The sequence below is a fragment of the Mesorhizobium sp. P2_C7 genome (assembly GCF_056404515.1).
Genome location: NZ_JBFUDW010000008.1, coordinates 1 through 112,811 on the forward strand (window position 1 = coordinate 1; position 112,811 = coordinate 112,811).

The 112,811-nt window shown below is 60.9% G+C and carries 108 protein-coding genes, 2 tRNA genes and 6 pseudogenes (1 of these 116 running past the window's edge); 43 read left to right on the forward strand and 73 right to left on the reverse strand.

Going from position 1 to position 112,811, the window contains the following annotated elements; translation table 11 throughout:
* Positions 1-232, forward strand: a pseudogene (locus AC1D2G_RS17725) (alcohol dehydrogenase); the annotation flags it as partial.
* A gap of 357 nt (positions 233-589) precedes the next feature.
* Here AC1D2G_RS17725 and AC1D2G_RS17730 read toward each other — a convergent pair.
* The 6 genes from AC1D2G_RS17730 to AC1D2G_RS17755 form a co-directional block, all read right to left on the reverse strand.
* Positions 590-802 (reverse strand): alpha/beta hydrolase, encoded by a 213-nt coding sequence (locus tag AC1D2G_RS17730; protein ID WP_477415610.1) that lies wholly within the window; start codon positions 800-802, stop codon positions 590-592.
* 14 nt (positions 803-816) lie between these two features.
* Positions 817-1,080 (reverse strand): alpha/beta hydrolase, encoded by a 264-nt coding sequence (locus tag AC1D2G_RS17735; protein ID WP_477415612.1) that lies wholly within the window; start codon positions 1,078-1,080, stop codon positions 817-819.
* Positions 1,081-1,359: 279 nt separating this feature from the next.
* Positions 1,360-1,929, reverse strand: coding sequence for an S-(hydroxymethyl)glutathione synthase (gfa, locus tag AC1D2G_RS17740; protein ID WP_477415614.1), 570 nt, complete (start codon positions 1,927-1,929; stop codon positions 1,360-1,362).
* A 69-nt stretch (positions 1,930-1,998) separates the two neighbouring features.
* Positions 1,999-3,126 carry an S-(hydroxymethyl)glutathione dehydrogenase/class III alcohol dehydrogenase gene (locus tag AC1D2G_RS17745; protein ID WP_477415616.1) on the reverse strand — a complete coding sequence of 376 codons (1,128 nt, stop codon included), beginning with the start codon at positions 3,124-3,126 and terminating at the stop codon, positions 1,999-2,001.
* A gap of 103 nt (positions 3,127-3,229) precedes the next feature.
* On the reverse strand, positions 3,230-4,651 hold the full coding sequence (locus AC1D2G_RS17750) for an FAD-binding oxidoreductase (RefSeq protein ID WP_477415618.1): 1,422 nt from the start codon (positions 4,649-4,651) through the stop codon (positions 3,230-3,232).
* A gap of 44 nt (positions 4,652-4,695) precedes the next feature.
* Positions 4,696-5,592, reverse strand: a complete 897-nt coding sequence (locus AC1D2G_RS17755; protein ID WP_436260302.1) for an SMP-30/gluconolactonase/LRE family protein — start codon at positions 5,590-5,592, stop codon at positions 4,696-4,698.
* Between the two features lie 356 nt (positions 5,593-5,948).
* Here AC1D2G_RS17755 and AC1D2G_RS17760 point away from each other — a divergent pair, with 356 nt between their 5' ends.
* The 6 genes from AC1D2G_RS17760 to AC1D2G_RS17785 all read left to right on the forward strand — a co-directional run bounded on the left by AC1D2G_RS17760 (position 5,949) and on the right by AC1D2G_RS17785 (position 12,411).
* Positions 5,949-7,571 (forward strand): ABC transporter substrate-binding protein, encoded by a 1,623-nt coding sequence (locus AC1D2G_RS17760; protein ID WP_477415620.1) that lies wholly within the window; start codon positions 5,949-5,951, stop codon positions 7,569-7,571.
* Between the two features lie 44 nt (positions 7,572-7,615).
* Positions 7,616-8,635, forward strand: a complete 1,020-nt coding sequence (locus AC1D2G_RS17765) for an ABC transporter permease (RefSeq protein WP_477269763.1) — start codon at positions 7,616-7,618, stop codon at positions 8,633-8,635.
* 15 nt (positions 8,636-8,650) lie between these two features.
* On the forward strand, positions 8,651-9,508 hold the full coding sequence (locus AC1D2G_RS17770; RefSeq protein WP_436260305.1) for an ABC transporter permease: 858 nt from the start codon (positions 8,651-8,653) through the stop codon (positions 9,506-9,508).
* Between the two features lies 1 nt (position 9,509).
* Positions 9,510-10,511 (forward strand): ABC transporter ATP-binding protein, encoded by a 1,002-nt coding sequence (locus tag AC1D2G_RS17775; protein WP_477269761.1) that lies wholly within the window; start codon positions 9,510-9,512, stop codon positions 10,509-10,511.
* On the forward strand, positions 10,508-11,563 hold the full coding sequence (locus AC1D2G_RS17780) for an ABC transporter ATP-binding protein (protein WP_477415622.1): 1,056 nt from the start codon (positions 10,508-10,510) through the stop codon (positions 11,561-11,563). Before AC1D2G_RS17775 ends, AC1D2G_RS17780 begins: the two co-directional genes overlap by 4 nt.
* 98 nt (positions 11,564-11,661) lie before the next feature.
* Entirely contained in the window at positions 11,662-12,411 is a 750-nt protein-coding gene (locus tag AC1D2G_RS17785) for a GntR family transcriptional regulator (protein WP_477415624.1), read from the forward strand.
* Between the two features lie 98 nt (positions 12,412-12,509).
* On the opposite strand, the gene AC1D2G_RS17790 is transcribed toward AC1D2G_RS17785, so the two are convergent.
* Both AC1D2G_RS17790 and AC1D2G_RS17795 read right to left on the reverse strand, forming a co-directional pair.
* Positions 12,510-13,328: an SDR family NAD(P)-dependent oxidoreductase gene (locus AC1D2G_RS17790; protein ID WP_477415626.1), complete on the reverse strand. Its 819-nt coding sequence runs from the start codon at positions 13,326-13,328 to the stop codon at positions 12,510-12,512.
* 34 nt (positions 13,329-13,362) lie between these two features.
* On the reverse strand, positions 13,363-14,664 hold the full coding sequence (locus AC1D2G_RS17795) for an amino acid deaminase (RefSeq protein ID WP_477415627.1): 1,302 nt from the start codon (positions 14,662-14,664) through the stop codon (positions 13,363-13,365).
* Positions 14,665-15,167: 503 nt separating this feature from the next.
* On the opposite strand from AC1D2G_RS17795, the gene AC1D2G_RS17800 reads away from it, so the two are divergent.
* From AC1D2G_RS17800 to AC1D2G_RS17810, 3 genes are read left to right on the forward strand one after another with little or no spacing between them, the layout of a single operon-like run.
* The gene (locus tag AC1D2G_RS17800) at positions 15,168-16,268 is read left to right on the forward strand and encodes a fatty acid desaturase family protein (protein WP_477269752.1); all 1,101 of its coding nucleotides are present in this window, start codon (positions 15,168-15,170) and stop codon (positions 16,266-16,268) included.
* A 40-nt stretch (positions 16,269-16,308) separates the two neighbouring features.
* Complete coding sequence (locus AC1D2G_RS17805) at positions 16,309-16,638, forward strand: MocE family 2Fe-2S type ferredoxin (protein WP_477415629.1); 330 nt, start codon at positions 16,309-16,311, stop codon at positions 16,636-16,638.
* The gene (locus AC1D2G_RS17810; RefSeq protein WP_477415631.1) at positions 16,635-17,858 is read left to right on the forward strand and encodes an NAD(P)/FAD-dependent oxidoreductase; all 1,224 of its coding nucleotides are present in this window, start codon (positions 16,635-16,637) and stop codon (positions 17,856-17,858) included. The genes AC1D2G_RS17805 and AC1D2G_RS17810 overlap by 4 nt, the downstream gene beginning before the upstream one ends.
* A gap of 232 nt (positions 17,859-18,090) precedes the next feature.
* Here AC1D2G_RS17810 and AC1D2G_RS17815 read toward each other — a convergent pair whose 3' ends face one another.
* The 4 genes and pseudogenes from AC1D2G_RS17815 to AC1D2G_RS17830 all read right to left on the reverse strand — a co-directional run bounded on the left by AC1D2G_RS17815 (position 18,091) and on the right by AC1D2G_RS17830 (position 21,689).
* Positions 18,091-18,966, reverse strand: a complete 876-nt coding sequence (locus AC1D2G_RS17815) for an aldose 1-epimerase family protein (protein ID WP_436260314.1) — start codon at positions 18,964-18,966, stop codon at positions 18,091-18,093.
* 369 nt (positions 18,967-19,335) lie between these two features.
* Complete coding sequence (locus tag AC1D2G_RS17820) at positions 19,336-20,367, reverse strand: LacI family DNA-binding transcriptional regulator (RefSeq protein ID WP_436260315.1); 1,032 nt, start codon at positions 20,365-20,367, stop codon at positions 19,336-19,338.
* Between the two features lie 167 nt (positions 20,368-20,534).
* Positions 20,535-20,675, reverse strand: a pseudogene (locus AC1D2G_RS17825) (pantoate--beta-alanine ligase); the annotation flags it as partial.
* Positions 20,676-20,903: 228 nt separating this feature from the next.
* On the reverse strand, positions 20,904-21,689 hold the full coding sequence (locus AC1D2G_RS17830) for a shikimate dehydrogenase family protein (protein ID WP_477415633.1): 786 nt from the start codon (positions 21,687-21,689) through the stop codon (positions 20,904-20,906).
* Between the two features lie 126 nt (positions 21,690-21,815).
* On the opposite strand from AC1D2G_RS17830, the pseudogene AC1D2G_RS17835 reads away from it, so the two are divergent.
* Positions 21,816-21,992 (forward strand): annotated as a pseudogene (locus tag AC1D2G_RS17835) (IS481 family transposase); the annotation flags it as partial.
* Here AC1D2G_RS17835 and AC1D2G_RS17840 read toward each other — a convergent pair.
* The 8 genes and pseudogenes from AC1D2G_RS17840 to AC1D2G_RS17875 all read right to left on the reverse strand — a co-directional run.
* A complete protein-coding gene (locus AC1D2G_RS17840) occupies positions 21,989-22,336 on the reverse strand; it encodes a hypothetical protein (protein ID WP_477415635.1) in 348 nt (115 codons plus the stop codon). The pseudogene AC1D2G_RS17835 and the gene AC1D2G_RS17840 overlap by 4 nt on opposite strands.
* A gap of 430 nt (positions 22,337-22,766) precedes the next feature.
* On the reverse strand, positions 22,767-23,834 hold the full coding sequence (locus AC1D2G_RS17845) for a LacI family DNA-binding transcriptional regulator (RefSeq protein WP_477415637.1): 1,068 nt from the start codon (positions 23,832-23,834) through the stop codon (positions 22,767-22,769).
* Positions 23,835-24,236: 402 nt separating this feature from the next.
* A complete protein-coding gene (locus AC1D2G_RS17850) occupies positions 24,237-24,905 on the reverse strand; it encodes a class II aldolase/adducin family protein (RefSeq protein ID WP_436262007.1) in 669 nt (222 codons plus the stop codon).
* Between the two features lie 20 nt (positions 24,906-24,925).
* Positions 24,926-26,311, reverse strand: coding sequence for an FGGY family carbohydrate kinase (locus AC1D2G_RS17855; RefSeq protein ID WP_477415639.1), 1,386 nt, complete (start codon positions 26,309-26,311; stop codon positions 24,926-24,928).
* 324 nt (positions 26,312-26,635) lie between these two features.
* Positions 26,636-27,013 carry an SDR family oxidoreductase gene (locus AC1D2G_RS17860; protein ID WP_477415641.1) on the reverse strand — a complete coding sequence of 126 codons (378 nt, stop codon included), beginning with the start codon at positions 27,011-27,013 and terminating at the stop codon, positions 26,636-26,638.
* Positions 27,014-27,152: 139 nt separating this feature from the next.
* Positions 27,153-28,877, reverse strand: a complete 1,725-nt coding sequence (gene araD / locus AC1D2G_RS17865; RefSeq protein ID WP_477415643.1) for an L-arabinonate dehydratase — start codon at positions 28,875-28,877, stop codon at positions 27,153-27,155.
* A 60-nt stretch (positions 28,878-28,937) separates the two neighbouring features.
* The gene (gene denD / locus AC1D2G_RS17870; RefSeq protein WP_477415645.1) at positions 28,938-29,924 is read right to left on the reverse strand and encodes a D-erythronate dehydrogenase; all 987 of its coding nucleotides are present in this window, start codon (positions 29,922-29,924) and stop codon (positions 28,938-28,940) included.
* Between the two features lie 348 nt (positions 29,925-30,272).
* A pseudogene (locus AC1D2G_RS17875) lies at positions 30,273-30,374 on the reverse strand (ABC transporter permease); the annotation flags it as partial.
* Positions 30,375-30,617: 243 nt separating this feature from the next.
* Here AC1D2G_RS17875 and AC1D2G_RS17880 point away from each other — a divergent pair.
* Both AC1D2G_RS17880 and AC1D2G_RS17885 read left to right on the forward strand, forming a co-directional pair.
* Positions 30,618-30,812 (forward strand): annotated as a pseudogene (locus AC1D2G_RS17880) (tyrosine-type recombinase/integrase); the annotation flags it as partial.
* Positions 30,813-30,915: 103 nt separating this feature from the next.
* Positions 30,916-30,999, forward strand: a pseudogene (locus AC1D2G_RS17885) (transposase); the annotation flags it as partial.
* A 59-nt stretch (positions 31,000-31,058) separates the two neighbouring features.
* On the opposite strand, the gene AC1D2G_RS17890 reads toward AC1D2G_RS17885, so the two are convergent.
* A complete protein-coding gene (locus tag AC1D2G_RS17890) occupies positions 31,059-31,559 on the reverse strand; it encodes an ester cyclase (protein WP_477415647.1) in 501 nt (166 codons plus the stop codon).
* 116 nt (positions 31,560-31,675) lie between these two features.
* On the opposite strand from AC1D2G_RS17890, the gene AC1D2G_RS17895 reads away from it, so the two are divergent.
* Positions 31,676-32,590 (forward strand): LysR family transcriptional regulator, encoded by a 915-nt coding sequence (locus tag AC1D2G_RS17895; protein ID WP_477415649.1) that lies wholly within the window; start codon positions 31,676-31,678, stop codon positions 32,588-32,590.
* An 887-nt stretch (positions 32,591-33,477) separates the two neighbouring features.
* On the opposite strand, the gene AC1D2G_RS17900 is transcribed toward AC1D2G_RS17895, so the two are convergent.
* On the reverse strand, positions 33,478-34,362 hold the full coding sequence (locus tag AC1D2G_RS17900) for a LysR substrate-binding domain-containing protein (RefSeq protein ID WP_477415651.1): 885 nt from the start codon (positions 34,360-34,362) through the stop codon (positions 33,478-33,480).
* A 163-nt stretch (positions 34,363-34,525) separates the two neighbouring features.
* On the opposite strand from AC1D2G_RS17900, the gene AC1D2G_RS17905 reads away from it, so the two are divergent.
* Both AC1D2G_RS17905 and AC1D2G_RS17910 read left to right on the forward strand, forming a co-directional pair.
* Entirely contained in the window at positions 34,526-34,894 is a 369-nt protein-coding gene (locus tag AC1D2G_RS17905) for a nuclear transport factor 2 family protein (protein WP_477415653.1), read from the forward strand.
* A 53-nt stretch (positions 34,895-34,947) separates the two neighbouring features.
* Positions 34,948-35,757, forward strand: coding sequence for an MBL fold metallo-hydrolase (locus AC1D2G_RS17910; RefSeq protein WP_477415655.1), 810 nt, complete (start codon positions 34,948-34,950; stop codon positions 35,755-35,757).
* Positions 35,758-35,846: 89 nt separating this feature from the next.
* Here AC1D2G_RS17910 and AC1D2G_RS17915 read toward each other — a convergent pair.
* Positions 35,847-35,923 (reverse strand) — tRNA-Ala (locus AC1D2G_RS17915).
* An 82-nt stretch (positions 35,924-36,005) separates the two neighbouring features.
* On the opposite strand from AC1D2G_RS17915, the gene AC1D2G_RS17920 reads away from it, so the two are divergent.
* On the forward strand, positions 36,006-36,365 hold the full coding sequence (locus tag AC1D2G_RS17920) for a YybH family protein (protein WP_477415657.1): 360 nt from the start codon (positions 36,006-36,008) through the stop codon (positions 36,363-36,365).
* 121 nt (positions 36,366-36,486) lie between these two features.
* Here the strand turns inward: AC1D2G_RS17920 and AC1D2G_RS17925 are convergent, their stop codons facing one another.
* Positions 36,487-36,789: a DUF982 domain-containing protein gene (locus AC1D2G_RS17925; protein WP_477415659.1), complete on the reverse strand. Its 303-nt coding sequence runs from the start codon at positions 36,787-36,789 to the stop codon at positions 36,487-36,489.
* Positions 36,790-37,086: 297 nt separating this feature from the next.
* Between AC1D2G_RS17925 and AC1D2G_RS17930 the strand changes: the two genes are divergently transcribed.
* Positions 37,087-38,544: an NCS1 family nucleobase:cation symporter-1 gene (locus AC1D2G_RS17930; protein WP_477415661.1), complete on the forward strand. Its 1,458-nt coding sequence runs from the start codon at positions 37,087-37,089 to the stop codon at positions 38,542-38,544.
* 40 nt (positions 38,545-38,584) lie between these two features.
* Here the strand turns inward: AC1D2G_RS17930 and AC1D2G_RS17935 are convergent, their stop codons facing one another.
* The 5 genes from AC1D2G_RS17935 to tpiA all read right to left on the reverse strand — a co-directional run bounded on the left by AC1D2G_RS17935 (position 38,585) and on the right by tpiA (position 43,854).
* Positions 38,585-39,124: a DUF1697 domain-containing protein gene (locus AC1D2G_RS17935; protein ID WP_477415663.1), complete on the reverse strand. Its 540-nt coding sequence runs from the start codon at positions 39,122-39,124 to the stop codon at positions 38,585-38,587.
* A gap of 129 nt (positions 39,125-39,253) precedes the next feature.
* Positions 39,254-40,891 carry a CTP synthase gene (locus AC1D2G_RS17940; RefSeq protein WP_095081390.1) on the reverse strand — a complete coding sequence of 546 codons (1,638 nt, stop codon included), beginning with the start codon at positions 40,889-40,891 and terminating at the stop codon, positions 39,254-39,256.
* Between the two features lie 240 nt (positions 40,892-41,131).
* Positions 41,132-42,250 (reverse strand): L,D-transpeptidase, encoded by a 1,119-nt coding sequence (locus tag AC1D2G_RS17945; protein WP_477415665.1) that lies wholly within the window; start codon positions 42,248-42,250, stop codon positions 41,132-41,134.
* Positions 42,251-42,461: 211 nt separating this feature from the next.
* A complete protein-coding gene (gene secG, locus AC1D2G_RS17950; RefSeq protein ID WP_095081396.1) occupies positions 42,462-42,938 on the reverse strand; it encodes a preprotein translocase subunit SecG in 477 nt (158 codons plus the stop codon).
* A 148-nt stretch (positions 42,939-43,086) separates the two neighbouring features.
* Positions 43,087-43,854, reverse strand: a complete 768-nt coding sequence (tpiA, locus tag AC1D2G_RS17955) for a triose-phosphate isomerase (RefSeq protein ID WP_477288683.1) — start codon at positions 43,852-43,854, stop codon at positions 43,087-43,089.
* Between the two features lie 143 nt (positions 43,855-43,997).
* On the opposite strand from tpiA, the gene AC1D2G_RS17960 reads away from it, so the two are divergent.
* The 5 genes from AC1D2G_RS17960 to AC1D2G_RS17980 are packed head-to-tail and all read left to right on the forward strand — an operon-like array spanning position 43,998 to position 49,403.
* The gene (locus AC1D2G_RS17960; RefSeq protein WP_477415668.1) at positions 43,998-45,890 is read left to right on the forward strand and encodes a SurA N-terminal domain-containing protein; all 1,893 of its coding nucleotides are present in this window, start codon (positions 43,998-44,000) and stop codon (positions 45,888-45,890) included.
* Positions 45,887-46,897, forward strand: coding sequence for an anthranilate phosphoribosyltransferase (trpD, locus tag AC1D2G_RS17965; RefSeq protein WP_477415670.1), 1,011 nt, complete (start codon positions 45,887-45,889; stop codon positions 46,895-46,897). Before AC1D2G_RS17960 ends, trpD begins: the two co-directional genes overlap by 4 nt.
* 3 nt (positions 46,898-46,900) lie before the next feature.
* Complete coding sequence (gene trpC, locus AC1D2G_RS17970) at positions 46,901-47,713, forward strand: indole-3-glycerol phosphate synthase TrpC (protein WP_477415672.1); 813 nt, start codon at positions 46,901-46,903, stop codon at positions 47,711-47,713.
* Positions 47,714-47,715: 2 nt separating this feature from the next.
* Positions 47,716-48,198 carry a cyclic pyranopterin monophosphate synthase MoaC gene (gene moaC, locus AC1D2G_RS17975; RefSeq protein WP_477415674.1) on the forward strand — a complete coding sequence of 161 codons (483 nt, stop codon included), beginning with the start codon at positions 47,716-47,718 and terminating at the stop codon, positions 48,196-48,198.
* Positions 48,198-49,403 (forward strand): molybdopterin molybdotransferase MoeA, encoded by a 1,206-nt coding sequence (locus tag AC1D2G_RS17980; RefSeq protein ID WP_477415676.1) that lies wholly within the window; start codon positions 48,198-48,200, stop codon positions 49,401-49,403. Before moaC ends, AC1D2G_RS17980 begins: the two co-directional genes overlap by 1 nt.
* A 48-nt stretch (positions 49,404-49,451) precedes the next feature.
* On the opposite strand, the gene AC1D2G_RS17985 is transcribed toward AC1D2G_RS17980, so the two are convergent.
* Positions 49,452-50,282, reverse strand: coding sequence for an alpha/beta hydrolase (locus tag AC1D2G_RS17985; protein WP_477415678.1), 831 nt, complete (start codon positions 50,280-50,282; stop codon positions 49,452-49,454).
* A gap of 312 nt (positions 50,283-50,594) precedes the next feature.
* Here AC1D2G_RS17985 and AC1D2G_RS17990 point away from each other — a divergent pair, with 312 nt between their 5' ends.
* Positions 50,595-52,220: an AMP-binding protein gene (locus AC1D2G_RS17990; RefSeq protein ID WP_477415679.1), complete on the forward strand. Its 1,626-nt coding sequence runs from the start codon at positions 50,595-50,597 to the stop codon at positions 52,218-52,220.
* Positions 52,217-53,053: a tryptophan 2,3-dioxygenase gene (gene kynA / locus AC1D2G_RS17995; protein ID WP_477415681.1), complete on the forward strand. Its 837-nt coding sequence runs from the start codon at positions 52,217-52,219 to the stop codon at positions 53,051-53,053. Before AC1D2G_RS17990 ends, kynA begins: the two co-directional genes overlap by 4 nt.
* A gap of 4 nt (positions 53,054-53,057) precedes the next feature.
* On the opposite strand, the gene kynU is transcribed toward kynA, so the two are convergent.
* The gene (kynU, locus tag AC1D2G_RS18000) at positions 53,058-54,305 is read right to left on the reverse strand and encodes a kynureninase (protein ID WP_477415683.1); all 1,248 of its coding nucleotides are present in this window, start codon (positions 54,303-54,305) and stop codon (positions 53,058-53,060) included.
* A 162-nt stretch (positions 54,306-54,467) separates the two neighbouring features.
* Between kynU and AC1D2G_RS18005 the strand changes: the two genes are divergently transcribed.
* Positions 54,468-55,205: a GntR family transcriptional regulator gene (locus AC1D2G_RS18005; RefSeq protein ID WP_477415685.1), complete on the forward strand. Its 738-nt coding sequence runs from the start codon at positions 54,468-54,470 to the stop codon at positions 55,203-55,205.
* A 371-nt stretch (positions 55,206-55,576) separates the two neighbouring features.
* Positions 55,577-56,314: a transcriptional repressor LexA gene (gene lexA, locus AC1D2G_RS18010; RefSeq protein ID WP_095081425.1), complete on the forward strand. Its 738-nt coding sequence runs from the start codon at positions 55,577-55,579 to the stop codon at positions 56,312-56,314.
* On the opposite strand, the gene AC1D2G_RS18015 is transcribed toward lexA, so the two are convergent.
* Positions 56,308-58,770 carry a ComEC/Rec2 family competence protein gene (locus tag AC1D2G_RS18015; protein ID WP_477415687.1) on the reverse strand — a complete coding sequence of 821 codons (2,463 nt, stop codon included), beginning with the start codon at positions 58,768-58,770 and terminating at the stop codon, positions 56,308-56,310. The genes lexA and AC1D2G_RS18015 overlap by 7 nt on opposite strands.
* A gap of 102 nt (positions 58,771-58,872) precedes the next feature.
* Here AC1D2G_RS18015 and gltX point away from each other — a divergent pair, with 102 nt between their 5' ends.
* A complete protein-coding gene (gltX, locus tag AC1D2G_RS18020) occupies positions 58,873-60,297 on the forward strand; it encodes a glutamate--tRNA ligase (protein ID WP_477415689.1) in 1,425 nt (474 codons plus the stop codon).
* A gap of 184 nt (positions 60,298-60,481) precedes the next feature.
* The gene (gltA, locus tag AC1D2G_RS18025) at positions 60,482-61,810 is read left to right on the forward strand and encodes a citrate synthase (protein WP_095081430.1); all 1,329 of its coding nucleotides are present in this window, start codon (positions 60,482-60,484) and stop codon (positions 61,808-61,810) included.
* A gap of 31 nt (positions 61,811-61,841) precedes the next feature.
* Here the strand turns inward: gltA and lpxB are convergent, their stop codons facing one another.
* The 13 genes from lpxB to AC1D2G_RS18090 all read right to left on the reverse strand — a co-directional run bounded on the left by lpxB (position 61,842) and on the right by AC1D2G_RS18090 (position 74,960).
* Positions 61,842-63,017, reverse strand: coding sequence for a lipid-A-disaccharide synthase (gene lpxB / locus AC1D2G_RS18030; protein ID WP_457152566.1), 1,176 nt, complete (start codon positions 63,015-63,017; stop codon positions 61,842-61,844).
* Positions 63,010-63,912, reverse strand: a complete 903-nt coding sequence (locus AC1D2G_RS18035; protein WP_457152565.1) for an LpxI family protein — start codon at positions 63,910-63,912, stop codon at positions 63,010-63,012. Before AC1D2G_RS18035 ends, lpxB begins: the two co-directional genes overlap by 8 nt.
* Positions 63,899-64,732 carry an acyl-ACP--UDP-N-acetylglucosamine O-acyltransferase gene (gene lpxA, locus AC1D2G_RS18040; RefSeq protein ID WP_477415691.1) on the reverse strand — a complete coding sequence of 278 codons (834 nt, stop codon included), beginning with the start codon at positions 64,730-64,732 and terminating at the stop codon, positions 63,899-63,901. Before lpxA ends, AC1D2G_RS18035 begins: the two co-directional genes overlap by 14 nt.
* 13 nt (positions 64,733-64,745) lie before the next feature.
* Positions 64,746-65,213 (reverse strand): 3-hydroxyacyl-ACP dehydratase FabZ, encoded by a 468-nt coding sequence (gene fabZ, locus AC1D2G_RS18045; RefSeq protein ID WP_095081436.1) that lies wholly within the window; start codon positions 65,211-65,213, stop codon positions 64,746-64,748.
* Positions 65,206-66,264 (reverse strand): UDP-3-O-(3-hydroxymyristoyl)glucosamine N-acyltransferase, encoded by a 1,059-nt coding sequence (gene lpxD / locus AC1D2G_RS18050; RefSeq protein ID WP_184874162.1) that lies wholly within the window; start codon positions 66,262-66,264, stop codon positions 65,206-65,208. Before lpxD ends, fabZ begins: the two co-directional genes overlap by 8 nt.
* A gap of 75 nt (positions 66,265-66,339) precedes the next feature.
* Positions 66,340-68,709 (reverse strand): outer membrane protein assembly factor BamA, encoded by a 2,370-nt coding sequence (gene bamA, locus AC1D2G_RS18055; protein WP_477304147.1) that lies wholly within the window; start codon positions 68,707-68,709, stop codon positions 66,340-66,342.
* Positions 68,710-68,926: 217 nt separating this feature from the next.
* On the reverse strand, positions 68,927-70,069 hold the full coding sequence (rseP, locus tag AC1D2G_RS18060; RefSeq protein WP_477415693.1) for an RIP metalloprotease RseP: 1,143 nt from the start codon (positions 70,067-70,069) through the stop codon (positions 68,927-68,929).
* A gap of 104 nt (positions 70,070-70,173) precedes the next feature.
* Positions 70,174-70,989, reverse strand: a complete 816-nt coding sequence (locus AC1D2G_RS18065; RefSeq protein WP_477415695.1) for a phosphatidate cytidylyltransferase — start codon at positions 70,987-70,989, stop codon at positions 70,174-70,176.
* Entirely contained in the window at positions 70,986-71,720 is a 735-nt protein-coding gene (locus AC1D2G_RS18070) for an isoprenyl transferase (RefSeq protein WP_095081447.1), read from the reverse strand. Before AC1D2G_RS18070 ends, AC1D2G_RS18065 begins: the two co-directional genes overlap by 4 nt.
* A 34-nt stretch (positions 71,721-71,754) precedes the next feature.
* Complete coding sequence (gene frr, locus AC1D2G_RS18075; RefSeq protein ID WP_477398092.1) at positions 71,755-72,309, reverse strand: ribosome recycling factor; 555 nt, start codon at positions 72,307-72,309, stop codon at positions 71,755-71,757.
* 110 nt (positions 72,310-72,419) lie between these two features.
* Positions 72,420-73,142, reverse strand: a complete 723-nt coding sequence (gene pyrH / locus AC1D2G_RS18080; protein ID WP_013895365.1) for a UMP kinase — start codon at positions 73,140-73,142, stop codon at positions 72,420-72,422.
* Positions 73,143-73,303: 161 nt separating this feature from the next.
* Positions 73,304-74,410, reverse strand: coding sequence for an aldo/keto reductase (locus AC1D2G_RS18085; protein WP_477415696.1), 1,107 nt, complete (start codon positions 74,408-74,410; stop codon positions 73,304-73,306).
* Between the two features lie 19 nt (positions 74,411-74,429).
* Positions 74,430-74,960 (reverse strand): nuclear transport factor 2 family protein, encoded by a 531-nt coding sequence (locus tag AC1D2G_RS18090; protein WP_477415698.1) that lies wholly within the window; start codon positions 74,958-74,960, stop codon positions 74,430-74,432.
* 114 nt (positions 74,961-75,074) lie between these two features.
* Here AC1D2G_RS18090 and AC1D2G_RS18095 point away from each other — a divergent pair, with 114 nt between their 5' ends.
* A complete protein-coding gene (locus AC1D2G_RS18095; RefSeq protein WP_477415700.1) occupies positions 75,075-75,995 on the forward strand; it encodes a LysR family transcriptional regulator in 921 nt (306 codons plus the stop codon).
* A 31-nt stretch (positions 75,996-76,026) separates the two neighbouring features.
* Here the strand turns inward: AC1D2G_RS18095 and tsf are convergent, their stop codons facing one another.
* The 6 genes from tsf to AC1D2G_RS18125 form a co-directional block, all read right to left on the reverse strand.
* Positions 76,027-76,950: a translation elongation factor Ts gene (gene tsf / locus AC1D2G_RS18100; protein WP_457152196.1), complete on the reverse strand. Its 924-nt coding sequence runs from the start codon at positions 76,948-76,950 to the stop codon at positions 76,027-76,029.
* Between the two features lie 109 nt (positions 76,951-77,059).
* Positions 77,060-77,842 (reverse strand): 30S ribosomal protein S2, encoded by a 783-nt coding sequence (rpsB, locus tag AC1D2G_RS18105; RefSeq protein ID WP_023777441.1) that lies wholly within the window; start codon positions 77,840-77,842, stop codon positions 77,060-77,062.
* A gap of 176 nt (positions 77,843-78,018) precedes the next feature.
* Positions 78,019-78,630 (reverse strand): LysE family translocator, encoded by a 612-nt coding sequence (locus tag AC1D2G_RS18110; RefSeq protein WP_477398084.1) that lies wholly within the window; start codon positions 78,628-78,630, stop codon positions 78,019-78,021.
* Entirely contained in the window at positions 78,627-78,905 is a 279-nt protein-coding gene (locus AC1D2G_RS18115) for a DUF4031 domain-containing protein (protein WP_095081470.1), read from the reverse strand. The genes AC1D2G_RS18110 and AC1D2G_RS18115 overlap by 4 nt, the downstream gene beginning before the upstream one ends.
* 66 nt (positions 78,906-78,971) lie before the next feature.
* The gene (locus tag AC1D2G_RS18120; protein WP_477415702.1) at positions 78,972-80,288 is read right to left on the reverse strand and encodes a lysophospholipid acyltransferase family protein; all 1,317 of its coding nucleotides are present in this window, start codon (positions 80,286-80,288) and stop codon (positions 78,972-78,974) included.
* 121 nt (positions 80,289-80,409) lie between these two features.
* Complete coding sequence (locus AC1D2G_RS18125; protein WP_477415703.1) at positions 80,410-81,237, reverse strand: cell envelope integrity EipB family protein; 828 nt, start codon at positions 81,235-81,237, stop codon at positions 80,410-80,412.
* A gap of 139 nt (positions 81,238-81,376) precedes the next feature.
* On the opposite strand from AC1D2G_RS18125, the gene AC1D2G_RS18130 reads away from it, so the two are divergent.
* The 4 genes from AC1D2G_RS18130 (at position 81,377) to AC1D2G_RS18145 (ending at position 84,384) form a co-directional block, all read left to right on the forward strand.
* A complete protein-coding gene (locus tag AC1D2G_RS18130; RefSeq protein ID WP_457152200.1) occupies positions 81,377-81,841 on the forward strand; it encodes a RidA family protein in 465 nt (154 codons plus the stop codon).
* A 14-nt stretch (positions 81,842-81,855) separates the two neighbouring features.
* Positions 81,856-82,584: a glycerophosphodiester phosphodiesterase gene (locus tag AC1D2G_RS18135; RefSeq protein ID WP_477415705.1), complete on the forward strand. Its 729-nt coding sequence runs from the start codon at positions 81,856-81,858 to the stop codon at positions 82,582-82,584.
* A 55-nt stretch (positions 82,585-82,639) separates the two neighbouring features.
* A complete protein-coding gene (locus AC1D2G_RS18140) occupies positions 82,640-83,854 on the forward strand; it encodes a GNAT family N-acetyltransferase (RefSeq protein ID WP_477415707.1) in 1,215 nt (404 codons plus the stop codon).
* A 98-nt stretch (positions 83,855-83,952) separates the two neighbouring features.
* The gene (locus AC1D2G_RS18145; protein WP_457152203.1) at positions 83,953-84,384 is read left to right on the forward strand and encodes an HIT family protein; all 432 of its coding nucleotides are present in this window, start codon (positions 83,953-83,955) and stop codon (positions 84,382-84,384) included.
* A 30-nt stretch (positions 84,385-84,414) separates the two neighbouring features.
* Here the strand turns inward: AC1D2G_RS18145 and AC1D2G_RS18150 are convergent, their stop codons facing one another.
* From AC1D2G_RS18150 to AC1D2G_RS18165, 4 genes are all read right to left on the reverse strand, one after another.
* Positions 84,415-85,041: a chloramphenicol phosphotransferase CPT family protein gene (locus AC1D2G_RS18150; RefSeq protein WP_477415709.1), complete on the reverse strand. Its 627-nt coding sequence runs from the start codon at positions 85,039-85,041 to the stop codon at positions 84,415-84,417.
* A 63-nt stretch (positions 85,042-85,104) separates the two neighbouring features.
* Positions 85,105-87,573, reverse strand: coding sequence for an ATP-dependent Clp protease ATP-binding subunit ClpA (gene clpA / locus AC1D2G_RS18155; RefSeq protein ID WP_477415711.1), 2,469 nt, complete (start codon positions 87,571-87,573; stop codon positions 85,105-85,107).
* A 6-nt stretch (positions 87,574-87,579) separates the two neighbouring features.
* The gene (gene clpS / locus AC1D2G_RS18160; protein ID WP_010909565.1) at positions 87,580-87,909 is read right to left on the reverse strand and encodes an ATP-dependent Clp protease adapter ClpS; all 330 of its coding nucleotides are present in this window, start codon (positions 87,907-87,909) and stop codon (positions 87,580-87,582) included.
* A 277-nt stretch (positions 87,910-88,186) separates the two neighbouring features.
* Positions 88,187-88,516, reverse strand: coding sequence for a phasin family protein (locus AC1D2G_RS18165; protein ID WP_184874143.1), 330 nt, complete (start codon positions 88,514-88,516; stop codon positions 88,187-88,189).
* Between the two features lie 285 nt (positions 88,517-88,801).
* On the opposite strand from AC1D2G_RS18165, the gene AC1D2G_RS18170 reads away from it, so the two are divergent.
* On the forward strand, positions 88,802-90,250 hold the full coding sequence (locus tag AC1D2G_RS18170) for an SPOR domain-containing protein (RefSeq protein WP_477415713.1): 1,449 nt from the start codon (positions 88,802-88,804) through the stop codon (positions 90,248-90,250).
* 47 nt (positions 90,251-90,297) lie between these two features.
* On the opposite strand, the gene AC1D2G_RS18175 is transcribed toward AC1D2G_RS18170, so the two are convergent.
* The 4 genes from AC1D2G_RS18175 to AC1D2G_RS18190 all read right to left on the reverse strand — a co-directional run bounded on the left by AC1D2G_RS18175 (position 90,298) and on the right by AC1D2G_RS18190 (position 93,913).
* Positions 90,298-90,996 (reverse strand): DnaJ domain-containing protein, encoded by a 699-nt coding sequence (locus tag AC1D2G_RS18175; RefSeq protein WP_477415715.1) that lies wholly within the window; start codon positions 90,994-90,996, stop codon positions 90,298-90,300.
* Entirely contained in the window at positions 90,996-91,727 is a 732-nt protein-coding gene (locus AC1D2G_RS18180) for a vWA domain-containing protein (protein WP_477415717.1), read from the reverse strand. Before AC1D2G_RS18180 ends, AC1D2G_RS18175 begins: the two co-directional genes overlap by 1 nt.
* A 111-nt stretch (positions 91,728-91,838) precedes the next feature.
* Positions 91,839-92,276, reverse strand: coding sequence for a DUF1489 family protein (locus tag AC1D2G_RS18185; RefSeq protein WP_477415719.1), 438 nt, complete (start codon positions 92,274-92,276; stop codon positions 91,839-91,841).
* 233 nt (positions 92,277-92,509) lie between these two features.
* The gene (locus tag AC1D2G_RS18190) at positions 92,510-93,913 is read right to left on the reverse strand and encodes an L-serine ammonia-lyase (protein ID WP_095091828.1); all 1,404 of its coding nucleotides are present in this window, start codon (positions 93,911-93,913) and stop codon (positions 92,510-92,512) included.
* Between the two features lie 179 nt (positions 93,914-94,092).
* Between AC1D2G_RS18190 and AC1D2G_RS18195 the strand changes: the two genes are divergently transcribed.
* Entirely contained in the window at positions 94,093-94,812 is a 720-nt protein-coding gene (locus AC1D2G_RS18195; RefSeq protein WP_095091829.1) for a DUF599 domain-containing protein, read from the forward strand.
* On the opposite strand, the gene AC1D2G_RS18200 is transcribed toward AC1D2G_RS18195, so the two are convergent.
* The 6 genes from AC1D2G_RS18200 to AC1D2G_RS18225 all read right to left on the reverse strand — a co-directional run bounded on the left by AC1D2G_RS18200 (position 94,785) and on the right by AC1D2G_RS18225 (position 99,201).
* On the reverse strand, positions 94,785-95,582 hold the full coding sequence (locus AC1D2G_RS18200; RefSeq protein ID WP_477415721.1) for a YdcF family protein: 798 nt from the start codon (positions 95,580-95,582) through the stop codon (positions 94,785-94,787). The genes AC1D2G_RS18195 and AC1D2G_RS18200 overlap by 28 nt on opposite strands.
* 29 nt (positions 95,583-95,611) lie before the next feature.
* Entirely contained in the window at positions 95,612-97,177 is a 1,566-nt protein-coding gene (locus AC1D2G_RS18205) for an amidase (RefSeq protein WP_477415723.1), read from the reverse strand.
* The gene (locus AC1D2G_RS18210) at positions 97,177-97,632 is read right to left on the reverse strand and encodes a GNAT family N-acetyltransferase (RefSeq protein WP_477415725.1); all 456 of its coding nucleotides are present in this window, start codon (positions 97,630-97,632) and stop codon (positions 97,177-97,179) included. The genes AC1D2G_RS18205 and AC1D2G_RS18210 overlap by 1 nt, the downstream gene beginning before the upstream one ends.
* Before the next feature lie 7 nt (positions 97,633-97,639).
* Positions 97,640-97,927, reverse strand: coding sequence for an Asp-tRNA(Asn)/Glu-tRNA(Gln) amidotransferase subunit GatC (gatC, locus tag AC1D2G_RS18215; RefSeq protein ID WP_477415727.1), 288 nt, complete (start codon positions 97,925-97,927; stop codon positions 97,640-97,642).
* Positions 97,928-98,052: 125 nt separating this feature from the next.
* Positions 98,053-98,469, reverse strand: a complete 417-nt coding sequence (locus AC1D2G_RS18220; RefSeq protein WP_477415729.1) for a hypothetical protein — start codon at positions 98,467-98,469, stop codon at positions 98,053-98,055.
* A 24-nt stretch (positions 98,470-98,493) separates the two neighbouring features.
* The gene (locus tag AC1D2G_RS18225; RefSeq protein ID WP_095091835.1) at positions 98,494-99,201 is read right to left on the reverse strand and encodes a metal-dependent hydrolase; all 708 of its coding nucleotides are present in this window, start codon (positions 99,199-99,201) and stop codon (positions 98,494-98,496) included.
* 123 nt (positions 99,202-99,324) lie between these two features.
* Between AC1D2G_RS18225 and ruvX the strand changes: the two genes are divergently transcribed.
* Positions 99,325-99,831, forward strand: a complete 507-nt coding sequence (gene ruvX / locus AC1D2G_RS18230; protein WP_477304175.1) for a Holliday junction resolvase RuvX — start codon at positions 99,325-99,327, stop codon at positions 99,829-99,831.
* Here the strand turns inward: ruvX and AC1D2G_RS18235 are convergent.
* From AC1D2G_RS18235 to AC1D2G_RS18245, 3 genes are all read right to left on the reverse strand, one after another.
* Positions 99,749-100,090, reverse strand: coding sequence for a DUF6105 family protein (locus AC1D2G_RS18235; RefSeq protein WP_095091836.1), 342 nt, complete (start codon positions 100,088-100,090; stop codon positions 99,749-99,751). The two genes, ruvX and AC1D2G_RS18235, sit on opposite strands and share 83 nt — an antisense overlap.
* Positions 100,090-100,644 (reverse strand): hypothetical protein, encoded by a 555-nt coding sequence (locus AC1D2G_RS18240; RefSeq protein WP_477415731.1) that lies wholly within the window; start codon positions 100,642-100,644, stop codon positions 100,090-100,092. Before AC1D2G_RS18240 ends, AC1D2G_RS18235 begins: the two co-directional genes overlap by 1 nt.
* 196 nt (positions 100,645-100,840) lie before the next feature.
* Complete coding sequence (locus AC1D2G_RS18245) at positions 100,841-102,469, reverse strand: DNA alkylation response protein (protein ID WP_477415733.1); 1,629 nt, start codon at positions 102,467-102,469, stop codon at positions 100,841-100,843.
* Between the two features lie 178 nt (positions 102,470-102,647).
* Between AC1D2G_RS18245 and AC1D2G_RS18250 the strand changes: the two genes are divergently transcribed.
* The 4 genes from AC1D2G_RS18250 to dprA are packed head-to-tail and all read left to right on the forward strand — an operon-like array spanning position 102,648 to position 106,686.
* Positions 102,648-103,628, forward strand: coding sequence for an aspartate carbamoyltransferase catalytic subunit (locus AC1D2G_RS18250; RefSeq protein ID WP_477415735.1), 981 nt, complete (start codon positions 102,648-102,650; stop codon positions 103,626-103,628).
* Positions 103,625-104,911 carry a dihydroorotase gene (locus AC1D2G_RS18255; protein ID WP_477415737.1) on the forward strand — a complete coding sequence of 429 codons (1,287 nt, stop codon included), beginning with the start codon at positions 103,625-103,627 and terminating at the stop codon, positions 104,909-104,911. The genes AC1D2G_RS18250 and AC1D2G_RS18255 overlap by 4 nt, the downstream gene beginning before the upstream one ends.
* Positions 104,912-104,968: 57 nt before the next feature.
* Entirely contained in the window at positions 104,969-105,556 is a 588-nt protein-coding gene (plsY, locus tag AC1D2G_RS18260; RefSeq protein ID WP_477415739.1) for a glycerol-3-phosphate 1-O-acyltransferase PlsY, read from the forward strand.
* Complete coding sequence (gene dprA, locus AC1D2G_RS18265) at positions 105,553-106,686, forward strand: DNA-processing protein DprA (RefSeq protein ID WP_477415741.1); 1,134 nt, start codon at positions 105,553-105,555, stop codon at positions 106,684-106,686. The genes plsY and dprA overlap by 4 nt, the downstream gene beginning before the upstream one ends.
* A 54-nt stretch (positions 106,687-106,740) precedes the next feature.
* Here dprA and AC1D2G_RS18270 read toward each other — a convergent pair whose 3' ends face one another.
* Both AC1D2G_RS18270 and AC1D2G_RS18275 read right to left on the reverse strand, forming a co-directional pair.
* Positions 106,741-107,445, reverse strand: a complete 705-nt coding sequence (locus tag AC1D2G_RS18270; RefSeq protein WP_477415743.1) for a Stf0 family sulfotransferase — start codon at positions 107,443-107,445, stop codon at positions 106,741-106,743.
* The gene (locus tag AC1D2G_RS18275; protein ID WP_477415745.1) at positions 107,442-108,947 is read right to left on the reverse strand and encodes a glycosyltransferase; all 1,506 of its coding nucleotides are present in this window, start codon (positions 108,945-108,947) and stop codon (positions 107,442-107,444) included. Before AC1D2G_RS18275 ends, AC1D2G_RS18270 begins: the two co-directional genes overlap by 4 nt.
* 177 nt (positions 108,948-109,124) lie before the next feature.
* Here AC1D2G_RS18275 and AC1D2G_RS18280 point away from each other — a divergent pair, with 177 nt between their 5' ends.
* Positions 109,125-109,934 carry a hypothetical protein gene (locus AC1D2G_RS18280; RefSeq protein WP_477415747.1) on the forward strand — a complete coding sequence of 270 codons (810 nt, stop codon included), beginning with the start codon at positions 109,125-109,127 and terminating at the stop codon, positions 109,932-109,934.
* Between the two features lie 41 nt (positions 109,935-109,975).
* Here AC1D2G_RS18280 and AC1D2G_RS18285 read toward each other — a convergent pair.
* A tRNA-Lys gene (locus tag AC1D2G_RS18285) sits at positions 109,976-110,051 on the reverse strand.
* A 303-nt stretch (positions 110,052-110,354) separates the two neighbouring features.
* Here AC1D2G_RS18285 and AC1D2G_RS18290 point away from each other — a divergent pair.
* Entirely contained in the window at positions 110,355-110,858 is a 504-nt protein-coding gene (locus AC1D2G_RS18290) for a BA14K family protein (RefSeq protein WP_477415749.1), read from the forward strand.
* Between the two features lie 89 nt (positions 110,859-110,947).
* On the opposite strand, the gene AC1D2G_RS18295 is transcribed toward AC1D2G_RS18290, so the two are convergent.
* Positions 110,948-111,424: a DUF6882 domain-containing protein gene (locus AC1D2G_RS18295; RefSeq protein ID WP_457154335.1), complete on the reverse strand. Its 477-nt coding sequence runs from the start codon at positions 111,422-111,424 to the stop codon at positions 110,948-110,950.
* Positions 111,425-111,453: 29 nt separating this feature from the next.
* On the reverse strand, positions 111,454-112,811 hold the 3' portion of the coding sequence (gene glpK / locus AC1D2G_RS18300; RefSeq protein WP_477415751.1) for a glycerol kinase GlpK. 136 nt of this gene lie beyond the right edge of the window; only the last 1,358 of its 1,494 coding nucleotides appear in the window; its start codon lies beyond the right edge, outside the window; the stop codon is at positions 111,454-111,456.

Below are 112,811 nucleotides of genomic sequence, written 5' to 3' on the forward strand. Positions count from 1 at the left end.
CAGGGCACAGGTGCCGATGGATCAGGTGATCGCCTTCGAGCTCGAAATCCTCGGCAGCCTGGGCATGCAGGCCTACCGCTATCCGGCGATCATGGCGATGATTGGCAGCGGCAAGCTGAAGCCCGAACTTCTGGTCAGCAAGAGGCTCAGCCTCGAAGAGGCTCCGGCCGCCCTGATGGCCATGGGCGGCTTCGAAGGCATCGGCATCGGCGTGGTGACCACGTTCCAGTAGCCGCCCTCAAGCCCCCCGAGCCTGGTGGCAACTCGCAACGCCACCTCTCGATGCAGCGCTTCATCGAGGGGCGGTCGATGCCTGCAACATTCGCCCCGCTGCCGTGAAATCCGAATGATCAAGGAGTGGCCTTGGCGGCCGAATGGAGCACTCGCGGGCATCAACACGGGCAGCAGCGGTTTTGGTCCCGCCATGGAAGGTATTTCCCAAGCTCCGCAGGATATCGGCGTTTTCTGAAAAAGTGCTATGCCGAAGAACATCCCCCTGCTTCGCATCGGAGGCATCGATAACGGTGATGCCGTATTGTGAAGCAGATTTTCGTATGGCCGAAAATCGGTAGCACCGAGGCGCTGCACATCACCCCTGAGCCAGGTGGATACTTTGAGCGCCAGATCGTTTTGCGAAGAGTATGGTGATATGCGAGCGCTTGTCGCCCAGCTCCGAAACCTGACGCTTGAATACGTCGACATCGATGTCAGGCGAGGCGAGCATGACTGAACGAATTTTGGGCGGCACTTTTGCGTCCTGTTGGCCATGTCGCGCAGAGCCTCCATGGTCAGCCATGCCCATTGAATGGGCCAGGATCACCACCTCGGCGACGTCGGGCTATCGACGGCTGCTTTCAGAACGGCGTCGAGCCCGAAGCGGGAATAGATCGTGCTTTCGCGATCGTAGACGTAGTCGAGCACGTTGCCGCGCGAAGGCCAGCTGAACGGCACCTGTGCGGCATTGATGCGCGCATGGTGAACGAGTTGTGCGAAACGATAGACGGCTTCGGCATGGCCATTGTCGAATCCAGGCACGAAATCAGCACGCGCTTCGTTCCCCGGCTTGCCTTGCGAAAGCACGACACAACCTGCTCCTCGCCAAGAAGGTCGGCCTTGAGCGTGACGAAGGATCGTCGCGGATCGGGCTTTTCAGCATTCGGCCACAGAACGAGACCTATCTGACGAGCGCTGGCGGGGGAAACGGATACGACGATGTTGTCGAGGCGGACGTCGTCCCCACGCTCTCCGGTATATCTGAGCGCGGCATTGTCGGAGGGCTGGCGTGTGGTGGCAACTGGCATCCAGGGAATATCGGGCCGGATCGCTGTTCCGGCCACATGAACGCTTCGTTTCAGATCTTCAGGCCGGCAAGGCGCCGGACTTCTTCGCGGTCCAGGTGGCGATGTAGTCCATCAGGCCGGGATTTAGGCAGTCATAGGGCTCAATGCCGATTGACTTCAACTGCGCACGAATGCCGTCCATCCGCTTCGGGTCGACACCGGATTCGATGATCGACGAGACGAAGGCGGTGAAGCCCGGCGGTGACCAGCCGTCTTCCTGGAAACGCTCGGGATGTATGAAGGACAGGCCCTTGAACGGATGGTCACGCTCGACCGGCCCGTGCATGTGGACGCCGCAGCCTGTGCAGGCATGGCGCAGGATCAGCGCGCTCGGGTCGACAATTTTCAGCTTGTCGCCATTCTCGGTGACGGTGACATCGCCGGTGCCTGCCACGGCAACGACCGAGAACACTGCGCCGTCAGGCTTCCAGCATTTGGTGCAGCCGCAGGCGTGGTTGTGAGCGATCTGGCCCTTGACCTTCACCTTCACCGGCTTGCTGGTGCAGGCGCAAACCAATGTGCCGCCGGCAAAGCTTGCGCTCTCCTTGGGCAAGCCATTGTCGATCTTGGGATGCACTTTCTCAGGCATTTTCTTCCTCCCTTGTTGAACCCTAGGCAATTTGAGTCGCTGGCCCTTCGGTCGGCGGCTCTTTTCTCCTCAGTAAACCACGACGCTTCTGATCGACTTGCCTTCATGCATGAGATCAAAGCCCTTGTTGATGTCCTCCAGCTTGAGCGTGTGGGTGATCATCGGGTCGATCTCGATCTTGCCGTCCATGTACCAATCGACGATTTTCGGCACGTCGGTGCGGCCGCGCGCGCCGCCGAAGGCGGTGCCCATCCAGGTGCGACCGGTGACCAGCTGGAACGGCCGCGTCGAAATCTCCTGGCCGGCGCCGGCAACGCCGATGACCACCGACTTGCCCCAGCCGCGATGCGACGCCTCGAGCGCCTGGCGCATCACCTTGGTGCTGCCGGTGCAGTCGAACGTATAGTCGGCGCCGCCGATCTGGTCGGCGCCGCGCTTGGTCATGTTGACGAGGTGGGGCACGACGTCGCCGTCGATCTCCTTCGGATTGACGAAATGCGTCATGCCGAACTTCTCGCCCCAGGCTTTCTTCTCGTTGTTGAGGTCGACGCCGATGATCATGTCGGCGCCGGCAAGCCGCAGGCCCTGGATGACGTTGAGGCCGATGCCGCCGAGGCCGAAGACGACCGCTGTGGCGCCTTGCTCGACCTTGGCGGTGTTGATGACCGCACCGATGCCGGTGGTCACCCCGCAGCCGATGTAGCAGATCTTGTCGAAGGGGGCGTCGGGGTTGACCTTGGCCAGCGCGATCTCGGGCAGCACGGTGAAATTCGAGAAGGTCGAGCAGCCCATATAGTGAAAGATCTTGTCCTTGCCGATCGAGAAGCGCGACGAGCCGTCCGGCATCAGGCCTTGCCCCTGCGTGGCGCGGATGGCCGTGCACAGATTGGTCTTGCGCGACAGGCAGGACGGGCACTGGCGGCATTCGGGCGTATAGAGCGGGATGACGTGGTCGCCCTTCTTGACCGAAGTGACACCCTTGCCGACATCGACGACGACGCCGGCGCCTTCATGGCCGAGGATCGCCGGAAACAGGCCTTCGGGATCTGCGCCCGACAAAGTGAACTCGTCGGTGTGGCAGATGCCGGTCGCCTTGATCTCGACCAGCACTTCGCCCTCGCGCGGACCATCGAGTTGTACCGTCATAATTTCCAGCGGCTTTCCGGCCTGAACGGCAACGGCAGCGCGTACGTCCATCGTCTTTCTTCCTTCTTCAACCCTTTTCAGCAGGCCTTTGCCCCTTGCTGATCGCCTTTTCCGGCTCCAGCCGGGCCTCGAAGAGATCCGACGAGGTCAATTGCTAGCCGAACCTCACCGCACCGAGACCCGCTGGTGAGGTGATCGTTTTGAGTTCTCGCGCCATATGTTTCAGCACAGCCGGCGTGAACTTGTCGTAGTAGGCTTGGTTTCTCCGGCCAATCGCATGTTCACCACTGAAGCTGCCATCAAAGTCATTGACCACGACGTCATACACCCAGTCCCTGAGCTGGCCCTCCATGCTCGCATCTGCAGCAACGCCGCTTGCCCGATCGGCAACGAGATTGAAATGCACACCACCATCGCCGATATGACCGAAATCGCAGACCGCAACGCCAGGGAAGCGCGCCGGTATTTCGGCTTTCATCCGCTCGCAGAACGTCATCACGTCACCTCTGCGAAAGGCCAGATCAAACGCGACAAGCTTTCCCATCTGTCTCACGCCCTCGGAGATCGCATGGCGCAGCGCCCACATTTCATGCGCCGACCCGAACAGAGCATCGGCCAAGGGCGCCTCTTGCAACTCCCACATTTCTGCCAGGACCGTTTCAAGCACGCTGTCGAGCGTCTGCTCATTGTCGCGAAGATCCCAGGTTCGCGTTAACTCCGCCAAGATCACGTAATCGGGGATTTCGCGGTTTTCGAAGGGATTGCGCAAAGATGGGATATGATGGAGCGTGGCCTTAATCGCATTTGCGGACATGCCCTCGAAGGCAGTGAGATAGCCACCGGCGCGTGTTTCCATTGCACGAAGCAGTGACATGACATGGCCGGCACTTGATGGAACCAGCAATGCAGCGGCGCTTTGTCTTGGGCGCCGTTCAAGGTTGAGAACACATTCGGTGATAATGCCGAGACTGCCGGATGTACCAATAAAAATCTGCTTCCAGTCGATGCCGGTGTTGTTCTTTCTGAGCTCGCGGCCGAAATCGAGGATCGTACCTTCCGCATCCGCCAACACGACCTTAATGCCAAGCGTATTCTTGCGGGCGTCGCCATATTTGAGAAATCGTGCCCCACCTGTATTTGTTGACAGCATGCCGCCCAGCCGGGGATCTGCACCAAGATCAATTGGGAAGAACAGCCCTTCGGTTTCGAGCGCGGCATTCAGATCCGACAGCAGGAAACCCGCATCTACGGCCACCGAACGGTTGTCGACGTCCAGATTGAGGCTCCGGGCCAACCGGTCAATGCTAATCACCGCCTGGGTTCCACTGGAGTCCGGCGTCGAAGCCGCGACGACGCCCGTGTTGCCCCCTTGCGGAATGATATGTATCCCGTGGCGCACGCAATAGGACACTGCTTGGGACATTTCCTTTGTCGTAGCCGGTCGCACAACGAATGAGGCGCGCCCCTTGTCATAGCGGGCACCGTCCTCATACGAGGCCGCGTCATCGCCGAACATGACGGCTTTTTCTCCAAGCATGGCGCCCAGGGTTTCAACGTGTTGAATATCAGCGACCATGCGGGGCCCTCCGGGGTTGAGATGATAAAAGTCCCGACACCGCGCTATGCGGGATGCAGGGCATGGGGTGCCTGCTCCGGAAACCTGTATGTGGGAAGACCAGGCACAGCGACGTCAAAGGCGATCAAAGTACCGGTTGAATGCTTCCCGTCCCGATCGGTTGTCAGGGACGTGACGAACATTGTCTTGAAATCCGGTCCGCCGAAACAAGGCATCGTCGGCGCTGCTACCGGCAATACCAGGGTCTCGAGGAGAGAGCCGTGGGCCGTGAACCGGTTGAGGACCCCAGCGGAAATACCTGCGCTCCAATAGCAACCCTCGACATCCACCGCTGCCCCGTCGGGCAGGCCGCCTTTTTCGTCGAGGACGATGATGGTCCGTTGATTGGAGACTTGTCCACTGCCCGGATCGAAGTCGAAAGCTCGCACGACCGGCCCCCGCGAATCCGCGTGATACATTGTTGTTCCGTCGGGATTCCAGGCGAGGCCGTTTGAGACACGCAGCCCGTCGATAATGGTCGTCACTTCGCCACCTGGTGTTACACGGTACAGGCTCGCCGTCGGTTGCCGCGGCAACGCATCGTGCATGCTACCGACCCAAAACGACCCGTCGGGACCGACTTTCCCATCATTGAGCCGGTTCGTCGGACGGCCAGGTTCAGGGTGAACGAGAAATTGGAGCGACCGGGTGGCCGGGTCGAAAATATGGACACCGCTCCTGAGTGCTACAATTAACTTGCCGCCCGCGACGAGGCCAAGACTGCCTATCTCGTCGGGCATCGGGTACTCCACCACCGTTCCTGAGGCCGGTTCGAGGGTGAAAGCTGCCGGCCGCAGGACGTCTATAAACCACAGGAGGCCTTTCTCTTCGTCCCAGACCGGGCTCTCACCGATGGCCAGCTCGAAATCTATACAGGTCTCAAAATGAGATGTTGTCGGCACAAAAGCCTCCACCCGGGATCGGAACGATCATTTTTGATATAGCAAACTCTTCGCTAGTGTCGAGACGCAATCTTCCATCGATCGCAACTTTCTCCGGTTTGGATCGAAATCATTGAAAATTCTCACATTTCTTTCCGGCTGGAGAATGCTACGGCCATTTTGACATAGCAGATAAGCCGTCTCTGAACGTCCTTTCTGCCGAAATAATCGGACTGACCTCCCGCCATTTATGGCCTGCGGGGCTGGTTCCCGCCAAATTTCCCATTGACAGGTGGCCCAAAATTCAACGTTATGATATATGATGGACGTTCTGAAGCGCCGCGTTTCGTCACCAATCAACAAAGGGGAAGATCAAAATGACCGTAGCGTTCGATAAGACTCCCAATCGCAAAAGAGTCGGCCGTGCCTTGCTCCCGCTGGCTATCGCCCTGGCTATGCTTGGCTCGACGTCTCTTGCCTCCGCGCAAGCGCAAAAACCGCTCATTATTGCCCGCAACCTTGCCGTCAATTCACTCGATCCCGCTCGTACCACGTGCGATACCTGCAACATCTATTTGTATGCGGTCTACGAGACGCTGGTGAGGCTCGGAGATGACAACAAGACGATCACCCCGGCGCTGGCCGAAAAGTGGGAGGTCAACGACAACAATACGCAGTTCACGTTTCACATGAATCCGAAGGCGGTCTTCTCCGACGGATCGCCGGTCGAAGCCAAGGACGTCAAATGGTCCTGGGAGCGGCTGGCCAATCTCCAAGGAGGCATGGCCTGGCTCTTCGAAACCGTGACGTCGATCGAGACCCCCGATGCACGCACGGTCGTGGTCAAACTGTCGGCGCCGGATTCGGAATTCCTCGGCAAAGTCATCGCGCCATACTCCGGTGTGGTAAACAGCGACGTCGCCTCGACACAGGGTGCCAAGGCCTCAAAGGATGGGGCTGCCTCGGACAGCGCGGAGCCTTGGTTCCTCACCAATTCGGCAGGCAGCGGCCCTTATGTGCTGGGAGGCTACAGCCCGAACGACGAATTGCGGTTCAAACGCAACGAAAAATACTGGGACAAGCCAGCCGCGATCGCCGAAATCGTCATAAAGCAGACGAAGGATTCTGTTGCGCAGGCACAGGCGCTTGAAAGCGGCGCGGTCGATATAGCGATGCAGATCGCACCGGATACCGCCCAGACGATCAAAGCTCCCAATGTAGTCGTCGAATCAGTGCCCTCGTACAATTTCCTTTACATGGCGCTAAGCCCGGGCGCGAAGGCAAACACGGTACCGCTGACGCTCAAGGTGCGGCAGGCCATAGCCTACGCCATCGACTATAAGGGCATCATCGACTTCACAATCGGCGGGGCCGGCAAGGTCGTGCCCGTTGCGATTCCTAACGGCTTCCCCGGCACCGACGGCCTGCCGCAGCCGGAATACAATGTCGAGAAAGCCAAGCAACTCCTGAAGGAGGAAGGGCTTGAGAATGGCTTCGACATGGAATCCGTGTTTCCCAACGAGAACTATTATGGGGTTGATATGTCAACGCTCATGCAGTTCGTGCAGCAGAACCTCGCCAAGGTGAACATCCGCCTTCAGCTGAAGCCTGCCACCTTCCCGGTCTGGCTTGACACGGTCAAGGGAGACCACACGCCGCTGACTGCATCGTTTTACGGACCTGATTACTTCGGTACCGACCAGTATGTGAAAACCTTTGGTATGATCCCGGGCACACGCTGGCTGGCTCGCTCTGGCGGAGACAAGATAGAGGGCGTGTTGAACAACAAGGAAAAGGAACTGCTGGACAAGGCCGTTGCGGCGCCGATCAACGAACGCGACGAACTCTATCACCAGATCGCGTTGGAGATGATCAAGGACCGCATCATCGTGCCACTGGTCGGTCCCGATACGATCCTTGCCTATAGCAAGAACATAAGCGGAATGAAGTACAGCGTGACGTCAATCCTGCCGCTACAGGATCTCAGCTTCGCGCAGTAATGCGCGACGACGGGAACGTGGAAGTCTGATCGAAAGGGCGAACAATGCAAGCTCATACATACGTTCTTCGCCGTTTGATCGGACTTCCACCCTTGCTTTTGGGTGTGCTTACCATCGCCTTCCTTCTGTCGCACGCCTCGCCGGCGGATCCACTTTCCTCGATCCTGCCCGAGCGGCAGCTCAGTAATCCGGAGGCGGTTCAAGCGGCGAAAGTCCGCTGGGGTTTGGACAAGACGCCCGTCGAGCAATATCTGATCTATCTGAAGAACGTGGTCACGGGGGATTTGGGCACGTCCTTCCGGACAAAGCGGCCGGTCGCTCAAGACCTGATGGAGCGCCTTCCCGCGACAGTGGAACTGGTCGTTGCGGCATTGCTGTTTGGCTCGGTTTCAGGAATTCTGCTTGGGGTAGTCGCAGCGCGTATGCGTGATACCGCCGTGGACCACCTGGTGCGCCTTTTCGCACTTTTGGGATCTTCGCTTCCGGTATTCTGGTCCGGGCTTGCCGTGCTCTTCATATTTTCCGTCCAGCTTGGTATTCTCCCCGGACCGGGGCGGCTTGATGCCCGCACGTCCCCAGAATCCACGATTACCGGCTTCTATACCGTCGACGCGCTGTTCGCCGGCAACATGTCGACGTTCTGGGAGGCTGCCACCCACTTGATACTTCCCGCGAGCGTCCTTGGATGGTCTGTCACCGGCATAATATCTCGGCTGGTACGCGCCAGCATGCTCGACGTGCTCAGCCAGGACTATATTCTTATGGCGCGCTCCAAGGGTGCGACCGAAAGAAGGGTCCTCTTCCATCACGCCCTCCGGAATGCACTGATCCCTGCGATCACCGTCATCGGCTATTCCTTCGCCTTCCTCATTACCGGCGCTGTTTTGACCGAAACGATTTTTTCGTGGCCCGGCATAGGCTCCTACGCAGTGGAATCCGCCCGGGCACTGGACTATCCGGCGATTATGGGAGTGACCATGCTTGGAGGGACGGCGTTTCTTTTGACCAATCTCCTTACCGATCTCACCTACGTGCTGGTCGATCCTCGCATCAAACTCCAGTAGGAGCCCGGCAATTCCATGGCCGCAGCAGACACCTTACACGCAACGCTCAGGCGTAAACGACGCCGCACCAATCTGTGGTCGGTCATTCCCGCATATATTGGCTTCGCTATCATCCTGTTTTGGATATTTGCTGCTCTAACCGCGCAATATTGGATGCCCTATAGTGCTTTCGACATGGTTGGCCGTCGGCTCCAGCCCCCAAGCCTTGAGCATCTGTTTGGTACCGACGGCTTGGGTCGCGACGTCTTTTCACGGACGCTATCGGGAGCGGTCTATTCCATTCCCGTCGCATTTTTCGTCGTGTGTGTCGGTGCGATCCTCGGCAGTTGTCTTGGAGCGATGGCAGGTTTCCTGGGGGGCTGGATAAACACGATCATCATGCGGCTGGTCGACATCACCTTGTCCTTTCCGCCAATGCTCCTGGCGATGGCGGTCGCGGCTACACTAGGCCCGGGACTTTGGACGGCGACGGTGGCGATGATTGCTGTCTGGTGGCCGCTCTATACGCGTCTGATGCAGGCGCAAGTTATCAGCGTCAAACAAATGGAGCATGTCGAGGCTGCAATATCGTCCGGCGTCCGCAAAGGCCGATTGCTGCGGAAATATATCCTGCCTCTCTGCGGAACGCCGATTCTCATAAATGCAACTATGGATTTCGGGCAGGTCGTACTGCTCGCAGCATCGCTGAGCTTCATCGGTCTCGGCGCCGCCCCTCCTGCCCCGGAATGGGGCGCGATGGTCTCGGATGGCACCGTGAATTTCTACTATTGGTGGATCGCCGCAGCGCCCGGTTTGGCCATCCTGAGTGTCGTTCTCGCGCTGAATTTCATCGGCGACCGGGTCCGCGATATTCTCGACCCACGGAAAGCATGACATGGGCGACCAACCTCTTCTCGAAGTAAATGATCTACGCGTGACCTTTGAAATAGCGAACGGTTACGTCGAGGCCGTTCGCGGGGTGAATTTTTCTCTGAAGAGAGGCGAGATTATGGGTCTCGTCGGTGAATCCGGCTCGGGGAAAAGCATCACGATGCGTGCCGTCATGGGGCTTTTGCCGCCTTCCGCGATGGTTTCCGGCTCGGTCAAGCTTCTCGGTCGAGAACTAATCGGCAGTCCTGCAAAGGACCTGCGACAATTGCGTGGATCGAGAATGTCGATGGTCTTTCAAGATCCCCTGACTGCGCTCAATCCCGTACTGACGGTCGGCGACCAATTGGTCGAAGCGATCAGGATTCACAATCCGCAGTGCACAGCCAAGGAGGGGCGGACAAGGGCGATCGAATTGTTTCGTTCGGTCGCGATTCCTTTTCCGGAAAAGCGCATTGACCAATATCCTCACGAATTCTCCGGCGGCATGCGTCAACGCGTGGTTGTCGCAATCGCAATCGCCAACAAGCCAGATCTTATTATCGCCGACGAACCGACAACGGCTTTGGACGTAACCGTCCAGGCGCAGGTGCTGGAGCTTCTCCGCAATCTTTGCGAGGGCAGCGGAACCGGCCTGGTGCTAATTACCCATGACTTGGGCGTCGTCGCCGGCATGGCTGAGCACGTGTCGGTCATGTATGCGGGCTCGATCGTTGAACGAGCGCCAGTCGATGACTTGTTCGACAATCCGCGTCATCCCTACACCAGAGGCCTGCTGGGTTCGTTGCCCCAGCTGACCGGGGAGATTGCTCGTCTCAGCGATATCGGTGGGGCTCCGCCGACGGCAGGTACCATACCGCCTGGCTGCGCTTTCAACCCGCGATGTAGTTTCTCTGTCGAAAGATGTCAGCTCGAAAGGCCCGAACTCCGAGGTTTCGGGCCAACCGACGTGGCCTGTCATCTCGCCCAGGCCATCCCGGCTGCTAAAACCAGAGTGAACTCGGCATGACATCCACTTTGCAGGATCTCCCCGCGGGACAGACCACTAGAGCTGTGAGCCATTCGGATGCCGGTGAGCCTTTGCTGTCGGTTAGAAACCTGACCAAGGATTTCGGCGCTGGCGGGGTCTTTTCCACTCTGAAGAACGCTCCGGTCATTCGGGCCGTTGCAGGTGTCAGTTTCGATATTGCCAAGGGAGAAACACTTGGGCTTGTCGGCGAGTCCGGCTGCGGCAAGTCGACACTTGCGCGCTGTATTCTCAGACTCTTGCCACCCAGCTCGGGAGAAGTGCTCCTCGAGGGAACCGACCTCAGCAAGATCAGCGAGGCGGAAATGCGTGCAAAGCGAAAAGATCTCCAGGTAGTCTTCCAGGACCCTTTTGCTTCGCTTCATCCTCGAATGAGAATCCGTGAGATAGTGACGGAGCCATTGCGTCTTCTGGATATGTCAAAAAAGGACATGTCGGATCGTGTCAGTGAGCTGATCGGACTCGTCAAACTCAACCCGGAGCATCTTGACCGCTTTCCCCACGAACTTTCAGGCGGCCAGCGACAACGCGTGGGTATTGCAAGGGCGCTCTCGGTCAAGCCGAAACTCATCATTCTTGATGAACCCGTCTCCGCTCTCGACGTGAGCATCCAGGCAGGCGTGCTCAATCTGCTCCATGATTTGCAGCAAGAGCTAGGCCTCTCCTACTTGTTTGTCGCGCACAATTTATCGACAGTGCGCCACATTTCGGATCGCGTTGCCGTTATGTATCTTGGCAAGATTGTTGAAATCGGTCCCCGCAACGAGATTTTCACGTCGCCAAGACATCCATACACGACCGCTCTCCTATCGGCGGTGCCAACCGCCGACCCTCGAAGCGAACGCACCCGCCGCCGCATCGTTTTGACCGGGGACGTGCCCAGCCCCGCCGATCCCCCGAGCGGCTGCCGCTTCCGAACGCGGTGCTGGAAGGCACAGGAACTCTGTCGCACTGTCGAGCCCATGCTTATTCACCAGGACGAAACCGCCTTTGCATGTCACTTTCCTATGGACAAGACCGGTCCCAAGGGCTGAAAAGCGGGCTTCGCCTTGTCGACATCTCGTAATCGGGGTTTGCTGGCATTATTGCTGGTAAACTCAGACGCCGGTATTGGACAGGCGGGAAGGCATATATGAATTCGATAGTCACACCAGAGACCGATATCGATAGTAACGAGGATCTCGGTCTCAATCGGCACAGCCTGTCGGAGCGGATATACTCACGTTTGCGCGTGGCACTCATGACCGGCCAATACGAACCTGGAGCACGCCTCAATATCAGGGGGTTAGCGGCCACATACAACACGTCGCCAACGCCGGTTCGGGAGGCCATTTTCCAGCTCGTGCGCGAGGGCGCATTGGAAATCCGACTTGGCCATCAACCCCGTGTGCCAGTGCTGTCGATTCCGCAATACATCAATATTCGCGAAACGCGGGTGCCTCTCGAGAGACTCGCAGCAGAACTTGCGGTGGTGCGGATTAGCGATGAGGACATTGCGAGACTAAGCGTACTGCACCAGAGGTTTATCCAGAGCGAAAAGGAAGAGCGTTGGAAGGAAGCACTTGCTGCAAACCAGGAGTTTCATTTCACGATCTATCGCGCCTGTGGCAACGATGTCCTCGTGAGGTACATTGAAAATCTCTGGCTCCTTGCTTATCCTTTCGTGAACAATCAATATCCGATCACCCGACCCGCAACGGCCGCTGTCCATCTGCATCTTCTGATTGTCGACGCATTGAACAGGCGCTCGCCGGCCGAAACCGGCGATTTGGTCACTAGGGACCTCCGCGAAGGATCTTACAATATCCTGCAAAGACTGAGCGGGGCTGAAAACGGCGACGACGCAACGCCATCGCGGCGAAAGAAAAGACAGAAAAGCTGAAGCACTTCGCGGTCAACGATTATCGTTGCCGGGTCGGCCGACGCTGTCGAGGCAGGCATGGCACTCTTCACGTGACGAGGCCATGCCCTGCATCGCTGTCATTGAGGCGCGTTCATTGCCTTTTCAGCGCGGCGAGCCTTGAGCTTTTCAGCGCCGATGGCAGAGTTGCGGTCCATCATCTCCCAAAGGTCTTTGGGATTGGTCCCGAGCTTTTTCACTACATCGCCGCGTTCCGGCGGCGCGAAGGCCTCGATCTCCTCATTGCGAATGGCTTCGAGAACCACCTTGGCGACATATTCGGGCGTGACCGATATGCCGGCAAAGGAAAGGGCCATCGCGTCATCTTCCGCTTCCTTGTCCAACATCGGCGTTTCGGTGGACGTTGGATGGACGATGGTAAATTTCACTGGCGTTTGGCGCTCTTCCATGGCCAGCGCGAGATGAAAAGCGCGAAGGGCATGTTTCGCGGCGGCATAGCTGGCGATACCCGGGAACGGCAGCAGCGCTGTCATGCTGCAAACCGTCGCGAGGTGCCCGTATCCCTGCGATTTGAAGCGCGGAAGTGCCGCGAGCATGCCCTTCACCGGGCCGAAGAAATTTGTGTCCATCGTTTGCAAGTGCTTTTCGATAGGAAGGTCCCGCGCAAAACCTGTGTGGACGATTGCGGCATTGTTGATCAGAACGTCAAGGCCGCCACGCTCCTTCCATATCAGGTCCAGGACTGTCTCCCACTGCGCCTCGGAGCAGATATCGAGCTTTACGGCGGACGCCGACGGACCGATTGCCGAGGCAACCTGCTCGGCTCCCGGAAGATTGATATCGGCCACAAAGACGGTGTGGCCGGCCTCCGCGACGAGCCGTGAAAGGGCAGCCCCAATTCCACTCGCGCCGCCGGTGATGAGATAGGTCTTCGTCACGTTTTCCCCTCGACAATTTGTCCGTGTTCGCCCGTTAGAAATAGGTGCGGATGGAACTCGTGATGTGATAATTTTCATCAACTATGTGCATGACTCTCCATTTGTCGAAGGTGAGACAGGGATGAGAAATGCCGAAGCCGACCATATCCCCAACCTGGAGAGGTGAATCGGCAGGAATTGCCACATGGCAGTGCTGATCGTTCAAGCGCGTCACGGCGTGATCTGGAGACAGCTGTCGAGGGTGCTCCATCCCAGAACCCGGACGGAACCAGAGCAGAGGAATCGGCTGGTCGTCATGCGAGACGTCACGCTTGCCCAGTGCCGCGATGAGCTTCTCGGTCTCCGGCCTCGATTGGACATAGGCCCAAACTTCCAACGCCGGTGTCAGTCCGCCACGCGCGTCAGCCAACCCTGGATTTCTTTCCCGCAGCGCCTGAACTGCCTTGGCGTACAGGATTGAGTCATGCGTGATGTAGCAACCCGAGCGAACCAGAACCATGTTCTGTTTCGAAAGCGCTGCGGAACCCAGTTTCTCCACGACAACATCATAGTACGCGGATCCGCCGGCACTCAGGATGACAGTTTCGGCGCCCCAAAGCTTTTCAAGGTCACATGCCTGAGCGAACTGCACCATTTTATCGAGGAACGAATGGACTAATGCGAGTGTCCCCGCATTGTCTGCGCCCTTTAGAAGTCCCTCGAAACCTTCCACGCCGCGCAGCGTCACGGCTTCGGTCCTGTTCACGGCCCGCGCAAGGTTCAGCGCCTCTTCGACACTGCGGCAACCGGTGCGGCCACCTGAATATCCGATCTCCACGAGGGCATCGAGCGGACGCTGGAGCTTCGCCTTTTGTGCTGCCTTGGCGATTGCTTCAAGATTGACCGCAGAGTCGACCAGGAACAAGAACTCGAATTCGGCGTCCCGGGCCAATTCAGAAATGACGTAGTCGATCGCCTTTGCGCCAATCAGCTGATTTGCAAGGAAGATGCGTTTGTAACCGAAGCTGCGCACGACTTGAACCTGATGGGGCGTGGAAACGGTGATCGCCCATGCGCCATCCGCAAGCTGCAGGTCGAATAGCGCCGGGCTCATGGTCGTTTTACCATGCGGAGCAAGAACTGCTCCGCCCTGGGCCAGAAACGCCTTCATCCATTCGCTGTTGTGACGGAGGCTTTTCTCTTTGAGCACCGCCACCGGCAATGGCAGGTCTTCACTCAGCAACCTCCATCCCTGCTCGCCGACACGATTGATAGGGACTCCAACCTCCATAGGAGGAGCGCCTTTGTCGAGCTGGGTTAGAAGCGCGTCTTGGGGGTAATGCGCGTGGAACGCCATTCTGCTAACTCTCTGATATATGATATCTAGTCTGGCGTGATCGGCTGCGCAAGCAATATCTCCGCACGATTTATGGCTTTTCGCGAATTGCCTCCCTTCCACGTGCTTCGCAAACTTAAGGAAACGGACATCAGGCGATATTTTTGATATGTCAAATATGCGGATTTTGACCTATATTCACTGTCCACCCTGAATCCCGCATCGGAGTTAAGCCGAAACTGTCAGAGTTTTGACGCGACGAGCGGTCCCACCACAGCTTCAAAGAAGGTGCCCACGTTCCCCATATGGCCAGAAAGCTCGCAGCCGTGAAGCGATTTATGCCTCTCCGCACCAGGACAACCTTCGCCGAAAATGACATAAATATGTCATTTTGCAAATCCAGGGTCTGACAGTTTTGATATATTTGTTGGACATTTCATTGCAAGAAGCAGGGTGTTCGGCTTTACCTTTGTCGGCCGAGCGCACCAACAGCTCTTTGAAGTCGGCAACCGGAGGCAAGGTAGATGGCGCGAATTCGCGAGTTCAAACGGGATTACAGCCTGCTGGGCCGGGACGCGACAGCAGCGATCGAGGAAGGCATCGCTGCGGCGGAATGGTATCATACCGACATTGGGCGGGCGAAGCTGAAAGAACTTATGAAACGTTCCGACGGCCCCGCGATCCGCGATACCCTTCTATGGTTTGCCATTCTCGGGTCTCTGGCATTTGGAGCCTACATCACCTGGGGAAGCTTCTGGTGCGTACCGATCCTGGCCGTCTACGGCGTGTATTACGGTTCGGCGTCGGATGCGCGCTGGCATGAGACGGGACATGGCACCGCGTTCAAGACACGCTGGCTGAGCGATCTTGTTTACAATATTGCGTGCTTCATGATGCTGCGGGAGCCCAAGATCTGGCGCTGGAGTCACGCTCGGCACCATACCGACACGACCATTATCGGACGCGATCCTGAAATTGTAACAATGCGACCGGCAGACCTCGCAAGAATGGTCATGGCGGTTTTCGGCATTCGTCGGGTTCCGTTGACATTCAAGAACATGATCAAACACGCATTTGGGAAGCTAAATCCGGAAGAAGCGTCTTTTGTTCCCGACATGGAGCGTCCGAGCATCTACCGCACAGCGCGACTTCTGCTGATCATTCATCTGGGTATCGTAGCGGTTGCCGTCTATCTGGGATCATGGCTGCCGGTGCTGCTGATTGGCCCGCTTCCAAGCATGTATGGCGGATGGCTCTCCTACTATCTCGCCATCACCCAACACGCCGGATTAGAGGAAAACGTACTTGACCACAGGCTTTGCGCCCGGACGATTTACGTCAATCCAGTTCTGCGGTTCATCTACTGGAACATGAACTATCATGTGGAACACCACATGTTCCCCATGGTCCCCTACCACAAGCTGCCGGCGCTCCACAGGCTGACGCTCCACGACATGCCCACCCCCTATCGCAGCACCTTCCACGCCTATGCAGAGATCATCCCCGCCATTATTCGGCAGCGGAAGGACCCCAATTGGTACATCACGCGTGCGCTCCCGCCCCACGCAAAAGCCTATCGACCGGAGTTGCACAAAACTGGCGCAACCGTGGTTGCAGCAGAATAACCCCGCGGATCAAACACCACGACCCCGATCGGATCTTATCATGACTTCAGACAACTGGATTGACGCCTGCGCCACCGATGACATCGATGAAGAGGATGTTGCACGATTTGATTACGAAGGGAGGACCTTCGCGATTTATCACAGTCCCGACGGAAACTTCTTTGCCACGGAAGGGCTTTGTACGCATGAAAAGATTCACCTTGCCGATGGCCTGGTGATGGGAGACATCATCGAATGTCCGAAACATAACGGAAGATTCAATTACAAGACCGGCCAGGCCAAGGGTGCCCCGGTGTGCATCAACCTTGCAATCTATCTGGTGCGCATCCAGGCCGGGCGGGTCTTCGTGAACGTCCAGACGACGACGTGAGCGGCATTATTATCGTTGGCGCCGGAGAAGCTGGCGTCAGCGCCGCTTTCTCTTTGAGAGAATGCGGTTATGACGGCCCGATCGATCTCTTCGGATCCGAGTTGCACGTACCCTACGAAAGACCTCCGCTGTCCAAGCTTCGGGTGGATGGTGAGAGTGAACCCGGCCGTTCGATCCGCCCCTTGGAGGCTTTCGCAAGTCACCAGATCACATTGCATCGCGGCAAGACGATCAGCAGCATCCAGCGGCCCTCCCGTACAGTCAAATTCGTAGGCGGCGGCAGTCTCGCCTATTCGAGACTATTGTTAGCGACCGGGTCCGTGCCTCGACGGCTACCTGTTCCAGGCGGCGAGAGCTGTGTCTATCTCCGAACATTGGACGACGCCCGCCTGGTGCGGCAAGCGATCTCTCAACGCCTGCAGATCGCGATTGTTGGCGCTGGTTTCATCGGCCTGGAGATAGCCGCGAGTGCGCGCCAGAATGGCTGCGAGGTTTCGGTCTTTGAAGGTCTTCCACGAATTCTCTCACGGGCAGTGCCGGCAGAAATCGCCGCTGCATTGCACAACAGGCATGTGGGTGCTGGTGTTCGCATTTCCTGCAGCCAGAAACTGACAGGAATTGCTACGAACGGACGGACCCAGGAGCTGCGGTTTGCCGATGGAAGCACTTTCCAGGCCGATGTAGTGCTGGCCGGCGTTGGTTCGCAACCAGTGACCGCGCTTGCACAGGATGCAGGTCTGGCGGTATCCAACGGCATTTCCGTTGATGCGCATTTGCGAACGACGGATCCTGATGTGTTTGCAGCCGGCGATTGCTGTTGCTTTCCCACGATTAGCGGTGAATCCGTCCGTTTGGAGAGCTGGCGAGCGGCCAAAGACCAAGGTCGCACAGCTGCATTGAACATGCTTGGCCGCGCACAGCAATTCACTGGGATGCCTTGGTTCTGGTCCGATCAGTATGAACTGACCCTCCAGGTCGCTGGTCTACCGAATTCCGCAGTCCGGACCGTTCGGCGAAAGGGCGTCGCAGGCCTGTTTCTTTTTCACCTAGACGAAGCCAATCGGATCGTCGCCGTCAGCGCGCTCGCTGAAGGTAACATCCTGGCAAAGGATGTCAGGCTGAGCGAGATGCTTATCGCAGCGCAAACAATCAGCGATCCGGAATTGTTGCAGACTGAAGGGCTAAATCTGAAGCAGTTGGCAAAGATGATGGTCGCGTGAGCTTGAACCGATTGGCTTCCTCGATCTGGTCGTAGACCGAGGCATCGGCACCATCAACGCCATAGGCGCAAGGGGGTCCTCACCAATAGCGCGCGCGCTTCGGGACGATGGCTGGACGAGCCTCAGCGGGCAGTCAGCACTGGCCATGTATGTGAAGCCGGACGTCGGAAAGTGCGGGTGGTGGAAGCCAAGTCGGTCCTCACAATCATGCCTTGGATGCATTGTAGGCGAGTTAAGTCGGATCACGGCCCATGACAGTGATCGACATCTCAAAGTCCCGATGTTCACCAGGTTGAAGCAAGAGAATGCCAGGCTTTTCTGAAAGTTCGCCATCAAAGCCGAGAGGCGTGGGGAAACCTTGCCAAGGCTCGATGCAAACGTAGCCGGCCAAAGGTTTTGTCCAGATGCCCAGGTGGGGTAGGTTTCGCCATTCGATTTCAAGGTAGCTTCCCTTGCCGGAGCCATAGCGTAAACGTCGCGATTCAAGATCGAAAAACATCATGGCTTCGTCGCTGAATAGCTCATCGCACAATTCAATCCTCCTGCCCGCGACCGGACTCGGATATGGTTTCGGGTCCAGAAGACCTGCAGATAGTCTACGCAGAGCGCAGGATTCCTCCTCCTCAAATTCGATGAAATGTTCAAGCCGTTCTCCGGCATCAGGAAGAGGCCAGCGAAACCCCGGATGGAACCCGAACGAGTAAGGCATGACGTCCGCACTGCGGTTGGTCACCTTAGCCGTCATGGTTAGGGTGTTCCTGTTCAAGCCGTAGGCTACATCCAGGCAAAAGTTGAAAGGATAGAGCTCCCGCGTGGCGGCGCTTGCCTCCAGCCGGAAGATGCAGCTACCTTCCTCGGCGGCCATGAGGGCAAATTCACTGGATGGTGCAAATCCGTGCTGACGTAAGCCATATGGCCGGCCGCCGATCATCACGCTGTCGTTGGGAACCCTACCCACGATGGGAAACAGGATCGGTGATGTACCCTTCCAGATGTCTGCGTTTCCATCCCAGAGAAATTCGCGGCCTGAATGATCGCCAAACTCCACCAACTCCGCACGCCACGACGTGAACTTGGCATGCAGAAACTCACTTCGAATGCTGACCATCGTCCCTCACATTTGCGTTTGCAACTACGGTAGGGTGATATATCAAACATGGCAACCGCCTTGATCTGGGACTGGGTGGGGCGCATTTGAATGCATCGCTTTTGACCTCGTTGCGCAACGGGAAAATTCACGCATAACGCGCTGAGAACGCGGCTCGCAGCCGCAAAGCCTGAATGAATGGCTGGTTTTCGGCCCGATGCGCCTTTTCGACCCAGATCATGCCTCGTGTGGTGGTCCAGCGACTGTCGGCCTTTTGGCATGCGCGCGCATTGGCCAACGTCGACGTTTATGAAATATCGTATGGTCGGTCAGCGCTGTCCAGTCGTGCTCGTTTGAGCGATCGTGACGTCTTTTTGCGGGCGCAGGAGCCTACAGGTTTTCGGGGCAATACAGGCGAAATTCGACATGGGTGGAGCGGGGATCCGAGGCTGGATTCAAGCCGCGGCGAACCAATTGGTCAACGATCTCGCGCGCGAGGTCCTTGCGCGGCGAATCGAGAACAATTCCGACCGTTCCGGAAGCCAGCGCCGCACGGGTCACCGGCGTCAGTTCGTGACAGACGACGTGGAGACGACGTTCGGGAGGTAAAGTTTCGAGCGTCCGCAAAACCGCCGCCACACCGGCTCCGATAAAATAGAGCCCCCTTAAATCGGGATGACGGGCGAGTAATTCCTCGAACATTCTCTCGACGACAGAGTTGGTAGCGATTCCGTAGACGCCCTCGCATAGTTCCATACCCGGTTCGTGCTCGAGAATGTAATTGCGAAGACCTATCTCTCGCTCCTGGTAGGCACGGTACTGATAGCTTTCGATCAGCATGCCGATCTTGCCAGAGCGATTGAGGAGCTTCGACAAGGACCATCCTGCGGTACGTCCCGCTTTCTGGTGATCGATCCCGACATAGCCGGCAAGGCGAGGCGCTGAAAGATTGGACACGATGGCGACGACGGGTTTTGCAATGTCGGCGAGCAGAGAGACGGCCTCATTCACCGCAGGATGGTCGAAAGCCATGACGCCGACCACATCGACCTTTGCAGCCAGCTGGTGCAGCGCACGCCCCATGCCCTTTGGGGTCAGGTCGCTAAAGTCTTCGATCAAAATGCTGCGGCATTCGGGTCGGGCATGCTTGGCATAGGCGTTGATCTCCTCAGCCAATTGTCGGAAAAATGGATTGGTTTTGTGCTGGAGGGCAAGCCCGACAGACACCGACCCGCGACTTTCATCAATCCTCTGCATCATCAGGTTTGTGCCGTGATAACGCAGTTCACGGGCCGCCGATAACACCCGCTCAGCGGTTTTCCCCTTGACCGGAAGCCGTGAGTTCAGCACTCGATCTACTGTTGACGGGCTGACGCCAGCCTTAGCGGCGATATCGGCGATAGTGGCCCGGGTGTTTTTCAAAAACGATACCCTGCTAATCTGAAAAACTCATGGGTTGGCGGATTTTGTTTACGGCAAACCGCTCGATTTGCGGAGACCAACCTACCGGTTAATGAATGATCCTACGCTGCCGCTGAACGCTTTGTCATCTGTTCCCAGCTTTCGCCTCGTCGCACGTTTCGATTGGCGAGCGCGGCACGCACCAAGCTCAGATGGCCTTCATGCAAGGCATCCATAGTCGGCACGACAGCGACCTTCAGGCCATTCTGACGCCATCCGGCCACGGCCATGCGCAACTCGGCGACGGTTCGTGCGATCGGAATGCTCATGCGCCTTCTCCGCCATTGACCGTCCTTGACGCGCATCGGACCTCGGGGACCTTCTCCAGCACCACCGCGAATGCCCACGCTTCGCTCACGTCAGGCCGACATGGAGTCACGACTGGGCAGGTACGCAACGCGTATATGTTGCCGCAGGTTCATAACTTGTGGCACCCTCCCCGAGGCCGGATTTCTGGCCTTTCTCGTATCTCAGGTAATTGTCGCATCGTTGTGTGCCTATCCCCTTCGATTAGGCAGAAGCCCTAAGAACTCCGCTTCCAGACGCGGCTGTGGTTTGAGCATCTCCGCGCCGGAGACAATCGCGTGGCCGCGTTCAGCAGCTGCCTGAAGCAGCGGCGTCATCACCGGATTGACGACTACTTCGGCAACAATGGCGGTTGGCTCCATGGCGGCGATGCTGAAGGGCATGGGATCGCCTTCCTTCATCCCAAGACTGGTGGCGTTCACCACCAAGTCCATTCCGGCAGCTATGTCCTGCGCATTCGCATCGCGAACCACAATTCGGCAGGACGGGACGACGGCCGCTATTTCTGCGGCAAGAGCAACTGCACGCTCTGTATTTCGGTTCGCCAGGACGAGCTCTACCAATCCTTCGTCCGCTAAGGCAAAGGCGATAGCGCGGGCTACACCCCCGGCCCCAACGATCAGGGCACGACGTCCCGCTACCGAGATATTGTTGGCAGCAAGACCAGCGATGAAGCCCGCCCCGTCCGTGTTGGTTCCGGTCAACGTTCGATCGGCGTTGAAGCGGATTGCGTTCACCGCACCAACCCGTCTTGCGACTTCCGTCATGTGTTCGAGATGAGGGATCACGGCAATCTTGTGGGGAGCCGTGATACCCAGCCCGACCACATTAAGCATCCTTCGCAACGCCTCAAGACTAGAGGCGAGATCAGCGGGCCGGACGTGGAGCGGCGCGAACACCGCGTCGACCCCTAAAGCCTCGAAGCTCTTGTTGACAATGATCGTGCCGCGGACGTGTTCGACGGGATCGGTGAGCATAAATATGAGAGCGGTCCTTCCGGTAATTTCCATTATCTCTTCAGCTCCAAGTGGTTGGTAGAAAACCGGAAACGCCCTCGTTCCAAAGACCAGGGGGCGCTCAAGGCCGGGTGCTTCACCTAGGCGGCGCTGCGCGAATGGGTTAAGCCGCCGCCTATCCGACCTCAGCCCTCCGCGCCGTTGAATTGCCGGTACGGCTGCACAGAGATAATTGGCACCGTCCGCACGGCAGCCTCAAGTCCAACCCACCTATCAGTCGCCGCGGCCCTAAACGAGGGCAACCTGTTGAGGCTTCAAATCTAGGTCGTAGGCCGTCTAGCGGCCCAGTCGGGAGGCGTAACCACAAATATCGCCGCCGACGTGCCCTTCGACCGCCAAATCAGAGAGGTTCCCGCCGGCAACCACATCATGTCACCGGGCTTCATAAAATTCTCTTCTCCGTCGATCACGATAGAAAAGCTATCTTCCACGGATAGGCAGAACATGACTTCATCGTACCAGAGTTTAAAATCGATATTGGAGTCTTTGAAGTATACAACGCCAGCTGCCATGCTGGCGTTATCTTTGTCGTCTACAAACACATGAGTGGATGATCCACGTGGCGTGAATTCCCTCTTAATATCTGCGACCTTGTACAGTTTTGGCATGTAAATTCCCTCTACTTGTTCAGCCAATAAGATCTCGACCGGACGATGCAAGGCATCAGTCGGTGTCAAAAGCACAAACGATTGTGCCCGAAGTTAATCGGTTTTCTGAGCGCGTCAAGGTCGCTGCCAGGCAGACGGCCCCCTCCTCTAGCGCTGAGAAATTATCTCATCCCTCCAATGGCAGTTAACGCGATCTCCTCGCCCTTAGAGAGCCCAAGTATGTGGCACAATCGATTGTGATGGCAAGTTCTTTTTATCACGATCGAGGTCGGCGATCAGAGAAAGCGCGAGAGGCAGGATTTGAAGAACGGGCCGCAAGCTAGCGCGCAGCACGGGGACAAGGACTTGCCCTACAAAACGTCAAAATGGCGACGTAACTTGACCACCATCGTGATCTCATTCGAGCGCCAGAGAACCGGTAGCTCGCCCCCTATATCACGCCCGTTTCGACATTGATCATCGTCAACTCCGGCGTCGGAAGGGAAGATCTGGGAGGAACCAGTATCGGCGTTATGTAGTAGATGGTTGGGTCACCTGGATCCTTATCCAGGATATCAAAGGCCTTCTCCATCATTGCGACCACGTCTTGCTTTATCATCCATGTCCGGAAAATACAAAATGACGCAAAAGGATCGTAGTCGCAGCAACCAATTTCGATATCGGACAAATCAAGATCTGGATGGCGAGATGAAAAGCGAAGAAATCCTTCGTAATTGAGAGTACTGTTCAGGAAAATACGACGCGGGATACGGCTATGATTCTGATAATACGTCTCGAAGGCTTGACATGTTTTCGCAGGGTCATAGCCAGTAAAATGAATGACTTCGTCGGTCGGTGGACCGGCAAAGTTGTCGACAGCGACCTTGAATCCGCGAATACGATCGAGCGTTGAGACCTCACTGCATCCCCCGAAAAAATGAATATCATTAGCCCGCAGGCCGTCCTTGTTTCCAGTCTCAATAATTGCGCTCGTCAGGGTCAAGCCGCCATTGAAATTATCGCTGATGACAGACGATACTTTCGACCCGGGAAGGTCTATGTTGACATGGCGCTGCCCAGCAGAACTGCAAATCTCATGGACTCCATCCGGGTCGGCTGCACCGCAGATAACTAAACCCTCAATAGAGTACGAAATCAATGTCTTAGCGGTTTCACGTTCGGTGGCCGGATCACGACCGGCGCTAACCACGATAGGACATTTTCCCCGACGGCGAACGTTCAGTTCGAAGCTCTGTGCAACCGCTGCGAAAAACCGACTGTTGTGCGAGGGGATCATCAGTCCCGTCATTTGCGAGACGGACTTGCGAAGGCCCTGGGCCTGCTTGTTCGGCATGTAATTGTGCGCTTTTGCCAGCGCTTTCACAGCCTCCGCCGTCCGGGCTGAGATGCCCCGCCTCGACCAAGTCCCACTCAATACAGCACTGATCGTCGAGACGGAAAGACCAGCTTTTTTCGAGAGTTCATAAATCGTGGAGCGTTGTTGATTGTCGATAGCCAAAAATTCACCTCAGGTGCTGTGATTCCGTATTCCTTAGAGGATATCAATCTTACACAGTCGGTTGTGAAATGGCATGAGAACGATCCGGCCCTAACGAGCCCCAAAGGCAGCTGCCTGATCCCACATTGAGATGGCGCGCAATATCCTTGAACCGAGGCTAGGTGTTGATTTGCCACCGAGAACTGATCCGGCAGCATATGACATTTCCATTGAGAATTGACCCATGTTTGAATCAGCCCTGCACGACAATGGGGCTTTGGAGTGATCGATATGGGCGTTATTGAGCCGGTCTGGCCCCGCAACGTACCGGTATCCGGTCGGACTATGACATATATTTAGTTATGAGTTGTCTTGGCGCATGGCATCGAGCCAGCGATTCGCCAGCCCGCCGCACAGAATCAATCATCCCGTATGGTTTTCCTTTGGTATCAGACGGATGGTGGCGCCCTCCAGATCTGGCGCGTTGCCGTAGGACATCTGCTTCATCTGGCGCAGCACATGGTCCATTTCCTCGTCGGTGAGCAGGATTGGCTCGCCCATCGCAAGCGACTGAATGTACTGTCGCGCCAGCGTCTCCACTTCGTTGGCAATGCGCAAGGCATGGTTAAGATCGCGGCCGACGGCGATCTGGCCGTGATTGGCGAGCAGGCACGCGTCGCGTCCCTGCAGCGCCTTTAACGCGTTCTCCGACAATTCCTGGGTGCCATAGGGCGCATAGTCGGCGCAGCGGATGGTGTTCCCGCCGGCTATGCCGATCATATAGTGGAAAGCCTCGATCTGGCGGCGGTGGCACGAGAAGGACGTCGCGAAAGATGAATGGCAGTGCAGCACGGCGTTTCGGTCCGAACGCTCCTTCAGGATGTCGCGATGGAACCGCCACTCGGAAGACGGCAGACGCGCACCATAATAGCCTCCTTCAAAATCCATCTCGACAATATCTTCCGGTTTCATCACCTCGTAGCGCAAGCTCGTCGGGGTGATCAGGAAGCCTTTCCCGCTACGCACGGCGAGGTTGCCCGAGGTTCCCTGGTTGATGCCGGAAGAATTCATCCGCAGGCAGGTTTCGATCATCTGTTGTCTTAGTTCAAGTGTCACCGATGGTCTCCATAGTTGGATTCGTCAATCTGTTGGCGCCAGGCCCGATGATAGTCCCGTAGCGCGGTCACATTCAGGCCGCCGCAGTCGATGGCTTCGAACCGCAGCTGATTTGGATGGGCGATCCCCGCCAGCAGAGCTGCGCCCGTCGCCGTACCGTTCTTTGCCGATGCGATGAGGACGCGCCGCTCTGGATCGAGCGACGCGAGCAGGGCGCCGAGCATTGGTTGCGCAGTCACGTTTCCGTCGACGATGAGCCGCCGCTGATCCCCAAGATAAGCGGCGCAGACATTCGCGAGCATAGCGTAGTAGACGATCGCCAGAGCCGTGCGATCGAGGGGATCAGTCGGCATGGGGCCGACAACTCTTCCCCTGTTGCCCGCGTCGGGAAACAGTCCCCCGCGCGGCACGAAGCTCGGCAGTGCGAAAATGTTCGATTCGAGGATCCTGTTGACGGAATCCACGGTGGCAATATCGCGTCTGCCGCCGGTCAATATCTCAAACTCGCGCCCTGCCATCGCCCGGCAGCTCGTCAGCGGGACATCAAGCGCCGACTGCTGAAAGGTCACGTCGATCCCAGGCGGGATCGAATTCGATTTCGTGTCGCTCAGCCCGACCAGCCAAGTTCCGCAAGACAGCAATGTCACGTCGGTGAAGCCGGCTGCTTGGTAGCGGTGAAAGTTTGCCGCGCTGTCGTGGACGCCGCAACGAACATGCACGCCACCGAGCCGTCCGCACAGATCCACCAGATGACCCGATATCGGCCCAAGCACATGCGAGGGCATCCTCACCGGAGCCATGAGATGCTGCCATCCCTGTCTGGCGACCAGGGACGTGAACCTTTTCTCTCGCGCATTCCACAGGTGAGACTGGGCGGTAAGGCTGGTGATGTCCATCGACGCAACGCCGGAGAGCCGCCAAGCCCAATATTGGGGCGCCGGCATCAGCGTGGCCGCCTTCGCGAAAAGATCGGGGTGCTTCAGCTGTATCCAGAACAGCTGCTTGGCAATATTTGTCGCGCCAAGCCCTATGTTGGCGCCACGCTCATCGAGCCCGTCGGCGACTTCCGCGTAACGTATGTCCAGCTCGGCCGGCATGGTCGATTCATAGTCGGGAAGCGGCGTCGTCGACCCGTCCTGATTGACGATCATCGCCGATGAACCGTGCGTGCTGACGATGACGTCGGAGACCTTGTTGAGCTCCGACAGCCCGCAAAGGGACTGGAACATGAAACGCCAGGCGGCCTCCAGATCCTGGACGAGATAGCCATTCCCCTCTATTGAGCGGTTCTCCGCTTCAAGAGAGCGTATGACCTCTCCATCGTCCGCGACGAGGCTCGCCTTCAGGTTGGTTTTTCCAACATCCAGAACGACTACCGACACGATATCGAACCTTCGCGATCCTGCGGCCGCGATGGGCCCCCAATTCCCCCCTTTGGCCCTCCAGCCACATCAGCCACCATCTCGCTCTCCCAGGCCTGCAGCAGCCAACTCCGTCGACCTTGCCGGCCGATGTGAGATTCTAAATACAGGCAAGCGCGCGCTTGCACAATCGATTGTGAAACATATTTTTCCCAGGGATCCGCCTGACTCGAAGCTGATCTCGGGCAACCCGTGCATTCGTGATTCGGGGACGCTTCGAACCGTCTGCTTGCGGCACGCCCGCAACCATTCGTGCCGTCATGTCTGTCGCGGCATTTCCGATGTCTATCTGGCCGCAGGCGATGGAGAACGGCCTCCTGAGACCGAGCCATTGTTGATTATCCGGCCGCCTTGAGGACTTTGCGAACGCATGACGCCGAACGCTTCCCGAGCGCAGAGAAACGACCCGGTCAAGTTTACGGCTACGACCTGGTTCCATGCCTCTACCGGTATCTCGTCGATCAATGTCGAGGGATAGCCGCTGCCTGCATTGTTGAAGAGAAGATCGACGCGTCCAAATGACTTCAGCGTCGTTTCAAACAAAACCTTCACGTCATCCGGGCTTGTCACGTCGCATGGGACAACGAGCGCGCGGCCGTCACCCTGTGTGCTCGACGAAGCCGCAGCTTCCAGTGTTGTTCGCGTGCGCCCGCAGAATAGCAACGCTCCATCCCGCTTCCAGCAAGGCGACCGCGGTCGCCTTGCCTACTCCTGCGCCGGCACCCGTTACATCGCGGTCTTTTTTGACATTGCACCTTCCCATACTCAAGCGTGACGATCACAATTATGCCCAGCCACCAAGCTAGTGAATTTCCGGCTCCGGCGTGGAGTTGGTGCCCTCCAGGAAATCGAAATCGCAACCGAGATTTGCTTGCGTGACGTGCCGTGAAAACATCAGTCCGTAGCCGCGCTCATAGCGTTTCTCGGGTTGCTTCCAATTCGCCTTGCGTGCCTCAAGCTCTTGGACCGAAAGCTCGACGTTGAGTACGCGCCGCTCGACATCCAGTTCGATGACGTCGCCGTCCTTGATCAGCCCCAACGGACCACCGACGAAAGACTCCGGCGCGACATGCAGTACGCAAGCGCCATAGCTCGTGCCGCTCATGCGGGCGTCCGATATCCGCACCATATCGCGCACACCTCGTGCGAGAAGCTTCTTGGGTATCGGCAATTGCCCCCACTCCGGCATGCCAGGACCGCCATTGGGTCCGCAATTTTGCAGGACGAGCACGGAGTTCTCATCGACATCCAAATCCGGATCGTCGATCCGACGGGCCATGTCGTTGTAATCCCGGAAGATTACGGCCGTGCCTCGATGCTTCAACAAGCGGCCTTCCATCGCCGTTCGCTTGATGATCGCCCCGTCGGGGGCTAGGTTTCCTTTCAACACGACGAGCCCACCCGCCTTTTCTACCGGATTGTCCAGCGAGCGAATGACGTCGGGAAGATAGACCTCGAACTCGCCGATGTTTTCTCCAAGAGTTTTTCCGGTCACTGATCCGGCGGCCAAATCCAGATGATCCGAGAGGACCTTCAGGACAGCACCCACGCCTCCCGCAAAATGGAAGTCCTCCATCAGATACTTTCCGGAGGGCCTGACGTTGGCGATGAAGGGTATCGACGCAGAGAAGTCGTCGAACCGTTCCAATGACAATGGGATGCCGGCCCGGCCTGCCAAGGCAAGAAGATGCACCACCGCGTTGGTCGAGCCGCCCATCGCCATCGTCACCTTGATGGCATTGTCGAAGCTCCCGGTCGTCAGGATGTCCCTGGGCTTGGTGTCTTCCCAGATCAGATCGACGACCCGGCGCCCTGCCGACGCCGCCATTCGGGCATGATCCGCGTCAACCGCGGGAATCGACGCCGCACCCGGCAGCGCCATTCCGAGGGCTTCGGTGATCGCCGCCATGGTCGATGCCGTCCCCATGGTCATGCAGGTTCCCGCCGAGCGGGCGATCCCGTTCTCCAGGCCTTCCATGGCCTTCTGGTCGAGCTGCCCTGCCCGGCGCTCCGCCCAGAACTTCCAGACGTCGCTGCCGCTCCCGAGGCGCTGCCCTCGCCAGTTACCGCTCAGCATGGGTCCGGCAGGAACGAAGATCGCCGGGATGTTCATACTGAAGGCAGCCATCAGAAGGGCGGGCACCGTCTTGTCACAGCCACCCATCAGCACGACGCCGTCGACCGGGTTGGCACGAAGTTGCTCTTCGACCTCCATCGCCAGCAGATTGCGATAGAGCATTGTCGATGGCTTCATGAATACTTCGCCAAGCGCCATGGCGGGCAGTTCAACGGGAAAGCCGCCCGCCTGAAAGACACCGCGCTTGACGTCGGTAACCCGCTGGGGGAAATGGGAATGGCAGGGGTTGAGGTCACTCCAGGTCGTAATGATCGCGACGATGGGTTTGCCGGCATAGTCCTCCGCTCCGTAGCCCATCTGTTTCGTCCGCGATCTGACGCTTTGAGAGCGCACGTCGTCAGGTGCATACCAGCGGGCGCTGCGAAGGGTTTCGTAAGCTCTCTTTGTCATGCGATTCCTGTTGTGCACAGCGCGTCAAATCAAGTGAGACCAGGCAATTAAACGTGTCTGCTAAGGGGATTGATGTTGGCGAAAGGTCGGCAGATCTTCCTCGATGTAAATTCGGATGATCTCGTCGAAGTCGCTTTCGGATTTGAAACCGAGCTCCCTGGCCCGCGTCGCTTCGAACCCTTGCGGCCACGTCTGCACAATTCGCCAGATCGTCTCGTCGGGTTCATCCTGGATCAGCCGAATGACGTCGTCGCCGGCAACGCGCCGCAGGGCTTCGATCTGCTCTTCGACGGTGCAGATCACCGCCGGCATACTCAGATTGCGGCGTGGTCCCACTCGCTCTCCATCGAGCTCTGCGGCATGGAGCAGAAAATTGACCGCGGAACGCGGGCTTACGCTGGAGCCCCGGAACGATCGTGGCACTGGCAACAACGCCGGGATGCCATTGAGCGGCTCGCGAATGAGCCCCGACTTGAAGCCCGAAGCAGCCAGGTTCGGCTTGCCGGGCCTGACGCAAATGGTCGGCAGGCGAATCCCGATTCCGTCTATGAATCCGCGTCGCGTGTAATCGGCGAGCAGGCCCTCGACGATCATCTTCTGGGTGCCGTACGAGGTCAGCGGCGTCAGGTGAAACGTATCGGGCACGATCCCTGGAAAGGGGCCGCCGAAGGCGGCGGACGACGACGAGAACACCACCTTCGGCCGATACGCCAGCGCGCGGATCGCCTCGAAAAGTAGTCGTGACGCCTCGACATTCACGCGGTAGCCCAGCTCGAAGTTCGACTCGGCCTCTCCTGAAACGACGCCGGCGAGATGGAAGACGACGTCCGGTCTCGTCGCGACAAGGGCTTCCGCGGCGCTTGGATCGGCGAGGTCGCCGACATGCTTCGTCACCAATACGTCCGCAATCTGGATGTCCGCCGGGGCGACCACATCCTGCAGCTGCAACGCCGATATCTGGCGCCCGCCCAGCGAGCCGTTCGCGGCTAATCTCTTGACCAGTTTTTGCCCGATCATTCCGGCCGCGCCCGTAATCAGAATGCGCATCGATGTCTCCGGTCCTTCGAGCATTTAGGTCCAAATTCGAATCGATCGGCCACCTTATGACCGAGGCGATGGCAGGTCGATCAACTCGATCGGTGTGGCGTGACCAGGGGTGAAACCCCACCATCGTGCCGCAACTGTTCGGGGCCGCCCGGCGCACTGCAAGCGCGTGCAGGAGCCTCCAACGGGCCGGCCGCCAGCGGCGCTCCCGCCGACCGTCGGGCGTGTCCACGAGCGGACCTCCGGCGTTCGCGTCTATCATTGGATCGAGCAGCGCCCCATGGGACGGCCATGACGCCGATAAGGAGGAAGCCCCAGATGGCAGTCGCCAAATGCTGATTGGCTCCCAGAACCCCCGTTCGTCAGAAAGGCCCAAGCGACAACAAGGCCTGCCATGTTTGCTGTGAACGTCACCGCAAGATTGAGCCCGCCGGTGAGCGTAGGCAGCATCATAGGTCTCCGACGTCATCGTCATGCGGCCGCGATGGGCCCCCAATTCCCCCCTTTGGCCCTCCAGCCACATCAGCCACCATCTCGCTCTCCCAGGCCTGCAGCAGCCAACTCCGTCGACCTTGCCGGCCGATGTGAGATTCTAAATACAGGCAAGCGCGCGCTTGCACAATCGATTGTGGAAATATTKTCCGAGGGTCGGCGCAACTCGAAGCTGATCCGGGGGCAACACGACACGTCGCGAAGCTGCGCCATAGCTTCGCCACCCACCTGCTGGAGGACGTCACCGACACCCGCATCCTCCAGGTCCTACTCGGGCATGCCAAGCTCAACAACACCACCCTTTACGCGAAGGTGGCGACCCGGACAGTGCGTGCCGTGACGAGCCCGCTCGACAAGCTCGGGCTGTTCAAGCCGGGAGAGGGCTCGCCCGACATCTGAGTCGTGCGCGCCTCGATCGAGGTCGCCGACATCTTCCGTGCTGCCGGCCCAGCCTATCGGGCCGGCCATGCGGGTCACCCTCGCCTCGCCCAGCTCAAGGCGCTGGGTGGTGTACGCCAAGGCGCCGTTCGCCGGGCCGGAGGCGGTGCCCGCCTATCTGTCCCGCTATACCCACCGGGTCGCGATTCGATCACGAACCACTGGTAGCACGGTCTTTCAATAACCGATGCCGTTATGGCCTGTGTTTCATCCGCGCAATTGCTGGGCGAGACCGAACAGGTCTGCCGCCCCCCAGTGCTCGACAAAGACGCCGTCACGAATCTTGATGATGTCGGTGGAATTGAATGTCACGCGCTTACCGGTCGGTTGGATACCGAGATACTCACCCCTATGCGTGCCGGTGTAGACAAGATTGGCGCAGATCAGATCCCCCTCGGTCAGGGAGGCATCACTGGTCACGACGAGGTCGGGAAAGGCTTCGATGCGTTTGGCGAAATACGTGACAACGGCCTCGCGCCCGGCAAGCGAGGCTGCGTTGGTCGCTAACGCCTGATGCTGAATATAGCCGTCGGCTACATAGAGCGACTTGAACTTTTCCATATCATGCGCGGTCAATGCGTCGAGGAAAGCCTGCAGTAACTCGCGGTTGGTTTTCGCATTGCCGGCGGCCATAACCGGCAGCGTGCCACCAAGGTTGAACGGCAGAGCAGACAAGGCGGCTACGGTCAGGGCGTGGCGTCGATCCATCGAAGAACTCACCTGCGTTTGATGTTGAAATAATAGATCTCATTCAACGTAACTATGGTCCGCATCGCTGATAATGGGCTAAATCGATCATTCAATCGATACCAGGAGTGCATGAGATGGCAGACCGGCTGACCGGCATGGAAGTCTTCGTTCGAGCAGTAGAACTCGGTAGCCTCGCCGAGGCGGCACGGGCGAGCCGCCTATCAGCCGGGATGGTTGGCAAACATCTTCGCGCACTGGAGGCGCGGATTGGCATCCGGTTGCTCAATCGCACAACACGCCGATTGGGGCTCACGGAAACCGGGCGGACCTATTATGACCGTTGCCGGCAGATCCTCGCCGAAATCAGTGACGCCGAGCGCGAAGCGATCGAGCAGCAGAGGGCGCCACGCGGGCTGATCCGCGTCAACGCCCCAGTCGCCTTCGGTGGGGTGCATCTCGCGCGCGCTATCACGGACTTCAACGCGCAGTACGACGAGGTTTCGGTCGAGGCGGTCCTTAACAACAATTTGGTTGATCTGATGGATGGGGGCTGCGATCTTGCCATTCGCATCGCACGGCTACCGGATTCGGATCTTATCGCACGCCGACTTGCCCCGTGCCGCCGTGTTGTCTGCGCTGCCCCTGCCTATTTGGAACGGTATGGCGTCCCGGAGAGGCCAGAGGATCTTAAACATCACAATTGTTTAATTCATCTTCCGGACACCGATTCCGCCACGTGGCGGTTCAAAGGGGCAAGAAGAGAACAGGCAATTTCGATCAAAGGTCGGGTGCAAGGAAATAGCGGCACGCTTCTACACGAAATTGCCCTCGCCGGCGGCGGTATCGTGCGACTGCCGAGCTTTATTGTCGGCGAGGATCTGAAGGGCGGACGGCTTGTGCCTCTGTTGGCTGACCACATGTGCGAGGAGCTTGGCATTTATGCCGTTTTCCTTGATGCGCGACCGCTTTCGGCAAGAGTCCGCCTATTCGTCGAATTCCTCGCTCGCCGCTTTGGACCGGAGCCGTCGTGGGACGACTGGATGCCATAATCTGGCAACGGGCTAGCATCGATGGCGAAGGGGTTCGTCTACCCGATGATTGACTGACACGTTTGAGCTGAGCCGGTCTGCTTCTGCCACTGGTCGCCAAGGGCGAGGTGATTGTTCGCTCGACCGTGTGCCAAGGCGTCTCCTCACTGGCTCGTAGCATTTGGATTTATCGAACAGGCAGAAGGGGTAGCTTTTGGGATAAAGCGTTTGGGGTGCTGAACGGCGACAATTGGGCGCGAAGCTGCCGTTCAAAACATGGTACTTGGAAGTCGTGCTGTCGCGCTATCGGGCCGCAACGTGCCAGGGGGTCGATCCCTTCCAGAGCCACGCAAAAGCCGAATCTAGTATCCTACTTTGTCCATGAGCACCCGCAATTCGGACTGCGGAGCGACCCAGAAAGTTCAAAAAGCTTTCAGGAACCCCAGGCAAACTGGACGCCGCTTCGGACAATCAGGTTCACGGATATCCCGGCGAACATCCGCATAGGAGCGGTCAATATCGTCGGCAAAAGAGCGTCCGAAAAGGCCTCTCGGCAGCTCCCTCGTGGGAACGAAAAAAGAAGAGAAGCAGAACTTTCGTGTGCGATTTTTGCACACGGTCTCCCGCAACTATCTGATCTTATTTATGTATCTTCCCCATCCATCATAGGTGCAATGGCTACTCTAAATTCCTGATATTTCAGCATTTTTCCTTTAACATTAAACCGCTAGACCTTGCCAAGTGCACACGAAATTATCGAATTTTCCCTTTCAATCATAGGCAGTCGGCACCGCCTTCCGTCGAGGGAGGCCACCAATACACGAGGATTTCAGCTCCAGGTAATCATCGATGCCATATTTAGAACCTCCCCGGCCGGATCCTGACTGCTTGATGCCTCCGCGCGACGGCTATTTAGTGCATCGCAGCGTGTTTACCAGCGCAGTTAGTGCAGCAGGCTGATGCTGGCGACTGGGGTAGTACATGAAGAAGCCGGGAATAGGGGGCGTCCAGTTCTCCAGCACGCGAACGAGGCGGTGTTCAGCAACATGCTCCGCAACCTGCTCTTCATATGCGAGCCCAAGGCCGGCTCCGGTGAGCGCCGCCTGAATCACCAGGTTGGTATCGTCGATTACGAGCGGGCCGCTCACACCGATTGTGATCGCCTCGCGTCCCTGCTCGAACTGCCACCGGTACGGACCGTTCGGAAGACGCAGGTTTAGACATCGATGATCATTTAGATCCTTGGGCTTCCGAGGAATGCTTCGTGACGCAAAATAGCCGGGCGATCCCACTACCGCCAAACGCAACTCCTGCGAGACACGCACCGCGATCATGTCCTTTTGAATATACTCGCCGAGTTGAATACCGGCATCGAACTCGCCCGCGACGATGTCTACGGGACCAGTGACAGTGACAACGTCAAGAACGACGTCAGGGTAAGCCTCGGCGAATGCTGTGAGCCTCGGCAACAATACCATCGTCGCCGCCGACCGTGACATCACAATTCTAAGGCGTCCCGCAGGTCGGTGGCGAACGCTTCGGGCTTTGTCCAGCGCACGAGTAATTTGCTCAAGCGCCGGAGCCAGCTCCTTCAAAAGAGCTGCGCCCGCAGCGGTTGGCGCTACACTCTTCGTGGTCCGAGCAAGAAGCTGGAGTTCCAGCCGCTGCTCAAGTCTCCGGATGGTGTGGCTCAGGGCGGACTGGGAGACGCCCAGCTTCGCGGCAGCATGTGTAAAGCTTCGCTCGCTGGCGACGATTGCAAACGCGGCGAGTTCATTCAGCTCGTTTCCCATGATTTATGAATCTCACTCATGACACCATCCGGTGCAACATATCTAGTCTCATAAGTGCCCTTGTCCTAGGTTTGACCGACAGAAAGTCGACTCCGGCTTGCCTGGTGCTCGTCACGCGATTGCCGCGTGTACGGAATGGTTGGACGTAACAACGAGGTGACCCATGGATACCGATGTTCGCGCTTTGCGCACCCTGGCACAGACCTATTTTGACGCCGCCTATGAAATGGATGCAGAGAAATTTGCATCCGTATTTGATCCCTCGAGCTCCGTGACGAAGGTCGCCGACGACGGCGACGTGGGCGTGACGCCTGTTGCGATGTGGCTAGCAGCCGTCCGCAATACGAAAGCTCCAAAACAACAAGGCGTGGAGCGTAATGACGAGATCCTATCAATTGACGTCGAAAGAGACCTCGCGCTTCTGAAGGTGAAATTGCAGGTACCGCCACGCCATTTCACGGACCTCTTGTCGTGCTTGAAGGTCAACGGAACCTGGAAGATCGTCCAGAAGGTGATGACTTGGAAAACGTAACGGCTTCAGTACCGCAATAGAAAATTAATCCACCCAGCTTGGCAGGTTACCCCGTGAAATTTCTGTCTCAAAGCGCCAACGCCATGGCCTGTGCTTCGGGATCATCGAAGGTTTGGTCGCTCTCCGACGGATATGTCGACCTGCCGGCCCAATTGCTCAGAGATCCGAACGACAAGACATATACGCAGACAGTATCGCCTCAGCGGGAAGAGGCGCTCGTTCGACTTTCGGTCAACTGCTTCTTGATCGACCGCTCCGGCATCGACCGCATCTTGATAGATTGTGGGGCGGGGGGCAGCTGGGACCCGTCCTTGGGCCACCTCGAGGAGGCCATGTTCGAGGCAGGCATCGACACATCATCCATCACGATGGTCGCCCTCACCCATGCCCATGGCGACCACATCAACGGTCTTCTTGCGCCTGACGGGCGGCGAGCATTCAGAAACTTGAGCAAGATCGTGATTGCGGAGGACGCCGTTGAGGATTTCCTCGCCGAGCCAGGACTAGCGGATTTTCGGCCACTCCTGGCCCCAATCAGTGGAGGAGACCGGCTGGACGAACATTTGCTGGCGGTGGCGATACCCGGGCATGCTCCGGGCCATACGGGCTATCTCCTCAGCACTGGCGAGGACGATATTTTGTTCTGCGGCGACCTGATCCACGTTCCTGCTGCACAGTTTGCCCGTCCCGAGCTTACTTGGGCCTATGACGCTGACGAGTCCATGGCGAGGGCTAGCCGGATCGAGCTGCTCCAAGACGCAGCGGGTGCACAAACTTGGCTGGCTGGCGCTCACCTAGGACGACCAGGCATCGGCAGAATAGTCAAAGAGGGGCATGGATATGCGTTTATTTCCGCCGCGTAGCCCAGTTGCAGAACGAAGATGGAATGTACTGGCGAGACCAGTTGCATGCGCTCGCGCAACGCGTCGAGGTTCGCGGTTTCATACCGAAGTGGTGCACCCGACACGATTCGAACGTGTGGCCTCCACCTTGCGAGGGTAGCGCTTTGTCCAGCTGAGCTGCGGGTGCATCCTGCTTACGCTAGTCCCTGGTCCGACACGCCTAGAGCTTTTGCGATATGATTCCGACTGGATGACGTGCGGAGGCCAGCATGGACGACACAGCCGACAGAAAACCTGTCTACGATCCCCAGCAACTGGAGCCGTTGCTGGTTTCGCGGCAGCACGCGGGCGATGTCGACGGCATGACGGCCTTATTCGAACCCGATGCGGTGATCGACCGTGGCGGCGGAAATTTGCTGCGCGGCAAGGAGGCCATTCGCAGCTATTATGCGGAGATCGTCGCGTCCGGACGGAAGTTTGCCGTGGGCGAGCAGCGGCCGGCGCTCGTTTGCGGCGACCTTACCCTCACATCGACCCGACTTCCCGATGGCGACGTGACCAGCGAGGTTGCCCGTCGGCAACGCGACGGCACCTGGTTATGGGTGATCGACCGTTATTCCGTCACCTGAGCCACCAGAGGCAAGCACCTCCGGAGGAGCTTTCGACCAGTGATTTTCGGAGCACATCTCAAACCAGGACCCGCGCCGTCACGGCACGAGACCCTCGCATGACCGTCAAGACAACAGGCCCTTACCGCCGCAGCGCGTACACCTTTGCCATGCTTTCGCTGGCTGCCGGCAACGCCATATCATCGTCGAGAAGGCGCGTGATGCGGGCAAAGCCTGTGAACGCTTTCCTTGCTTCCTCGGGCGACATCTGGCCCGACAAGGCGGCCGAGCAGCAATTGAGCGCGCACTGATAGACTGGACCGCGCCGTCCTGTCGGCCATTTCCTCAAGAACACCATGGCCTCGGCAACACTATCGATTTCCTCAGCAGGATACCCCTGCCCGCGCGAAATTCGCACCGGCGAAAAGAAGTGCAGATAATMCATTATTTCCTCCCGGTTGACCGCGATGCACGCGATCGAACCCTATGAAACGCACCATCCACGGTTTGGTTCCGTGTAAAGAAGCGGAAATCAGAAAAATCGCCATGTGCCGAAATTCGAATCATTCGACCGGCAAACGCAAAACGGCCCACCATTGCGCCCCGTCGATAATCGCAGTTCTCATTGAATATCTTTAAGGCCAAAGCCGGCAAATAGGTTGCTTGTCCGTTCCCCGACGTCAGGCTTACCCTGCGTGCGGCCAACGCGTGAGGGCGCGTGCTGCAAAAGGGGAACATTGCAATGACAATACAGGGTGCTTCACCTGATCTGTATAACGAGGATCTGGCTCCGGCCAAAATTCGAAACTGGGGACCATTCTCGATCTTCAACGTCTGGACGTCGGACGTTCACAGCCTCTGGGGCTACTACCTGGCTGCCAGCCTGTTCCTGTTCTGCGGCGGCTTCGTCAACTTCATAATCGCCATCGGCATCGGTTCGCTGATCATCTACGCGCTGATGAACATGGTCGGTTATGCCGGCGTGAAGACTGGCGTGCCCTATCCCGTGCTCGCCCGCGCCTCATTCGGCATCTGGGGCGCCAATATACCGGCGCTGGTGCGCGCCATCGTCGCCTGCTTCTGGTACGGCGCGCAGACGTCGGCAGCCTCCGGCGCCATCGTGGCACTCTTGATCCGCTCGCAATGGTTCGCCGATCTCAACGCCAACTCGCATTTCCTCGGTCATTCCGGCCTGGAAGTGATCTGCTTCGTCGTTATCTGGGCGCTGCAGCTTCTGATCATCCAGCGCGGCATGGAGACGGTGCGCCGCTTCCAGGATTGGGCGGGTCCGGCGGTCTGGGTGATGATGCTGATCCTGGCGATTTACCTGTGCGTCAAATCCGGAACCTTCGCCTTCACCAGCGACATCCCGATGGACGTGTTATTGGAGAAGACCAAGGATGCGGGCGTGCCGGGCACGCCGGGCTCGTGGACCGCGCTGTTTGCGGTGGCCGCGATCTGGGTGACCTATTTTTCGGCGCTCTATCTCAACTTCTGCGATTTCGCCCGCTATGCGCCCGATCAGGCGTCGCTGCGCAAGGGCAACATCTGGGGCCTGCCGGTCAACCTCATCCTGTTCTCGCTTGTCGCCGGCGTCACCACCATTGCCGCCTACGACGTCTATCACGAAGTACTGCTGCACCCCGACCAGATCTCGGCGAAATTCGACAGCTGGTACCTAGCAGCCCTTGCGGCCCTGACCTTCGCCGTGGCGACGCTTGGCATCAACGTCGTCGCCAACTTCGTGTCGCCGGCCTTCGACTTCTCAAACGTCTTTCCCAGGCAGATCGACTTCAAGAAGGGCGGCTATATCGCGGCGCTGATCGCGCTGGTGCTCTACCCCTTCGCGCCGTGGGAAGGCAGTGCCGCCTCCTTCGTCAACATCATCGGCGCGACGATGGGACCGATCTTCGGGGTGATGATGGTCGACTACTATCTGATCCGCAAAAGTGAGGTCGACGTCGAAGCGCTCTACCGCGAGGACGGCGAGTTCCGCTTCCAGGGCGGCTGGCACGTCAATGCCTTCATCGCCGCCGGCATCGGCGCCATCTTCTCGTCGATCCTGCCCAACTTCACCAACTGGCTGCCGTCCTGGTGGGGTGTCTATGGCTGGTTCTTCGGCGTTGGCATCGCCGGCACCATCTACTACGTGCTGCGCACAGCGGCTTTGGGCGCTGGCGCCAAGACCGCGAAGGCCTGACAGGCATAGGATCCGGGGCGGCGCAAAGCCGCCCCGGATCCTATGCGCCGACCATCTCGGCCAGTTTGCGCACCGTGTTCCAATTGCGCGACGTGCCGATGCCCAGACGTTTGTGGCTCGTTGCCGCCAGGAGCCGTGAACTGGGCCTCTCACGCGAAAAGACAACCCAGATATCGCCACCGACCGACAGCACCTTCTCGTCCGCGGCGGCATAGGCCTGGAGCGCCGCTACAGCATCCACGGGCGCGGGTTTGCGCATCACGCGCACCGCCACCTGGTCGCCGGCTTCGGTGGACTCACGCGGGAACGGATTGCCGGCGGCAAGCGTCCGCCAGTCCTCGGCACCGCGCACGATGATATCGACATGCCTGCCGAAGGTTTTTTCGAAGGCTGCTTCCAGCCGTTGCTCCAGATCAGCGACTGCCGTTGCCGGCGCCTCGAAGACCAGGTTGCCGGTCGCAACCAAGGTGCGAACATTCTTCAGGCCGAGGTCTTCCGCCATCGCCTTCAGGTCGGCCATGACGAGCCGCCGTCCCTCGCCCAGGATGATGCTGTAGAGGAGCGCGACATAGGTCTGCATCGCCTAGAGCCGGATGATTTCAGGTCGATTCGACCTGAAATCTGAATCCGCATCAAAGAGATAGGGCATGATGTCGTCCGAAAACCGCTTCATACTTTTCGGCATCATGCTCTAGCCAGCCAGAAGCCGTTACACCAAGCGGCTCTGTTCCACTGCCGCCTCGATGAAGCTGGCGAACAGCGGATGCGGGTCGAGCGGCCGGCTTTTCAGTTCCGGATGATACTGAACGCCGATGAACCAGGGATGGTCGGGGTATTCGACCGTCTCCGGCAACACGCCATCGGGCGACATGCCGGCAAACACCAGGCCGCAATCCTCGAGCCGCTCCTTGTAATCGACATTGACTTCGTAGCGGTGGCGATGGCGCTCGGAAATCTGCGTATCGCCATAGATCTCGGCGATCTTGGAACCCTTGGCGAGATCGGCCTGATAGGCGCCGAGCCGCATCGTGCCGCCGAGATCACCGGTTTCCCGGCGCTTCTCCAGCATGTTGCCTTTCAGCCATTCGGTCATCAGGCCCACCACCGGTTCCTCGGTTGGGCCGAATTCGGTCGATGAGGCATGCTCGACGCCGGCCAGCGACCGCGCGGCCTCGATGCAGGCCATCTGCATGCCGAAGCAGATGCCGAAATATGGCACCTTGCGTTCACGCGCGAACTTCGCCGCCAGGATCTTGCCTTCGGAGCCACGCTCGCCGAAGCCGCCTGGAACCAGGATGCCATGCACCTTTTCCAGCCAGGGCGTCGGATCTTCCTTTTCGAAGATCTCCGATTCGATCCAGTCGAGCTTGACCTTGACGTGGTTGGCCAGGCCGCCATGCGATAGCGCCTCGATCAACGATTTGTAGGCATCCTTGAGGCCGGTGTATTTGCCGACCACGGCGATGGTGACCTCGCCTTCCGGATTGTGGATGCGGTTGGACACCGCCTGCCAGGGTTCCATGCGCGGCTTCGGCGCCGGATCGATGCCGAACGCGGCCAGCACTTCCGAATCAAGCCCTTCCTTGTGATAGGCCATCGGCACGTCGTAGATATGCGGCACGTCGAGCGCCTGGATAACAGCACTTTCGCGCACATTGCAGAACAGCGACAGTTTTCTGCGCTCTTCTTTCGGAATGGCGCGGTCGGCGCGAACCAGCAGAATGTCGGGCGCGATACCGATGCCGCGCAGTTCCTTGACCGAATGCTGGGTCGGTTTGGTTTTCAGCTCACCCGCCGTCGGAATGTAGGGCATCAGGGTCAGATGCACGTAGACGGCGTTGTTGCGCGGCAGGTCGTTGCCAAGCTGACGGATCGCCTCGAGGAACGGCATCGCCTCGATATCGCCGACCGTGCCGCCGATCTCGCACAGCACGAAATCATAGTCGTCATTGCCGTTGAGGACGAAATTCTTGATCTCGTCGGTAACGTGCGGAATGACCTGCACGGTGGCACCGAGATAGTCGCCGCGCCGCTCGCGCTCGATGATGTTCTTGTAGATGCGGCCGGTAGTGATGTTGTCCTGTTGGTTGGCCGAGCGGCCGGTGAAGCGCTCATAGTGGCCAAGATCGAGATCGGTCTCCGCACCGTCATCGGTGACGAAAACCTCGCCATGCTGGTACGGCGACATCGTGCCTGGATCGACATTGAGGTAGGGGTCGAGTTTTTTGATGCGTGCGCGATAGCCTCGCGCCTGCAAGAGAGCCCCAAGGGCCGCTGCGGCAATGCCTTTTCCAAGTGAGGAAACCACGCCGCCTGTGATGAATACATATCGCGCCATGGGAGTCATCGCTTAACGCGGCCGGATTGATTCCGCCAGAGAAAAAACCGCCGCAAAGGTTTTTTCCCAAGAAGGCGCGATACCCCTATGCATGTCGCCCAAAGCACGAAGCAGTTTTTGGGACAACGACATGCACAAAACAAAGAACTAAAGCGCGTCGATTGAATCCGTTTCAACGCAACGCGCTTGGGGCAAGTCAAAACAAAAGGGCCGGCAAAGGCCGGCCCTTCGGCATGATGGATGCGGGCGTCAGATGATGACGACCTTGGTGCCTACCCTGACGCGGCTGTAAAGGTCCATGACGTGCTCGTTGATCATGCGGAAGCAGCCGTTGGAGGCGCTGGTTCCGATCGACTGCGGCGCGATGGTGCCGTGGATGCGCAGATGCGTGTCTTTCTTGCCGTCATAGAGATAGATGGCGCGGGCGCCGAGCGGGTTCTGGCCACCGCCGGGCATGCCGTCCTTGTACTGCCCATAGTGCTTCGGCTCGCGCTTCTGCATGTCCAGCGTCGGGATCCAACGCGGCCATTCCTGCTTGTCGCCGACCGCGACCGTGCCCTTGAACTGCAAGCCTTCGCGGCCGACCGCAATGGCGTAGCGGCGAGCGGTGGAAGACGATTCGACGAGGTAGAGGCGGCGAGCGCTGGTGTCGATGACAATGGTGCCGGCGTCGTAGCCGGTGAATTCCACGTCCTGCGGCACAAACTCCGGCTTCACCTTGAACTGCTTCTTGGCTTCCTTCTTGGCGAGAGCCTGGTCCAGCGCCCGTGTCTCGGGGAGATATGAGACCGAAGACGAGGAGCTGCCGCCAAAGAGGCCGGCGAACAGGCCGCCGCTCGACTGCTTCTTGCCGATGACTTCGCTGCGCAGCTCGCCATTGTTTCCGGTCAAAGCGACGTTCATCGCTTCGGCGGGGAGTGGCTCAGCCGACTGGATCGGTTCGATCGGCGCAATCGGCTCGATGATGTTGACGGTCTTCTCGGCAGGCTTGGCGTCGGCCACTTCGGTTGCCGAAGCGGTCTTGCCCCTTTTGGCGAGGAACGCTTGCCGTTCCGCCTCGGCCTTGGCCTTGGCCGCTTCGCGCATCGCCAGCTTCCTGGCTTCGAGTGCTTTGGCCTTGGCTGCTTCCTTGTCGGCAACGATCTTGGCCTCGATCTTCTTGATCTGGGCGAGATCGTCCGATGTCGGGCTTTTCTTCTTCTTGAGAAGCTTCAATTGCGCCGCATCACTCTTGACGGCGACGTTGATGGCACTGGTTGTTTCAGCCGATTGATTTGCGGCCATATTGGCCGGCATGCCGGCGAAAGCCGGGGAACTCATGCCGAGTACGGCGCAGAGTCCCATGAAAATGAAGCTGCGAAGCTGCATGGCGAAGATCCGATCGTTCTATGCTTGTTGCCCACGGCGTCGCTCAGCGCCCCCCAAGGGCGCCGGAAATGCCGCGCGCAATCTATAGTCGAATAAGCGCAGACGCCTCAAGGGTAACGCCACATTGCAGGCACTCGAATCTTCGTGATCATGCTGCATTTGCCGCGACTGTGTTCAAACGACAACAGATCGCGGCTTCAGGCGCCGGAGACTACTGGTTCGGGACCTGCGGGGTCGCCGGTGCAGCGGGCGTGGTGCCGTTGGTCGCCGGCTGAGTCGAGCCGGCGGCGGGCGCGGTGGCCGGGGCAGTCGCCGGAGGCGTTGCCGCGGCATCGTTGCCGGACGGCGGCTTCGGCGCGGTGTTGCCGGCGGGCGCCGGAGTGGTCGTGCCGGGCAATTGGTTGAGCACACCCTTGCCGGCGCCGTCAGATGTCGCGGGCACGCGGTCGAGGATGTCGATCGGCTTCTCGCCGTAGCGGGCGACGATCGACAGTGTCAGCGACGTGGCGAAGAAGGCGGCCGCCAGGATCGCCGTCGCACGCGTCAGCGCGTTGGCCGCACCGCGCGCGGTCATGAAGCCGGATCCGCCGCCAATGCCGAGGCCGCCGCCTTCGGAGCGCTGCAGCAGCACCACGCCGACAAGGGCGAGCACGACCATGAGATGGATGACGATCAGTACGGTTTCCATAGTTTATCCTGGCAAGGCCTTGCCCGGTCGCGGACCGACCGGTGAATTGGAGGCGGCTCAATACAATGCTTTGATGGCATTTCCAAGCCCGTGGCCGGAATATGGGAAGCAACGCTCCCTTTGCAACGATTTCCGGCGCCGTCCACCCCTAGGCGATGCTGCGATAAGCCTCGGCGATGGCAAGGAAGTCGGCCGCTTTCAGGCTGGCGCCGCCGACCAGCGCTCCGTCGACATTCCTGACGCCGAGCAGTTCGACCGCGTTGGAAGGCTTGACCGAGCCGCCATAGAGAATGCGCATCTTGGCCGCTACGCCGTCGAGTTTTTCCGACAGCTTTTCGCGGATATGTGCATGTGCTTCGGCCACATCGGTCGCGGTCGGCGTCAGGCCGGTGCCGATCGCCCACACTGGCTCATAGGCAATGACGGTGTTGGACGGGGTGGCGCTTGGCGGTACCGAGCCGGCGACCTGCCGCGACAGCACATCGAGCGTGGCGCCCGCTTCACGCTGCTGCTGCGTCTCGCCAATGCAAATGATGGCCACAAGCCCGGCGCGCCAGGCGGCTGAAGCCTTGGCCTGGACCGTCGCGTCATCCTCACCGCGTTGCTCGCGGCACTCGGAATGGCCGACGATGACATGGCTCGCGCCGGCATCCTTCAGCATTTCCGCCGAGATGCAGCCCGTGTAGGCGCCGCTTTCCTTGGTGTGGCAATCCTCGCCGCCGGCGTGGACCGGCGTGCGTGACAGAATCTCGGCTGCGTGGGCAAGCAGGGTTGCGGGAACGCAAACCAGCGCTTCGGTCTCCGCATCAAGCCCACTCATGAAACCGTTGCCGATCATCCTGAGCTCGTTGAGCGAGGCACTGGTGCCGTTCATTTTCCAGTTGCCGGCGACGAGCGGGCGAATTCCTGGCGTCATGGGTTGCTTCTCCGGGCGATATCAGGCTCTGGCCCTCACTACCAAAATCAGGCCACAAAGCAATCGACAGTGGACCGGAAGGGCGCTATTGCGCTTGTTTCAGACTCGGCGCATGCGAAAATGCGCATAAATCGGAAGTAACGATGCTTGGTGTATTGAGAAGCGCGGCGGGTACCTGGGTCGCGAAGGGTCTACTAGTGTTGCTGGTGCTCAGCTTTTTAGTCTGGGGCATTTCCGGACGGCTGATGGGCGGTTTCGCCGGCCACGATTCGGTTATTTTCGCCGGCGGCACCAAGGTGTCGATCAACGAATACCGTCTCGCCTATGACCGCCAGCTCGCCGTCATGTCGCAGCAATTCGGCCAGCGCCTCACCCACGAACAGGCAAAGGCGCTCGGCATCGACAACCAGGTGCTGGCGCAGCTCGTCTCGGGAGCCGTTCTCGACGAACAGGCCCGCAAGCTGGGCCTCGGCCTCTCCAAGGACCGGCTGGCCGAGCTGACGCGCGAAGATCCGGCCTTCAAGGGTCCTGGCGGCCAGTTCGACAGGCGAACGTTCGAATATATGTTGCAGCAGATTGGCATGCGGCCTGCGGATTATTTGAAGAACCGTGCCCAGGTGGCGGTGCGCCAGCAGATCGTCGAGGCGGTCTCGGATGGCCTCAAGGCGCCTGATGCTTTCTTCAAGGCGGTCGCGCTCTATCGCGGCGAAGACCGCACCATCGACTATTTGACGCTGCCCAAGGCACTGGTCGAGCCGATCGGGGCGCCGTCCGACAGCGTGCTCTCGGCCTATTTCGACGCCAACAAGAAGACATACGCGGCACCCGAATACCGCAAATTCTCCTATGTCCGCCTCGAGCCGGTCGACATCATGGATACGACCGCCGTAACCGACCAACAGGTCAGCGACGACTACAACAAGAACAAGGCGCGCTACACGACGCCGGAGCTGCGCACCATCGAGCAGCTTGTGTTCAAGACGCCTGACGCGGCCAAGGCCGCGCTCGATTCGCTCAAGGCCGGCGCCACCTTCGACAAGCTTGTCACGGCGGAAGGCAAGACCCCGGCCGATACGTTGCTCGGCACGCTGGCCAAGGACAAGATCGCCGACAAGGCGGTCGCCGACGCGGCCTTCGCACTCAATGCGAATGAAGTCAGCCCGGTCGTGCAGGGCGCCTTCGGTCCGGTGCTGCTGCGCGTCACCGAAATCAAGCCCCAGGTGGTGAAGCCGCTGGCCGAAGTGTCCGACCAGATCCGCAAGGATCTGGCGTTGAGCGAGGCAAGTCGCATCCTCCTGGACGTGCGTGACAATTACGAAGACACCCGCGCCGCTGGCGGCTCGCTGGCCGACGCCGCCACCAAGTTGAAGCTGAAGATCGTCACCATCGACGCCATCGATCGCAGTGGCCTGAGACCTGACGCAAGCATCGTCAAGGACCTGCCGCAGTCGCCGGAATTGATCAAGGCTGTCTTCGACGCTGAACCCAACACGGAAAACGACGCCTTGACCACGGCGGACAACGGTTTCGTTTTCTACGAAGTGGCTTCCATCACACCGGCTCGCGACCGCACGTTGGACGAGGCTCGCCAGAAAGTCGTCGCCGACTGGACCGCCGCCGAAACAACCAAGCGGCTCACCGCCAAGGCCGACGAGCTCGAAAAACGGCTCAAGGCCGGCGCCACGCTCGACGTCATCGCCGGCGAACTGAAGCTGGAAAAGCAGACCAAACGCGGTGTCAAGCGCGAGGCCGATGATGTCGACTTCGGCAAGGAGGGCGCGGCAGCGATGTTCGGCGTTGGCGAAGGCGGCACCGGGCTGATCCCCTCGCCAACCGGCGACGGACAGATCCTGTACAAGGTCGCCGAAGTGTTCGAGCCCGCCGGAGCTGACGCCAGCTCCGTGCCGGAAGACGCACAGAAATCCTTCACCTCCGGCATGTCTGACGATCTGCTCGACCAGTTGGTGGCGCAGTTGCAGACGCAATTCGACGTTCGCATCGACCAGGCCGCCGTCGCCCAAGCCTCGACAAGATGAGCGCGCTGAAAACCCATATCGCCAAGGTCGCGACCGGAAGCGCGCTTTCCTTCGAGGAAGCGCGCGAGGCCTTCGACATCATCATGTCGGGCGACGCAACGCCCGGCCAGATCGGTGGCTTCCTGATGGCGCTGCGCGTGCGCGGCGAGACAGTGAGCGAGATTTCCGGCGCCGTCGCCACCATGCGCGCCAAGATGCTGCGCGTCGAGGCGCCGGTCGGCGCCATCGACATCGTCGGCACCGGCGGTGACAATTCCCACAGCGTCAACATCTCGACGGGCTCGGCGTTTGTTATTGCCGGCAGCGGCGTGCCGGTTGCCAAGCACGGCAATCGCGGGCTGTCGTCGCTGACAGGGGCCGCCGACGTGCTGGTCGCACTCGGGGTCAAGATCGATATCTCGCCCGAATTCATCGGCCGCTGCATCCATGAGGCGGGCGTTGGCTTCATGTTCGCGCCCGCACACCATCCGGCGATGAAGCATGTCGGTCCGACCCGCGTCGAACTCGGCACCCGCACCATCTTCAACCTGCTTGGGCCCCTCTCCAACCCGGCTGGCGTCAAGCGGCAGATGGTCGGTGTGTTCCTGCCCGAATGGATCCTGCCGGTGGCCGAGACGCTGAAAGCGCTGGGCGCCGAGCATGCCTGGGTTGCCCACGGCGACGGCTATGATGAGATCACCACCACCGGCGAGACCCATGTCGCCGAACTGATCGCCGGTGAGATCCGCAGCTTTACGCTGACCCCGGAAGCGGTTGGACTGGCGCGCCACACCAAGGATGAGTTGCGTGGCGGCGACGCAGCCTACAACGCCGACGCATTGCGCGATATGCTGAGCGGCGCTGCCGGCGCCTATCGCGACACCGTGCTGATGAATGCCGGCGCCGGACTTGTGGTCGCGGGCAAGGCGACGACACTTGGCGACGGCATCGCGCTCGCCGCGCAAGCCATCGACAGTGGCCGCGCGCTGCAGGTGCTTGACCGGCTGATCGAGATTTCGAACGGGTAGAGCGTGTCTGACATTCTTCGCAAGATCGAGGCCTACAAACGCGACGAGATCGCGGCGGCAAAGGCACGTGTGCCGCTGGCCGAGATCAAGGCGCGGGCCAAAGATGCCGAGGCACCGCGCGGCTTTCTTGCCGCGCTCGAGACCAAGCGCAAATCCGGCGCCTTCGCGCTGATCGCCGAGATCAAGAAGGCAAGCCCCTCCAAGGGCCTGATCCGCGCCGATTTTGACCCGCCGGCATTGGCGCAGGCCTATGCGAAAGGCGGCGCCGCCTGTCTTTCGGTGCTGACCGACGCGCCGTCGTTCCAGGGCGCGCCTGGATTTCTCACCAGCGCGCGAGCAGCCGTCGCCCTGCCCGCTTTGCGCAAGGATTTTTTGTTCGACCCATACCAGGTCTACGAAGCCCGCGCCTGGGGCGCGGACGCCATCCTGATCATCATGGCCAGCGTCGACGATGCTTTGGCCAGCGACCTCGAATCGACGGCGTTTGAACTCGGCATGGATGCGCTGGTCGAAGTGCATGACGAAGCCGAGACGCAGCGCGCGCTAAAACTGTCGTCGCGGCTGATCGGTATCAACAACCGCAATCTCAGAACATTCGAGACCAGTCTCGAAACCTCGGAGCGGCTGGCGTCGATGGTACCGGCCGACCGCCTGCTGGTCAGCGAAAGCGGCATTTTCTCGCATGACGATTGCCTCAGATTGAAAAAGAGCGGCATCGGTACCTTCCTTGTCGGCGAAAGCCTGATGCGGCAACAGGACGTCACCACGGCGACGCGCCTGCTTCTGACGGGCAAGGCGCCGGTCGAGGCCGTCTGACGATGGCGGTCGCCCTCACCCATCTCGGCGCGCAGGGCGAGGCCAACATGGTCGATGTCGGCGACAAGGCGGAGACGACGCGTACCGCAATTGCCGAGGGTTTTGTCGCGATGCAGCCCGAGACGCTGACCATGATTCTCGAGGGCAACGCCAAGAAGGGCGATGTGCTTGGCACTGCGCGCATCGCCGGCATCATGGCGGCGAAGAAAGCGCATGAGTTGATTCCGCTCTGCCATCCGCTGCTCCTTACGAAAGTTTCCGTCGACATCGAGCCCGACCAAGCTTTGCCTGGCCTGAAGGTCACGGCGCTGGCGCGTGTCACCGGCAAGACGGGCGTCGAGATGGAAGCGTTGACAGCCGCTTCGGTGGCCTGCCTCACAATCTACGACATGGCCAAGGCGGTGGACCGCGCCATGGTCATCTCCGGCATCCGATTGGTCGAAAAGACCGGCGGCAAGTCGGGCGACTACAGAGTGGACGCCTGATGGCGCTGGTTCCGGTCGCCGAGGCGCTCGAACGCCTGCTTGAGGGTGCAGCACCTTTGGCGGGCGAAAGCGTTCCGCTGTTCGAGGCTGTTGACCGTGTGCTGGCCGAACCGGTCGCAGCGCTCCGCACCCAGCCACCTTTCGACGCTTCAGCCATGGATGGCTACGCGGTGCGCGCCGTCGATGTGGCGTCGGTGCCATCCAGACTTTCCGTGATCGGCATGGCGCCTGCCGGGCGTGGCTTTGACGGCACGGTCGGCAAGGCACAGGCTGTGCGTATCTTCACCGGTGCGCCGCTGCCTGAAGGCGCCGACACCATCGTTATCCAGGAGAATGTCCGCGACCTCGGTGGTGGTGATGTCGAAGTCATCGAACGGACGGCGGAGTGGCGCAACATCCGCCGCGTCGGCCTCGACTTCTCGAAAGGCGACGTCCTGCTGGAAAAAGGCCGCGTGCTCGATCCGGCGGCATTGTCGCTGGCGGCGTCGGCCAACCATCCACGGGTCAACGTGGTGAAACGGCCGCTGGTCGCCATCATCGCCACCGGCGACGAATTGTTGCCGCCCGGCAGCGAACTCGGGCAGGACCAGATCATCTCGTCCAATGCCTATGGTGTCGCCGCGGCGGCGCAGTCGGTCGGCGCTCGTGCGCTCGATCTCGGCATTGCCGCCGACCGCAAGGAGGCCATCGCCGTGTTGGTGCGGAAGGCGGTCGCGGCCGGCGCGGACGTTATCGTCACGCTGGGCGGGGCCTCGGTCGGCGACCATGATCTGATCCACGACGTGCTGACCGGCGAAGGCATGACGCTCGGCTTCTGGAAGATCGCCATGCGCCCCGGCAAGCCGCTGATGTTCGGCCGCCTCGGCGACATCAGATGCATCGGCCTGCCCGGCAATCCGGTGGCAAGCCTGGTCTGCTCGCAGCTGTTCCTGAAGCCACTGCTGGCGCGACTTGGCGGCCGCGAACACCGCCAGGACATTCGTCCGGCGCGACTGGGCGCTGCGATGCCGGCCAATGATTTGCGCCAGGACTATGTGCGGGCGGTGGTCCGGGACGAAGACGGCGGGCCGGTGGCGACGCCGTTCGGCATACAGGATTCTTCGATGCTGAGAATGCTGGCTGACGCCAACGGGCTGATCGTGCGGGCACCATTTGCCCCAGCAGCGACCGCTGGCGAAGCTTGCAGCGTACTGATGTTACGCTGAAGATTCGCCAAACAAGCCATCGATAACAAGCCAAAACTGGACTCGTCTCTATTCCGAGATCAAGGTCCGGGTCAGTGGATGCGCCGGATCGGCGAGGCCGTCAACGATACTGTAATGGTGCCGGTCGGGCTCGACCACGGTAGAGGTCGTGGCATCGAGGCCGGTCCAGATATTGGCAAGCAAGGCGTTCTGGCGCAGGAACTCCGCGCGTTCACCACCACCGGCCCAACAGGTGATGCGGGCACCATCCATGGGACGCAACAGCGCCGGGCTTTCGGTCAGCGCCTCCTGCTCGTCGATTGCCAGTGTCGCGTTCATCTCGGTGCGCATGATCGGGCGCAGGTCGTGGAGGCCCGAAATCGAAACGACGTGGCGTATGCGCCGCGCCACATCGGCCGACAGCGGCGTTGTCGCCGTGACCATGCGGCTGGCGAGATGTCCGCCGGCCGAATGGCCGGTCAACATCAGCGGCCCGTCGACCAGTCCTGCCGCCTTGCCGATCGCCTCGCCGATCTCTTGGACGATGCCGGCGATGCGGATTTCGGGACAGAGCGTGTAGGAGGGCATCGCCACGGCAAAGCCGCTGCTGACGGCACCGTTGGCGAGATGCGACCAGAAACTCTTGTCGAACGCCATCCAGTAACCGCCATGGATGAACACCACCAATCCCTTGGGTGTGGCACTGGGTAGGAAAAGATCAAGGCGATTGCGCCGTCCGCCGCCATAGGTGATGTCGAGCCGTGCCCGGCCCTCTGACGAAAGCGCGTCACGAAACGCTTGCGCCGGCTCCACCCACGCGGTCGGCCAGCGGTCGCTGCCGGCGATGTTCGCGCTGTTGGCGTAGGCATTGTCCCAATCGGCAATGCGATGTCTAGGCATCGGCATCCTCCCCCAAAACGGCATCGTTTCTGCGCTAGCAATGGCCACCGCCACGCCATGCGTCAATGCTCCATGGCAAAAACATTTTAGGCTTGAAACAAATTTCGACTGGTGCGATCCTGCCGTCACGAACAGCCGACAATGGGAGGTCTGCTGTGCTGCCCAAACTTGGAGATGTCGGCCCTTTTGGGTCGTGTCGAGCAAGGTGCGACTGGCAACACAAAAACCTCCTCAAAAGCAGGACCTTGAGATCCACCCCAATAAGCCAGGCGCCTCGCGCACTGGCCAGGCAGCAGACAGGATAGCGGCGACATGCTTGGGCCTTCAGCGCATATCGACACGTTCACGCGCGATCACCTGCCGCCGCCGGAGCAATGTCCGGACTTCCTGCTAGACGGTTTCGACTATCCCGAACATCTCAACGCCGGCGTCGAACTCACCGACAGGCTGGTCGAGAAGGGCCTGGGTGACCACACCGCGCTGATCGGCAATGGCCGCCGCCGCACCTACAAGGAACTGTCCGACTGGACGAACAGGCTGGCCCACGCGCTGGTCGAAAACTACGGCGTCAAGCCGGGCAACCGGGTGCTGATCCGCTCGGCCAACAACCCCGCCATGGTCGCCTGCTGGCTGGCCGCCACCAAGGTCGGCGCCGTGGTCGTCAACACCATGCCGATGCTGCGCGCCGGCGAGCTCGCCAAGATCGTCGACAAGGCGGAAATCACGATCGCGCTTTGCGACACCAGGCTGATGGACGAGATGACCGCTTGCGCCAAGGACAGCGCGTTCCTCAAGCAGGTCATCGGCTTCGACGGCACCGCCAACCATGATGCCGAACTTGATCGCGCCACCCTCGACAAGTCGGTCGTTTTCAGCGCCGTCAACACTGGCCGCGACGACGTCGCGCTGCTTGGCTTCACCTCGGGCACGACAGGCGTGCCGAAGGCAACGATGCATTTCCACCGCGACCTCCTGATCATCGCCGACGCCTATGCCCGCGAAATCCTCCAGGTGACGCCAGACGACATCTTTGTCGGCTCGCCGCCATTGGCTTTCACCTTTGGCCTTGGCGGCCTCGCCATCTTTCCCCTGCGCTTCGGTGCGGCGGCGACGCTGCTCGAACAGGCGACGCCACCCAACATGATCCACATCATCGAGACCTACAAAGCGACCATCTCCTTCACCGCGCCGACCGCCTATCGCGCCATGCTGAAGGCCATGGATGAGGGTGCCGACCTGTCATCGCTGCGCGTCGCCGTTTCGGCCGGCGAGACCTTGCCCGCTCCGGTCTTCGAGGAGTGGACGCAGAAGACCGGCAAGCCGATCCTCGACGGCATCGGCGCCACTGAAATGCTGCACATCTTCATCTCCAACCGCTTCGACGATATGAAGCCTGCGTCGACCGGCAAGCCGGTGGGAGGCTACGAGGCTCGCATTGTCGATGACCAGATGCACGAGGTGCCGCGCGGCGCGACCGGCAGGCTGGCGGTGCGCGGCCCGACCGGCTGCCGCTACATGGCCGACGACAGGCAGAAGGAATACGTCCGCGACGGCTGGAACCTCACCGGCGACACCTTCACCCAGGACGAAAACGGCTTCTTCCATTTCGCCGCCCGCTCCGACGACATGATCGTCAGCGCCGGCTATAACATCGCCGGCCCCGAGGTCGAGGCAGCGCTGCTGGCGCACCCGGACGTCGCCGAATGCGCTGTCATCGGCGCTGAGGATGCCGAACGCGGCCAGATCGTCGAGGCGCATGTTGTGTTGGTGCAAGGTGTGGCACGTGACGCGATGACCATCAAGCGCCTGCAGGACCATGTCAAAGCGACGATCGCGCCCTACAAATACCCGCGATCCGTGAAGTTCATTGCTGCGTTGCCCAAGACGCAGACCGGCAAAATCCAGCGCTTCCGGCTGCGCACGGAGAAAATCAGTTGAGCGAACCATACGATCCGGCGTCCGAAGGCGCACAGATGTCGTTCAAGGAGCGCATGTCCTACAGCGACTATCTGCACCTGGAGAAAGTGCTGGAAGCCCAGACGCCGCTGTCGTCGGCGCATGACGAGATGCTGTTCATCATCCAGCATCAGACCTCCGAGCTCTGGATGAAGCTTGCCCTGCACGAGATCGGTGCCGCGATCCGCTCGATCCGCGCCGACCGCCTCGAGCCGAGCTTCAAGATGCTGTCGCGCGTCGCCCGCATCTTCGAGCAGTTGAACAACGCCTGGGACGTGCTGCGGACGATGACACCCAGCGAATACACCGAGTTCCGAGACGCGCTCGGCCAATCCTCGGGTTTCCAGTCCTGGCAGTATCGCGCCATCGAGTTCATGGCCGGCAACCGCAACCTCGCCATGCTCGGCCCGCACAAGCACCGGCCGGACCTCAGCGGGAAGCTTGAGGCGATCCTGGCCGAACCGTCGCTCTACGACGAAGCGCTGCTGCTGCTCGCCCGCAACGGATTCGACATCGGTGCTGACGCCAACCGTACCGACTGGCGTGAGACGCGCACCGAGAATGAAGCGGTCCTGGTCGCCTGGCAGACAGTCTACCGCGACCCGCAGCGCTACTGGATGTTCTACGAGCTGGCTGAAAAACTGGTCGACTTCGAGGATTATTTCCGCCGCTGGCGCTTCAACCACGTAACCACGGTCGAACGCATCATCGGCCTGAAGCGCGGCACCGGTGGCACGTCGGGTGCGTCCTACCTGAAGAAGATTCTCGAGGTCGTCCTGTTTCCGGAACTCTGGACAGTTCGCACCCGGCTCTAGCTTCTCAGGTCACCGCGGTTTTGACCGCGAAACGCGCGTCTTGCCAGGCACCCGTGCGCAGGATGTCTTCCAGCACCTCGACCGCCTGCCAGACATCCTTGTAGCCGACATAGAGCGGCGTGAAGCCGAAGCGGATGGTCGAAGGCGCGCGGAAATCGCCGATCACCCCGCGCTCGATCAAGGCCCGCATCACCTGGTAGCCGCTGGGGTGGATGAATGACACCTGGCTGCCGCGCTCTTTGCCGTTGCGCGGACTTTCAAGCTCGAGCCCGTAGGCGCCGCACCTAGCTTCGACCAGTTGGATGAACAGGTCGGTCAGCGCGATACTCTTTTGGCGCACCGCGGTCATATCGACGTCGTTCCACAGGTCAAGCGCGCCCTTGAGCGCCCGCATCGACAGCACCGGCTGCGTGCCGCACAGGAACCGGCGGATGCCGATGCCGGCGGCATAGCCCTGTTCGAAGGCGAACGGCCGCGCATGCCCCCACCAGCCGCTGAGCGGCTGATAGACATCACCATGGTGCCGCTGTGCGGCATAGATGAAGGCTGGCGAACCCGGGCCGCCATTGAGGTACTTGTAGGTGCAGCCGATGGCGAAATCGGCATTGGCGCCGTCGAGTTCGACTGGCAGCGCACCGGCAGTGTGGCAGAGATCCCAGACGATTAGCGCGCCGGCCTGATGGGCCTTGCGCGTCAGCGCCGCCATGTCGCGCAACTGGCCGGATTTGTAGTTGACGTGGTTGACCAGGATAACGGCGACGCGCTCATCGATCAGCTCCTCGATGTCAGGCGCGTCGACGCCCTCGAGCCGCAGGACCGCACCGGGCCGCGTCGAAGCTACGCCCTCGGCCATGTAGAGATCGGTTGGGAAGCTGTCGCCCTCGGCGACGATGACCGACCGATCCGGCCGCATTGCGAGCGCCGCATGCAGCACCTTGTAGATATTGATCGACGTCGTATCGCAGACCACAGTCTGGCCGGCCGCGGCGCCGATCAGGCGTCCGAGCTGGTCGCCGAGTTCGACCGGCATGTCGAACCAGCCGGCGGTGTTCCAGGCACGGATGAGATCCTGCGCCCATTCCTGTGTCGCGGCCTTGTTCAGTTCGTCGAAGACGGCGGGTGAAGCCGCGCCAAGCGAATTGCCGTCGAGGTAGATCACCCCTTGCGGCAAGACGAAACGATCGCGCATGGCGCGCAGCGGGTCCGCGGCGTCCATCGCCTCGATTGCAGCGAGATCGGGAGTTGCATTCATGGTCGACTATCCCCGCGCATGGGCGTGCTCAGATGAACATATCAGGTGAAACCGTTGGCGATCATGGGCAGTCCCTTGGGTGTTGTCAAACATTATATATAATTTACGCAATGGAAGGATTTCATATATAATCACCCGACCAATTGGTACGGATGGTCGGCAATGCTGGACGACGAGCACTTCTCGAAGACAGAAGCAGCCTACAAGCTGCTGCGCCGCGATATCCTCACCACCCGTCTGAAGCCCGGCGCGCCGCTCAAGCTCAGCGCGTTGCGCAACAGCTACGGCATCGGCTGGACACCGCTGCGCGAGGCACTCTCGCGGTTGGAGGCCGAGCGCCTGGTGACCGCCATCAGCAATCGCGGCTTTGCCGTCGCCGCGGTCTCGCGCAACGAGTTGGAAGATCTGTCACGCGCCAGGTTGGTGGTTGAACTGCCTCTGCTCCAGGAATCGATCGAGAAAGGCGGCCGTGAATGGGAGGACGCCGTCGTTGCCGCCCATTACAGGCTGTCGCGCAGCAGGACCGCGGTCGACGACCCGTCCGACGAAGTGGTCGACGAATGGGATGAAAAGCACGAGGCTTTCCACGCGGCACTGCTCAGCGCGGCGGCGTCCCCCTGGCTGCTGGCCTTCCACTCCACGATCGCGGATCAGTTGCGTCGCCATCACCGCTTTCTTGGCCTGGCGCCAACCTTGCGGGCGGCCGCCGGTCTCCAGCATGGCTACGAAGAGGCCATGGAGGCGCTGCGCCAGGCCGTCGCGATCGAACATCATACCGCGCTCATGGAAGCGGCGCTGGATCGCGACATCGAGCGCGCGAAAACCCTGATGGTTGCCCACATCGGCTACACGCTGCATGTCTATGTCCATGCCGGCGACGGCAGCACAAACAAGCGGTAATGCGACGAGGAACAAGGCAAGGCCGATACCGGCAATTCCTCCGCCAAAGTTGGCATTTTGGCTCCCTTTCGTTCACGGGAGCCACGACCGGTGAAGTGAACCGAGCCCGCTTGTCGAGCTCCAGCGTTAGCCGAGGCCAAGCCCGACACAGGGTGGGCCACAGGCCATTAACCATAGCAATTTCAATCCAACCAAGCGCTCGGCGGTGGCAGGCATGCGTCGATCGCGACCCACTGCCGGGGCGCCGAATAATTTCAGCCGCCTTAACAAGTTCATTAAACTTTAAACGGTTGCGGAACACAACTGGAACAGATAGTGTTTGTTCTGGGTTTGTTTTTCCGATTCTGGTTTTGGGTATCCTGGGGGCTGCCATGCTGACGCGCAAACAACACGAACTGCTGATGTTCATTCATGAACGGCTCAAGGAAAGCGGCATTCCGCCATCCTTCGACGAGATGAAGGAAGCGCTCGACCTTGCCTCCAAATCCGGCATACACCGGCTGATCACGGCGCTGGAGGAGCGCGGCTTCATTCGCCGCCTGCCCAATCGGGCGCGCGCGTTGGAAGTGCTGCGGTTACCGGATTCGATCGCGCCAGGCCTCAACGCGGCAAAGAAGTTCTCGCCAAGCGTCATCCAGGGCAGCCTCGGTCAAGGCGGCCTTGGCCGGCAACTCAAGCCGGCGTCTTCGCGGATGCCTTCGGCCGGCAATGACGACGACGTGGTTTCCGCCGTGTCGATCCCGGTCATGGGACGCATCGCGGCCGGTGTGCCGATCGACGCCATCCAGCACCAGACGCATTCGATCTCGGTGCCGCCGGACATGATCATGGGCGGCGAACACTATGCCCTGGAGGTCAAGGGCGACTCGATGATCGAGGCCGGCATCTTCGACGGCGATACCGTCATCATCCGCAATGCCGATACAGCCAGCCCGGGTGAGATCATCGTGGCGCTGGTGGATGAAGAGGAAGCGACGCTGAAGCGGTTCCGCCGCAAGGGTGCCTCGATTGCTCTCGAAGCCGCCAACCCGGCCTATGAAACCCGCATTTTCGGACCGGACAGGGTCAAGGTGCAAGGCAAGCTCGTCGGGCTGATCAGGCGCTACTGAGCAGGGCTTGCGACCGGCTTTTCGGGTTTGCGGTAGGGTGGCAGGCCCCTCGCCTCGCGCGAAAACTTGCGCTGCGTGTGCCAGGGCCGGTTTGGGCTGTCCACCGCGAAGCTGATCGTCGCAGGCGTGGTCGCCGATTGGCGATCGAAGAAGACGGCCGCGCTACCCTTGCGAGCCAGTTGTCGCTTGGTGATGACGAGCACCAGCGGATTGTGACAGGGGTCATAGGCCGTGGCGTCATTGATGACGATCAGGTCGGCGAAGCCGCAGGCCGTCCAGGCGTCCTTTCGGTCTTCGACATGCGCGATGATCGCACCGGACGGATGCTTGGCGAGACAAACGCCCGATGTGCAATAGAAAGGCGCGCCCGACGGCAGTTCGGCGGCATCGGCTATCTCGAATTGCCCGTCTCCTTTGCTGAACACCTCCGGCATGACGATGGTTTCGGATGTCAGCGCGCGTTTCCAGTTGTCGACCGTGAATTCGTTCGGGCGTGCCCGGCTGACGGCGAGTTCGCCACCCCCGATCGGCAGCGCAACCAGCCGGGCGTCCTCCGAGATCAGCACGTCCGGTGCGCGCGTGTCCGAGACGGTCAACAGGCCGGCAAGCGCGAACGGAAGGGCTGCGAGCCGCAGCCATGTCGTGGCCATCGTTGCAATGACCAAGGCAATCGCCACCAGCAGGACGGACTGCTGCGAAATCAACCCGACCGCGTCGACCGGCGAGCGCTCGGAAATCCATCCGGACATGGCGATCATCACCGTCAGGCCTTTGCCCATCACGTAAAGAAAGGGGCCATCGGCGCCAAAGGGCATCGCCAGCGCACTGAGGACGGCGAAAGGCATCACAACCAGCGAGACGATTGGCATGATGGCCAGATTGGCGAACAGACTGAGCGGCGACACCCGCTGAAAATGCCAGATGGCAAACAGCGCCGTGGCAGAGCCGGCAATGATGGAGGTCATGGCAAGGCCGCCCATCGCCAACAGGAATTTTCTGGTGAGAAAGCCAGGCAGAGATCGCCGTGGCGGCGGCGGTTTCGTTTTCGCCGCACGATGATCAGACCAGCCGGCATAGGCACCGACCAGCGCCGCGGTCGCCGCGAACGACATCTGGAAACTTGGGCCGACCACTTCATGCGGCGACACCAAAATGACCGCGATCGCCGAGACCGCCAGGTTGCGCATGGTCAGCGCCGCCCGATCGAACAGCACGGCAATCAGCATCACCGCCAGCATGATGAAGCTGCGCTCTGCGGCAACGACGACGCCTGAGATGACAAGATAGGCGGCGATCGAGAAAAGGGCGGCGGCCGCGGCGTATTTCTTGACGGGCCGGCGCGCGGAAAAGTCCGGAAACAGGGCAAAGGCGCTGCGCATCAGCATCATGATGGTGCCTGCGACCAGCGCCATGTGCAGCCCTGAAATGGAGATGACGTGGTAGATGCCGGTGCGCCGCATCGCTTCGTTGATCTCATCGGGAATGCCGGCGCGCACGCCGACGATCAGCGCCGCCGCGATCTCGCCTTCGGCGCCACCGACACTGCCCCTGATATGGTCGGCGATGGCTTCGCGGGCATTTTCTATCCCCGAGGCAAGGCGGGCCGATGGCGGCATGTCGTCGTCATTGCCGGCGACAAGCTTTGGATTGCCGAGGAAAAACCCGCTGCCGCCGATGCCGGCGAAATAGCTGTCGAAGGAGAAGTCGTAGCTGTCCGGCCGCACCGGGCCGGTGGGCGGCAACAGCTTGGCGTAGCCGGTGACCAGCGAGCCTGCGGTTATCTCTGCCGGGATCTTTCGTGCCGAAAGCCGAACCCGCTCCGGCGCATACCGCAATTTCGGCCTGGCTGTCGACGTCACGTCGATGGTCAGCCGGATGCGGCCGGACTCCATTCGGTCAAGCGAGACGACGCGGCCGGTCACTTGAGCCGAGATTTCCGAACCCAGCAACTGCGTTCCCGCCCGCCATGTCTCGACCTTGCCGGCGAGCAGGCCGAGCGTGCACAGCACCGCAGCCATGAAACAAAGATGGGCTTTCGGCCTGGAACGCGAGACGAACGCGCAGAGCCCCGTCAGAACGACGACCGCGACAGGCTTCGCAAAATCAGGTTCCACCGTCAGCGAAAAATAGCCGATCGCTCCGATCGCCAGACAGACCGGCACCAGCAGGAAGGCTACGCCTCGATCAAGCTCCAGGCCCGCTGCCGTGGCCACGCTGTGCCGCAGCCGAGGCAGCGATATCCGGCCGAGTTGCCGGCGCACGCGCACGATCCTGCCAACTTCGGCAACAGGAGCGGGGGCGGAGACATCCGCTTGCAACGGCGGGTTGCCGGGGTCCGGCGCGAGAGGTGATGGCAGCGGTAACGCAGCCGGCAGCGGCGTCGCAAACAGGGACCGTTCGCTGACGCCAATAGCGGCGTCCTCGCCCTGATCCGAGCCCCGGCCCCGTCCAGCCATCGGGTCTGCCCCTTGCGCCCTCGACACCCTATGCTACATGAACGCGCAACGCGCGAAAGTCCGCGCAACCACACCCCGCTTCAGATGGTTTCCGAGAGTTTCATGTCCGACAAGGTCGTCACCCGTTTTGCCCCCTCGCCCACCGGTTACCTGCACATAGGCGGCGCGCGCACGGCGCTGTTCAACTGGCTGTACGCAAAGCACACTGACGGCACGATGCTGCTGCGCATCGAGGACACCGATCGCGAGCGCTCCAACGATGCCGCGACCGCAGCCATTCTCGACGGGCTTTCCTGGCTCGGCCTCTCCTGGGATGGCGAGGCCGTCTCGCAGTTCGAGCGCGCGCCGCGTCATCGCGAGGTGGCCGAGGAGCTCGTGCGCATGGGCAAGGCCTATTACAGCTACGAGACGCCTGCTGAGCTCGAGGCGATGCGCGAGGCAGCACGCGCCAAGGGCCTGCCGCCCCGCTATGACGGCCGCTGGCGTGACCGGGACCCCTCCGAGGCGCCCGCAGGCGCCAAGGGCGCCATCCGCATCAAGGCGCCGACCGCGGGCGAGACGGTGGTGCACGACCGTGTCCAGGGCGAGGTGCGCTTCCCCAACAAGGATCTCGACGACTTCATCATCCTGCGTTCGGACGGCAACCCGACTTATATGCATGCCGTCGTCGTCGACGACCACGACATGGGCGTCACCCACATCATCCGTGGCGACGACCATTTGACCAATGCCGCCCGCCAGACGGTGATCTACGACGCCATGGGCTGGGACGTGCCGTCCATGTCGCATATCCCGCTGATCCACGGCGCCGATGGCGCCAAGCTGTCGAAGCGGCACGGCGCGCTCGGCGTCGAGGCCTATCGCGCCATGGGCTACCTGCCGGAGGCGTTGCTGAACTACCTGGCGCGCCTCGGCTGGAGCCACGGTGACGACGAGATCATGTCGATCAAGGACATGATCTCCTGGTTCGACATCGGCGATGTCAACAAGGGCGCCGCCCGCTTCGACTTCGCCAAGCTGGAGGCGCTGAACGGCGTCCATATGCGCCGCATGAGCAATGCTGAGCTGTTCGACATCTTCATCGCCACCCTGCCCTATCTCGAGGGGGGACCGGCGATGGCCGCGCGCCTCGACGACAGGAACAAGGCGCAGCTGCTGGCCGCGCTGCCCGGCCTGAAGGAGCGCGCCAAGACACTGGTCGAACTTGTCGACGGCGCCGCCTTCCTGTTTGCCACCCGGCCGCTCCCGGTCGACGACAAGGCGGCACTGCTGCTCAATGAAGACGCGCGCAAGATCCTGCGCGGCGCTCACGAAGCTTTGACAACCCTGTCAGGTGACTGGACGGCCACTGCGGCTGAAGCCGCGGTGCGCGACTATGCGCAGGCCGGCGGCCACAAGCTTGGCGCCGTGGCCCAGCCTTTGCGCGCCGCCCTGACTGGCAAAAGCACCTCGCCGGGTGTGTTCGACGTGCTTGCCGTGCTCGGCCGCGAGGAAAGCCTGGCGCGCATAGCAGATCAAATCGATTAGGAGCGAACTGGCCCAAGAAGATTGGCATTGAAAGGCGCGTTTCGCAGTGCAACATTAGGCCCTGGCCCAATCTGGCACGCACCTCCTAGAATGCGGTGGCGAATACGCGCATTGCGGTGATTTCGACGTGTCGCTCTGCGGAATTTTGCCTTTGCCGGCATGAGGAAACAAGAAGGAGTTTGCAATGACCGAAGCTGCGAAAAAACTGGATTTGGGCGGCAACACCCACGAGGCCACGGCAACGCTTGAATTCGCCGGCAAGACGCACGAGTTCAAGGTGCGAAGCGGCTCGGTCGGGCCTGATGTCATCGACATCGCCTCGCTCTACAGCACCACCGGCGCCTTCACCTACGATCCCGGCTTCACTTCGACAGCAAGCTGCGAGTCGGAGATCACCTTCATCGATGGCGACGCCGGCATCCTCTTGCACCGCGGCTATCCGATCGACCAGTTGGCCGAACACGGCGACTTCCTCGAGGTCTGCTATCTCCTGCTCTATGGCGAATTGCCGACCAAGGCGCAGAAGGACGATTTCGATTACCGCGTGACGCGCCACACCATGGTGCATGAGCAGATGTCGCGCTTCTTCACCGGCTTCCGCCGCGACGCGCACCCGATGGCGGTGATGTGTGGCGTGGTTGGCGCGCTGTCGGCCTTCTATCACGACTCCACCGACATCTCCGACCCCTACCAACGCATGGTTGCCTCCATGCGGCTGATCGCCAAGATGCCGACGATCGCGGCGATGGCCTACAAATACCATATCGGCCAGCCCTTCATTTACCCGAAGAACGAGCTGAACTTCGCCGCCAACTTCCTGCATATGTGCTTCGCCGTGCCGTGCGAGGAGTACAAGATCAATCCGGTGCTGGCGCGCGCCATGGAGCGCATCTTCATCCTGCATGCCGATCACGAGCAGAACGCCTCGACCTCGACCGTGCGTCTTGCCGGCTCATCGGGTGCCAACCCGTTCGCCTGCATCGCCGCCGGCATCGCTTGCCTGTGGGGCCCGGCCCATGGCGGCGCCAATGAAGCGGCGCTCAACATGCTGGGCGAAATCGGCCATGTCGACCACATCCCGGAATTCATCGCTCGCGCCAAGGACAAGAACGACCCGTTCCGGCTGATGGGCTTTGGCCACCGCGTCTACAAGAACTACGATCCGCGCGCCAAGATCATGCAGAAGACGGCGCATGAGGTGCTGGGCGAGCTCGGCATCAAGGACGATCCGCTGCTCGATATCGCCATGGAGCTGGAAAAGATCGCGCTGACCGATCCCTATTTCATTGAGAAGAAACTCTACCCGAATGTCGACTTCTATTCCGGCATCACGCTTAAGGCGCTGGGCTTCCCCACCACGATGTTCACCGTCTTGTTCGCGGTCGCCCGCACCGTCGGCTGGATCGCGCAGTGGAAGGAGATGATCGAGGACCCGCGCCAGAAGATCGGCCGCCCGCGCCAGCTCTATACCGGTGCGCCGGAGCGTGACTACGTGCCGATCGCCAAGCGGTGATCGAGGCTTTCCGGATTGAGAAAGGCGCCCGTCAGGGCGCTTTTTTTATGTGACGAAGCACGACGCCCGCCGCGATCTCGCCGGACGGCTTGTCGGTCGCCATGCGCCGGGTAATCTCGGCAAAACCTTGCTTCTGCCAGGCGCGCATCCCGCTGTCGGCGAACAGCGCTTCCAGTTGCCGGGTCAGATTGTTCGGCTTGACGTACTCATTATAGAATTCCGGGACCAGCGCCCGATCCGCGATCAGGTTGGGCAACAGCGCCGACCAGACGGACAACAGGTAAGGCGCCACGACGCGCGCGACGGGATCGAGTCTGTAGCAGGAGACCATCGGCACACCGGCCAGCGCCAGCTCCAGCGATACCGTCCCCGACGCGATCAGCGCCGCATCGGCCTTGCCGAAGGCCTGCCATTTGCGTTGGGTATCAAGGATAATCTCGGGTTTCTCATCCCACCGTGTGACCGAGGCCCTGACGAGGTCGGCGACATGCGGGACGGTCGGCAGCAGCAGCCGCAGGCGATGCCCGCGCGCATGCAGCATCGACACCGTCTCGCCGAACGGCTCAAGCAGCCGTCGCACCTCGCCGCGCCTCGAACCAGGCAGGACGAGCAGTGTCTTGACGCGATCCGGAGACGCAAGATCGCGCGGCAGATCCTGCGCCTTGGCAGCACCGAGCACGCCTGCATCATGGGTGAGGCGATGCCCGACATAGGTTCCGGGCGGGCCGCCCAGTCGTTCGAGTTCCTTCACCTCGAACGGCAGGATGCAGAGTACATGGTCGACATAGGGCTTCATGGCCACCGCCCTGCCCGGCCGCCATGCCCACACGCTTGGGCAGACATAGTGGATGATCGGGATCGACGGATTGGCCCCACGCACCTTCCTGGCGACGCGCAACGAGAAGTCAGGACTGTCGATAGTGACGAGGCAATCGGGCTTCTCGTCCGCAACGGTTTTGGCCAGCTGGTTGATCCGCCGCATCAGGCGTGGCAGGTCGCGTAGGATGGCGCTGAAACCCATCAGGGCGATCTCGCCGGCATCGAATGGCGACGTCAGTCCCAGCGCCTGCAAATGGCGGCCGCCGAGGCCGACGAGCTCCACCTCGCGCCTGGTAGCCTGCTTGAGCGAACGCACGATGTCGGCGCCAAGCAGATCGCCCGACTCTTCGCCGGCAACAATCGCAATCTTCAATGCCCTGTCAGGCATGATGCGGCTCCGTAGCGGCAGGCAGACCGATGACGAACAGGCCGAGGGCGTTGGCGCGCGCGACGGTTTCAGGGCCTTCGAGAACCAGCGAACGTCCCGCCTCGACGGCAATGCCGGCAAGCCCGGCCGCATGTACCGCCTCGATCGTCTGCGGACCGATGGAAGGAAGATCCGCACGCAGTTCCTGGCCAGGCTTGGCGCATTTGACCAGCACGCCGCGGGTCTTGCCCGCGATACGGCCGTGGCCACGCAACAGCTTCGCGCGATCAAGCAGTCCGGCTGTTCCCTCGATGCCTTCGAGCGCAATGGTGCGGCCACCGACTGCGATCGCCGCCTGGCCAATATCCAGCGCCCCAATCGCCTTTGCCGCTGCAAGGCCTGCCTCGATGTCGAGCCAGTCCGATTTGCGTGGCGAGGCCTTGGTCAGGACACCCTCGGCGGCGACGAGGTCTGGCACGATCTCGTGGGCGCCGACGATCTTTATGCCTCGTGCTTCGAGACCTCGTGCCACCACCTTCAGCAAGCCATCGTCGCCACGCGCCAGCGCCATGACCACCAGGGGAATCACCGCGAGCAGGCTGAGACTGGGCCGCAGCGCAAGCAATCGTGGCCTGCGCTTGATCTCGCCCGCAAGCACCAGGTGGGTAATCCGGTGCCGCCTCAACAAGGGTATCAGCGAGCCGATACCTTCCAGAGCGAGGCTTTCATGCTCATACCGGGAGAGCTCCGCCATGCGGTCCACCTCGCCTTCCATCAGGATGACAAAGGGAGGATGGCCTCGTTGCGCCGCACCGGCCGCGACTTCGACCGGCAGGCTGCCGCCGCCGGCGATGATGCCGACCCTGGCGCCCGATGGGAGATCAAGACCGGCTGCCGCGGTCTCAGCCTTCGTCATCGACATCGTCGCCATCGCCGCCCTTGAGCGACGGCACCGCATAATGCCGCTTGCCGCGACTGGTGATGAAATCGACGATCTTCATGGCGGTCGGCGACGACGCGAATTCGGCCTTGGCGAATTCGATGTTCTCGCCAACGGTGCGAGAGCGATCGAAGATCATCTTGTAAGCCTTGCGCAGCACATGGATTTCGGACCTCGGCAGGCCAGAACGCTTCAGGCCAATGATGTTGAGGCCGCGCAGACTGGCGCGATTGCCAACCGCGATGGCATAGGGAATGACATCGCCCACGATCGCTGAGCAGCCGCCCAGAAAGGCATTGTCGCCGACACGGACAAACTGATGAACCGCCGTCAGTCCGCCAATATAGACGTTGTTGCCGACCTCGCAGTGGCCGCCCAGCGTCGCTCCGTTGGCGAACGTCGCATTGTCGCCGACGACGCAATCATGGGCGATGTGGGCGTAGGCAAGGAAATTGCCATTGTCGCCGATCGTCGTCTCCCCGCGGCTGGAATCGGTGCCGAGATGCATGGTCACGCCTTCGCGGATCGTGCAGTTCGTGCCGATGACCAAAGTGGTGCGGCCGCCCTTGTGCTTGGTGTTCTGCGGCGGCCCGCCCAGTATCGCCATCGGGTAGACCTTGGTCGAGGCACCGATGGTGGTCGCGCCCATCACCGAGACATGGCTGACCAGTTCGACGCCGTCGCCGATCACCGCATCGGCGCCGACATGACAAAACGGCCCAATGCGCACGCCTTGACCGATTTGGGCGCCCTCCTCCACGACAGCGGAAGCATGAATGGATGTCTTGATATTCATAAGCATTCGATCGTCAGTCGCTGGTGACCATCATGGCTGAAATCTCGGCCTCGGCCGCCTTGGCGCCGTCGACCATGGCTTCACAAGCGAATTTCAGCAGGTTGCCGCGTTTCTTGATTTTCTTGACATGGATCCTCAACTGGTCGCCGGGAACGACCGGTTTGCGGAATTTGGCATTGTCGATGGTCAGGAAATAGACCAATGACGGCTTTTCAGTGCGCAGGCTGCGGATGCAGATGGCGCCGGCCGTCTGCGCCATCGCCTCGACGATGAGCACTCCCGGCATCACCGGCTGCTCGGGGAAATGGCCCTGAAAATGCGGCTCGTTTATGGTCACGTTCTTGATGCCGACGGCGGACTCGTCGCCATCGATGTCGACGATGCGATCGATCATCAGGAACGGATAGCGGTGCGGCAGGAGCTTCATGAGCCCCATAATGTCGACCGCTTCCAGCGTCGTCGAAGCGATCATGTCAGCCATTGCCTCCCTCGCCCTGTTTGCGGGTCCTGGCGAGCTTGCGCAGCATGGCTATCTCCCGCATGGCTTCCGCCATCGGCTGTGCCGGATAACCACCCCAGATCTCGCCTGCAGGGACATTGCTCATAAACCCACTTCTGGCGGCGAGCTTGGCCCCAGACCCGATGGTCAGGTGATCCGCAAGCCCGACGCCGCCGCCCATGGTGACATTGTCACCCACGATCACGGAACCCGAGATACCCGAAAGCCCGGCTATTATGCAATTGCGGCCGATACGGACGTTATGGGCGATCTGTACGAGATTGTCGATCTTGGTGCCCTGGCCGATGATCGTATCGGACATGGCGCCCCGATCGACGGTGGTGTTGGAGCCGATCTCGACATCGTCCTGGATAACGACACGGCCGACCTGCGGCACGCGTTCGGGTCCCTTGGCGCCGCCGACGAAGCCAAAACCATCTTGGCCGATCCTGGCGCCGCCATGGATGATGACGCGGTTGCCGATCAAGGCATACTGGATGCTGGCGCCTGGACCGACATAGCCGTCGCGGCCGATCTGGCAGGATTGTCCGATGACCGCGTTGGGCGCGATGACGGTACCGCCGCCGATCGAAGCACCCGGCCCGATGACGGCACCTGCCTCGATGACAGCTCCTGCCTCGACATGCGCGGTCGGATCGATATGAGCATGCGGCGAGACACCGGTTTCACTGGTCATTGGTCCCGGTGTCGCGGCCGTCGGGAAGAGCAGACGGCCGACCAGCGCGAAGGCCTGTTGCGGACGCGGATGAACGAGAACCGCAATGCCCGCCGGCGCCTTGCTGGCGAATTCCGCCGGACACAGGACCGCGGCCGCTCGCAGCGACAGCATCAGCGCGGAATTGCGTTTGCCATCGACGAAAACGAGCGCATTCTCGCCGCCCTCATTGGCCGGCGCGAGCGCCTCGATCGAGATATGGGATTGGCCGGAATCGACAAGCACCGAGCCGGTCAGATTCGCGACTTCGCCCGCCGTATACCGGCGTGATGGCGCGAAGAACACCGGATCGGTCATTCCAGAAGCTATATCCAGCTAGGTCGGAACATCTCTCCCGGACCTGAAAAATCCGGGAGCATCGTTGGCCGTCGATCAGAAGCGGGTCGATATGCCGAAATTGAACTCCTGCACGTTGTCGGTCGCTTCCTTCTTGACCGGGATCGCATAGTCGATACGGATCGGACCGAACGGCGATGCCCACATCAAGCCGAGGCCGACCGAGGCGCGCAGCTTCAGATCAGTCGACGTCTGGGTGACAGCCGCATTCTCGATCTTGGTGCCATAGAGCGTTGCTGCGTCCGCGAACACCGCGCCGCGCAGCCCAAAGCTCTCCGGAATGACTGGCAGCGGGAACTGGGCTTCGGCCGAGGCATTGAAATAAGTCGTGCCGCCGAGATGGTCACCCGTAACACTGTCCACAGGGCCAATGCCGCCATATTCGAAACCACGGATCATGCGGTCGGTGCTCTGGAACTGATCGAAGATACGCAAACCGCCGTCGCCGCCGTAACCCTCGACATGACCTGCGCCAGCCGAGAGGAGGCCAACCAGATCGAACTGCTCTGAAAGCGTCTGATAGATGCTGCCGCGCCCAGTCAGCTTCACATACTTGGCATCGCCACCGAGGCCGGCAAATTCGGCCGTCGTTGTGGCATAGATGCCTTCGTGCGGGTTCTTCATGTCGTCGATGGTGTTGTAGACCAGCCCCAGGCTGACTGACGACTTGATCCAGGGGCTTTCCTCGATACCTTGAACGATCGCCTGCGAAACATCGCAGTCGCCCAGCACGCCGTCTCCATTGTCATCGCAACCAGAGTCGTACTCGTACTTTTCCCGTGCGATGTTGTACGCCAACTGCGTCGAGATACTGTTGGTGATCGGCAGACCGAAGCGTACCGTCGCACCCGTGGTCTCGCTATCGTAGTGATCGTAGTTCCGGGTCTGTTGGTAGATATCAAAGCCGGCGGCGATGCGCCGTCCGAGGAAATAGGGTTCGGTGAAGGACAGGCTGTAGTCGCGCGAATTCTTGCCGCCGCCTGCTGACAGCTTGATGAACTGGCCGCGGCCGAGGAAGTTGCGCTCGGTGATCGATCCTTCGATGGACGGACCCGCCGTGTCTCCACCGGTCGAGTAGCCGGCGCCGACCGAGAATTCGCCGGTCGATTTTTCGACAACGTCGACCACCAGCACGACTTGGTCAGGCTGCGAACCTGGAACAGTCGAGATATCGACTTTTTCAAAGTAATTCAGGTTTTCCAGGCGCTTCTTCGCGCGCTGGATGAGAACTTGATTGAAGGCGTCACCTTCGCTGACGTCGAACTCGCGGCGAATGACATAATCACGCGTGCGGTCGTTGCCGCGGATCTCGATGCGTTCGATATAGGCTTTGGTGCCCTGGTCGATGGTGTAGACCACCGAAATGGTGTGGTTCTCGAAATTGCGGTCGCCGCGCGGCGTCACCTGCGCGAAGGCATAGCCGGAACCGGCCACCTTCTCGGTCAGCGCGATGATGGTGTCCTCGACGTCCTTGGCATTGTAGACGTCGCCCTTGCGGGTCTCGACCACCGATTCCAGCGACTTCGAGTCGACTTCCGGGATCGTGCTTTCGACGCTGACATCGCCGAACGTGTAGCGGTCGCCTTCCTGGACGGTGATGGTGACCGTGTACTTGTTCGTCGCACTGTCGAGTTCGCCGACGGCGGACACGACCTGGAAATCGGCATAGCCGTGATTGTAATAGAAGCGGCGCAGCAGCTCCTGGTCGGCGCGCAGCTTGTCGTCGTCATAGACGTCGTCGCGCAGAATGAAGGAAACCCAGGACGAACGCTTGGTATTGATCACATCCGACAGGCGGCGGCTGGAATAGGCGCTGTTGCCGACGAAATTGATCGCCGCGATCTGAGTGCGGTCGCCTTCACTGATGTTGAAGACGACGTTCACGCGGTTGTCGCCAAGCTGCATGACCTGCGTGGTCACAGTCACATCGTCACGACCGATGCGCCTGTAGGCAGCTTTGACCGCTTCGACGTCGGAGTCGAGCGTCGCCTGCGAAAATGTTCCGCGCGGCTTCAACTGCACCGCCATCTCAAGCGCGTTGTCCTTGAGTTTCTTGTTGTTCTGGAACAGCACCTGGTTCACGACCTGGTATTCGGCAACCTTGACCACCAGCGTCGAGCCGACCTGATTGATCTGCACATCCGAGAACAGGCCGGTGCCGAACAGCGCCTTGACCGCGCTGTCGATATCGGAGCTGGAGAAGGCTTTGCCCGGCTTGATGGTGATGTAATTGCGGATGGTTTCAGCGTCGATACGCTGGTTGCCGCTCACTTCTACTCTGCTGACGACAGCGGCTTCGGCCGCCGATGTGGCAACGAACTGCACTGCGAGCGCGCCTGGCACCACAAGGGCCGCAGACAGGGTCACCGCGGACGCGGCGCTCAGAAACTTGGATGCTGCCTTCATCGGGCTTAATAACCTTTTCTCGTAGTCCCCACGGCGAGAAAACCGGACGTGCGGTAATTTCTCCTACCGTATTAACCGGATTTTCCCTACACGCAAGGCTTCTGGTTAATTTGAATTTACTTAACCTTGCGGCGTGGCTTTCGCGTCACTCATATTCCCGGGCATGGTAAACGGCGTCTCAACAACGTCCATGCCAAAGCCAAATTTCTTCATGATTTCAGCATCCAAACAGATCGTTCCAGAAAACGAAACCCATGAAGCACAGCACCAGAAGCAACCCGGCCCGATAGGCCATTTCCATCATCCGATCCGACACCGGACGGCGAATGACGGCCTCCACCCCGTAGAACAAGAGATGGCCGCCGTCGAGGGGGGGAATCGGCAAAAGGTTCAGAAACCCGATGCCGACAGACAGCAGTGCAATCAGTTGCACGAGCCATTCGAAACCAAGTTTCGCTGCCTTGCCGGCCATGTCGGCGATCTTCACCGGACCGCCCAGCTGACATTTATCCTCACGCCCGACAACGAAACGCTGCAGGAACTGACCAGTGCGCTGAATGACATGCCCAGTCTCCTCGACTGCCGCTGCAACCGCCCCGACGGGCGTGTAGGTGACGAGGCGGGGCTGGCCGAGTTCCTTGTTGTTGACGACGCCGATCACGGCAACCTTGACCTTGTTGCCGAGCGCGTCTTCCTGTTCCATCAGCCGCGGCGCCGCGGTCACCGTGACCTCCTTGCCGTCGCGCAGCATGACGAAGGTAATGGCGTCGCCGGCACGGCCGGAAACCAGGCGCTGGACGTCACCAAAGGTTTCGACCTTGCTGCCGTCGACGCTGACGAATCGGTCACCGGGCAGGATGCCGGCTTTCGCCGCCGGGCTGTCAGCCGTCACCTCGGCGACCATCGGCTCGGCGACATAGCGGCCATAGGCGGAAAACAACACGGTAAAGACGACGACCGTCAGCAGGAAATTGAACATCGGCCCGGCGACCACCGTCGCCGCGCGCTTCCAGATCGGCTGCGTGTGAAAAGCGACCTTGCGCTCCTCCTCGGTCAGCGTCTCGATCTCTTCCGAAGTCGGCTGACTCGATGTGGCGTTCATGTCGCCGACGAATTTGACATAGCCGCCAAGCGGTATCGCGCACAGTTTCCAGCGCGTGCCGTGGCTGTCGCTGAAGCCGAAAAGCTCCGGGCCGAAGCCGATCGAGAAGGCCTTGACCCCGATGCCACACCAGCGCCCGATGAGGTAGTGGCCCATTTCATGGACGAACACGACCACGGTCAGCACAAAGAGGAACGGCACGAGCGTGCCAAGGACGAAGCCTTGTGTGCTGAAAAGCGCGTGAAGAATCTCGTTCAAGATAAACCCTCAAATTCTTCCGCGGCGCGGATAGCGCCGTGACTGTGGCATCAATCCAGGCGAATCCAAGGCGCGGCGCGCATCGGGCCCTGAAATGACGCCTCTCAAACCGGAAACAGCCCCTGCGCCGGATGATCGGCGGTCGCCGAAATCCAGCCGATGACGTATAGGGCGAAAGCCGCCGCGACAAGCCCGTCGACACGGTCCATGACGCCACCGTGGCCGGGGATGAGCGCACCCGAATCCTTGCGACCGTGGCGGCGCTTGATCCAGGATTCAAACAGGTCGCCAGCCTGGGCGACAATCGACAGCACGAGCGCCACAAGGCCGAGCAACGCCAGATTGCCGACGCCGGCAACCGCGGCCAGGATGAGCCCGGCCACAACACCGCCGACAGCGCCGCCGAGCGCGCCGCTGCGTGTCTTACCGGGAGAGATCGACGGCGCCAGTTTTGGGCCACCGACCGCACGGCCAACGAAGTAGGCAAAGATATCGGTGGCCCAGACGACCGCGAACAGGAACAGGATGGCGACGAGGCCTGAACGATCACCATCGCGCAACAGGGCAAGCGACAGGCCGGAAACACTGGCATAGGCAAGACCGGCCGCGTCCCATTGTCCGGTCTTGCGAACCGAGGCGGCAATCGCCACTGCGGCAACCGCCACCACGACAAGCGGCAGCAGCCACGATGCGGCAAGGCCGGCAATCAAGGCCCCAATGAAAACAACCAGCAGCGCTTCCGGCAGGAAACCCAGGCCCGTGGCCTCGGCCGGGCGCGACATGCGTGTCCATTCATAGAAGATCACCGCCGCCATCACGGCACACAGCAACCGGAACGGCAGCCCCCCAAACCAGGTCAAGCTGAGGGTAATGATGGCAAGCACGACTGCCGAAATGACGCGAAGCTGGAGATTGCTCATCCTGCGGCCGGTCGCGAGGCAACGTCCTGCGAGCCAAGTCCGCCGAATCGGCGTTCGCGGCTGGCAAATTCGCGCAGGGCCTCGGCAAGATGCTCGCGGCTGAAGTCGGGCCAGTAGCAAGGCAGGAAGACGAGCTCGCTATAGGCAGCCTGCCACAGGAGGAAGTTCGACAGCCGCAGCTCACCACTGGTGCGGATGACCAGTTCCGGGTCGGGGATGCCTTGCGTGTCGAGTGCGCCGGCAAAGCTTTCGGCGGATATCGCCTCGCTGTCGAGTTCGCCACGGGCCACGGCTGCGGCAAGCTTGCGCGCCGTCCGCACGATCTCGTCGCGTCCACCATAGTTGAAGGCGATCACCAGGGTCAGCGCTTCATTTGCGGCGGTCAGCGATTCGGCCTCGTCGAGCAGCCCCCTGATGTCGGATTGCAGCCCTGCCCTGTCACCGATGATTCTGACCCGCACACCGCTCTGGTGCAAATCGGCGAGATCACGGCGGATGAACAGTTTCAGCAGGCCCATCAGGTCGCTGACCTCGGACTTCGGCCGCGACCAGTTCTCCGACGAGAAGGCATAGACAGTCAGGAAGGAGATGCCGAGCCCGGGTGCGGCGCGCACCGTCTTGCGCAGCGCTTCGACACCGGCCCGATGGCCAGCAAGACGAGGCATGCCGCGCGCTTTGGCCCAGCGTCCGTTTCCGTCCATGATGATCGCGACATGCGCGGGCGTTGCCATGTTCTCGCTTTCGGGTCAGCCGATGGCCAAAACCCTAAACCTGCATGATTTCAGCTTCCTTATCGGAAAGCAGGTGGTCGATGGTGCTGATCGTTTCGTCGGTAAGTTTCTGGACCTGTTCGGAACGCTTGCGCTGATCGTCCTCGCTGATGTCGCCGTCCTTTTCCGCCTTCTTCAGGAAGTCCATGCCATCGCGGCGCACGTGGCGAGCGGCGACGCGGGCGTTCTCGGCGTAGCCATGCGAGATCTTGACCAGTTCCTTGCGGCGCTGTTCGTTGAGCTCGGGCAGCGGAATCCTGAGATTGGTGCCGTCGACGATCGGGTTGAAGCCCAGATTGGATTCGCGGATGGCGCGGTCGACCGCGCCGACCATCGACTTGTCCCAGACCGACACCGAAATCATGCGCGGCTCCGGCACCGAGACGTTGGCGACCTGGTTGATCGGCATGGTGGTGCCATAGGCCTGCACCTGGATCGCGTCGAGCAGATTGCTGGAGGCGCGACCGGTCCGCAGCGAAGCCAGATCATGTTTGAACGCGGCGATTGCCCCGTCCATGCGCCGCTTGAGATCGTCGTACTCACCACTCATCTTAATCTCCTCGACCCGTCTAGCGCGGGTTCACTGCTTCGGGGCAAGGCCCCGTGTTCGAGCCTGATTTTCGAAAACCGGCATCCCTTTTTCGGGACCAGGCCCCAGGATCAATCGTCCGCGACGACCGTGCAGCGGCCGCCGCCCCTTAGAATATCGCCAAACCCACCTTTTTCGTGGATCGAATAGACGATTATCGGAATGTTGTTTTCGCGCGCAAGTGCAATCGCAGCCGTATCCATGATGGAGAGGCCGCGTTTTATGACTTCGCCATGGCTGATGCGCTCGAAACGCGTCGCATCCGGGTCCTTCTTCGGGTCGGCCGAGTAGACACCGTCGACCTGAGTGCCCTTGAACAGCGCGTCGGCGCCGATTTCAGCCGCGCGGAGTGCCGCCGCCGAATCAGTGGTGAAGAACGGATTGCCGGTGCCGCCGGCAAAGATCACCACCTTGCCCTGGTTCATGTAGGCGGTTGCCTGGCGCTGTGAGAAACTCTCGCAGAGTTCGGGCATGGCAATCGCAGAGAGCACCACGGCGTCGACGCCGATCTTGTTCAATGACGTGCGCAGCGCCAGTGAATTGATGACCGTGGCAAGCATGCCCATGTGGTCGCCGGTGACGCGGTCACCGCCCTTGGAGGCGACGGCCACGCCGCGAAAGATGTTGCCGCCGCCGATGACGACGCCGACCTCGATGCCCAGTGCGCGGGCTTCGGCGATATCGGCGGCGATGCGATCCACCACCGAAACGTCGATGCCGAAATGCTGTTCGCCCATCAACGCTTCGCCCGACGCTTTCAACAAGACACGTCGGTAGAGGGGCTTCACCGTCATCTGGTCCTCGTCATTTTGCGTGTGACGCGTTCCGGGTGGCTACCCTCGCGCAGGCGCCGCCCCGAAACATGGCGCGATGCCGTGTTCCGATACACGAAGGGCGCCGCGATGTCACGCGGCGCCCGAGCCGGAAATTCGAGATCGAGACGCTCAGCCAATCATTAGCTGACGCCGGCAAAAGCGCCCTCTATCAGCAGGTCCGGGAAGTAGCCCATCGGCTTGCCGCCGACCGCCTGGCCCCCGGTGAGGCCGCCCTGGATTTCCGGTCCGAAGAACGAATATGGAAACGGCGTGACTGGCCGGCTGACTGCGTCGAGCCGTACCAGAAGCTCTCGCGGAATCTCGAAATCGAGCGCGCCGAGATTGTCCTTGAGCTGATCCAGCCTGGTCGCACCGATGATCACCGAGGCGACACCTGGCCTTGTCGCCGCCCAGTTCAAGGCGATCTGGGCCATGCCGCGGCCAAGCTCGCCGGCAACCTTTTCCAGTTCGGCAACGATTGCCCAGTTGCGGTCGCTGAATTTCTGAAAGCCCGGATTGCTCGAGCCGCGCATCGTCTCCAGTCTACCACCGGCCTTATTGATTGTATCCGAACGATATTTGCCACTCAGAAGGCCACTTGCCAGCGGGCTCCAGACCATGATGCCGGCGCCGTAGCGCGTACCGAACGGCACGAATTCATGCTCGATGTTGCGCTCGGCCAGCGAATATTCGAGCTGCAGCGCCGAAACCGGTTCATAGCCGCGTTGCTCGGCGACGGATTGCGCCCTGCTCGCGTACCAGGCGGGGACGTCGGAGAGGCCGACATGGCGGATCTTTCCGGCGCGCACCAGATCGTCAAGCGTCCGCATCACCTCTTCCGGCGACGTCAGCCTGTCCCAGGCATGCAGGATATAGAGATCGATATAGTCGGTACCGAGCCGCTTCAGCGAGCTTTCGACGGCGCGGATGATGTTCTTGCGGCCATTGCCGCCGGCATTCGGATTGCCCTGCTCCAGATTCATGCTGAACTTGGTGCTGATCACCGCCTTGTCGCGCAGGCCGCGCTCGGCGATGAACTCGCCAAGCCAGGTCTCGGAGGTGCCGCCGGTATAGGCGTCGGCGGTGTCGAAGAAATTCCCGCCTGCCTCGACATAGGCATCGACGAGAGCGCGCGCCGTCTCCTTGTCTGCACCCCAGCCCCATTCGGTGCCGAAGGTCATGGTCCCGAGTGCCAGGCGGGTGACTCGTAGCCCGCTGTTGCCAAGGGTGTAGTAGGACATGGTCATGATATCGTTCCGATCCTGTTCAATGCCGATCCTGTCCGGGGGTCGCCTTGACCCACGGATTGCCACGCTCATGCGTCATGCGGAATGTGAAGCCGTCCACCATCCAACCCGCGCCCGAACGGGTCAGGTGGTGTTCGTAAGTGCCCCAGACTTCCCAGAGCGGGTCGCCATTGCCTTCCATCCGGTTCCAGGCATAGCCGTTGGAGGAGACGGTCGCGGCGTCGCCGTCGATAGCGACCTGGTGGTTGGTGCGCAGATGCAGGCTGGTCTTGCTGCCCCTGAGATTCGCTGCCCAGGTCCCGATCAGGTCGTCCGAGGCGATGGTGGCCGAGGGCTGTCCACTCAGGCTGCTGACGGTGACACGGTCGGCGAAGTAGCTGCGGGCCAGCCGCCAATCCTGGGCATCGACGGCGCGATCGATGGCATCGGCGATACGGATGACCGCGCGCTCATCGGCGAGCGTCATTTCGCGCGATGGCTCGGCTCCGCCGGCGTCGACCGGCGCCAGCGCAATACCCGCCGCGAAGGTAGCGTACTTCAATGCATTCATGTCTCTTCTCCTTTGCGCATCGGCCGCCGCCGATCTGTTGGCGACAATGTGGGCCAGCGCGCCGGCGTCGAGAAGATTGCATTATCTACACAGACTATGCGATATCATGCATGAATGGATCGCGATCTGCTCAGCCATCTTCCCGTCATTGTCGCTGTGGCGCGGCGCGGCGGCTTTGCGTCGGCCGCCGCAGAACTTGGCATGAGCCCTTCGGCGGTCAGCCACGCGGTGCGCCTTGTCGAAGAGAGGATCGGCCAGCCGCTGTTTGCCCGCACCACGCGAAGCGTTGCTTTGACCGAGGCCGGTGAGGCGCTCGTTGCGGCGGCGGGACCGGCATTGGAAGACATTACCGACAGGATCGAGCGGATTCGCTCGGTCAAAGGCAGGGCGAGCGGCCTGCTAAAGATCAATGTGCCGCGCCTGGCGCTGCCGCTCACCTTGATGCCCATCCTGTCGGCAATGGCCGAGCGCTATCCCGAAGTGACGGTGGAGGTGTTCACCGACGAGCGCCTGAGCGACATTGTCGGCGAAGGCTTCGACGCCGGCATAAGGCTGGGCGAGATGATTGCCGAGGATATGGTGACGGTACGGCTGACCGCGCCGTTCCGAACGATCATCGTCGCCTCCCCCGCCTATGTTGGCCGCCACGGAAAGCCGCGAACGCCGGCTGATCTCTCCAGCCACAACTGCATCGGCTATCGTCTGTTGCGATCGCGCGCGCTCTATCGCTGGGATCTGTCCGACCAGGGCAAGGATATCGGCGTCGAAACGCGTGGCAGCGTCGTCGTCACCGATCCGCTGTCGGCGCGCGACATGGCGCTGGCCGGCATCGGGCTGGCCTATCTGTTCGAGCCGCTGGTGCGGGCCGATATCCAGGCCGGCCGGCTGATCGAGGTGCTGCGCCAAGCCGCGATCGACGAACCGGGGCTGTTCCTCTATTTTCCCCGCCGGGCGTCGATGGCGCCGAAGCTCAGGGCTTTCATCGACACCGCACAAGAAATCGGCCGGGCATCCCTGCGGACACCCGGCCGATAAAATTCGTCAGAAGGACAGCTGCCGCGGCAGCTTACTTCTTGACCGCCGCCGCGACTTCCGCCGCGAAATCGGTCTCTTCCTTCTCGATGCCTTCGCCCAGCGCAAAGCGCAGATAGGCGGTGATCTTGGCCGGGGCGCCGATGTCCTTCTCGGCATCCTTCAGCGCCTTCTCGACGGTGATGTCGGGATTGAGCACGAAGGCCTGCTTCAGAAGGACGACTTCCTCGTAGAACTTGCGCAGACGGCCTTCGACCATCTTCTCGATGATCGCTTCCGGCTTGCCGGACTGGCGTGCCTGATCGGAGAAGATCGCCTTCTCGCGCTCGATTGCCGCCGGGTCGAGTTCTTCTGTGGTCAGCGCCATCGGGCTGGTGGCGGCGACATGCATCGCGACCTGACGCGCAAACGCATTGGCCGCATGCTCGTTGCCCGTGGTCTCGATCGCGACCAGCACGCCGAGCTTGCCAAGGCCATCGGCAACCGCGTTGTGGACGTAGGTGGCGACGGCGCCATGCGGAACGGTGAGCTTGGCCGAACGGCGGAAGCCCAGGTTCTCGCCGATGGTGCCGACGGCGTCCTTGATGGTGTCGGTGACCGACTTGTCCGAACCCGGATACTTGGCCGCTGCAACCGCGTCGGTCTTGCCGCCATAGGCGAGCGCGACCTTGGCCACATTGGCAACGATCTCCTGGAATGCAGCATTGCGAGCAACGAAGTCGGTCTCGGAATTGACTTCGACGACGGCAGCTTCGCGCGGGCCGGAATCGACGCCGATCAGGCCCTCAGCCGCGGTGCGGCCGGCCTTCTTGTCAGCCTTGGAAATGCCCTTCTTGCGCAGCCAGTCGATGGCCTCTTCCATGTTGCCGTTGGTTTCGTTCAACGCCGCCTTGCAATCCATCATGCCCGCGCCGGTCAAGTCGCGGAGTTCTTTGACCTGTGCAGCCGAAATGCTCATTGTCGCCTCTTTGTTTTAAATGCACCGACGCACCATCGAACCTCGATGATGCGTCTGTTTAGCGTGCCAAAATATGAGAAAGATGAAGGCCGCAACCGGCCTTCGATTGTTAAGCTTCGGGGGCTTCCGATGCCGGAGCCGGATCGAGAGCCGGTTCGACCGGAGCTTCGACCGAAGCGCCGATGTCGACGCCGAGTGCACCCTGCTGGCGGGCGATGCCGTCGATCGCAGCCTTGGCGATCAGGTCGCAATAGAGCTGGATGGCGCGGGCAGCGTCGTCATTGCCGGGGATCGGGAAGTCGATCTTGTCCGGGTCGCAGTTCGAATCGATGATGGCGACGACCGGGATGCCGAGGCGCTTGGCCTCGAGGATTGCGATCGCTTCCTTGTTGGTGTCGATGACGAACATCAGGTCGGGCGTCGAGCCCATGTCCTTGATGCCGCCCAGCGCCTTGTCGAGCTTCTCGCGCTCGCGGTCGAGGTTGAGGCGCTCCTTCTTGGTGAGGCCCTGGGCCTCGCCGGCCAGCATCTCGTCGAGCTTGCGCAGGCGCTGGATCGAGTTCGAGATCGTCTTCCAGTTGGTCAGCATGCCGCCGAGCCAACGTGAATTGACATAGTACTGGGCCGAACGCTGTGCCGCATCGGCGACGATGTCGGACGCCTGGCGCTTGGTGCCGACGAACAGCACGCGGCCGCCCTTGGCGACAGTGTCGGAAACCTGCTTCAGTGCCTGGTGCAGCAAGGGCACCGTCTGCGAGAGGTCGATGATGTGGATGTTGTTACGGGCGCCATAGATGTAGGGCGCCATTTTCGGGTTCCAGCGGTGGGTCTGGTGGCCGAAGTGAATGCCAGCTTCCAAAAGCTGGCGCATGCTGAAATCAGGCAGAGCCATTCTTAGTTCCTTTCCGGTTAGCCTCCACGGACACAGGCATTTTTGGACTTTGTCCTCGAACGCCACCGGAGGTTTCAGCCGGATTTCTCCCGGGCAGACACCAAAGTCCGTGTGTGGAATGAGCGCGCATATAGAGGGGATGCGCGACAAACGCAAGCCGTGTGGCGTTTCACCACTCAGCGTGCGGCAATCAGCGCTCCTGTGCCGATCATCGCGCCGCCGGCAAACCTGTTCATCAGTCGCATGCGTCTCGGCGTCCTGAACCAGCCCGAAGCCCGCCCGGCAAGTGCAGCATAAATACCCATGGTGAGGATGTTGACGCTGATTACGACCGCGACAACCAGCAGTCCGTCGGCAAGGGTCATGGTGTTGAGGTTCAGGATCAGCGGCATGATCGAAGCGTGGAACAGAATCGCCTTCGGATTGCCCAGCGCGATGGATGCGCCGAGGAAGAACGACCGTGACAATCGCGCCTGCGACGCCCGCGGTTCATCCGATTGCGTGGCCGCGGCTCGCCACATCCTGATGCCGAGAAAAACCAGATAGGTAGCGCCCGCGTATTTCAGCAGGAGGAAAACCCATTCGAAAGTCTGGGCCAACGCCACCAGTCCGAGCAACGCCAGGGTGACCAGCACGGCATCGCCGGCGGCGACGCCGACCCCGGCCACGAACGCACGAAGAAACCCGCGCGACACACCATTGGTTATGACCGCGAACATCGCCGGTCCCGGTGTTGCGGCTGCAAGCGTGATCGCGGCGCAATAAGCCAGAAATGCCGTTGGTGTCATCGCCGAGCCTTTCCATTGGGCACCCGCACCCGCCGGAAGATCGCGACGATCTCCTCGCGGCTGCATTCGAAAGCGCCGAGCCGCACCGCCCGGTCGCGCTCGAAGCCGGTTATGTCATAGTGCGGCGCCGAAGTCTTGGGCGGCCCCTGATAGGATGAGCGCTTGAGGCCGAGTTGCGCGGCGAAGCGATGCAACTCGTCGGTGTCGTCAGCCATCAGATGGCACCAGCGATGGCCAGCCCAGTTCCAGATCGCCGCGTCGACATAGACTGCCATGAAGCTTGCTGTCTGCCTTTCATTCTTCGCAATCCGCCATTCTTCGCAAGCGAATGACGATCGGCCTCATGGCCCGTGTGAATGACAGTGACGATAGAATGGATTCGGATAGAAAATGAAGCTGCCACCGGCCGTAAGCTCAGCCACCGTGCTGGCGACTGTGGCCTGCATGCGACGGTGCAACTCGGCAACCGCATCGTCGACCGAGCCGGCATGCTCATGCAAGCCAAGTGGATCGGGTACCCGGATGTAGGCGCAGCGCGGTCCGGCCGGCTGCGGAATGAGCCGGTTCATCGTGTCGCGCAATCCGCTCCAGCAATAGTCGTTGCGGATCCGCTTCAGGTGCTCGGCGATCTCTTCCTGCGTGATACGCGGATTGGCCGAGGCCCAGGACCCGACGCGTTGCAGCCTCTGAATCGTGTCGGCGAGCGCGCGGACCTTCTTTTGCTCGTCCGCATCGCCGGTGTTTTCGCGCTGCCAACGACGCGCCAGCCTCAGAAGCTCGGTTGTGTCGGGGACGGCGGTGTCTGGAGAAATGGCCTGGCCAAGCCGACGGCTGAGTTCGGCGACCAAAGCCTTCTGGCGCCCGGCATAGCTCGCGCCCTCTTCGGATGACAGGCTCCACGCGGCTTCGTCGCGGGCCAGCAGCGTCGAATAGATATGGTGGATGCGCTGTGGCAGCGTGTCGGTCGCTTGGCGTTCTATTTTCAGGTTTTTCTCGACAAAGGTGCATTCCTTCGCCAGCGCCGCTTCGACATTCCTGGTGAAGACCAGTTTCCAGACGACCGGCGCGATCCAGACCTTGAAATCTGGATCCGTGGCCCGACCTCGCTTGAGCGCCTCAAGCCCCATCTCGACGGCGCCCGGCAGCAACGGCGCCACGATGTTGGCATGCCAGCCGACGCCGCCTTCTGGATGCAGCAGCACGCCATGGCCTTTCAATGCCCAGGCGACGGAGTGTTCCTTGGCTGCCCCGCTGTTGCCGGGAATCTGGGCGATCAGGTTGTTGGCCAGCCAGAATTTCTGCATCAGCCGGCCAAGCCCGTTGACGACGCCATTCGTTGCCCAGGAAGCGGCAAGCGGGCTGACCTGCGACACGATCTCCTTGTCGATCATCCAGTCGGTGAAGAACTCTGGATGATTGGGCGTGACGAAGGTCGCCTTCCCCGCCCCGCAACTGGCCTTCAGCCGCTCGAGATCGGCGTGCGGAAAGTCGATATGGCGGACATTGGCGACGCCGCGCAGCCCGGCCAGGCGGTTGAAGGGCAGGATATCACGAAAGCCCGGTATCCCCCGCAGCATGACGATCCGGTTGACTGACGTCATGACCCTGATCAGCGCCGGGTTGGGCCTCGGCGCCACGAAGACATCGATCCTGCTCAAGCTGCTTCCCCCTCTGTTGCGCCTCGACGCTGGGGAGGAAGTTGGGAGGCGATTGCGGCGCGTTCAAGTCGTTCGCAACGACAACGCCATGTCGTGCTGAATCAACTGACCAGCTGAAGCGCTATTTGGTCGGGCAGGTCTTCGACTGGTCGAACAGCGAAAGATTGACCAGCTTGCCGGTCATCGAGAAGTCGCCATAGTCCATGACGAGATCGCGGGTGATGCCGTTCTCGTGCAGCTTGAAGCTGATCCGGTATTCCGGCACCTCTTCGCCTGTCTTGTCGGTGTCGTCGAAATAGGCGATGTCGACAGGCCAGTATTTGTCGGTGGCGAGCTTCGCCAATGCCGGGGCCTCCGGGTCGGCCTTGTCGGCATCGGTTTTCTTGCCGACGACGACCGTGGTGGTCATAACCTTGTTGGCGTCTTCGGAACCGTCGAAAAGGTTGGTTTCGTAAAAATTCTCGCCCTTTTCGGCTTTGCCAATCAGTTCGACCAGATGCTGGGTCGGAAATTGGGTCATGGCCAGTTCGAGGCTGTTCTTTTCGGGCTTGTCGATATCGACCTTCAACCCCTTGGTCTCTTTCGTGGCGATGCCTTTGACCTCCTTGTCGAGGTTCTGGTCGACGAAGGACTTCGTCACGAATGAAAAGGTCTTGCCTTCGGCGTCCTCGAAAGTGGTCGTCTGCTGGTCGGTCAGCTTCGTGTTCTCGTTGGTGACGATCTGGGTGACGAAACGGAATTTCACCGTATAGCCTTCACAGGCCGAGCCGTTGAACTCATAGACCATGCGGCCGGATATGCCAGTGATGCCGGATTGATCGGATGCCTTGTTGAGGGTGAGATCGTAAACAGCGCGGTGGGCTTGCAGCGCCGGCACGGCGAAAGCAGGGCCTATCGAGAACACCGCCGACAACAGGACGGCATTGAATGCAAGGCGCGTTGCGCGCATGAGGTACTCCGATCGTCGCGGCTGATGGCAGGCCGCAGGGAAAGATGGTCCAGCTTAAAAAAAGTCGTGGCGGAAGCGAGGCAAAAATAGCAATTTCGGCCCGGCCAGCGCGGCGTCACCCAAGCAATAGGGAAATACCATGAGTGAAACAATCGAAAAGCGGCTAAGCGATCTGGGCGTGACGCTTCCTGTCGCCGCCGCGCCCGCCGCCAACTATGTGCCCTATTGCAGGACCGGCAACCTCTTGTTCACCGCCGGGCAGTTGCCTCTCAAGGACGGCAAGCTGCAGGCGAGCGGCCTGCTCGGTCGCGACGTCGACACCGCGGCCGGCAAGGACGCGGCAAAATACTGCGCGATCAATATCCTGGCGCAGGCCAAGGCCGCACTCGGCGACCTCGAGAAAATCCGTCGCCTGGTGAAGATCACCGTTTTCGTCGCCTCGACGCCGGATTTTGTCGAACAGCATCTGGTTGCCAACGGTGCCTCCGATTTCCTTGTTGCGGCACTTGGCGAGCGCGGCAAGCATGCCCGCTCCGCCGTCGGCACTGCCTCGCTGCCACTTAATGCCGCAGTGGAAATCGAAGCGGTCTTCGAAGTCGAGTGAGCCAGGAGACGACCATGACCGACCTATCCTGGCTGACCGCCCGGCCTGTCGCCCATCGCGGGTTCCACGACATGAACAAGACGCGCTGGGAAAACACGCTTTCCGCCTTCGCGGCCGCGGCCGAGCGCGGCTACGCCATCGAATGCGACGTGCACCTGTCGCTGGACGGCGTTCCCGTCATCATTCATGACGACGATCTRCAAAGGCTGACCGGTCAGGATGGTTTCGTCTGGCAACGCACCGCGGCGGAACTCACGGCGCTCAAGGTCGGCGGCACATCGGATCATCTACCGACGCTGCAGGAAGCGCTCGACCTGGTCGATGGCCGCGTGCCGATGGTCATTGAGCTGAAAGGCATCCCGGGCCGCGACGAGGGTCTCGTGGCGATCGTCGGCAAGATGCTCAATCGCTACAAGGGCAAGTCGGCGATCATGTCGTTTGACCACTGGCTCATCCGTGATTTTCCGAAGCATGCGCCGGGCATTCCGGCCGGACTGACCGCCTACGGCAAGGACGTCAAGCTGATCGAGGCACATTTCGCCATGCTGGCGCATGAGATCGACTTCACCTCCTATGCCGCCGGCGATCTGCCGAACCCGTTCGTCAGTTTCGTCCGCGAGAAGCTGAAGATGCCGGTCATCACCTGGACGGTGCATGACCAGCCGGCGGTCGACCTGACCTATAGATATGCCGACCAGATGACGTTCGAGGGATTCGAACCCGACCTGGTCAAAGTCGCCTGAAGTCGGTGTCTGAAACGTGACTTGTACCCGGCCGGACGGAGCTTAAATAAGCCCCATGGATCAAGGCGACGATGGCGATGACCAGACGGCGAATGCGGACTATTTGATCCGCATCGCCGCTGGCATCGGCGCTTTCACCCCGGATGAGTGGAACAGCCTCAGCGGAACCACGAGTGGCGACGCAGAAAACGGCTACAACCCGCTTGTTTCATTCGCTTTTCTGAGCGCGCTTGAAGAGTCAGGCTGCGCCGTGCGGCGCACCGGCTGGCAAGGTCATCATTTGCGATTGGAGACCGCGCAGGGCAAGCTGCTCGGGGCGGTCCCGTGCTATCTCAAATCGCACAGCCAGGGCGAATATGTGTTCGATCATGGCTGGTCGGATGCCTTCGAACGTGCCGGCGGCCGCTACTATCCAAAACTGCAATGCGCGGTGCCGTTCACACCGGTCACCGGCCCTCGCCTGCTGGTCACCAAGGGCGAGGATGTCGGCGCCGTCAAGGCCGGACTGGCGGCGGGCCTGAAGGCGGTCACGCAAAAACTGGGCGTCTCTTCCGCTCATGTCACCTTCGCCCAGGAAAGCGACGTGGAGGTGCTGGAAGCGGCAGGGTTCCTGCATCGCACCGACCAGCAGTTCCATTTCTTCAACGAAGGCTTTTCAACCTATGACGACTTCCTCGCCACCCTTGCCTCGCGCAAGCGCAAGGCGATGAAGAAGGAGAGGCGCGAGGCGCTGACCAACGGCATCTCGATCGACTGGCTGACCGGCAAGGATCTCACCGAAAAGGCCTGGGACGACTTCTTCGCCTTCTACATGGACACCGGCAGCCGCAAATGGGGCCGGCCCTATCTCAGCCGCCAGTTTTTCTCGCTGATCGGCGAACGCATGGCCGACGACATCCTGCTGGTGATGGCCAAACGCAACGGGCGCTACATTGCCGGCGCCATCAATTTCATCGGCTCCGACGCACTCTACGGCCGTAACTGGGGCTGCATCGAGGACCATCCCTTCCTGCATTTCGAGGTCTGCTACCATCAGGCGATCGACTTCGCCATCGAGCGCAAGCTCAGGGTTGTCGAGGCCGGCGCTCAAGGAGAGCACAAGCTGGCGCGAGGCTACCGCCCGGTGACCATGCATTCCGCGCACTACATCGCGCACCCCGGCCTGCGCAACGCCGTTGCCGACTATCTCAGACGCGAACGGCATGAGGTGGAGCGGATGAGCGAATATCTGGAAGAGCACACCCCATTCCGCAGGGATCTCGAGGAGTAGCGACCGGCCTGCCCCGATCGGCGGGGCGACTTTACCCGATCGTCTTGCCGACTTTCGACGGCTTCGCTACACGAAAGGCACAATCCGGAGCATTCGCCATGGCTGAGGCCGCCTATGACACCGACAACATCTTCGCAAAGATCCTGCGCGGTGAAATTCCCTCGCACCGCGTCTACGAGGACGAAGCGATCGTCGCCTTCATGGATGTGATGCCGCAGGGGCCGGGCCATACGCTGGTGGTGCCGAAGGCGCCGTCGCGCAACCTGCTCGACGCCGATCCGTCAACGTTCGGACCGCTTTTCACGGTCGTCCAGAAAGTGGCGCGGGCCGTCAAACAAGGGTTTGGCGCCGACGGCGTCACCGTCATGCAGTTCAACGAGCCAGCCTCGGGGCAGACCGTCTATCATCTGCATGTGCATGTCATCCCACGCTTTGACGGCATTCCCCTGAAGCCACACACGGGCGGGATGGAGAAGCCGGAAGTGCTGGCTGAGAGCGCCGAAAAGATACGAGCGGCGCTGCGAAGCTGACGCCGCACCTCGCTTTGCGACGAAGCAATTTTACCTGGCGGTGGTTTGAGCCAGTTGCTCGATCGCGCTTGGCCCAACGATCCCTTGCTCCAGCCGCCGGCGGATCGCATCGGCACATTGCGTGGGGCTCAGCAAGGAGGTGTCGACGTCCAGGTCGTACACGCCTGGCCGGTGCACCTCCTCCTGCCAAAGACGCACGGGTATCGGCACGGGATCGCCGGGCGAGCCGGTCACATATCCCCGTGCCGCCTCACTGGCGGCGCGTCGTTGCATGATGATTGCAATCGGGCAGCGGACGCCGACGAACAGCACCGGCAGGCCAGCGAGACGGCGCGCGCAATCGGCGAGGCAATCGAGGGGTTTTGAATAGGCATCATGGTGGCCGACATCCGCCACGACGTTCAGCCCCAGCCGGCTATGGGCGGCGATCGATTCGTAAAGCGCGGCGTAGAAATCGGGCACCAGGCCTTCAAGGTCCGGACGCTCGCTGCCCGGCCGCAAGCCTATTCCAGGCCGATAGCGTTGTGGCGTGGCCTGTTCGTAGACGTCGACACCGAGATTGATCCAGACACCATCAAGATTCTCCTGGATGGCCTGGACGATGCTTGATTTTCCCGATCTCGGCGCACCGTTCAGGACGACGATCTGCCCGGCCATGCGTCCCTCATTGCTCCAATGAAAAAAGCCCCGTCTCCGGGGCTTTTTCGACTTTTGTCAGGGTCAGTTCTTTCTGGGCAATTGCGGCACCAGGCTGCGCTTGCCGCCGTCCTTGCCCTTGGCTTCGGGCTTCTGCGCCACCAGCTTCTTGGCCGCGGGCTTTTTCGCGACGGCCTTTGTGGGCTTCGGCGTTTCTTCCGGCTCTTCCCTCTTCGGCTTCACCGGCGCCTCGTCGGCGAGCGATTCGAGCTTCAGGCCGGTCTCGCCGGTTTCCTTCTTCTCGACGGTGACGCGCACCGTGCCGCCCTTCTTGAGCTTGCCGAACAGCACCTCGTCGGCCAACGGCTTCTTGATGTGCTCCTGGATGACACGGCCGAGCGGCCGCGCGCCCATGCGCTCGTCATAACCCTTGTCGGCGAGCCAGGCGATGGCATCGGGCGACAGGTCGAATGTGACGCCACGCTCGGAAAGCTGGGCCTCGAGCTGCATGACGAACTTCTGTACCACCTGATGGATCACCGGCACCGGCAGCGAGCCGAACGGGATGATCGCATCGAGACGGTTGCGGAATTCCGGCGTGAACAGCCGGTTGATCGCCTCGACGTCGTCGCCTTCGCGCTTGGTCGAACCGAAGCCGATCGCCGCACGCTGCGCATCCGACGCGCCTGCATTGGTGGTCATGATCAGGATCACATTGCGGAAGTCGATCTGCTTGCCGTTATGGTCCGTCAGCTTGCCGTGGTCCATCACCTGCAACAGGATGTTGAACAGGTCCGGATGCGCCTTCTCGACTTCGTCCAGCAACAGCACGCAGTGCGGATGCTGGTCAACGCCGTCGGTCAGCAGACCGCCCTGGTCGAAGCCGACATAGCCGGGAGGCGCGCCGATCAGCCGCGATACGGTGTGTCGTTCCATATATTCCGACATGTCGAAGCGGATCAGCTCGACACCGAGCGATGCAGCCAACTGCTTGGCCACTTCGGTCTTACCGACGCCGGTCGGGCCGGAGAACAGGTAGGAGCCGATCGGCTTCTCCGGTTCGCGCAGGCCGGCACGCGCCAGCTTGATCGCCGAGGTCAGCGCGGTGATCGCGGTATCCTGGCCATAGACGACGCGCTTCAGCTCGATATCTAGACCCTGCAGCACCTTCTCGTCGTCGGCCGAAACCGTCTTCGGCGGGATGCGGGCCATGGTGGCGATCGTCGCTTCGATCTCCTTGATGCCGATCGTCTTCTTGCGTTTGGCTTCCGGCACCAGCATCTGCGAGGCACCGGTCTCGTCGATCACGTCGATCGCCTTGTCCGGCAGCTTGCGGTCGTTGATGTAGCGCGCCGACAGCTCCACCGAGGCCTTGATCGCCTCGTTGGTGAACTTCACCTTGTGGAACTCCTCATAGTAGGGCTTGAGGCCCTTCATGATCTCGATGGCGTCCTCGATGGTCGGCTCGTTGACGTCGATCTTCTGGAAGCGCCGCACCAGGGCACGGTCCTTCTCGAAGAACTGGCGGAATTCCTTGTAGGTGGTCGAGCCGATGCAGCGGATCGCACCAGACGACAAGGCCGGCTTCAACAGGTTCGACGCGTCCATGGCGCCGCCTGATGTTGCCCCTGCCCCGATGACCGTGTGGATCTCGTCGATGAACAGGACCGCGCCTGGATAGTCCTCGAGTTCCTTGACGACCTGCTTCAGCCGCTCCTCGAAATCGCCGCGATAGCGCGTGCCGGCGAGCAGCGTGCCCATGTCGAGCGCGAAGATCGTGGCATTGTGCAGCACTTCGGGAACGTCGCCCTCGACGATGCGCTTGGCGAGGCCTTCTGCGATCGCCGTCTTGCCGACGCCGGGATCACCGACATAGAGCGGATTGTTCTTGGAGCGGCGGCACAGCACCTGGATGGTGCGGTTGATCTCGGACTCGCGACCGATCAGAGGGTCGATCTTGCCGGCCTTGGCTTTGTTGTTGAGATTGACGCAATAAGCGGTCAGCGCGTCCTGCTGCTGCTTCTTCTTGCCGCCTTCCTCTTGCGGCTCGGCGCCGTTTTGGCCGCCCTGCTCGTCATCGGCACCGCGCGGCGAACGCGTTTCCGACGCGCCCGGACGCTTGGCAATGCCGTGCGAAATATAGTTGACCGCGTCGTAGCGGGTCATCTGCTGTTCCTGCAGGAAATAAGCGGCATGGCTCTCGCGCTCGGCGAAGATGGCGACGAGCACGTTGGCGCCCGACACTTCCTCGCGGCCCGACGACTGCACATGGATCACCGCGCGCTGGATGACGCGCTGGAACCCGGCGGTCGGCTTGGAGTCCTCGTCGTAGCCGGTGACCAGATTGTCGAGCTCGGTGTCGATATAGGTGAGAACCGTATGCTTCAACTCGTCGAGATCGACATTGCAGGCGCGCATGACGGCGGCCGCCTCGGTGTCGTCGATGAGCGCGAGCAGCAAATGTTCAAGAGTTGCATATTCATGGTGCCGCTCATTGGCGAGCGTCAGCGCCTGGTGAAGCGCCTTTTCCAGGCCTTGGGAGAAAGCCGGCATGTTACCTCACTTCTTCTCCATCACGCATTGCAGCGGATGCTGATTCTGTCGGGCGAAATCCATGACCTGAGACACTTTGGTCTCGGCCACCTCGAATGTATAGACCCCGCACTCGCCCACTCCATGATTGTGAACATGAAGCATGATGCGTGTGGCGGCTTCGCGGTCCTTCTGGAAAAAACGCTCCAGCACGTGAACCACGAACTCCATGGGCGTGTAGTCGTCGTTGAGGATGAGGACCCGGTAAAGGCTGGGCTTCTTGGTCTTGGTTTTGGTGCGCGTGATAACGGCCGTCCCGCGGCCGGCCTCATTGCCGTCGCCGCCGCCGTTTTGCATCCGCGCCACTCGTCTCGTGGCAGTCAAATCGATCGTCACGTATTCCTGCCTCTTCGAATCCCCATGCGAGTTCGACATGTAGGTGTTCGATGGACGATTTTAAGCCCTTCTGTTTAGCTGACAATATGGCTAGGTGACCAAACTTGGCCGATTTTCGCAATCGTGAAGGGGCGCGAGGCCTTGGAGCGGAAATTGACATGAAAAAACCCGGCCACGCTTCCGCGACCGGGTTTTGTCCCGCACCCAAAGGGCCGGATCTTGCTCACGTCAGGCGAAATTACTTTGCCTTGGCAACGATCGATTCGAACGGCTTGTAGGCTTCCTTGGCGAGTTCGGCATAGAGGTCGCCAATCTTGGTGGCCTCGGCTACGAAAGCCTCATACGATTGCTTGGCATAATCGGACTGGATCTCGATCGCCTTTTCCAGCGACTTGGCCGAAAACATCTTCTCGACGGCGGCGCTGCCTGCTTCGAAGCTCTTCTTGGTGTATTCGCCAGCTTCGGTGGCGATCGCCTGCGCGCCCTTGGAGAGCGAAGCGAAGCTCTTCAATCCGGTATCGGCAAACTCTTTGCCGTATTTGCTGAAGTCCTCATAGGTCTGGGTCATTTCACGCATTCCCTTGGGTTGAAGCGTCCTTCTTCGGGGCGCTCTTGTGCAATGCACGCTAATATATTGTGCGCCGCACAAAAGTCAACATTTCACCGGCGTCCAGACACCGCCTGCGCAGTCAATGGCTAAAAATCGAATAAAGAGAGCTTCAAGCCCGAAGAAAATGGTGAACGCGGCGGTTACCATAAACGGATTGGTAACGCTGCCCCGGTAGCTTTGGCTGGAAGTGAGGCAGGACCCTTTGCCGCCTCCAGCGCAACGAAGAATCCAAGGGAAATACAAGTGCGTCAGGCGTTGTTGGGCATCGTTTCCAAATCCACCTCCCCTCTCAAAACGATGATGATCTTCGCCTTGGCGATGACAGTCGTCTGCGGCGACATTGCCTCGTCGATGGCGGCGAGGTCCGCGGCAATCGTCATCGACGCCAAGACCGGCAAGGTGCTTTATTCGGCGGATGCCGATGGCAGGCGCTATCCGGCCTCGCTCACCAAGATGATGACGCTCTATCTGACCTTCGAGGCGCTGGCGAAGGGCAAGATCAGCAGGAACTCGCAAGTCGTGTTTTCGGCCAACGCCGCCGCCGAGCCGCCGACGAAGCTTGGCGTGAAGCCGGGCGGCTCGGTCACGGTAGAGACCGCGATCCTGTCGATGGTCACCAAATCGGCGAACGACTCGGCGACCGCGCTCGGCGAAATGCTCGGTGGCAATGAAACCAATTTCGCCCGCATGATGACCGCCAAGGCGCGTGCGCTGGGCATGAACGGCACCGTGTTTCGCAACGCCAACGGCCTGCCCAACCCCGGCCAATTCACCACCGCGCGCGACATGGCGACGCTCGGCATCGCGCTGCGGGAGCATTTCCCCCAGTATTACGGCTATTTCTCGCAGCGCTCCTTTCTCTACGGGCGCCAGCGCATCAATGGTCACAACCGCCTGCTTGGGCGCATCAAGGGTGTCGACGGCATCAAGACCGGCTACACCCGCGCCTCCGGCTTCAACCTCGTCTCGTCGGTTTCCGACGGCAATCGCCGTATCGTCGGCGTCGTCATGGGTGGCACGTCGGGCGGCAGCCGCGACAACCAGATGGCTGCCTTGATCAACACCTATATGCCGCGCGCATCGACCCGTGGTGGCGGCGATCTGGTCGCCAAAGCCAGCGGCAGCAATCCGATCACCGCCCTTGCCAAGGTCCTGCTGCCCAAGCACGACGCGCCAACGCCGGACGACAAGCCGGTGGTGGCGCAAGATGACGCGACCCAGGACGATGCGACCGTTGCCGAGGACGCCACTGTGGCGGAGGACAGCACCGCGCAGAGCGAGCCGAGCGAAGAGGCTGCCCCTGTCGTCAAGGCGAAAATGGTCAAGACCGTCATCGTATCTGCGCCGCAGGTGGCCACGGCTCAGGTCGTGGCGGCCTATGCCGAACCAACACCGGCGCCGACGCCGGCGCCCACTGTCGACCCGGTCAACACCGCGTCGGTGCCCTCGGGCTGGGCAATCCAGGTTGCCTCGTCGCCCCAGCAGTCCGAAGCCCAGGCCTTCCTCGACAAGACCACCAAGCAGGCACCCAAGGCGCTGGCCGACGCTTCCGGCTTCACCGTCGCCTTCGACAAGGACGGCGTCACCTATTATCGCGCCCGCTTCGGCGGCTTTAGTTCCAAGACCGCCGCCTGGAAGGCCTGCACCGCTTTGAAGAAGAAGAACATCGAGTGCTACGCCGTCCAGCAGTAGGACGGTGTGGAAACAATCTCCCGGAAAAATTCTGCGTCGAAGGAGAACTAATTGTGATTGGAGAGCAAGACGTCCTTGGCTTCATTGATCCGCGCCGCCAGGAAAGACGTGCCGCCGATATCGGGGTGCAGGCGCTGCATCAGGCGGCGGTGCGCCTTGCGGACATCCGCCGCGGCGGCCCCCGCTTCAAGACCAAGGACCTTGTAGGCCTCCTCCTTAGTCATGGCGCCCGAACCTGGCGCAACACCCAGCCCTTCGCCACCGTTCGTCTCAGCGTTTTTGCGCCAGACGGGAAATCTGCCGTCAAGATACGTCTCTAGCAGTTGCCGGCTCTCCGGATCACCGGAGAGTTCGCGGTAGAGATGCTGCAGCTCTGCCAGCCCCATCGCGCCAAGCATCTTGCCCTCGTGGCGGCCAGCCAGGACCAGTCCTTCTAGGCCGCCGGTATCGTGATCAAGCTCCATTTCGAGTGCTGCGGTGCGCACCGTCGAACGCTTGCCCGGTGCGAGCTTTGCCGTCGGCTGCTTCATCCGCATGGAACCGTACCAGGCGATTGCCGCCGACAGAATTATGCCGCCGATGCCTTCGCGCCCGACCGCAACCATAGCGAGGCCGACCAGCCCCAGAAGGACCGGCCCAAGTGTCTTCATGCCGGTGGCCAATTTTGCCGGGTCGGCGCGAAGGAAGATCGTGGCCACGCCGAGAAGCACCAAAAGCAATGCCACCAATGCGATGATTGCGCCCATCAGTTCCCGCCACCCCGCAGATGCTCAATCATAAGCCGGTCTTCCGGCCTGCCCCTGGCTTCGAGCGCCTTCAACCCACCGGTTGCAAACACCGCAACCGCCGAAAGCAGTCCTGCCAGGGTCGCGGCAGCCCGCCGATCAAATCGGAACCACGCCCCTTTGGACAATCGCGCGATTTCCTTAAAGGCCTTTTCTGCGCCGGAATCATGACCTTCCTGAAAGACGAAGACAGGAACGCCATGCAGGCCGAGGCTGCCGGCCTTTTCAGCCAGATCGTCGATGTTCTCCTCCATCGCATCGCCGATATAGACCAGCGCATTGACCTTGGCCGTGGCCGTCTGTTTCAGCGCATGCGCCAGCACCTTGCCGATCTGGGTGTTGCCGCTACGGCATTCGATTCGTGTCATCAACTGCTTCAAGGCATTGGTGTCGGCCACGAATGCGGACGAACGGCACTCGCCTAGGCCGCGAAAATAGACCAGTTGGACACTGAGGGTTCCGGCCTTGCCGACGGCATCGAACATCTGGCCCTGCAGCTCACAAGCCAGATCCCAGGTCGGCTGGCGGCTCATCGTCGCGTCGAGCGAAAGGATCAGCCTGCCCGAACCCATCGCCGACGCAGCCAGCGTCCTTGCCTGCCGAAGAAATGCTTCGATCTCGCCGGCATTGGATTGAGGTTTGACCGGCGCAGGATTGGCCCTTGCGGGCACGGGCTGCTTTTTGTCGCTCATGAAAACAAGATGTGGCGTTGTCGCGCCGCTTGCAAGTCCAGTGCGACGCAAGTTTGAGGGCCAGCAAACCAGCCGCAATTGAAGCAGACAACCCCTTGGGAGTGCGATGGCTTACAGCAGGCCGAGATCGGCAAGCTCACGCCTGAGCTTCGGCGGCATCTCGATCAGCCCGACCTTGCCCTTGCCGAGATCGGCCGGCGCGTCCGACGGTTTCAGATAGCGCCAGCCCTGGAAGGCCCGGCGCGGCTGCCAGTCGGTGCGCACGACTTGCGGATCGAGAATGAGATGACAGCGGCCGATGCCTTCGCCGTCGGTGAAGGGCCGGATCTCGGTGATCAACTGCCGGCACTGCACATTGCCCTTGATCACCCAGTAGAGCGAACCGCCGTCGGTGATCTCGGCGCCGCGCGTCGGCACCATTCGCGTCGTGTGATACTGCTCGACCGGCTCACCGGCGCGCCGCCGCTCGTCGAGGCGAAAGGCGATCCACTCTTCGAGATCCTCGACGCTGTCGCAGCCGACACAGAGTTTTATGAGATTGAGAGACATCGCTTAAGGTTTAGTCCGGCGCGCGGATGCGTCAACGGCCTGATCGACTTCTCCACAGTGCCAGCACCCAGACACCAAGCCTGTGGTGCCCAGAGGCCGTTTCGAAATTCGCTCTGGCAGTCATATGGTGGTGTTTTCGAGAACCGGAGCGCAGCGGACATTTGGGTCCGTGAGCACTGGAAGCGCAGAAAACGCCGCCAGATGGCCGCCGGAGTGGGTTTCCAAACGGCCTCTCAGCACTCCACGACATTGACGGCGAGCCCGCCAAGGCTGGTTTCCTTGTACTTCTCGTTCATGTCGAGGCCGGTCTGGCGCATCGTCTCGATCGCCGCGTCGAGCGGCACGAAATGGATGCCGTCGCCTTTGATCGCCAGTGACGCAGCCGTCACCGCCTTGACCGCACCCAGCGCATTGCGCTCGATGCAAGGCACCTGGACCAACCCGCCGACCGGATCGCAGGTCATGCCGAGATGATGTTCGAGCGCGATCTCGGCGGCATTTTCGACCTGTTCTGGCGTGCCGCCCATGACGGCGCACAAGCCAGCCGCGGCCATCGCGGATGCCGACCCGACCTCGCCCTGGCAGCCGACCTCTGCGCCGGAGATCGAGGCATTGGTCTTGATGATGCCGCCAACGGCGGCGGCCGTCAGCAGGAAGTCGCGGATGCTCGGCTGATCGGCCTCGGGATGGAAATGCAGCCAGTAGCGCAGCACCGCCGGCAGGGTGCCGGCCGCACCATTGGTCGGCGCGGTGACGACGCGGCCGCCGGCGGCATTCTCCTCGTTGACCGCCATGGCATAAATCGACAGCCAGTCATTGGCGAGCAAGGGATTGGGTCTGTTCTGCTGCCACTGCTCCTGCAGCTTGTCATGCAGCATCCGCGCGCGCCGGCGCACCTTCAGTCCGCCCGGCATGATGCCGTCCTGCGACAGGCCACGGTCGATGCAGCCCTTCATGGCGCTCCAGATGCCGTCGAGGCCGGCGTCGAGCTTTTCGCGCGACATCTGCGTCTCTTCGTTGATCCGCTTCATGTCGGCGATGGAAAGGCCGCTTTTGCCGGCCATCGCCAGCATCTCGACCGCATTCTTGAAGGGATACGGCACCTTCTTGCCTTCGGTCGTCACCGACCCCTTGGCCTTCATCCGCTGCAGCTCTTCTTCCGAAACCACGAAGCCGCCGCCGATCGAATAGTAGATGCGTTTGAGCAGCAGGCGGTCGCCCGCATCATAAGCATAGAACGCCATCCCGTTGGCGTGGCCGGTGAGCGGCGTCTTGCGGTCCAGCACCAGATCGGTGGCCGGGTCGAAACGATAGGACGGATGGCCGGGCGGCGAAATGCGCTTCTCCGCGGTGATGCGGCTGGCAATGCCATCAGCCTGATCGGGATCGACAGTCTGCGGCGTCAGGCCGGCAAGGCCGAGCACGACCGCGCGATCACTGCCGTGGCCGATGCCTGTGTAGGCGAGCGAGCCATGCAGGCTGGCGGCGAGACGGTCGACCTTGACGCCCGCCGGACGCGGCCAGTCAGTTCCCGCGACCTCGTCGAGAAACCGCGCTGCGGCGGTCATAGGACCCATCGTGTGCGAACTCGAGGGTCCTATGCCGATCTTGAACAGGTCGAAAACCGAAAGGAACACGCGGCGCTGTCTCCTGGAGTCACGTCAAGGACCATATATAGGAATTCCCAGGATGTTTCCGCTCTTTTGGAAATCGCGGCGCATCGCCTGCCGACCTTGTTTGCTCCGGCAGCGACATTGGTTCGATCGCTCTCTGGCGGGCATCGAAGCGATCGCACTGAATGTGATAAATTCGGACTATGGGCGATTCCCTCGATCTTTCGACAGCCGATCTCGCGGCGCTGGCTTTCTTCCTCGTCGCGTGGCTGCTGCACACGCTTGCCTCCGACGGCAAGCTGGTCAGCCGCGTGTCGCTGACAACGGCGATGAACACGCAACGGCAAGCCTGGATGCGCACCATGGCCGAACGCGAGATCCGCATCGTCGACACCGCCATCATGAGCGGGTTGCAACAGGGAACCGCCTTCTTCGCCTCCAGCTCATTGATCGCGATCGGCGGTTGCTTTGCCTTGCTCGGCGCATCCGATCGGGTACTTGAGGTGCTGAGCGACCTGCCCCTGGGCGACGCCCCGTCGCGCGCGGCCTTTCAGATAAAGGTGTTCGGACTGGTCCTGATCCTGGCGTTTTCGTTCTTCAAATTCGGCTGGGCGTACCGGCTGTTCAACTATTGCACGATCCTGATCGGCGCCGTGCCGATCCTGCATGGTGAAGCGTCACGCAACCCGGTCACCGAAACAGCGGTCTGGCGTGCGACGCAAATGAACATGCTGGCCGGAAAGCATTTCAATTCCGGCCTGCGCGGCGTGTTCTTCTCGATCGGCTATCTCGGCTGGTTCGTCGATCCCACGGTGTTCGTTTTGTCGACGCTGTTGCTCCTGGCCGTGCTGGTGCGGCGCCAGTTCTTCTCGGCGGCCAGACACGCGGTGATCGGTCAGCCGCCGGGCGCGGGAAAAGGCTGATCGATCCGGCCCGATATCCAGTAGGCGAAGAGCCCGATCCATTCACGGATGGCCATTGTGGTGACCTGCAGCGAATCGGCCGGATTGTCGCGGAACAGGCCGATGCCTTCCCGCCCCGTGGTGCGGTAGTCGACCGGCCAGGGAATGGTTGCAAAACCGGCCTTGTCGAACAGCGCCTTGGCGCGCGGCATATGGAAGGCCGAGGTCACCAGCAGCCAGCTCTCGCCGGGCTTCGGTGTTACCAGCTCCTTGGTGAAGACGGCATTCTCATAGGTGTTGCGGGACTTGTTCTCGAGGATCAGGCGATCGGCCGTCACACCAAGTGCAGTGAGCAATCGGGGTGCCGTGGCTGCGTCGCCCTCGCCTTCGAGGAACAGTTCGCCAGTGCCGCCGGAGACAACCACTTTGGCGGTTGGAAAGCGCCGGGCGAGAATCGCGGTCTCGACCATCCGGTCGCCGCCGCTGTTCAATTCATAGCCGCCGCGCACCAGGTTGATGGCACCTTCGAAGCCGCCGCCGAGCACGACAATGCCGTCGACCTTTTCCGGCAGTGGCGGGCGCGCGAAACGCTCCTCCAGCGGGTTGAGCATCATCGCACCAAGCGACGTCCAGGCCGACAGCCCAAGGATCAGAAACGCCAGCACGCTGCCGGTGACGGCAAGCCGCCGGCGGCCGATCATTGCGGCAACCAATCCCGCCAGCAGAAGGAAGATCGTCAGGTTGAGCGGCTGGATGAAGAACCAGAAGACTTTGGAAAGATAGAAGAACATCGCTCAACCCCGTTGGACGAGCGACATCCTTACCACCACTTCTCCGGCTGGAATGTGCCGGCCGCCTGCTCGATGACGGCGGCGGTCTGGAACAGGGTTTCCTCATCGAACGGCCGGCCGATCAGTTGCAGGCCGAGCGGCAGGCCCTTGGCGTCCAGACCCGCCGGCACGGCGATGCCCGGCAGGCCGGCCATGTTCACCGTGACGGTGAAGATGTCGTTCAGATACATCTTGACCGGATCGGCGGCCATGTCCTCGTCGGCGATGCCGAAGGCGGCGGATGGTGTCGCCGGGGTCAGGATGACATCGACGCCGGCGGCGAAGACATTCTCGAAGTCGCGCTTGATCAGATTGCGTACCTTCTGCGCCTGCAGATAGTAGGCGTCGTAATAGCCCGCCGACAGCACATAGGTGCCGATCATGATGCGGCGCTTGACCTCGCGGCCGAAACCGGCGGCGCGGGTCTTCTCATACATGTCGACGATGTCCTTGCCCGGCACGCGCAGCCCGTAGCGGACGCCGTCGTAGCGTGCGAGGTTGGACGACGCCTCGGCGGGCGCCACGATATAATAGGCCGGCAGCGCGTATTTGGTGTGCGGTAGGGAAATGTCGACGATCTCGGCGCCGGCGTCCTTCAGCCAGGCAATGCCCTTCTGCCACAGGGCCTCGATCTCGTCGGGCATGCCGTCGACGCGGTACTCCTTGGGGATGCCGACCTTCATGCCCTTGATCGGCTTGCCGATCGCCGCCTCATAGTCCGGCACCGGCCGGTCGACCGAGGTCGTGTCCTTCGGATCGACGGAGGCCATCGATTTCAACAGGATCGCGGCATCGCGCACATCGCGGGCGATCGGTCCGGCCTGGTCGAGCGACGACGCAAAGGCGACGATGCCCCAGCGCGAGCAGCGTCCATAGGTCGGCTTGATGCCGACAGTCCCGGTGAAGGCCGCCGGCTGGCGAATCGAGCCGCCAGTATCCGTCGCCGTCGCGCCGGCGCACAGGAAGGCCGAGACCGCGGTTGCCGAACCGCCGGAAGAACCACCTGGCACCAGCTGCGCATTGTCCAGGCTGCGCGCGGTCCTGGTGCCGCCAGCCGATACGAAGCCGCCGTCGCCCTGATGCGTGGTCGGCATCACCACCGTGTCGAGCCGCGAACGCCGCCACGGGTTGATGACCGGGCCATAGTAGGACGTCTCGTTGGACGAGCCCATGGCGAACTCGTCCATGTTGAGCTTGCCCAGCATGACCGCGCCGTCGGTCCACAGATTGGTGGTAACGGTCGATTCGTAGCGCGGCTTGAACCCGTCGAGCACATGGCTGCAGGCCTGGGTATGGACGCCTTCGGTGCCGAACAGGTCCTTGATGCCGAGCGGGATGCCTTCCAGCGCACCGCCCTCGCCCTTCGCCAGTTTGGCGTCGGACGCCTTCGCCATGTCGCGCGCTCTGTCGCCGGTCACCGCCACATAGGCATTGAGCACCGGATTCGCGCGATCGATGGCCGCGAGATAGGCCTCGGTGATTTCGGTCGCGGTGATTTCCTTGCCGCGCAACTTGGTGCGGGCCTGCGAAATCGTCAGCTGGGTCAGGTCGCTCATCAAAGGCTCTTTTCGTAAAACACCGACCATTCGGAATCGGGATAATCCAGCACCGGGCCGCAGCGCGAAAACCCGGCGCGTTCGTAGACGGTCCACGCGGCTGGATGACGATCGCCCGTCTCCAGCACCAGGCGTTTCAGCCCCTCCCTGCGCGCCAGCGCCTCGACCCGCTCGACGATCCCTGCGCCGATCTTGCGTCCGCGATGCGAAGGCCGCGTGTACATGCGCTTGACCTCGCCGATGGCGCCGTCATGACGCTTCAGCGCGCCGCAACCGATGGCCAGGCCGTTGTCGCGGGCGATGAAAACGGTCGTATCCTCACCGGCCATCTGCTCAACCGTCAGGTGGTAGCAGTGCTCCGGCGGCGTCAGTTCGAGCAGCGTTTGGTTGAGCTCATTGACCAGACCGCGCACGTCGTCCTGCAGCGGCGTTTCAACGGCGATCTCGATAGCCATCGGCGCGCTACTCCACGACCTTCGGCACGAGGAAGAAATTCTCTTCGGTCGCCGGTGCGTTGGCTACGATATCGGCGGCCTTGTTGCCGTCGGTGACGACGTCTTGGCGCTTCTTCATGTCCATAGGCGTCACCGAGGTCATTGGCTCGACCCCGGAAACGTCGACCTCGTTCAACTGCTCGACGAAGCCGAGGATGGCGTTCAGCTCGCCGGTCATGCGTTCGGCATCTTCGTCGCTCACCGCAATGCGGGCGAGACGCGCGACGCGCTTCACTGTCTTGACGTCAACGGACATGTTTTGCCTCGGGGAAAACCAGTTCGGGCTATAGCGGCGCCGCGCGCGCGGCGCAACATGCATCGTGCGAGAGCACCAGGGGTCGGCCCAGCTCTTCTGTCATCGGTCCACCGTCTAGATGCTGTCTATGGCAGGGCAACGCCCTCGCACAGATAGTAGCTGCCGCTGTTGCCGTTCGCCTCGCTTTCGTCATCGGCCGGCCGGACCGAGACGAGATCGATCTGCGTCGAGCTCATCTGGGTCACTGAAAGGACGTCGGGAAACACATAACCCGGTTCCTGGCAGATGGCCGTCACCGCCCAGCTTGGCGAGGCTATCGCCTTGCTGATCTGTACGAACTCGCAATTGTATTCGACACCTTGCAGGCCATGCGCCGAAAGCACGATGTTGCCAGCGTCGATCGGCGTCTGCAGCGTAGCCTTCCTGGCCTGTGTGCAAAGCTCCTCGGACTGGAGGTAGACGCCTTCGATGAAATCGTCAGCGGCGAGCGCGGGTGACGCCGCGACCAACATGGACACGCAAAGAGACTGCCTCAAGGCCATGGTTTCATTCCGCTTTGGCTGCGTCTAAATCGTAATCGTCTCACCGATCTTCGGCAATGCCACCTTCACGCCGGATCCTTCAAGGCCCGCCTCGAACTTATCGGCGGTCGGATCGATCATCGGAAACGTGCCGAAGTGACAGGGAACCACGGTTTCGAATTTGAAGAAGCGGCGGCAGGCGAGCGCGGCCACCGCACCGCCCATGGTGAAGCGGTCGCCAATCGGCACGATGCCAATCTTCGGCTCATGCAACTCGTTGATCAGCGCCATGTCGGAAAAGATGTCGGTGTCACCCATGTGATAGAGCGTCCGGTCTTCCGGGAAATGCAGGACGAGGCCGCCCGGATTGCCGAGATAGGTGTTCTGGCCGCCATCGCCCGGGAACGATGAGGAGTGCAGCGCCTGGACGAAGGTGGTGGTGAAGCCGCCGCAATCGACGGTGCCGCCGATGTTGCCCGGGTTGATCTTCTTGTCGCTGGCGCCCTTGCCGACCAGGTACATGCAGATCTCGAAATTCGCGACCAACTGGGCGCCGCTTTTGCCCAGCACTTCCAGCGCACCGCTGATGTGGTCGCTGTGACCGTGCGTCAGCAGCACATGCGTGATGCCCTCGGCCGGCCCCTCCCAGCCGCCCGTCCAGGACGGATTGCCGATCAGATAGGGGTCGATGAGGATCTTGGCGTCAGCGGTTTCGATGCGAAACGCCGAGTGGCCGTACCAGGTCAATTTCATGAATGCTTTCCTCGATTTTTGCCTTGCCAAAGGATAGAACGCCGATAGCCCTGAGATCAAAGGGTTACTGTGTCCGTTGTGTGTCTGAGAGAACACATGGCGGTGAAGGGCGAAGGACGGCCATTGGGCATTATCATGATCGAGGAATTGCCGGCGCGGCTTGCCGGCGGCAAGACGCTGGCAGGGCTTGACCTCGGCGACAAGACGATCGGCGTCGCCGTCTCGGACCAGAGGTTCTCTTTCGCCCATCCGCGCCCAGTCATCATGCGAAGGAAATTCTCGCTCGACGCTGTCGTGCTCCTGGCCCTGCTGCAGAAGGAGAATGCCGGCGCGGTGGTGATCGGACTGCCGATCAACATGGACGGTTCGGAAGGGCCGCGCGCACAGAAATCGCGCGCCTTCGTCCGCAACATGGCGCAGGTGAGCGACCTGCCCTTCGTGCTCTGGGACGAAAGGCTATCGACGGTCGCGGCCGAAAGGACATTGATCGAGATGGATTTCTCGCGCCGCAAACGCGCCGGCAAGATCGATTCGGCGGCAGCCGCGTTTATTCTGCAGGGAGTTTTGGACCGGCTTCAGTCGCTTCACGCATCCGCTCGAACGGAACCGGACCCGCCCAGCGCCGCTTGATCCAGCTGGCGATCTCGCGGCGGCGGCGAAACGCCCAGAGCGCCATCAGCAGAAACCCGTCGAAGACACAGGCCTTTGCCACCATGCCGGGGATGGTCGCCGGATCGATACCAAGCATCTGGCCATAGAGCTGGAAGACGAAGTCGTGCAGCCGCCGGCTCAGCATGACATAACCGAAGTTCATGTCGTTGAGCGACAGGTAGAACCAGCCCCAGAACAGCGCCATCGGGCCCGCCCACAATGCGAAGATGTAACGCATCAGCGGCCTCCCCTGGGATTCGGGCCTGTCCGGCCCGATATGAGCGAAAGAAGCGAATTGTGGGCCGCGGCCGCGGCCATGCCGTGCGCGGCGACGCGGATTTCGATATCGCCCTGAGCAACCGCTGCAACAGACCGTCGCTCGGCAAGCATGGCAACATAGGATGCTAGAAGTGCCGCCAGCTGCACCGCCACAACCATGAACAGCCCGTTGATGCCTTGCGCGGCGCCGCCGACGACGATCAGCGACAAAACGCCGGATGCGGAGATGAAGGCGATGCGGGCGACGCTGTCGACAGCCTGGCTGGTCGCGTCATTGATCAGGGTTTCGACAAAGGCCCAGAAGAACAGCACAGCGACGACCAGCAAGGCGGTGGCGAGCGGGGCCACGACGATGGCGTTGTCGAGGTCGATGAAGCGAGTGCCCTCGATGGTGGCACCCAACACGCCCAGCGCCGCAGCCACACCACGGTTTCCGTCGATGCAGATGAACGCAAGCAGGGCGAAAACGATTGCCCAGTGCAAGGCCAGAAAAGAGGTCAGTACATGTCGCATCGGCATTCCCGCTTCGCAAAGCAGGGATTTGGCCAATTTGAACCATTCCTTGCTCTCGCCGCGACAGTGGGCTTTGCCGCTCGTCACCGCAACGGAAACCATTTGTTAAGGTTAACGGCGATTAGTGACGCGCGTGTGGAGGCTCGCCGGCGCCTCAAAATGATCGAAGGCGCCGGTTTTTTGCGATCTTGAAAACTCAATTCACAGGCGGATAGAGCGTGTCGATGATCATGCGCGCGTCATGACGCGAATCGAGCATGCCATAAGTGTTGCGCCACTGGCCGGCGAGCCGCGTCTCGACGAACGCGTCGGCGATTCGCCCTGCCCCCAGCCGGCGCAATTCCGCCGCCGCCGCCGATAGCGCCAGCTGTTCGGTAAGCAGCCGGGCCGAGCCGTCGTCGGTCGCGGCAACCTGCATCGCCGCCTTCAGCACGCCGATCGTGCCGCGCCCGCCGGCGCCGAGGTCACGGTCGATACCGGCCAGCACATCCTCGAACAGGCCGGGCGCGCGGCCGAGCACGCGCAGCACGTCGAGCGCCATGACATTGCCGGATCCTTCCCAGATCGCATTGACCGGGGCCTCGCGATAGTAGCGGGCGAGCGGCGCCTCCTCGACATAGCCGTTGCCGCCGAGGCACTCCATCGCCTCGTAGAGCAAAGGCGGCGCGATCTTGCACACCCAGTATTTGACGACCGGCGTCATGGCGCGGGCGAATGCCGCTTCGCCGCGGTCGCTCGCCGCCTCGTCGAAGGACCGCGCCAGCCGGAACGACAGCGCGGTGGCGGCGGCGACATCGAGCGCCATGTCGGCCAGCACGCGCTGCATCAGCGGCTGCTCGATCAGATTGGCGCCGAACACTTGTCGATGGCGGGCATGATGAACGGCTTCGGCAAGACCTGCACGCATGATCGCCGAAGATGCGACCGCACAGTCGAGCCGGGTCAAGGTCACCATGTCCATGATCGTCTTCACGCCCGCACCCGGTTCGCCGACCATCTCGCCGATGGCGTTGACGAATTCCACCTCGGAAGAGGCGTTCGAGCGGTTGCCGAGCTTGTCCTTCAGCCGCTGGAAACGGAAACCGTTGCCCGAGCCGTCGCCGAGAACGCGCGGCACGAGGAAGCAGGAGAGCCCCTCTGGCGCCTGTGCGAGCACCAGGAACGCATCTGACATCGGCGCCGACATGAACCATTTGTGCCCGGTCAGGCGATAGAACCCGCTACCGACGCGTTCCGCCCTTGTCACATTGGAGCGCACATCCGTGCCGCCCTGCTTCTCGGTCATGCCCATGCCGAGCGTCAGCCCGGTCTTTTCGACCGGTGGCTTCTGGCCCTGGTCGTATTTGCGCGTCGTCACCCGCGGCGCCCATTCGCGAAACAGTTTTGGGCTGGCCATCAACGCCGCCAGGGAAGCATTGGTCATGGTGATCGGGCACAGATGCCCGGTCTCGAGCTCCGCCGTCAGATAGAAACGGGCAGCGCGAACCTGGTGGCGGCGGCCAATCTCGGCGTCGCCGTTTTCCCAAACCGAGGAATGCAGCCCATTGGCCACTGAGCGGCGCATCAGGGCATGATAGGCGGGATGGAACTCGACCACATCGATGCGCCGCCCCTGGCGGTCATGCGTCCTGAGCTTCGGCGTCTCGACATTGGCGAGACGGGCCAACTCCTGCGCCTCCTGCGTCAGCACGAAACGGCCGAGCCCGTCGAGGTCCTTGCGCACCGGATCGGAAAAGCGCTCCGCAAGCTGGATCAGCAACGGATCGCCCCGCCAGGCGTTGCCGCCCGTCAGCGGCGGCGGCTGGTTCGTCACGTCGTCGGTCACGCCCAATCCTTTTATCGGGAGAAAGGTCCCTATCGTCAGAAAACCACGAATCCGAGGCCATCGGCTAGATATAGCCCAAGCCTTGCAACGCGCGCGATGAAAATACCGGGGAGAACGGCTCCAATCCAAAGCTGCCGCTTGCAGCCGCAAAATCTCCACCCTATAGCAGCGCCTTGAGATGACCGACGCTTCGTCCCTGCCACTCTACCCTCACCGCCATCTTCTGGGCATCCGCGATCTTTCCCCCGCCGACATCGAGCTTCTGCTCGACCGAGCGGACCGCGCTGTCGCGATTTCACGGCAGTCCGAGAAGAAAACCTCGACGCTGCGCGGCCGCACCCAGATCAACCTCTTCTATGAAGCTTCGACGCGCACGCAATCGTCGTTCGAGCTCGCCGGAAAGCGGCTCGGCGCCGATGTCATGAACATGTCGGTGGCGAGCTCATCGGTGAAGAAGGGCGAAACGCTCATCGACACGGCGATGACGCTGAATGCCATGCGGCCCGATATCTTGATCATCCGCCACCAGTCGGCGGGCGCTGCCGCCCTTCTTGCCCAGAAGGTCGGCTGCTCGGTGGTCAATGCCGGCGACGGCGCGCATGAACACCCGACACAGGCTCTGCTCGATGCGCTGACCATCCGCCGCGCCAAGGGTCCGCTGTCGAAGCTGATCGTGGCGATCTGCGGCGACATCCTGCACTCGCGCGTGGCGCGCTCCAACATCATGCTGCTCAACGCGCTCGGCGCGCAGGTGCGGGTCGTCGCACCGTCGACCCTGTTGCCCAGTGGCATTGAGAAAATGGGCGTCATCGTCAACCGCTCGATGGCCGACGGCCTCAAGGGCGCCGACGTGGTGATGATGCTGCGCCTGCAGCGCGAGCGCATGGAAGGTGCCTTCGTCCCTTCAGTGCGCGAATATTTCCGCTACTTCGGCCTCGATGCCGAAAAGCTGAAGGCCGCCAAGGACGACGCGCTGGTGATGCATCCCGGCCCGATGAACCGCGGCGTCGAGATCGCCTCGGAAATCGCCGACGGCCCGCAAAGCGTCATCCAGGAACAGGTCGAGATGGGCGTTGCCGTGCGCATGGCGGTGATGGAAGCGCTGCTCGACCCACGTCGCAATCAAGAGGGCCGCAATCAAGAGGGCCGCGGCGCATGAGCATTACGGTCTTTGAGCGCGCTCGCATTGTCGACCCATCGCGCGGTGTCGACGAAGTCGGCACCGTCGTTGTCGATGGCCGCAAGATCGTCGCCGCCGGCAAGGCAGCGCTGAACCAGGGCACGCCCGGGGGTGCGACCATTATCGACTGCGCTGGCAAGGCGATCATTCCAGGCCTGATCGACGGCCGCGTCTTCATCGGCGAGCCGGGCGGCGAGCATCGCGAAACCATCGCTTCGGCCAGTGTCGCCGCGGCGGCCGGCGGCGTCACCTCGATCGTCATGATGCCCGATACCGACCCGGTGATCGACAATGTGGCACTGGTCGAATTCGTGTTGCGCACCGCCAAGGACACCGCAAGCGTCAACGTCTTTCCGGCAGCGGCGATCACCAAAGGCCTCGACGGGCGAGAGATGACCGAGTTCGGCCTGCTGCGCGAAGCCGGCGCCGTCGCGTTCACCGATGGCCGCCACACCATATCAAGCGCCCTGGTGATGCGCCGCGCGCTGACCTATGCGCGCGACTTCGGCGCCACCATCGTGCATGAAACGCAGGACGCGGACCTCGGTTCGTCCGGCGTCATGAACGAAGGCCTATACGCCAGCTGGCTCGGCCTTTCCGGCATCCCGCGGGAAGCCGAATCCATCCCGCTCGAGCGTGACCTCGCGCTGGCACGGCTGACGCGGGGTTCGTACCATGCGGCGAAGATCTCGACCGCGATGGCGGCAAACGCCGTCACGCGGGCGAAAGGCGATGGCGCAACCGTGACATCAGGCGTGGCGATCCACAATCTGTCGCTCAATGAAAACGATGTCGGCGAATACCGCACATTCTTCCGCCTGACCCCGCCGTTGCGCGCCGAGGAAGACCGGCTGGCCATGATCGAGGCGGTCAGGGACGGCACCATCGACATCATCGTCTCCTCGCACGATCCGCAGGATGTCGACACCAAGCGCCTGCCCTTTGCCGATGCGGCGGCCGGCGCCATCGGGCTCGAAACCCTGCTTGGCGCGGCATTGCGGCTCTACCACAATGGCGACGTGCCATTGCTTAGGCTGATCGAGACGCTATCGACTGCGCCGGCGAGATTGTTCGGCCTGCCTGGCGGCACACTGAAGCCGGGGGCGATTGCCGATCTTGCGTTGGTCGATCTGGACGAACCCTGGATCGTCGCCGAGAGCGGCATTCGATCGCGTTCGAAAAACACCTGTTTCGAAGGCGCGCGGTTGCAGGGCAAGGTCTTGCAAACGCTGGTGGCGGGCCGCACAGTGTTCTCAATCTGAGCCGGCCACCGCGCACCGCGCCTGATCCGGCCATTCTGGGGAAATGCGGGGGAAACAATGACTTACAGCCTCATCCCGGCGCTTGTGTTCGGCTATCTCCTGGGCTCGATTCCCTTCGGACTTCTGCTCACCCACGCGGCCGGCCTTGGCGATGTGCGCAAGATCGGCTCGGGCAACATCGGTGCAACCAATGTGCTGCGCACCGGCAACAAGGGGCTTGCCGCCGCGACGCTGTTGCTCGACGCGCTGAAGGGCACCGCCGCCGTGTTGATATCAGGCCATTTCGCGCCTGAATTGGCGCTCTGGGCCGGTCTCGGCGCCTTTCTCGGCCATCTCTTCCCGGCATGGCTGGGATTCAAGGGCGGCAAGGGCGTCGCGACCTATCTCGGCGTGCTCATCGGGCTTGCCTGGCAGGTGGCGCTGATCTTCGCCGTCGTCTGGCTGGTGATGGCCTTCCTGTTCCGATACTCCTCGCTGGCAGCGCTGACGGCGGCCATCGTCGTTCCGATCGCCCTCTATTTCCTGAGCACGCCGCAGATTGCCGCCTTGTTCGTGGTGATGAGCATCATCGTCTTCATCAAACACAGGGAAAACATTTCGCGCCTGCTTGCCGGCACCGAGGGCAAGATCGGAGCCAAGACGTGAGCGAACCCGCCGCCGGGCCGCGCCTCAGCGACCGGCAGCGGGTGAGTTGGCTGCGGCTGATCCGCACCCAGAATGTCGGTCCCGCCTCCTTTCGCGACCTGATCAACCGCTTCGGTTCTGCCGAGGTGGCGCTGGAAATCCTTCCGGAATTGATGATTTCGGGAGGCGCCAACCGCATCGCCCGCATCCCGTCGATCGCGGAAGCCGAGGCCGAATTGGAAACAGCCCGAAAGGCCGGCGCGCGCTTTGTCGGCATCGGAGAGCCCGACTATCCACCGCTGTTGCGCAACATGGACCATCCGCCGCCACTGTTGGCCGTCAAGGGAAATGCCGCCGTGTTCCGGCTGCCGGGGGTCGCCATCGTCGGTGCCCGAAACGCATCGCTGGCCGGCATCAAGATGGCGCGCATGCTGGCTGCCGAGCTCGGCCGCGACGGCTACGGCATCGTCTCGGGACTGGCCCGCGGCATCGACACGGCGGCGCATCAAGGCAGTCTGTCGACCGGCACGATCGGTGTGCTGGCCGGAGGGCTCGACCTGCCCTATCCGCCCGAAAACGCCGGCTTGTGCGAGGAAATTGCCGAGCGCGGCGCCGTCATTTCGGAAATGCCGTTCGGCTGGCAGCCGCGCGCCCAGGATTTTCCGCGCCGCAACCGCCTTGTCGCGGGCGCGGCCCTTGGGTTGGTGGTGGTCGAGGCAGCGCAGCGCTCTGGATCACTGATCAGCGCCAGGCTTGCCGGCGAAATGGGCCGGCTGGTCTTCGCCGTGCCGGGCTCGCCGCTCGATCCGCGCGCCGCCGGCACCAACGGCCTGCTCAAGGACGGTGCCACCCTGGTCACCGAGGCCTCGGACATTTCCAGGGCGATCTCGCCGCTGACCGGTTTGCGCGCGCCCGATGTGCCGCCGTTTCAAGACCCGCCCGACTTCTCGGTCACGCCGCCGCCCGGCGAAAGCGACCGCGCCCGCGTCATCGAGGCGCTTGGCCCGACGCCGGTGTCGGTCGACGAGATCATCCGCCACACCGGCCTGCATCCGGCCCAGGTCTTCATGGTGCTCCTGGAACTCGACCTCGCCGGCCGGCTCGAGCGGCATGCCGGCGGACATGTTTCGCTGGTGTTCGAAGGTCGCTGAAGGGCAGCGTCGATCCCCGACCCGTTCGACGTTCGTCACCGCATGCAGGTAGCCCTACACAAAGTCCAGCGTATTTGGATTGCCCCGCTCACGCCTGAAACGATCCGCCCAATCGAAGCTGATTGAGTCTCGCTGTTGCTGGATCACGATGCTGGTCGAATCCGGGCTGCGTTGGAGCGTCACACCCATCATGTCCGCGACTTGACGGATGGCATCCAGGGGATCCGCGACTATCGACTCGTATTCAAGCCTGAGAGGATCAATCCCGGTCCGGGCAAAGAACATCTCCCAACGCGCCCTCTCCCGAACCAGCGCATCGAGTTGCCTCTGGATCAGCTCGGCATCGAAAACCGTTTCCTGGCTCACCGGTTGAGTAGAGCGGTATTGACCGGTTTGGAGGGCCCTCGCCCAGGATATTGCCTGACCGAGAAGGTCCCGCCTTGATAGAGAGATAAACCGAAGATTCGGAAGCGCGTCGAACCAGCCTATTTCGCTTGAGATCCAATCATGCTGGTGGGCAAAGATTTTCAGACCATAGATACGATTGGCGGTTGCGCCCATGGTGAGAATTTTTTCGACCTGCCCTGCCACATCTTCGGGAAAATTTGGATCGTCGAAAAAGCGGCGTCCCCTCCAATTGAAATACTCGAGCGGATGCCCGAGCATTCCGGTGCTGCTGAGATGCTGGCACAGGTAATTGCTGCCGGACCTTGGCGATGTGCAAATTGAATAGCCACGAACGCCACCAGACAACTTCAACCTCGCCCCCGAGCCCGACGAAACATTTTTCTTATAAAAAGCGGCATCATGCCGTTGTAGAGCCGTTTGCTCTCATTGACGAAATTTGAAAGGCGCGACAGCTCTCCGTCAATTCGATGCAATGCAGCCCGGCTGTCCTGGGTCGCGCTGTTGAGGGAAGCAGAACCATCAGCGACAGAGCTTGAAAGGCTGGATAGCTGCCCTTCAAGGCGATGCAATCTGGCTTGGCTATCATGGGCCACGTTGTGGAGCGAAGCGGCGCTATCAACGACAGCGCTTGAAAGGCCGGAAAGCTGCCCTTCAAGCCGATATAGTCGGGCCTGGCTATCATGGGCCACGTTGAGGAGCGCATCGGAGCCAAAGGATTTGACCCGTTCGCCAAGGTCCGTCAGTGCTGCGGCACCACTCTCCAAGGTTTTCGTGTTCGACCTGAGTAGATCGAGAAGCGTCGCCTGTTCTGAAGAATCACGCCAGGCACCGCCAATTTCGTTGGCGACACTGAACCATCTGCGGCGTTCGCGCGAAACGCCTATCTCCTCGATCCAGGATGCGGTGGCGAGCGATCGCTCATCGTCCGTCGTTTGGACATTCGTCTCAATGGCCTGACTGTAGGTGCGAAGATGCTCGTTGATGAAATGCTCGGCACCCGCCACCTTGCGAAAGTATGCACAGACCTCCGCGGCGTCGTCAGCGTCGAATTTCGACAACGCCTCTATCAGGTTTTCGACAGTGGTCGGCCTGGTCAGAAGGCCGACTCCGAGGTTCATTCGCCGCCATGCCTCCATATTTGCCGTGTCGAGCAAACCGGCGAAACCACGCGCGTCGCAGACCACGACCGAGCATCCCACGGCTGCGGCTTCAATGGCCATCCGGGCGGTTGCGAACACGATATCGTATTGCAGCAGATCCTTTTCGAGTTGATGTGAAAACCGGCCCGTGGCGGGACCCAACTCATCCAGTTGCATATTGCTCCTGGCGCAGGCTTCGCGCACCGCTTGCTGATGCTCGAAATTCTTGGTCAGCAGAAGCCCCTTCAAAGGCTTCGATGGCAGGGGCGGACGCTGTTTGAAGCGTTCAAGGTCAATTGCATTGTAGATGAGGTCCAATCTGTCCGCCGGCACACCGCGCGACAGGCATTTGGCCTTGCACGCTTCGTCGACCGCGATCCAGCGGCGTATCTGCGGATGAAGCATCGGGGCTTCGACCTCGAAGAAAGCGCTGTGGCAGGAAAACACCGCTGGTACATCGGGAAAACGCGCCAGCGCGGTCAGGCAAGGCGTCAAATGCTGTGCGTGAATTATGTCGGGCTTTTCGACGATCTCGGCAATTCGGTCCACCACATGGTGTCCGCGCAGGCGCATTCGATCGGCCATCTCGCCAAGTGTTGGAGCCAGCAACATGGTTTGATGACCGCAGCGGCGAAGCCCGTCGGCCAGCAATTCAACAACGGCTTCGGTACCGCTATTGTACGACACGAACAGATTGGTGATGAGAACCCGCAAATGCCGCCTCCTTAGCTGTTTCACAACCTCCGCATTGGCGGCGAGGATAACAGATGCTAGGCAGCGTTCTTAGTTTGAAGGCATCGGCCAAACAAGTTGCACAAAGATGGCCGGGGCCAACTCGATGTGGGAAACCCTTCGATGCCTGGTCGCCTTGATGCGGTCTAAGGCGGATGTATGCCGAACCTGGATTGGAGCCGTTTTTTGCCTGAAAAGTTGCAACATGTGCTGATCCTTGCCCATCCGGGGCATGAGCTCAGGATCCATCACTGGCTTGAGCTCAAGAAACCGCGAATCTACCTTTTGACGGACGGTTCAGGCGGACGCCATTCTTCCCGAACCCAATATTCACGCGACGTGGTGGAAGCTGCCGGCGCGACCGCAGGCGCGGTGTTCGGCGATATTCCCGACGCCACCTGGTATAAAGCGCTGTTGGCCAGGGATAGTGCCGTCTTTGCCGATGTGCTGACGAGAATCAGCGCCGATCTGTCTGACATCCATGAGGTGCAAGTCGTCTCGGACGCGGTCGATGGCTACAATCCGATGCATGATCTGGCCTTTGCATTCGGCAATGCCCTCAACAGGCGTCTGCAAGGCACGAAGCCGAGGCGCAAGCAGCTTTGCTCCGCCGCGGTTCCCAACGTGCCGGGGGCTGTCGAAGTGGAGATCCAACTGGATTCGGCTGCTCGCGCCAGAAAGACGGCTGCGGTCCAGGCCTATACGCCATTGGCCGATGAAGCCCGCCAGATTTTGGAACGGGATCCGCAATGCTTTGACCGAGAACTTCTCATCGCGCAGCAGTTTGACTGGGATGCGCCCTGGACGCCCGAATGGGAGCGCATTGGCAAAGACCGCGTGGCCAAGAAGATCTACGACAGGTGCATCACCTTTAAGGAAAATGTGCAGCCGGTTGCGCAGCAACTGATGTCGGAAAGCACCCGAGAGCACGCGTCGCGGGAAGTCGAGCTTCTGCCTTCCGGCGCCTAGGCGCTGGACCTCGACCACTATCTGCGCTGATCTGAAAACAATGGTGAGCGCGATGGGATTCGAACCCATGACCTACTGATTAAAAGTCAGTTGCTCTACCGGCTGAGCTACGCGCTCCCGCGGGCTCGAAACGCTGCCCTCGAAATTGCGCGGAACATAGGGAGAGTGCCTCGACCGGTCAACCGGAAAAAGAGCATGGGCAAGCCAAGCTTTCCCGGCACTGCGATGTTGTCTGCCTGGCCGCTTCGAGTAGAGCATCAAGGGCCGTCCGGAGCAGCCGAACGAATGGGCTCCAGGCCATCGTCAAGCCAGAGAAACATTATAAATCAGCAACTTGATATTTTAACGCGGAACTATTGCCGGGCTCGCCCGTTCTCCCAGCACAAGGGACGTCAATCACCCTTTCGAAGGAGAAGAACAGTGAACAAGATCGTATCGGGTATACTGGCGACCACTTTGTCAGTTTCGTTTGCCGCGGCTGCCATGCCGGCTAATGCGGCTCAGATGTTCGTGCCACAGGCATCGGACTCGTCGTCGAATATTCTGAATGTCGGAGAGTCCCGCTACGGCCCTTCGCAGTGGCGTCATAACCGACATTTCAACCGCAACTTCAGCAACCGCGATTTCGGCAACCGTCGCAACTTTGCCCGAAACAACGACGGCGGCGTCTATTGGAATGGTCATCGCGGCTACCGCGAATACCATCGCGGCTATCGTCGCCATGGCGACAACTGGTTCCCGCTGGCTGCCTTCGCCACCGGCGCCCTGATCACCGGCGCGATCATCAGCAGCGAGAACAACCGTCGCTACGAAGGCAATTCACATGTGCAGTGGTGCTATGACCGCTATCGCAGCTACCGCGCTTCGGACAACACGTTCCAGCCGAACTACGGTCCTCGCCAGGAATGCCGTTCGCCCTATTGATCGCGGGTGAGAACCAGTAACTGACAGTGTCACGTAGAAAGGCCCGTGCCATGGCGCGGGCCTTTTTAATTCGATCTATCGAAGTAGCATCAGCCTGCCCAGCTGATGCTCTTGATTATGTAATAACGCGCATCTGGTTCCCCATGCGGTGAGCGATATGCTCCGAGGGCGTCGCAAATTCGAACCGCCACAGCGCTAAGTTCCCACCCAAGCACTTCCAGGTCACCATCCGCATCCGTGACGTAAAGCTGGGTCAGTTCGTCGATGCTGTTCGTCTCGCCGAACGTTCGAACCAGCTTTGCGTCGATCATGACATCGTCGGGCCAATTTGAAACTGCCCAAGCCCAGAGCCAACTCTGTGACTTAGCGGTCGTGTGACCGGCAATCTGGACCTCCGCAGTCACTCTAACGTCCCCGTCTTTGGAAAACAGAAGCCTTCTGGTTGCTATGTCATAGTCGTAGCGAGACCAGTGGCCGATACGAAAGTCTTTCTCCAAACGGTCATTCTTGACCTTCAGCTGTTCGATGGCTTCGTCGCGCCAAGCTGGATACCAGTCAGGCTTCATTCTCTCGCCCCAAGACCCTGATGATTTGCTTATGGCACACTCAGTGTCCTGCGCACAGCATCGCGCCAACCGGCCAGCTTGGTGGAGCGCGTCGGCGTGTCCATGTCCGGCTGGAAGCGCCGTTCGAGTGCCCAGCTTTTCGCAAACTTCCTGGCATCCGGCCAGACGCCGGCCCTCGAGCCGGCCAGCCATGCGGCACCGAGTGCCGTCGTCTCCAGAATGGTCGGGCGGTCGACCGGCGCATCGAGGATGTCAGCCAGGCGCTGCATGGTCCAGTCCGACGCCACCATGCCGCCGTCGACGCGAAGCACTGTCTCGACCGACGCACCCTTCCAGTCCTTGTGCATGGCATCGAGCAGGTCGCGCGTCTGGTAGGCGACGGATTCCAGGGCAGCGCGTGCAAACTCCGCCGGCCCGGAATTGCGCGTCAGGCCGAAAATGGCGCCGCGTGCCTCGGCATCCCAATGCGGTGCCCCTAACCCGACAAAGGCCGGCACCAGATAGACGTTCTGCGTCGGGTCGGCCTCGGCCGCCAGCTTGCCGCTGTGCTCGGCCTTGCCGATCACCTTGATGCCATCGCGCAGCCATTGCACGGCAGCCCCGGCGATGAAGATCGAGCCTTCCAGAGCATAGGTGGTCTTGCCGTTCAGCCGGTAGGCAATGGTGGTCAGCAGCCGGTTCTTCGAACGCACCAGATCGCTGCCGGTGTTGAGCAGCGCAAAACAGCCGGTGCCATAGGTCGACTTCATCATTCCCGGCTCGAAGCAGGCTTGGCCGATGGTCGCGGCATGCTGGTCGCCGGCAACGCCGAGGATTCTTATCTCGGCACCGAAGAGATTTTTCTCCGTGATTCCATAGTCATCGGCGCAGTCTTTTACCTCAGGAAGCATTTTTGCCGGAATGTTGAGAACCGACAGCAGCTCGTCGTCCCAGGCGTTTTTCTCGATGTTGTAAACCAGCGTGCGCGAGGCGTTGGTGGCGTCCGTGGCATGAACCTTGCCGCCGGTCAGCCGCCAGATAAGGAAGCTGTCGATGGTGCCGGCCAACAATTCGCCCTTCTCGGCGCGTTTTCTCGCGCCTTTCACCTTGTCGAGCATCCAGGCGATCTTGGTGCCTGAGAAATAGGGATCGAGCAGCAGGCCGGTCTTACTGGTGAATTTCTTCTCAAGTCCCTGCTTCTTGAGCTTTTGGCAGAGCGGCGCGGTGCGCCGGTCCTGCCAGACGATGGCATTGTGGATCGGCTTGCCGGTCGCCCTGTCCCAGATGACGACGGTTTCGCGCTGATTGGTGATGCCGATAGCCGCGACATCCGAGGCGGCGAGGCCGGCTTTCTTCAGCGCAGCCTTTACCGTCGTCACGACGCTCGCCCAGATTTCCTCCGGATCGT

What these genes read in the sequence shown, in the direction of transcription:
- AC1D2G_RS17730 (WP_477415610.1), bottom strand. Translation starts at nt 802, where the DNA reads ATGGGCATGGCTGACCATGGAGGCTCTGCGCGACATGGCCAACAGGAC.
- gfa (WP_477415614.1), bottom strand. Translation starts at nt 1,929, where the DNA reads ATGCCTGAGAAAGTGCATCCCAAGATCGACAATGGCTTGCCCAAGGAG.
- AC1D2G_RS17745 (WP_477415616.1), bottom strand. Translation starts at nt 3,126, where the DNA reads ATGGACGTACGCGCTGCCGTTGCCGTTCAGGCCGGAAAGCCGCTGGAA.
- AC1D2G_RS17750 (WP_477415618.1), bottom strand. Translation starts at nt 4,651, where the DNA reads ATGGTCGCTGATATTCAACACGTTGAAACCCTGGGCGCCATGCTTGGA.
- AC1D2G_RS17760 (WP_477415620.1), top strand. Translation starts at nt 5,949, where the DNA reads ATGACCGTAGCGTTCGATAAGACTCCCAATCGCAAAAGAGTCGGCCGT.
- AC1D2G_RS17765 (WP_477269763.1), top strand. Translation starts at nt 7,616, where the DNA reads ATGCAAGCTCATACATACGTTCTTCGCCGTTTGATCGGACTTCCACCC.
- AC1D2G_RS17770 (WP_436260305.1), top strand. Translation starts at nt 8,651, where the DNA reads ATGGCCGCAGCAGACACCTTACACGCAACGCTCAGGCGTAAACGACGC.
- AC1D2G_RS17775 (WP_477269761.1), top strand. Translation starts at nt 9,510, where the DNA reads ATGGGCGACCAACCTCTTCTCGAAGTAAATGATCTACGCGTGACCTTT.
- AC1D2G_RS17780 (WP_477415622.1), top strand. Translation starts at nt 10,508, where the DNA reads ATGACATCCACTTTGCAGGATCTCCCCGCGGGACAGACCACTAGAGCT.
- AC1D2G_RS17785 (WP_477415624.1), top strand. Translation starts at nt 11,662, where the DNA reads ATGAATTCGATAGTCACACCAGAGACCGATATCGATAGTAACGAGGAT.
- AC1D2G_RS17795 (WP_477415627.1), bottom strand. Translation starts at nt 14,664, where the DNA reads ATGGCGTTCCACGCGCATTACCCCCAAGACGCGCTTCTAACCCAGCTC.
- AC1D2G_RS17800 (WP_477269752.1), top strand. Translation starts at nt 15,168, where the DNA reads ATGGCGCGAATTCGCGAGTTCAAACGGGATTACAGCCTGCTGGGCCGG.
- AC1D2G_RS17805 (WP_477415629.1), top strand. Translation starts at nt 16,309, where the DNA reads ATGACTTCAGACAACTGGATTGACGCCTGCGCCACCGATGACATCGAT.
- AC1D2G_RS17815 (WP_436260314.1), bottom strand. Translation starts at nt 18,966, where the DNA reads ATGGTCAGCATTCGAAGTGAGTTTCTGCATGCCAAGTTCACGTCGTGG.
- AC1D2G_RS17830 (WP_477415633.1), bottom strand. Translation starts at nt 21,689, where the DNA reads ATGCTCACCGATCCCGTCGAACACGTCCGCGGCACGATCATTGTCAAC.
- AC1D2G_RS17840 (WP_477415635.1), bottom strand. Translation starts at nt 22,336, where the DNA reads ATGCCAAAACTGTACAAGGTCGCAGATATTAAGAGGGAATTCACGCCA.
- AC1D2G_RS17850 (WP_436262007.1), bottom strand. Translation starts at nt 24,905, where the DNA reads ATGATCGAAACCTGCCTGCGGATGAATTCTTCCGGCATCAACCAGGGA.
- araD (WP_477415643.1), bottom strand. Translation starts at nt 28,877, where the DNA reads ATGACAAAGAGAGCTTACGAAACCCTTCGCAGCGCCCGCTGGTATGCA.
- denD (WP_477415645.1), bottom strand. Translation starts at nt 29,924, where the DNA reads ATGCGCATTCTGATTACGGGCGCGGCCGGAATGATCGGGCAAAAACTG.
- AC1D2G_RS17890 (WP_477415647.1), bottom strand. Translation starts at nt 31,559, where the DNA reads ATGGATCGACGCCACGCCCTGACCGTAGCCGCCTTGTCTGCTCTGCCG.
- AC1D2G_RS17895 (WP_477415649.1), top strand. Translation starts at nt 31,676, where the DNA reads ATGGCAGACCGGCTGACCGGCATGGAAGTCTTCGTTCGAGCAGTAGAA.
- AC1D2G_RS17900 (WP_477415651.1), bottom strand. Translation starts at nt 34,362, where the DNA reads ATGGGAAACGAGCTGAATGAACTCGCCGCGTTTGCAATCGTCGCCAGC.
- AC1D2G_RS17905 (WP_477415653.1), top strand. Translation starts at nt 34,526, where the DNA reads ATGGATACCGATGTTCGCGCTTTGCGCACCCTGGCACAGACCTATTTT.
- AC1D2G_RS17920 (WP_477415657.1), top strand. Translation starts at nt 36,006, where the DNA reads ATGGACGACACAGCCGACAGAAAACCTGTCTACGATCCCCAGCAACTG.
- AC1D2G_RS17930 (WP_477415661.1), top strand. Translation starts at nt 37,087, where the DNA reads ATGACAATACAGGGTGCTTCACCTGATCTGTATAACGAGGATCTGGCT.
- AC1D2G_RS17935 (WP_477415663.1), bottom strand. Translation starts at nt 39,124, where the DNA reads ATGCAGACCTATGTCGCGCTCCTCTACAGCATCATCCTGGGCGAGGGA.
- AC1D2G_RS17940 (WP_095081390.1), bottom strand. Translation starts at nt 40,891, where the DNA reads ATGACTCCCATGGCGCGATATGTATTCATCACAGGCGGCGTGGTTTCC.
- AC1D2G_RS17945 (WP_477415665.1), bottom strand. Translation starts at nt 42,250, where the DNA reads ATGCAGCTTCGCAGCTTCATTTTCATGGGACTCTGCGCCGTACTCGGC.
- secG (WP_095081396.1), bottom strand. Translation starts at nt 42,938, where the DNA reads ATGGAAACCGTACTGATCGTCATCCATCTCATGGTCGTGCTCGCCCTT.
- tpiA (WP_477288683.1), bottom strand. Translation starts at nt 43,854, where the DNA reads ATGACGCCAGGAATTCGCCCGCTCGTCGCCGGCAACTGGAAAATGAAC.
- AC1D2G_RS17960 (WP_477415668.1), top strand. Translation starts at nt 43,998, where the DNA reads ATGCTTGGTGTATTGAGAAGCGCGGCGGGTACCTGGGTCGCGAAGGGT.
- trpD (WP_477415670.1), top strand. Translation starts at nt 45,887, where the DNA reads ATGAGCGCGCTGAAAACCCATATCGCCAAGGTCGCGACCGGAAGCGCG.
- moaC (WP_477415674.1), top strand. Translation starts at nt 47,716, where the DNA reads ATGGCGGTCGCCCTCACCCATCTCGGCGCGCAGGGCGAGGCCAACATG.
- AC1D2G_RS17980 (WP_477415676.1), top strand. Translation starts at nt 48,198, where the DNA reads ATGGCGCTGGTTCCGGTCGCCGAGGCGCTCGAACGCCTGCTTGAGGGT.
- AC1D2G_RS17985 (WP_477415678.1), bottom strand. Translation starts at nt 50,282, where the DNA reads ATGCCTAGACATCGCATTGCCGATTGGGACAATGCCTACGCCAACAGC.
- AC1D2G_RS17990 (WP_477415679.1), top strand. Translation starts at nt 50,595, where the DNA reads ATGCTTGGGCCTTCAGCGCATATCGACACGTTCACGCGCGATCACCTG.
- kynU (WP_477415683.1), bottom strand. Translation starts at nt 54,305, where the DNA reads ATGAATGCAACTCCCGATCTCGCTGCAATCGAGGCGATGGACGCCGCG.
- AC1D2G_RS18005 (WP_477415685.1), top strand. Translation starts at nt 54,468, where the DNA reads ATGCTGGACGACGAGCACTTCTCGAAGACAGAAGCAGCCTACAAGCTG.
- lexA (WP_095081425.1), top strand. Translation starts at nt 55,577, where the DNA reads ATGCTGACGCGCAAACAACACGAACTGCTGATGTTCATTCATGAACGG.
- AC1D2G_RS18015 (WP_477415687.1), bottom strand. Translation starts at nt 58,770, where the DNA reads ATGGCTGGACGGGGCCGGGGCTCGGATCAGGGCGAGGACGCCGCTATT.
- gltX (WP_477415689.1), top strand. Translation starts at nt 58,873, where the DNA reads ATGTCCGACAAGGTCGTCACCCGTTTTGCCCCCTCGCCCACCGGTTAC.
- gltA (WP_095081430.1), top strand. Translation starts at nt 60,482, where the DNA reads ATGACCGAAGCTGCGAAAAAACTGGATTTGGGCGGCAACACCCACGAG.
- lpxB (WP_457152566.1), bottom strand. Translation starts at nt 63,017, where the DNA reads ATGCCTGACAGGGCATTGAAGATTGCGATTGTTGCCGGCGAAGAGTCG.
- AC1D2G_RS18035 (WP_457152565.1), bottom strand. Translation starts at nt 63,912, where the DNA reads ATGACGAAGGCTGAGACCGCGGCAGCCGGTCTTGATCTCCCATCGGGC.
- lpxA (WP_477415691.1), bottom strand. Translation starts at nt 64,732, where the DNA reads ATGAATATCAAGACATCCATTCATGCTTCCGCTGTCGTGGAGGAGGGC.
- fabZ (WP_095081436.1), bottom strand. Translation starts at nt 65,213, where the DNA reads ATGGCTGACATGATCGCTTCGACGACGCTGGAAGCGGTCGACATTATG.
- lpxD (WP_184874162.1), bottom strand. Translation starts at nt 66,264, where the DNA reads ATGACCGATCCGGTGTTCTTCGCGCCATCACGCCGGTATACGGCGGGC.
- bamA (WP_477304147.1), bottom strand. Translation starts at nt 68,709, where the DNA reads ATGAAGGCAGCATCCAAGTTTCTGAGCGCCGCGTCCGCGGTGACCCTG.
- AC1D2G_RS18065 (WP_477415695.1), bottom strand. Translation starts at nt 70,989, where the DNA reads ATGAGCAATCTCCAGCTTCGCGTCATTTCGGCAGTCGTGCTTGCCATC.
- AC1D2G_RS18070 (WP_095081447.1), bottom strand. Translation starts at nt 71,720, where the DNA reads ATGGCAACGCCCGCGCATGTCGCGATCATCATGGACGGAAACGGACGC.
- frr (WP_477398092.1), bottom strand. Translation starts at nt 72,309, where the DNA reads ATGAGTGGTGAGTACGACGATCTCAAGCGGCGCATGGACGGGGCAATC.
- pyrH (WP_013895365.1), bottom strand. Translation starts at nt 73,142, where the DNA reads ATGACGGTGAAGCCCCTCTACCGACGTGTCTTGTTGAAAGCGTCGGGC.
- AC1D2G_RS18085 (WP_477415696.1), bottom strand. Translation starts at nt 74,410, where the DNA reads ATGACCATGTCCTACTACACCCTTGGCAACAGCGGGCTACGAGTCACC.
- AC1D2G_RS18090 (WP_477415698.1), bottom strand. Translation starts at nt 74,960, where the DNA reads ATGAATGCATTGAAGTACGCTACCTTCGCGGCGGGTATTGCGCTGGCG.
- AC1D2G_RS18095 (WP_477415700.1), top strand. Translation starts at nt 75,075, where the DNA reads ATGGATCGCGATCTGCTCAGCCATCTTCCCGTCATTGTCGCTGTGGCG.
- tsf (WP_457152196.1), bottom strand. Translation starts at nt 76,950, where the DNA reads ATGAGCATTTCGGCTGCACAGGTCAAAGAACTCCGCGACTTGACCGGC.
- rpsB (WP_023777441.1), bottom strand. Translation starts at nt 77,842, where the DNA reads ATGGCTCTGCCTGATTTCAGCATGCGCCAGCTTTTGGAAGCTGGCATT.
- AC1D2G_RS18110 (WP_477398084.1), bottom strand. Translation starts at nt 78,630, where the DNA reads ATGACACCAACGGCATTTCTGGCTTATTGCGCCGCGATCACGCTTGCA.
- AC1D2G_RS18115 (WP_095081470.1), bottom strand. Translation starts at nt 78,905, where the DNA reads ATGGCAGTCTATGTCGACGCGGCGATCTGGAACTGGGCTGGCCATCGC.
- AC1D2G_RS18125 (WP_477415703.1), bottom strand. Translation starts at nt 81,237, where the DNA reads ATGCGCGCAACGCGCCTTGCATTCAATGCCGTCCTGTTGTCGGCGGTG.
- AC1D2G_RS18130 (WP_457152200.1), top strand. Translation starts at nt 81,377, where the DNA reads ATGAGTGAAACAATCGAAAAGCGGCTAAGCGATCTGGGCGTGACGCTT.
- AC1D2G_RS18140 (WP_477415707.1), top strand. Translation starts at nt 82,640, where the DNA reads ATGGATCAAGGCGACGATGGCGATGACCAGACGGCGAATGCGGACTAT.
- AC1D2G_RS18145 (WP_457152203.1), top strand. Translation starts at nt 83,953, where the DNA reads ATGGCTGAGGCCGCCTATGACACCGACAACATCTTCGCAAAGATCCTG.
- AC1D2G_RS18150 (WP_477415709.1), bottom strand. Translation starts at nt 85,041, where the DNA reads ATGGCCGGGCAGATCGTCGTCCTGAACGGTGCGCCGAGATCGGGAAAA.
- clpA (WP_477415711.1), bottom strand. Translation starts at nt 87,573, where the DNA reads ATGCCGGCTTTCTCCCAAGGCCTGGAAAAGGCGCTTCACCAGGCGCTG.
- clpS (WP_010909565.1), bottom strand. Translation starts at nt 87,909, where the DNA reads ATGCAAAACGGCGGCGGCGACGGCAATGAGGCCGGCCGCGGGACGGCC.
- AC1D2G_RS18165 (WP_184874143.1), bottom strand. Translation starts at nt 88,516, where the DNA reads ATGACCCAGACCTATGAGGACTTCAGCAAATACGGCAAAGAGTTTGCC.
- AC1D2G_RS18175 (WP_477415715.1), bottom strand. Translation starts at nt 90,996, where the DNA reads ATGGGCGCAATCATCGCATTGGTGGCATTGCTTTTGGTGCTTCTCGGC.
- AC1D2G_RS18180 (WP_477415717.1), bottom strand. Translation starts at nt 91,727, where the DNA reads ATGAGCGACAAAAAGCAGCCCGTGCCCGCAAGGGCCAATCCTGCGCCG.
- AC1D2G_RS18185 (WP_477415719.1), bottom strand. Translation starts at nt 92,276, where the DNA reads ATGTCTCTCAATCTCATAAAACTCTGTGTCGGCTGCGACAGCGTCGAG.
- AC1D2G_RS18195 (WP_095091829.1), top strand. Translation starts at nt 94,093, where the DNA reads ATGGGCGATTCCCTCGATCTTTCGACAGCCGATCTCGCGGCGCTGGCT.
- AC1D2G_RS18200 (WP_477415721.1), bottom strand. Translation starts at nt 95,582, where the DNA reads ATGTTCTTCTATCTTTCCAAAGTCTTCTGGTTCTTCATCCAGCCGCTC.
- AC1D2G_RS18205 (WP_477415723.1), bottom strand. Translation starts at nt 97,177, where the DNA reads ATGAGCGACCTGACCCAGCTGACGATTTCGCAGGCCCGCACCAAGTTG.
- AC1D2G_RS18210 (WP_477415725.1), bottom strand. Translation starts at nt 97,632, where the DNA reads ATGGCTATCGAGATCGCCGTTGAAACGCCGCTGCAGGACGACGTGCGC.
- gatC (WP_477415727.1), bottom strand. Translation starts at nt 97,927, where the DNA reads ATGTCCGTTGACGTCAAGACAGTGAAGCGCGTCGCGCGTCTCGCCCGC.
- AC1D2G_RS18220 (WP_477415729.1), bottom strand. Translation starts at nt 98,469, where the DNA reads ATGGCCTTGAGGCAGTCTCTTTGCGTGTCCATGTTGGTCGCGGCGTCA.
- AC1D2G_RS18225 (WP_095091835.1), bottom strand. Translation starts at nt 99,201, where the DNA reads ATGAAATTGACCTGGTACGGCCACTCGGCGTTTCGCATCGAAACCGCT.
- AC1D2G_RS18235 (WP_095091836.1), bottom strand. Translation starts at nt 100,090, where the DNA reads ATGCGTTACATCTTCGCATTGTGGGCGGGCCCGATGGCGCTGTTCTGG.
- AC1D2G_RS18240 (WP_477415731.1), bottom strand. Translation starts at nt 100,644, where the DNA reads ATGCGACATGTACTGACCTCTTTTCTGGCCTTGCACTGGGCAATCGTT.
- AC1D2G_RS18250 (WP_477415735.1), top strand. Translation starts at nt 102,648, where the DNA reads ATGACCGACGCTTCGTCCCTGCCACTCTACCCTCACCGCCATCTTCTG.
- AC1D2G_RS18255 (WP_477415737.1), top strand. Translation starts at nt 103,625, where the DNA reads ATGAGCATTACGGTCTTTGAGCGCGCTCGCATTGTCGACCCATCGCGC.
- plsY (WP_477415739.1), top strand. Translation starts at nt 104,969, where the DNA reads ATGACTTACAGCCTCATCCCGGCGCTTGTGTTCGGCTATCTCCTGGGC.
- AC1D2G_RS18280 (WP_477415747.1), top strand. Translation starts at nt 109,125, where the DNA reads ATGCCGAACCTGGATTGGAGCCGTTTTTTGCCTGAAAAGTTGCAACAT.
- AC1D2G_RS18295 (WP_457154335.1), bottom strand. Translation starts at nt 111,424, where the DNA reads ATGAAGCCTGACTGGTATCCAGCTTGGCGCGACGAAGCCATCGAACAG.